This window comes from Curtobacterium sp. Arg-1, assembly GCF_025643395.1.
In the GTDB taxonomy this organism is placed as follows: Bacteria; Actinomycetota; Actinomycetes; order Actinomycetales; family Microbacteriaceae; genus Curtobacterium; species Curtobacterium poinsettiae.
On sequence record NZ_CP095731.1, the window covers coordinates 2733866 to 2848664 of the forward strand.

The 114799-nt window shown below is 71.4% G+C and carries 102 protein-coding genes and 2 pseudogenes (2 of these 104 cut by a window edge); 45 read left to right on the forward strand and 59 right to left on the reverse strand.

Features of this window, described 5'->3' with window-relative positions; all coding sequences use genetic code 11:
• Both MXD64_RS12970 and MXD64_RS12975 read right to left on the reverse strand, forming a co-directional pair.
• A protein-coding gene (locus MXD64_RS12970; RefSeq protein WP_259575968.1) for an aspartate/glutamate racemase family protein crosses the window boundary here: on the reverse strand, positions 1-640 show its 5' portion. It extends 125 nt beyond the left edge of the window; the window shows 640 of its 765 coding nt (coding positions 1-640); its start codon is at positions 638-640; the stop codon falls past the left edge of the window.
• Positions 641-808: 168 nt separating this feature from the next.
• Positions 809-2374, reverse strand: coding sequence for an NCS1 family nucleobase:cation symporter-1 (locus MXD64_RS12975; RefSeq protein ID WP_042538149.1), 1566 nt, complete (start codon positions 2372-2374; stop codon positions 809-811).
• A 240-nt stretch (positions 2375-2614) separates the two neighbouring features.
• Between MXD64_RS12975 and MXD64_RS12980 the strand changes: the two genes are divergently transcribed.
• Positions 2615-3178 carry a VOC family protein gene (locus MXD64_RS12980; RefSeq protein WP_140449033.1) on the forward strand — a complete coding sequence of 188 codons (564 nt, stop codon included), beginning with the start codon at positions 2615-2617 and terminating at the stop codon, positions 3176-3178.
• A 61-nt stretch (positions 3179-3239) separates the two neighbouring features.
• On the opposite strand, the gene MXD64_RS12985 is transcribed toward MXD64_RS12980, so the two are convergent.
• Positions 3240-3971 (reverse strand): FadR/GntR family transcriptional regulator, encoded by a 732-nt coding sequence (locus tag MXD64_RS12985; protein WP_017888487.1) that lies wholly within the window; start codon positions 3969-3971, stop codon positions 3240-3242.
• Between the two features lie 87 nt (positions 3972-4058).
• Between MXD64_RS12985 and MXD64_RS12990 the strand changes: the two genes are divergently transcribed.
• From MXD64_RS12990 to MXD64_RS13005, 4 genes are all read left to right on the forward strand, one after another.
• A complete protein-coding gene (locus tag MXD64_RS12990; protein ID WP_263136550.1) occupies positions 4059-4964 on the forward strand; it encodes a proline iminopeptidase-family hydrolase in 906 nt (301 codons plus the stop codon).
• Between the two features lie 116 nt (positions 4965-5080).
• A complete protein-coding gene (locus MXD64_RS12995) occupies positions 5081-6487 on the forward strand; it encodes an APC family permease (protein WP_017888485.1) in 1407 nt (468 codons plus the stop codon).
• Positions 6484-7413 carry an acetamidase/formamidase family protein gene (locus MXD64_RS13000; RefSeq protein ID WP_263136551.1) on the forward strand — a complete coding sequence of 310 codons (930 nt, stop codon included), beginning with the start codon at positions 6484-6486 and terminating at the stop codon, positions 7411-7413. The genes MXD64_RS12995 and MXD64_RS13000 overlap by 4 nt, the downstream gene beginning before the upstream one ends.
• A gap of 75 nt (positions 7414-7488) precedes the next feature.
• Positions 7489-8256 (forward strand): SGNH/GDSL hydrolase family protein, encoded by a 768-nt coding sequence (locus MXD64_RS13005; RefSeq protein WP_017888483.1) that lies wholly within the window; start codon positions 7489-7491, stop codon positions 8254-8256.
• A gap of 6 nt (positions 8257-8262) precedes the next feature.
• Here the strand turns inward: MXD64_RS13005 and MXD64_RS13010 are convergent, their stop codons facing one another.
• From MXD64_RS13010 to MXD64_RS13020, 3 genes and pseudogenes are all read right to left on the reverse strand, one after another.
• Positions 8263-8754 carry a GNAT family N-acetyltransferase gene (locus MXD64_RS13010; protein WP_214532274.1) on the reverse strand — a complete coding sequence of 164 codons (492 nt, stop codon included), beginning with the start codon at positions 8752-8754 and terminating at the stop codon, positions 8263-8265.
• Between the two features lie 4 nt (positions 8755-8758).
• Positions 8759-10113 (reverse strand): annotated as a pseudogene (locus MXD64_RS13015) (LLM class flavin-dependent oxidoreductase).
• A gap of 185 nt (positions 10114-10298) precedes the next feature.
• On the reverse strand, positions 10299-10667 hold the full coding sequence (locus tag MXD64_RS13020; RefSeq protein ID WP_017888480.1) for a VOC family protein: 369 nt from the start codon (positions 10665-10667) through the stop codon (positions 10299-10301).
• A gap of 62 nt (positions 10668-10729) precedes the next feature.
• Here MXD64_RS13020 and MXD64_RS13025 point away from each other — a divergent pair, with 62 nt between their 5' ends.
• Positions 10730-11182, forward strand: a complete 453-nt coding sequence (locus tag MXD64_RS13025) for a MarR family winged helix-turn-helix transcriptional regulator (protein ID WP_017888479.1) — start codon at positions 10730-10732, stop codon at positions 11180-11182.
• Here MXD64_RS13025 and MXD64_RS13030 read toward each other — a convergent pair.
• A complete protein-coding gene (locus tag MXD64_RS13030; RefSeq protein ID WP_017888478.1) occupies positions 11170-11739 on the reverse strand; it encodes a uridine kinase family protein in 570 nt (189 codons plus the stop codon). The two genes, MXD64_RS13025 and MXD64_RS13030, sit on opposite strands and share 13 nt — an antisense overlap.
• 53 nt (positions 11740-11792) lie before the next feature.
• Between MXD64_RS13030 and MXD64_RS13035 the strand changes: the two genes are divergently transcribed.
• Positions 11793-12248, forward strand: a complete 456-nt coding sequence (locus MXD64_RS13035) for a GNAT family N-acetyltransferase (protein ID WP_017888477.1) — start codon at positions 11793-11795, stop codon at positions 12246-12248.
• On the opposite strand, the gene MXD64_RS13040 is transcribed toward MXD64_RS13035, so the two are convergent.
• On the reverse strand, positions 12202-12777 hold the full coding sequence (locus tag MXD64_RS13040; protein ID WP_031260427.1) for a TetR family transcriptional regulator: 576 nt from the start codon (positions 12775-12777) through the stop codon (positions 12202-12204). The genes MXD64_RS13035 and MXD64_RS13040 overlap by 47 nt on opposite strands.
• A gap of 95 nt (positions 12778-12872) precedes the next feature.
• On the opposite strand from MXD64_RS13040, the gene MXD64_RS13045 reads away from it, so the two are divergent.
• Together MXD64_RS13045 and MXD64_RS13050 are read left to right on the forward strand one after the other, a co-directional pair.
• Positions 12873-13925, forward strand: a complete 1053-nt coding sequence (locus MXD64_RS13045; RefSeq protein ID WP_017888475.1) for a zinc-binding alcohol dehydrogenase family protein — start codon at positions 12873-12875, stop codon at positions 13923-13925.
• Between the two features lie 18 nt (positions 13926-13943).
• Complete coding sequence (locus MXD64_RS13050) at positions 13944-14756, forward strand: hypothetical protein (RefSeq protein ID WP_017888474.1); 813 nt, start codon at positions 13944-13946, stop codon at positions 14754-14756.
• Here the strand turns inward: MXD64_RS13050 and MXD64_RS13055 are convergent.
• The 8 genes from MXD64_RS13055 to MXD64_RS13090 all read right to left on the reverse strand — a co-directional run bounded on the left by MXD64_RS13055 (position 14749) and on the right by MXD64_RS13090 (position 22967).
• Positions 14749-15219, reverse strand: coding sequence for a GNAT family N-acetyltransferase (locus MXD64_RS13055; protein ID WP_140449039.1), 471 nt, complete (start codon positions 15217-15219; stop codon positions 14749-14751). The two genes, MXD64_RS13050 and MXD64_RS13055, sit on opposite strands and share 8 nt — an antisense overlap.
• Before the next feature lie 27 nt (positions 15220-15246).
• Positions 15247-15696 carry a Fe-S cluster assembly sulfur transfer protein SufU gene (gene sufU, locus MXD64_RS13060; protein ID WP_214532265.1) on the reverse strand — a complete coding sequence of 150 codons (450 nt, stop codon included), beginning with the start codon at positions 15694-15696 and terminating at the stop codon, positions 15247-15249.
• Entirely contained in the window at positions 15693-16985 is a 1293-nt protein-coding gene (locus tag MXD64_RS13065; RefSeq protein ID WP_042538176.1) for an aminotransferase class V-fold PLP-dependent enzyme, read from the reverse strand. The genes sufU and MXD64_RS13065 overlap by 4 nt, the downstream gene beginning before the upstream one ends.
• A 135-nt stretch (positions 16986-17120) precedes the next feature.
• Positions 17121-17333, reverse strand: a complete 213-nt coding sequence (locus MXD64_RS13070) for an antitoxin (protein WP_017888470.1) — start codon at positions 17331-17333, stop codon at positions 17121-17123.
• A 95-nt stretch (positions 17334-17428) separates the two neighbouring features.
• Positions 17429-18712, reverse strand: a complete 1284-nt coding sequence (locus MXD64_RS13075; RefSeq protein ID WP_017888469.1) for a chloride channel protein — start codon at positions 18710-18712, stop codon at positions 17429-17431.
• 100 nt (positions 18713-18812) lie between these two features.
• The gene (locus tag MXD64_RS13080; protein WP_071251995.1) at positions 18813-20924 is read right to left on the reverse strand and encodes an alpha-galactosidase; all 2112 of its coding nucleotides are present in this window, start codon (positions 20922-20924) and stop codon (positions 18813-18815) included.
• A 79-nt stretch (positions 20925-21003) separates the two neighbouring features.
• Entirely contained in the window at positions 21004-21987 is a 984-nt protein-coding gene (locus MXD64_RS13085; RefSeq protein ID WP_017888467.1) for a magnesium and cobalt transport protein CorA, read from the reverse strand.
• A gap of 20 nt (positions 21988-22007) precedes the next feature.
• The gene (locus MXD64_RS13090) at positions 22008-22967 is read right to left on the reverse strand and encodes a hypothetical protein (RefSeq protein ID WP_156155307.1); all 960 of its coding nucleotides are present in this window, start codon (positions 22965-22967) and stop codon (positions 22008-22010) included.
• A 161-nt stretch (positions 22968-23128) separates the two neighbouring features.
• Here MXD64_RS13090 and MXD64_RS13095 point away from each other — a divergent pair, with 161 nt between their 5' ends.
• Positions 23129-23938, forward strand: a complete 810-nt coding sequence (locus MXD64_RS13095; protein WP_042538182.1) for a tryptophan-rich sensory protein — start codon at positions 23129-23131, stop codon at positions 23936-23938.
• Positions 23939-24091: 153 nt separating this feature from the next.
• Here the strand turns inward: MXD64_RS13095 and ald are convergent, their stop codons facing one another.
• The 3 genes from ald to MXD64_RS13110 form a co-directional block, all read right to left on the reverse strand.
• A complete protein-coding gene (gene ald / locus MXD64_RS13100) occupies positions 24092-25192 on the reverse strand; it encodes an alanine dehydrogenase (RefSeq protein ID WP_017888465.1) in 1101 nt (366 codons plus the stop codon).
• Between the two features lie 141 nt (positions 25193-25333).
• Entirely contained in the window at positions 25334-26293 is a 960-nt protein-coding gene (locus MXD64_RS13105) for a helix-turn-helix transcriptional regulator (RefSeq protein ID WP_083389395.1), read from the reverse strand.
• 48 nt (positions 26294-26341) lie between these two features.
• The gene (locus MXD64_RS13110) at positions 26342-27283 is read right to left on the reverse strand and encodes a sugar-binding transcriptional regulator (protein WP_017888463.1); all 942 of its coding nucleotides are present in this window, start codon (positions 27281-27283) and stop codon (positions 26342-26344) included.
• Between the two features lie 213 nt (positions 27284-27496).
• Between MXD64_RS13110 and MXD64_RS13115 the strand changes: the two genes are divergently transcribed.
• The gene (locus MXD64_RS13115) at positions 27497-29236 is read left to right on the forward strand and encodes a glycerol-3-phosphate dehydrogenase/oxidase (RefSeq protein ID WP_017888462.1); all 1740 of its coding nucleotides are present in this window, start codon (positions 27497-27499) and stop codon (positions 29234-29236) included.
• Between the two features lie 92 nt (positions 29237-29328).
• Here MXD64_RS13115 and MXD64_RS13120 read toward each other — a convergent pair whose 3' ends face one another.
• A complete protein-coding gene (locus tag MXD64_RS13120; RefSeq protein ID WP_017888461.1) occupies positions 29329-29985 on the reverse strand; it encodes a histidine phosphatase family protein in 657 nt (218 codons plus the stop codon).
• Positions 29986-30013: 28 nt separating this feature from the next.
• Positions 30014-30136 carry a type B 50S ribosomal protein L36 gene (gene ykgO, locus MXD64_RS13125; RefSeq protein WP_017888460.1) on the reverse strand — a complete coding sequence of 41 codons (123 nt, stop codon included), beginning with the start codon at positions 30134-30136 and terminating at the stop codon, positions 30014-30016.
• A gap of 45 nt (positions 30137-30181) precedes the next feature.
• Here ykgO and MXD64_RS13130 point away from each other — a divergent pair, with 45 nt between their 5' ends.
• Positions 30182-31210, forward strand: coding sequence for a GTP-binding protein (locus tag MXD64_RS13130; protein ID WP_017888459.1), 1029 nt, complete (start codon positions 30182-30184; stop codon positions 31208-31210).
• A gap of 226 nt (positions 31211-31436) precedes the next feature.
• On the opposite strand, the gene MXD64_RS13135 is transcribed toward MXD64_RS13130, so the two are convergent.
• The gene (locus MXD64_RS13135) at positions 31437-32969 is read right to left on the reverse strand and encodes an MFS transporter (RefSeq protein ID WP_017888458.1); all 1533 of its coding nucleotides are present in this window, start codon (positions 32967-32969) and stop codon (positions 31437-31439) included.
• A gap of 192 nt (positions 32970-33161) precedes the next feature.
• Here MXD64_RS13135 and MXD64_RS13140 point away from each other — a divergent pair, with 192 nt between their 5' ends.
• Positions 33162-33686 carry a DinB family protein gene (locus tag MXD64_RS13140; protein ID WP_259494024.1) on the forward strand — a complete coding sequence of 175 codons (525 nt, stop codon included), beginning with the start codon at positions 33162-33164 and terminating at the stop codon, positions 33684-33686.
• Positions 33687-33863: 177 nt separating this feature from the next.
• On the opposite strand, the gene MXD64_RS13145 is transcribed toward MXD64_RS13140, so the two are convergent.
• A complete protein-coding gene (locus MXD64_RS13145) occupies positions 33864-34835 on the reverse strand; it encodes a sugar-binding transcriptional regulator (protein WP_017888456.1) in 972 nt (323 codons plus the stop codon).
• A 53-nt stretch (positions 34836-34888) separates the two neighbouring features.
• Complete coding sequence (locus MXD64_RS13150) at positions 34889-35746, reverse strand: GolD/DthD family dehydrogenase (protein ID WP_263136552.1); 858 nt, start codon at positions 35744-35746, stop codon at positions 34889-34891.
• A gap of 107 nt (positions 35747-35853) precedes the next feature.
• Between MXD64_RS13150 and MXD64_RS13155 the strand changes: the two genes are divergently transcribed.
• From MXD64_RS13155 to MXD64_RS13170, 4 genes are all read left to right on the forward strand, one after another.
• The gene (locus MXD64_RS13155; protein WP_017888454.1) at positions 35854-37008 is read left to right on the forward strand and encodes an erythritol/L-threitol dehydrogenase; all 1155 of its coding nucleotides are present in this window, start codon (positions 35854-35856) and stop codon (positions 37006-37008) included.
• A 29-nt stretch (positions 37009-37037) separates the two neighbouring features.
• Positions 37038-38354 carry an MFS transporter gene (locus tag MXD64_RS13160; protein ID WP_042538194.1) on the forward strand — a complete coding sequence of 439 codons (1317 nt, stop codon included), beginning with the start codon at positions 37038-37040 and terminating at the stop codon, positions 38352-38354.
• A 73-nt stretch (positions 38355-38427) separates the two neighbouring features.
• Entirely contained in the window at positions 38428-40167 is a 1740-nt protein-coding gene (locus tag MXD64_RS13165; RefSeq protein WP_017888452.1) for a dihydroxyacetone kinase family protein, read from the forward strand.
• Complete coding sequence (locus MXD64_RS13170; RefSeq protein WP_017888451.1) at positions 40164-40646, forward strand: ribose-5-phosphate isomerase; 483 nt, start codon at positions 40164-40166, stop codon at positions 40644-40646. Before MXD64_RS13165 ends, MXD64_RS13170 begins: the two co-directional genes overlap by 4 nt.
• A gap of 99 nt (positions 40647-40745) precedes the next feature.
• On the opposite strand, the gene MXD64_RS13175 is transcribed toward MXD64_RS13170, so the two are convergent.
• Positions 40746-42227, reverse strand: a complete 1482-nt coding sequence (locus MXD64_RS13175) for an FGGY-family carbohydrate kinase (protein WP_042538198.1) — start codon at positions 42225-42227, stop codon at positions 40746-40748.
• A 125-nt stretch (positions 42228-42352) separates the two neighbouring features.
• Between MXD64_RS13175 and MXD64_RS13180 the strand changes: the two genes are divergently transcribed.
• From MXD64_RS13180 to MXD64_RS13190, 3 genes are read left to right on the forward strand one after another with little or no spacing between them, the layout of a single operon-like run.
• A complete protein-coding gene (locus MXD64_RS13180; protein WP_140449047.1) occupies positions 42353-43429 on the forward strand; it encodes a LolA family protein in 1077 nt (358 codons plus the stop codon).
• On the forward strand, positions 43426-44403 hold the full coding sequence (locus MXD64_RS13185) for an ABC transporter ATP-binding protein (protein WP_042538200.1): 978 nt from the start codon (positions 43426-43428) through the stop codon (positions 44401-44403). The genes MXD64_RS13180 and MXD64_RS13185 overlap by 4 nt, the downstream gene beginning before the upstream one ends.
• The gene (locus MXD64_RS13190) at positions 44390-45250 is read left to right on the forward strand and encodes an ABC transporter permease (RefSeq protein WP_017888447.1); all 861 of its coding nucleotides are present in this window, start codon (positions 44390-44392) and stop codon (positions 45248-45250) included. The genes MXD64_RS13185 and MXD64_RS13190 overlap by 14 nt, the downstream gene beginning before the upstream one ends.
• A 52-nt stretch (positions 45251-45302) precedes the next feature.
• Here the strand turns inward: MXD64_RS13190 and MXD64_RS13195 are convergent, their stop codons facing one another.
• A complete protein-coding gene (locus MXD64_RS13195; protein WP_263136553.1) occupies positions 45303-46364 on the reverse strand; it encodes an NADP-dependent oxidoreductase in 1062 nt (353 codons plus the stop codon).
• Positions 46365-46562: 198 nt separating this feature from the next.
• Positions 46563-47489: a metallophosphoesterase gene (locus MXD64_RS13200; RefSeq protein WP_042538276.1), complete on the reverse strand. Its 927-nt coding sequence runs from the start codon at positions 47487-47489 to the stop codon at positions 46563-46565.
• Positions 47490-47715: 226 nt separating this feature from the next.
• Here MXD64_RS13200 and MXD64_RS13205 point away from each other — a divergent pair, with 226 nt between their 5' ends.
• Both MXD64_RS13205 and MXD64_RS13210 read left to right on the forward strand, forming a co-directional pair.
• A complete protein-coding gene (locus tag MXD64_RS13205; protein WP_042538277.1) occupies positions 47716-48909 on the forward strand; it encodes an alpha-hydroxy acid oxidase in 1194 nt (397 codons plus the stop codon).
• Positions 48910-49191: 282 nt separating this feature from the next.
• Positions 49192-50154, forward strand: a complete 963-nt coding sequence (locus MXD64_RS13210; RefSeq protein WP_235045699.1) for a glycoside hydrolase family 16 protein — start codon at positions 49192-49194, stop codon at positions 50152-50154.
• Between the two features lie 115 nt (positions 50155-50269).
• Here MXD64_RS13210 and MXD64_RS13215 read toward each other — a convergent pair whose 3' ends face one another.
• Entirely contained in the window at positions 50270-50632 is a 363-nt protein-coding gene (locus MXD64_RS13215) for a hypothetical protein (protein WP_071251986.1), read from the reverse strand.
• Between the two features lie 167 nt (positions 50633-50799).
• On the opposite strand from MXD64_RS13215, the gene MXD64_RS13220 reads away from it, so the two are divergent.
• From MXD64_RS13220 to MXD64_RS17855, 3 genes are all read left to right on the forward strand, one after another.
• The gene (locus MXD64_RS13220; protein ID WP_317629831.1) at positions 50800-52332 is read left to right on the forward strand and encodes an MFS transporter; all 1533 of its coding nucleotides are present in this window, start codon (positions 50800-50802) and stop codon (positions 52330-52332) included.
• The gene (locus MXD64_RS13225) at positions 52325-53305 is read left to right on the forward strand and encodes an alpha/beta hydrolase (RefSeq protein WP_263136554.1); all 981 of its coding nucleotides are present in this window, start codon (positions 52325-52327) and stop codon (positions 53303-53305) included. Before MXD64_RS13220 ends, MXD64_RS13225 begins: the two co-directional genes overlap by 8 nt.
• Before the next feature lie 214 nt (positions 53306-53519).
• Entirely contained in the window at positions 53520-54062 is a 543-nt protein-coding gene (locus MXD64_RS17855; RefSeq protein WP_052481708.1) for a sigma-70 family RNA polymerase sigma factor, read from the forward strand.
• A 180-nt stretch (positions 54063-54242) separates the two neighbouring features.
• On the opposite strand, the gene MXD64_RS13235 is transcribed toward MXD64_RS17855, so the two are convergent.
• Positions 54243-55304 (reverse strand): SGNH/GDSL hydrolase family protein, encoded by a 1062-nt coding sequence (locus MXD64_RS13235; protein ID WP_263136555.1) that lies wholly within the window; start codon positions 55302-55304, stop codon positions 54243-54245.
• A gap of 199 nt (positions 55305-55503) precedes the next feature.
• Here MXD64_RS13235 and MXD64_RS13240 point away from each other — a divergent pair, with 199 nt between their 5' ends.
• On the forward strand, positions 55504-56088 hold the full coding sequence (locus MXD64_RS13240) for an SGNH/GDSL hydrolase family protein (protein ID WP_162243012.1): 585 nt from the start codon (positions 55504-55506) through the stop codon (positions 56086-56088).
• A gap of 88 nt (positions 56089-56176) precedes the next feature.
• Here the strand turns inward: MXD64_RS13240 and MXD64_RS13245 are convergent, their stop codons facing one another.
• The 8 genes and pseudogenes from MXD64_RS13245 to MXD64_RS13275 form a co-directional block, all read right to left on the reverse strand.
• Positions 56177-56983: a 4'-phosphopantetheinyl transferase family protein gene (locus MXD64_RS13245; protein WP_056070424.1), complete on the reverse strand. Its 807-nt coding sequence runs from the start codon at positions 56981-56983 to the stop codon at positions 56177-56179.
• Positions 56980-57777 (reverse strand): ABC transporter permease, encoded by a 798-nt coding sequence (locus tag MXD64_RS13250; protein ID WP_017888437.1) that lies wholly within the window; start codon positions 57775-57777, stop codon positions 56980-56982. Before MXD64_RS13250 ends, MXD64_RS13245 begins: the two co-directional genes overlap by 4 nt.
• Positions 57774-58379, reverse strand: coding sequence for a hypothetical protein (locus MXD64_RS17775; RefSeq protein WP_317629868.1), 606 nt, complete (start codon positions 58377-58379; stop codon positions 57774-57776). The genes MXD64_RS13250 and MXD64_RS17775 overlap by 4 nt, the downstream gene beginning before the upstream one ends.
• Positions 58380-58438: 59 nt before the next feature.
• Positions 58439-58858: pseudogene (locus MXD64_RS17780) on the reverse strand (ATP-binding cassette domain-containing protein); the annotation flags it as partial.
• Positions 58786-58995 carry an MbtH family protein gene (locus MXD64_RS13260; RefSeq protein WP_017888435.1) on the reverse strand — a complete coding sequence of 70 codons (210 nt, stop codon included), beginning with the start codon at positions 58993-58995 and terminating at the stop codon, positions 58786-58788. The pseudogene MXD64_RS17780 and the gene MXD64_RS13260, both read right to left, overlap by 73 nt.
• A complete protein-coding gene (locus MXD64_RS13265) occupies positions 58992-69485 on the reverse strand; it encodes a non-ribosomal peptide synthetase (protein ID WP_263136556.1) in 10494 nt (3497 codons plus the stop codon). The genes MXD64_RS13260 and MXD64_RS13265 overlap by 4 nt, the downstream gene beginning before the upstream one ends.
• A gap of 76 nt (positions 69486-69561) precedes the next feature.
• The gene (locus MXD64_RS13270; RefSeq protein ID WP_139179817.1) at positions 69562-69774 is read right to left on the reverse strand and encodes a hypothetical protein; all 213 of its coding nucleotides are present in this window, start codon (positions 69772-69774) and stop codon (positions 69562-69564) included.
• A gap of 84 nt (positions 69775-69858) precedes the next feature.
• Positions 69859-70122 (reverse strand): hypothetical protein, encoded by a 264-nt coding sequence (locus tag MXD64_RS13275; RefSeq protein ID WP_042538212.1) that lies wholly within the window; start codon positions 70120-70122, stop codon positions 69859-69861.
• Positions 70123-70202: 80 nt separating this feature from the next.
• On the opposite strand from MXD64_RS13275, the gene MXD64_RS13280 reads away from it, so the two are divergent.
• On the forward strand, positions 70203-70775 hold the full coding sequence (locus MXD64_RS13280) for an ArsR/SmtB family transcription factor (RefSeq protein WP_031260402.1): 573 nt from the start codon (positions 70203-70205) through the stop codon (positions 70773-70775).
• A complete protein-coding gene (locus MXD64_RS13285; protein ID WP_017888430.1) occupies positions 70760-72019 on the forward strand; it encodes an MFS transporter in 1260 nt (419 codons plus the stop codon). Before MXD64_RS13280 ends, MXD64_RS13285 begins: the two co-directional genes overlap by 16 nt.
• A gap of 208 nt (positions 72020-72227) precedes the next feature.
• Here MXD64_RS13285 and MXD64_RS13290 read toward each other — a convergent pair whose 3' ends face one another.
• From MXD64_RS13290 to MXD64_RS13320, 7 genes are all read right to left on the reverse strand, one after another.
• Entirely contained in the window at positions 72228-72698 is a 471-nt protein-coding gene (locus tag MXD64_RS13290; protein WP_056070415.1) for a hypothetical protein, read from the reverse strand.
• Between the two features lie 236 nt (positions 72699-72934).
• Positions 72935-73240, reverse strand: coding sequence for a hypothetical protein (locus MXD64_RS13295; protein WP_139179816.1), 306 nt, complete (start codon positions 73238-73240; stop codon positions 72935-72937).
• A 66-nt stretch (positions 73241-73306) separates the two neighbouring features.
• A complete protein-coding gene (locus MXD64_RS13300) occupies positions 73307-73762 on the reverse strand; it encodes an HIT family protein (protein ID WP_194590686.1) in 456 nt (151 codons plus the stop codon).
• A gap of 59 nt (positions 73763-73821) precedes the next feature.
• Positions 73822-74049 carry a cold-shock protein gene (locus MXD64_RS13305; RefSeq protein ID WP_214519971.1) on the reverse strand — a complete coding sequence of 76 codons (228 nt, stop codon included), beginning with the start codon at positions 74047-74049 and terminating at the stop codon, positions 73822-73824.
• Between the two features lie 25 nt (positions 74050-74074).
• A complete protein-coding gene (locus MXD64_RS13310; protein ID WP_194590688.1) occupies positions 74075-74608 on the reverse strand; it encodes a hypothetical protein in 534 nt (177 codons plus the stop codon).
• 38 nt (positions 74609-74646) lie between these two features.
• Positions 74647-77145, reverse strand: coding sequence for a bifunctional lysylphosphatidylglycerol flippase/synthetase MprF (locus MXD64_RS13315; RefSeq protein WP_263136557.1), 2499 nt, complete (start codon positions 77143-77145; stop codon positions 74647-74649).
• A gap of 5 nt (positions 77146-77150) precedes the next feature.
• Positions 77151-78482, reverse strand: a complete 1332-nt coding sequence (locus MXD64_RS13320; protein WP_017888425.1) for an alpha/beta hydrolase — start codon at positions 78480-78482, stop codon at positions 77151-77153.
• Between the two features lie 182 nt (positions 78483-78664).
• Between MXD64_RS13320 and MXD64_RS13325 the strand changes: the two genes are divergently transcribed.
• On the forward strand, positions 78665-79357 hold the full coding sequence (locus MXD64_RS13325; protein WP_081612352.1) for an NUDIX hydrolase: 693 nt from the start codon (positions 78665-78667) through the stop codon (positions 79355-79357).
• Here MXD64_RS13325 and MXD64_RS13330 read toward each other — a convergent pair.
• On the reverse strand, positions 79269-80498 hold the full coding sequence (locus MXD64_RS13330) for an ROK family protein (protein ID WP_262117863.1): 1230 nt from the start codon (positions 80496-80498) through the stop codon (positions 79269-79271). The two genes, MXD64_RS13325 and MXD64_RS13330, sit on opposite strands and share 89 nt — an antisense overlap.
• A gap of 132 nt (positions 80499-80630) precedes the next feature.
• Between MXD64_RS13330 and MXD64_RS13335 the strand changes: the two genes are divergently transcribed.
• From MXD64_RS13335 to MXD64_RS13360, 6 genes are all read left to right on the forward strand, one after another.
• Positions 80631-81929, forward strand: coding sequence for an ABC transporter substrate-binding protein (locus tag MXD64_RS13335; RefSeq protein WP_262159435.1), 1299 nt, complete (start codon positions 80631-80633; stop codon positions 81927-81929).
• Positions 81930-81941: 12 nt separating this feature from the next.
• Positions 81942-82910, forward strand: coding sequence for a carbohydrate ABC transporter permease (locus tag MXD64_RS13340; protein WP_263136558.1), 969 nt, complete (start codon positions 81942-81944; stop codon positions 82908-82910).
• Positions 82910-83830: a carbohydrate ABC transporter permease gene (locus MXD64_RS13345; RefSeq protein ID WP_017888419.1), complete on the forward strand. Its 921-nt coding sequence runs from the start codon at positions 82910-82912 to the stop codon at positions 83828-83830. The genes MXD64_RS13340 and MXD64_RS13345 overlap by 1 nt, the downstream gene beginning before the upstream one ends.
• A gap of 77 nt (positions 83831-83907) precedes the next feature.
• Complete coding sequence (locus MXD64_RS13350) at positions 83908-85566, forward strand: glycoside hydrolase family 13 protein (protein ID WP_214563619.1); 1659 nt, start codon at positions 83908-83910, stop codon at positions 85564-85566.
• 125 nt (positions 85567-85691) lie between these two features.
• Complete coding sequence (locus tag MXD64_RS13355) at positions 85692-86627, forward strand: ABC transporter ATP-binding protein (RefSeq protein WP_017888417.1); 936 nt, start codon at positions 85692-85694, stop codon at positions 86625-86627.
• Positions 86624-87844: an ABC transporter permease gene (locus MXD64_RS13360; protein WP_263136561.1), complete on the forward strand. Its 1221-nt coding sequence runs from the start codon at positions 86624-86626 to the stop codon at positions 87842-87844. The genes MXD64_RS13355 and MXD64_RS13360 overlap by 4 nt, the downstream gene beginning before the upstream one ends.
• A gap of 179 nt (positions 87845-88023) precedes the next feature.
• Here MXD64_RS13360 and MXD64_RS13365 read toward each other — a convergent pair whose 3' ends face one another.
• The 4 genes from MXD64_RS13365 to pnuC form a co-directional block, all read right to left on the reverse strand.
• Positions 88024-88332 (reverse strand): winged helix-turn-helix domain-containing protein, encoded by a 309-nt coding sequence (locus MXD64_RS13365; protein ID WP_017888415.1) that lies wholly within the window; start codon positions 88330-88332, stop codon positions 88024-88026.
• Positions 88329-88763 carry a chemotaxis protein CheY gene (locus tag MXD64_RS13370; protein ID WP_111022076.1) on the reverse strand — a complete coding sequence of 145 codons (435 nt, stop codon included), beginning with the start codon at positions 88761-88763 and terminating at the stop codon, positions 88329-88331. The genes MXD64_RS13365 and MXD64_RS13370 overlap by 4 nt, the downstream gene beginning before the upstream one ends.
• 103 nt (positions 88764-88866) lie before the next feature.
• A complete protein-coding gene (locus MXD64_RS13375; protein ID WP_042540330.1) occupies positions 88867-89499 on the reverse strand; it encodes a TetR/AcrR family transcriptional regulator in 633 nt (210 codons plus the stop codon).
• 66 nt (positions 89500-89565) lie between these two features.
• A complete protein-coding gene (pnuC, locus tag MXD64_RS13380) occupies positions 89566-90231 on the reverse strand; it encodes a nicotinamide riboside transporter PnuC (protein ID WP_017888412.1) in 666 nt (221 codons plus the stop codon).
• Between the two features lie 395 nt (positions 90232-90626).
• On the opposite strand from pnuC, the gene MXD64_RS13385 reads away from it, so the two are divergent.
• The 7 genes from MXD64_RS13385 (at position 90627) to MXD64_RS13415 (ending at position 96339) form a co-directional block, all read left to right on the forward strand.
• Positions 90627-91181, forward strand: coding sequence for an alternate-type signal peptide domain-containing protein (locus MXD64_RS13385; RefSeq protein ID WP_056070388.1), 555 nt, complete (start codon positions 90627-90629; stop codon positions 91179-91181).
• A 45-nt stretch (positions 91182-91226) separates the two neighbouring features.
• Positions 91227-91805 (forward strand): TasA family protein, encoded by a 579-nt coding sequence (locus MXD64_RS13390; protein ID WP_071251972.1) that lies wholly within the window; start codon positions 91227-91229, stop codon positions 91803-91805.
• Positions 91802-92698, forward strand: a complete 897-nt coding sequence (locus tag MXD64_RS13395; RefSeq protein ID WP_020381115.1) for a hypothetical protein — start codon at positions 91802-91804, stop codon at positions 92696-92698. The genes MXD64_RS13390 and MXD64_RS13395 overlap by 4 nt, the downstream gene beginning before the upstream one ends.
• Positions 92695-93468, forward strand: coding sequence for a signal peptidase I (locus MXD64_RS13400; RefSeq protein WP_231564114.1), 774 nt, complete (start codon positions 92695-92697; stop codon positions 93466-93468). The genes MXD64_RS13395 and MXD64_RS13400 overlap by 4 nt, the downstream gene beginning before the upstream one ends.
• 7 nt (positions 93469-93475) lie before the next feature.
• Positions 93476-93865 (forward strand): hypothetical protein, encoded by a 390-nt coding sequence (locus MXD64_RS13405; protein WP_017888408.1) that lies wholly within the window; start codon positions 93476-93478, stop codon positions 93863-93865.
• Positions 93866-94555: 690 nt separating this feature from the next.
• Positions 94556-95875, forward strand: coding sequence for a GNAT family N-acetyltransferase (locus tag MXD64_RS13410; protein ID WP_263136562.1), 1320 nt, complete (start codon positions 94556-94558; stop codon positions 95873-95875).
• Entirely contained in the window at positions 95875-96339 is a 465-nt protein-coding gene (locus tag MXD64_RS13415) for a DUF2087 domain-containing protein (protein WP_017888406.1), read from the forward strand. The genes MXD64_RS13410 and MXD64_RS13415 overlap by 1 nt, the downstream gene beginning before the upstream one ends.
• Before the next feature lie 173 nt (positions 96340-96512).
• Here MXD64_RS13415 and MXD64_RS13420 read toward each other — a convergent pair whose 3' ends face one another.
• The 10 genes from MXD64_RS13420 to MXD64_RS13465 form a co-directional block, all read right to left on the reverse strand.
• A complete protein-coding gene (locus tag MXD64_RS13420) occupies positions 96513-97517 on the reverse strand; it encodes an ABC transporter permease (RefSeq protein WP_263136563.1) in 1005 nt (334 codons plus the stop codon).
• Positions 97514-98449 (reverse strand): ABC transporter permease, encoded by a 936-nt coding sequence (locus MXD64_RS13425; RefSeq protein WP_017888404.1) that lies wholly within the window; start codon positions 98447-98449, stop codon positions 97514-97516. Before MXD64_RS13425 ends, MXD64_RS13420 begins: the two co-directional genes overlap by 4 nt.
• Entirely contained in the window at positions 98446-100248 is a 1803-nt protein-coding gene (locus MXD64_RS13430) for a dipeptide ABC transporter ATP-binding protein (protein WP_140448874.1), read from the reverse strand. Before MXD64_RS13430 ends, MXD64_RS13425 begins: the two co-directional genes overlap by 4 nt.
• Complete coding sequence (locus tag MXD64_RS13435) at positions 100245-101912, reverse strand: ABC transporter substrate-binding protein (protein ID WP_263136564.1); 1668 nt, start codon at positions 101910-101912, stop codon at positions 100245-100247. The genes MXD64_RS13430 and MXD64_RS13435 overlap by 4 nt, the downstream gene beginning before the upstream one ends.
• A 203-nt stretch (positions 101913-102115) precedes the next feature.
• Positions 102116-103018 carry a DUF3106 domain-containing protein gene (locus tag MXD64_RS13440; protein WP_263136565.1) on the reverse strand — a complete coding sequence of 301 codons (903 nt, stop codon included), beginning with the start codon at positions 103016-103018 and terminating at the stop codon, positions 102116-102118.
• Between the two features lie 511 nt (positions 103019-103529).
• On the reverse strand, positions 103530-104804 hold the full coding sequence (locus MXD64_RS13445; protein WP_056070354.1) for a D-arabinono-1,4-lactone oxidase: 1275 nt from the start codon (positions 104802-104804) through the stop codon (positions 103530-103532).
• A 17-nt stretch (positions 104805-104821) separates the two neighbouring features.
• On the reverse strand, positions 104822-106357 hold the full coding sequence (gene araA, locus MXD64_RS13450) for an L-arabinose isomerase (protein WP_017888398.1): 1536 nt from the start codon (positions 106355-106357) through the stop codon (positions 104822-104824).
• On the reverse strand, positions 106354-107064 hold the full coding sequence (locus MXD64_RS13455) for an L-ribulose-5-phosphate 4-epimerase (RefSeq protein ID WP_263136566.1): 711 nt from the start codon (positions 107062-107064) through the stop codon (positions 106354-106356). The genes araA and MXD64_RS13455 overlap by 4 nt, the downstream gene beginning before the upstream one ends.
• A complete protein-coding gene (locus tag MXD64_RS13460; protein ID WP_263136567.1) occupies positions 107061-108764 on the reverse strand; it encodes a xylulokinase in 1704 nt (567 codons plus the stop codon). Before MXD64_RS13460 ends, MXD64_RS13455 begins: the two co-directional genes overlap by 4 nt.
• A 519-nt stretch (positions 108765-109283) precedes the next feature.
• Positions 109284-110282, reverse strand: coding sequence for a LacI family DNA-binding transcriptional regulator (locus tag MXD64_RS13465; RefSeq protein WP_263136568.1), 999 nt, complete (start codon positions 110280-110282; stop codon positions 109284-109286).
• A gap of 162 nt (positions 110283-110444) precedes the next feature.
• Here MXD64_RS13465 and MXD64_RS13470 point away from each other — a divergent pair, with 162 nt between their 5' ends.
• From MXD64_RS13470 to MXD64_RS13480, 3 genes are all read left to right on the forward strand, one after another.
• On the forward strand, positions 110445-112454 hold the full coding sequence (locus MXD64_RS13470) for a glycoside hydrolase family 127 protein (protein WP_214532206.1): 2010 nt from the start codon (positions 110445-110447) through the stop codon (positions 112452-112454).
• Complete coding sequence (locus MXD64_RS13475) at positions 112451-113767, forward strand: ABC transporter substrate-binding protein (RefSeq protein WP_259494050.1); 1317 nt, start codon at positions 112451-112453, stop codon at positions 113765-113767. Before MXD64_RS13470 ends, MXD64_RS13475 begins: the two co-directional genes overlap by 4 nt.
• A 77-nt stretch (positions 113768-113844) precedes the next feature.
• Positions 113845-114799, forward strand: the 5' portion of a protein-coding gene (locus tag MXD64_RS13480) for a carbohydrate ABC transporter permease (protein WP_017888392.1). The gene runs 14 nt beyond the window's last position; 955 of the gene's 969 nt are visible here — the first part of the coding sequence; it begins with the start codon at positions 113845-113847; its stop codon lies beyond the right edge, outside the window.

Sequence of the window (114799 nt, forward strand, 5' to 3'; positions counted from 1 at the left end):
GGACGAGCGACTCGGCCAGGACCGTGGCAGCCGCGACACCGTCGACGACCGGCGCCCCGATCGCGAGCGAGATCTCGGCGCAGAAGTCGGCCATGCCCGCACACCCGAGCACGACGGCATCGGCTCCCCCGTCGATGACGGCTCGGCACTCCTCGGTCACGAGCGCCCGCGCACCGGACGCGGGGTCGTCGAGCTCGAGCACCGGGACCTCGCACGCACGGATCTCGGTGACGAGCGGTGCGAACCCGTAGCGCTGGGCGAGCTCGTGGGCGCGGCCGGTCGTCCGCGTCAGGGTGGTGACGACGCCGAACCGGCGGCCGAGCATCGCGGCGGCGTGGAACCCGGCCTCGGCGATCCCGATCACCGGCACCGTCGCGAGTTCCCGCGCGGCGTCGACCCCCGGGTCCCCGAAGCAGGCGACGACGAAGGCGTCCACCCCGTCCTGCTCACCGCGGGCGATCTGCTCGAGCAACCCGGGGACGGCCAGGGCCTCTTCGTAGTGGCTCTCGATCGAGGCCGGCCCCATCGTGGGCTCGACCGCTTCGATCAGGGTGCCGGGCGCGGCGACGGCCTGGGCTGCGACGCCGATCGAACGCGTCATCGACGCGGTGGTGTTGGGGTTGACGACGCGGATGCGCATCGGGGTCCTTCCGGTGGAGCGGGTGGAACGAGTGGAGCGGTGGAACCGGTGGTGCTGGGTGGTGACCATCGTGGCGGGGCCGGGGCGGACCTCCCGGCCGTGGTGTGGATCCGTGGACGAGCGAGCGTCGCGACCCGCCCTGTGGAGGACGGGCCGCGACGCCGACGGTCAGGCGCGACCGACGGCCGCGCCGTCGTCGACCGTCGGGTCGTCCGCGTCGAGCACGGGCATGCTCGGCCGGGCGCGCTCGAGTGCCCAGAAGACGACGAGGCCCAGGCCGCAGCCGATGAACCAGCTGTAGCTCGACAGCCACGGCAGCACGCCCAGCGCCGGGGGCAGGACCGCGCTCGCGACCGAGACCGCGCCGGTGACCACGAGGGTCCAGATGGCGTTCGGGTTGAAGCCGCCGCGGTACCAGTACCGGGCAGTGCGGCTGGTGGAGTACATGTCGTCGATCGCGATGCGCTGCTTGCCGACGATGTAGTAGCCCGCGATGAGGATGCCGAACAGCGGGCCGATCAGCGCACCGAGCACACCGAGCGTGTACAGGATCGCCTGGTCGTTGCCGTACCAGTTCCACGGGGTGAGGAGCACCGAGCCGACGGCGGCGATCATGCCGCCGGCACGCCACGAGATCTTCCGGGGCGCCACGTTCGAGAAGTCGAACGCGGGGCTGATGAAGTTCGCGACGATGTTGATGCCGACGGTCGCGGTGACGAACGTCAGGCCACCGAGCAGGATCGCGAAGGGTGCTCCGATGGCCTGCACGGTCTCGATCGGGTCGGTGATGAGCTTGCCGAACACCGGCATCGTCGCACTCGCGCAGAGCACCGTCAGGACCGAGAAGAACAGGAAGTTGATCGGCAGTCCCCAGAAGTTGCCGCGCTTGACCGCCCGGAACGACCGGCCGTAGCGCGAGAAGTCACCGAAGTTCAGCATCGGGCCGGAGAAGTAGCTGACCACCAGGGCGACCGCGGACAGCATCACCGGGATCGACGCCCCGAACGACAGCGGCTCGCCCGCCGACAGGGTGAACGAGATGTTGCCGATGCCCGCCTGGCTGACCAGGTAGACCGCGAGCACGATCATCACCACGTAGACCGCCGGTCCGGCCCAGTCGATGAACCGCTTGATGGCCTCCATGCCCATCCAGAACAGCGCCCCCTGCGCCACCCAGAGGATCGCGTACGAGATCCACCCCAGGGCCGACAGCCCGAGGAACGAGTGGTCGAGCAGCCCCGCCGACGCCGGGATGAACTTGAGGAAGATGATGTTCAGCGACTGTGCCGCCAGGAAGGTCTGCACGCCGTACCAGGCCATCGCGATGAGACCGCGGATGATGGCGGGGACGTTCGCGCCGAGCACTCCGAACACCGCGCGGTTGATCACGGGGTACGGCACTCCCGTGCGCTGCGACGGCTTGGCGACCAGGTTCGCGAAGACCTGCACGATCAGGATGCCGACCACCAGGGCGATGAGCACCTGCCAGCTCGCGATGCCGAGGGCGAAGAGCGACCCGGCAGTGACGTAGCCGCCGACCGAGTGCACGTCCGACATCCAGAAGGCGAAGAAGTTGTAGCTCGTCCAGCGCTGTTCGCGGAGCGGGGCGAGGTCCTCGTTCGTGAGCGCCGGGTCGTACCCGGGCTTGACGACGCCGGCACCCGCCGGGGCAGGAGCGGCGGTCGTGGTGGGGGCGTGGGGCGCGGCGACTGGTGTCGCGATGTCGGTAGCCATGGCGTCCTCCGAGGGAGTGGGAAGCGGGGCGGTGCGTGCTTGAGCACGAAGCTACGGAGCGACTTCGCCCCCGCCGTTTCCCTCGTGTAACGGTCGTGTGTCCCAGCCCCCGTCCTGGAACGACCGTTCCGGAAGGTCGCAGGAGACCCGCACTGCGGCTTGCCGCATCGATGGGCACGCACCCCGCACGGACCTCGCCCGGACAGAAGCGGTGGCGACTACCGGTGGTACGAATCGACCATGAGCAGGGGAATCAGGATCGATCACGTGGGCGTCACGGTGCCGGACATCGACGCAGCCACGGAGTTCTTCGAGGCGGCGTTCGACGCCGTCGTCCTGTACGACATGCGCCGTCGTGACGAGATGCCGAACAGCAGTCCCGAGGCCCACGGGTACCTCGGGATCCCGAGCACCATGGCGCAGGGGGCCATGCGGATGCTCGCGCTGCCCGAAGGCCCGGGGCTCGAGCTGTTCGAGTACCTGGGACCCGAGCAGCGGCACGCCGCACACCCGTCCGACCTGGGGTGGCAGCACCTGGCGATCTACGCCGACGACCTGGACGAGACGCTCGCCCGGGTCGAGGCGGCCGGGGGCACCCGGAACTCCGACCCCCGCGACCTGCGTGGTGACGAGGCGGGGCCCGGCAACCGGTTCGTGTACACCCGCACGCCGTGGGGGTCGACGCTCGAGCTCGTCAGCTACCCGACGCCGCAGCCGTACCTGGTGTACGCGCCGCGGCCGAAGTGGGCGCCGTGGCCGATGCCGGACGACGTCTACCCGGTGCCGGCACCAGCCGTGCACTGACGAGCAACCGCCGCACCGACCGACCAACCGAGAAGCAACACACCGACCAGCAGACCGCCCCTCAGTGCCGGGGCACCTGCCCCGTCCGCCGCACGGCCCGTTCGAGCAGTTCGACGTCGATCCCGACGTGCTGCCGGGCGATCACGCCCGCCTCGGGTGCGCGGCCAGAACACACCGCGTCCACCAGCCGTTCGTGCTCGTGGAGCGCACGGGTCTCCATCTCCGCCATGCCCTCGGCCGTGCCCCACAGGTGCGCCGGAGCGGCGATGGAGATCTGCGCCTCCAACCCGGCGAGCGCCGTCCGCAGGGCGTCGTTCCGCGCGGCGTCGATGATCGTCCGGTGCAGCACGGCGTCGGCCTGCTGCTTCTCGAGACCCGAGGTGGCGTCGCGGAACACCTCGAGCCGTGCCCGGATCAGGGCGGCGTCCTCCGGGGTCACCCGTTCCGCGGCGGCCGTGGCGAGCGCCCCGTGCAGCAGCGCGATGGCGTCGGCGGTGTCCTGGATCGCCTCCCACCGGGCGAGCAGCACCCGCCCGACGGCGTCCGACGAGCTGTCCGGCCACTCGGTGCGGACGAACGTGCCACCGCCCCGGCCTCGACGGGTCTCGAGCAGCCCCCGTTCGACGAGCCGGGCGATCGCACTGCGAACGGTGACCCGGGCGACGCCGAGCAGGCCGGCCAGTTCGCGTTCCGGCGGCAGGTTCGCGCCGGGCAGGTACTCGCCCACGGCGACGGCGGTCACGAGGCGGTCCTCGACCTCGTCGACGCGCGTCTCGGTCGCACGATCGGACACACGGACCCCCCTTCACGGTGTTACGACCACGTTAAGGCAGCAGAAAAGGTATTGCGTGGGACCTTTTTCCGCTCCATGCTGACCCCCATGTCCAGCATCACCGAATCCACGATGCCGTTCCGCGACGGCGAGACCTGGTACCGGGTCACCACGCCCGACACCCCGGTCGCCGGCGCGCTGCCCCTCGTCGTCCTGCACGGCGGGCCCGGCATGGCCCACGACTACCTCCGGAACCTCGCGGCCCTGGCCGACGAGACCGGCCGGACCGTCGTCCACCACGACCAGTTCGGCTGCGGCCGGAGCACCCACCGCCCGGACGCCCCGGCCGACACCTGGCAGCCGCAGCTGTTCGTCGACGAGTACACAGCCCTGGTCGAGCACCTCGGGCTCGGCGACCACCACGTGCTCGGGCAGTCGTGGGGCGGCATGCTCGGCGCAGAGATCGCGGTGCAGCAGCCCGCGGGCCTCCGCTCGCTGGCGATCTGCAACTCCCCCGCGTCGATGCAGCTCTGGGTCGACGGCGCCGCCGAGCTCCGCGCGCAGCTGCCCGCCGACGTGCAGGACGCCCTGACCCGGCACGAGACGGCCGACACCGTCGACGACCCCGAGTACCTTGCGGCGACGCAGGTCTTCTACGAGCGGCACGTCTGCCGCGTGGTCCCGAGCCATCCGGACTTCGTCGACTCCGAGGAGCAGATGGAGCGCGAGCCGACGGTCTACCACACGATGAACGGCCCGAACGAGTTCCACGTCGTCGGCACGATGCGCGACTGGACCATCGTCGACCGGCTCGACCGCGTCGCCGTGCCGACGCTCGTCGTCGCCGGCGAGCACGACGAGGCCACCCCCGCCACGTGGGCCCCGTTCGTCGAGCGGATCGCCGACGTCCGACAGCACGTCTTCCCCGGCGCGAGCCACTGCTCGCACCTGGAGCAGCCGGCGGAGTTCCGCCGGGTCGTCGCGGCCTTCCTGGCCGCGCACGACGACGCCTGACCCGGCCACGACCATCCCTGGAGGCGCGGGGCGGGCCCGCCCCGCGCCTCCAGACCGGAAGTCCCCCCCCCCCCCCCACAGCCGCACCCGTCCCTCCACCCGAAACGGAACCCGACATGTCGCAGCAGCACAGCGAGCTCTCCGCACAGCAGCAGCTCGAGGCCTACGGCTACAAGCAGGAGCTCAAGCGCTCCGTCAGCACCACCGACCTGCTCATCTACGGGCTGGTCTTCATGGTCCCGATCGCCCCGTGGGCGATCTTCGGGACCGTCTACAACGCCTCCAGCGGCATGGTGCCGCTGGTGTACCTGGTCGGCCTCGTCGCGATGATCTTCACCGCTCTGGCCTACGCGCAGATGGCGAAGTCGATCCCCCTCGCCGGCAGCGTGTTCTCGTACGTCGGCCGCGGCATCCACCCCACCGCCGGGTTCTTCGCCGGCTGGGCGATCCTGCTCGACTACCTGCTCGTCCCGACGCTGCTCTACGTGTTCGCCGCCGAGAGCATGGTCGGCATCTTCCCGGGCACGCCCCGCTGGCTGTGGGCACTCGTGTTCGTCGCGATCAACACCGTCATCAACCTGGCCGGGGTGTCCTCGCTCAAGCTCGCGAACCGCATCTTCCTGCTCATCGAGCTCGTCTTCGTCGCGATCTTCGTCGTCATCGCGATCGTCGCGCTGACCGGCGGCACGATCCCGGACGCATCCTTCAGCACCGCGCAGATCTGGGACCCGGCCAAGGTGTCGGCCCCGCTCATCGCGTCGGCGCTGTCGATCGCGGTGTTGAGCTTCCTGGGCTTCGACGGCATCTCCACCCTGTCCGAGGAGTCCACCGGCCGTCGTGGCGGAGCCGGCACGGCGATGATCCTGGCGCTCGTCATCGTGGCGTTCCTGTTCATCCTGCAGACCTGGCTCGCCAGCGCCCTCGCCGGGGGTCGTGACGCGTTCCCGAAGGGTGAGGCCGGAAATGCCTTCTTCACCATCGTCGAGCAGGCGTCGTCGAGCGGGTGGGCCACCGCGTTCTTCGCCGTCAACGTGCTCGCCGTCGGCATCGCGAACGCCATGGCCGCGCAGGCCGCGACCAGCCGCCTCCTCTTCTCGATGAGCCGCGACCGTCAGCTGCCCGCGTTCCTGCACAAGCTCAACGGTCGCCAGGTGCCGCAGAACGCGATCATCGTCGTCTCGGTGCTGTCCGCGATCCTGGTGCTGTTCTTCGTCGGGCAGATCGACACGATCTCGTCGCTCGTGAACTTCGGCGCGCTGTTCGGCTTCATGCTCCTGCACGTGTCCGTCTTCGTGCACCACGTCGTCAAGGGGAAGTCGCGCAACTGGCTGCTGCACCTGGTCGTGCCGCTGATCGGGTTCCTGATCATCGGGTACGTCCTGCTGAACGCCGCGGTCGAGGCGAAGGTCGGCGGCATCGTCTGGCTGATCGTCGGCGCGGCCGTGTTCCTGTACTACCGACGCACCGGCCGTTCCACCGAGGTCGGCTCGGAAGCAGAACCGACGACGGAGGACGCACGATGACCCCGGACCACTTCCTGCCGAACACCCTCGGCCGCCCCGGGTTCTCCGCAGACCGGGAGCCCGTGCTGCGGGTCCGCCCCGGCACCGGCGAGACCATCGGCTTCGAGACCACCGACGCCGTCTACGCCGAACTCGACCAGCACCACGACATGGCGCAGCTGCAGGCACCGATCAACCCGGTGACCGGCCCGGTGTTCGTCGAGGGGGCAGAACCCGGCGACACCCTCGTGGTGACCATCCACGCCATCGAGCTGACCACGCACGGGTGGTCGGTGTCCCTGCCCGGCTCCGGGGCCCTGCAGCACGTGATGGGCGACCGGGTCTTCGCCCGCCGATGCCGGATCTCGGACGGCACGGTGCAGGTGTCCGACCGGCACCGGTTCCCCGTGCGGCCGATGATCGGGTGCATCGGGACGGCCCCGGCCGAGGGTGAGAACTCGACGATCATGCCGGCCTACCCGGAGGGCGGCAACATGGACGTCACCGAGGCCCGCCCCGGCTCGACCGTGTCCCTGCCCGTCCGGGTCCCCGGCGCGCTGCTGTCGATCGGCGACATCCACGCGCTCATGGCCGAGGGCGAGTCGTCGTTCGTCGCCATCGAGGCCCAGGGCACCGCGATCGTCTCCGTCGACCTGGTCAAGGGCGGCCCCGTGCTCCGCGCACCCCGCATCGAGACCGCTGACGACTGGCTGTTCGTCGGTCTCGGCGACCCCGTGCAGGAGAGCGTCCGGCGCGGGTACGAGGACGCCTTCGCGTTCCTCGTCGACGAGCACGGCTGGACCGCCGAGGACGCCTACGCGGTGCTCAGCGCGGTCGGTGACTCGAAGCTCGGCGGGCCGACCGGCTCCACCGCGCCGGACCCGTTGCACCCCTTCGCCGCCGTCGGCGCAGTCACCCTGCACCGGGTCCCGAAGTCGGTGCTGTGAGGGTTCGCTGATGCGGGTTCCCGGTACGACTGTCGTGCCGGGAACCTGCACAGGCATGTGCACGATGATGGGCGCATGCACGACACCATCCGCTACGTCGCGATCGGCGACAGCTTCTCGGAGGGCATCGGCGACGCCGGGGCCGCTCCGTTCCCCGGCTGGACCGGACGACTCGCGAGCGCGATGGCGGGCGCCTCGGACGCCCACGTCTCGTACGCGAACCTCGCGGTGCGCGGCCGACTGCTCGCCGGGGTCCTCGACGGCCAGCTCGGCGCCGCACTCGCGCTCGACCCGGCGCCGACCCTGATCACCTTCTGCGCCGGCGGCAACGACCTGCTGCGCCCGCGCTTCGAGGTGGACGCGCTGATCGGGCAGGTCGAGGCCGCCGCCGACCGCGTCGAGGCCACCGGCGCACGCCTGGCGCTCCTCAGCCCGGCCGACCCGAGCGCCCGCCTGCCCCTCGGTTCCCTGATCAACCGCCGCGGTGACGCCTGGGCCGAGGCGCTCGGCACCCTCGCCCGACGCCGCGGCCTGCCGTTCGTCGACGTCTCCCGCGACCCGCACCTCGGCCGCGCCGAGTTCTGGTCGGACGACCGGCTGCACATGAACGCCACCGGGCACCAGCGCGTCGCGGACCTGGCGCTGCACGCGGTCCTCGACGGCCCCGCGCCGGTCGAGCCCGCGGACGCCGGCGCCACCCGGGCTCGCCTGGGAGAAGAGCTCCGCTACTACCGCGAGTACGTCCTGCCGTGGCTGCAGCGCCGGATCACCCGCACGTCGTCGGGCGACGGGCGTTCGGCGACCTACCCGACGTGGACGCCGGTGCACGGTCGGGACGCGTAGCCGGCGTCAGCCCGCGACGTACACGCGGGTGGTGACCCCGCTCAGCGCGTGCGCGAACTCGTCGCCCGTCGCCACGAAGCCGCCCGCCTCGTACAGCCGCACCGCCCGGTCGTTGTCGCCGAGCACGTGCAGCACCACGCGCGGGTGGCCGGCGACCCGGGCATCGTGCACGGCCTCGGACAGCAGCGACCGTCCGACCCCGCGGGCCTGCACGCCGGGACGCACCGCGAGCAACGACAGGTAGGCGGCGTCCGCCGGGTCCGTCGACCGTCCGGTGCCGGGCGCCGTGACCAGTACGAAGCCGTCCACCGCACCGTCCGGTCCGGGCACCACCAGCCAGGCGACGTGGTCAGCGGCGAACTTCTGCCGGGCGCGCTCCCGGACCGCCGGGTCCTCGGCGACGCCGTCACGGGCCGCCACGGCCGCAGCCCACAGGTCGATGCAGGTGTCGGTCTCCTCCGGGGTCGCAGGACGCACGACCACGGACGACTCGATCACCCGATCAGCCTACGACCGCCCGGCTCCCGATCCTGAACGACGCCCCACGGTGCTCGTCGGGCAGGCGGTCCCCGCGTCCGTGCAGCTTCTGCCGGAGCGAACCCGGCTCGTACTCCTCCGGGTAGGCCCCGCGGGCACGGAGTTCCGGGATCACGAACTCGATGACGTCCTCCCACGTGCCCGGCGTGACCGCGTACGCCAGGTTGAAGCCGTCGACGTCGGTCAGCTCCTGGATCTCCTGCAGCCGGTCGGCGATGGTCGCTCCCCCACCGACCGCCACCGGGCCGAGCCCGCCGATCGCCGTCTGCCGCGCCAGGTCGCGGATCGTCCACTTCGACCCGTCCTCGCCGGTCGCTGCCGCGATGTTCGCCGCCGCCGACTGGATCGCGTTCGACTCGACGTCACCCAGGGGCTGGTCCGGGTCCCACTGCGACAGGTCGACGCCCATCCAGCCGGAGTTGAGCACCAGCGCACCGAGCTCCGACGCGTACGACAGGTAGTCCTCGTACTTCGCCTGGGCCAGCTCGTCGGTGGCGTCCGTGATCACGGTGAGCAGCGTGTAGACGCGGGCGGCGTACCGGTCGCGACCAGCTGCCTCCAGGGCGTCCCGGACCTTCGCGACGGTCGACGCGAGCTGCTCGAGCGTCGGTGCGCCCACGAAGACCGCTTCCGCGTTCTCCGCGGCGAAGCGGATGCCGCGCGGCGACGCGCCCGCCTGGTAGATGACGGGCGTGCGCTGCACGGACGGCTCGGACAGGTGGATGCCCGGCACGTCGAAGTGCGTCCCGTGGTGCTCGATCGGGTGCACCTTCGCCGGGTCCGTGAAGACCCCGGCTTCGCGGTCGGCGACGACGGCGTCGTCCTCCCACGAGCCCTCCCACAGCTTGTAGAGGACCTCGAGGTACTCGTCCGCCACGTCGTACCGGTCGTCGTGCGACAGCTGGTCCGTCTGGCCCATGTTGCGTGCGGCGCTCGGCAGGTACCCGGTGACGACGTTCCAGCCGACCCGGCCCTCCGTCAGGTGGTCGAGCGTCGACATGCGTCGGGCGAACGGGTACGGGTGCTCGTACGCGGTGCCGGCCGTGATGCCGAAGCCCAGGTGCTCGGTCACCGACGCCATCGCCGACACGAGCAGGATCGGGTCGTTCACGGGCACCTGCGACCCGGTGCGGAGCGCGGCCTCGTTCGAGCCGCCGTACACGTCGTAGGTGCCCAGGACGTCGGCGATGAAGATGCCGTCGAACGCGCCGCGCTCGAGCGTCTTCGCCAGGTCGGTCCAGTAGGTCAGGTCGCGGTAGTCCCGCGACCGGTCGCGGGGTGCCGCCACAGTCCGGAGGACTGGTGCGCGACGCAGTTCATGTCGAACGCGTTGAAGCGGATCTGCCGGTGCTCGCTGCTGGTGGTCACGGGTCGAGACGCTACGTCGGACACCTCGGACCGTCACGGATCGTGACGAAGCGTGACGGTCGGCTCCGGCGACGGACTGGAGGCCCGCCCCGCGTCCGGCGCACCGCCCGCGCCCGACGCATGGCCGGCTCCGGGGCTCAGGCGCGGTCGTGGAGCGTCACGTGGTAGCCGTCGGGGTCGGCGAACGTGAACGTCCGGCCGAACGGGCCGTCGATCGGCGCCGAGACGATCCGGTGCCCGTCGGCCACCAGCGCGTCGTGGATCGCCTGGACGTCGGTCGCGTGCAGCCAGATCGCGGCGCCGATGCCGGGCTGTGCCACCGCGTCGAGGTCCGTGCCGGGGACGATGTCACGCAGGGCGAAGGCGATCGGCGTCGTCTCGAACACGACGGCGTGCGGCGGGCCTGCCTGGGAGCGGACGAGACCGAGGTACCGCTCGTAGAACGCCTGCGAGGCATCGAGGTCGCGGGTCTGCAGGGAGATGAAGTCGGGGCCGGTGACGGGCATGTGGTGCTCCTCAGGTTTGTGTCAGTCTTCTGACACGGGACAAGCTATGTCAGACTACTGACATGCGTCAAGGCGACACCGGCATCCACCTCGAGACGTCGATCGGCTACCTGCTCAAGGAGACCGCGAGTGCCCTCCGTGCCTCGATGGAAGCCGTGCTGCGCCCACTCGGCATGACGGTGACGCACTACTCCTGCCTCGAACTGCTGGCGCAGCGACCCGGCCTGTCGAACTCCGAGCTCGCGCGCGGCACGTTCGTCACCCGGCAGTCGATGAACGTGCTGCTGCAGACCCTGGAGCGGGACGGCTTCGTCACCCGTGCCACCGAGCCGTCGGTCGGCAAGGCGCTCCCCACGCAGCTGACCGACAGCGGACGACGGAGCCTGGCGCAGGCGAGTGCGGCGATCCGCGGGGTCGAGCAGCGGATGCTCACCGACCTGACCGCGGACCAGCAGACCGAGGCCCGTCAGATCCTGCGGAGCATGGTCACTGCACTCCGCGGTCAGGCCACGTAGCGCACGGACGCGGTGTCCTTCGGTGCGTACCGCTCCTCGAAGTCGCGCTCGTTGGGGATCCACACGTCCCGCCAGAGCGCATCGTGTCGACGCCCGAGCGCGCGGTCACGAGCCATGCCCCGACGAGCCGCAGTTTCGAGATCCACGTCACACCAGACCGTGACGTCGAGGTACGGGAGCGCCTCGGGGTGGAAGAGTCCGATCAGGTCGACGATCAGGACGTCCGTCCGCGCCAGTGGCTCAGCCGGGGCGAGGGCTCGAGCCGACCAGTCGAACCGCTGGAACGCGCTCGCCCGACCGGCCCGGTGCGGTTCGAGGACCGACGAGACCAGACGGGGACGATCGACGCCATCCCAGTCGGAGGACCGCTGATGGGACCGAACGGGGTCGAGGAAGTCGTCGCCGCGGATGCGGACCGCGCCGGGGAGCCCCTCGACGAGCGTGCGCGTCAGCGTGGACTTGCCGGATCCGCAATACCCGGAGACACCGACGACGATCGGTGCACGCGCCGAGGCGCGGCGGGACGCGACAAGGTCGATGACGCCGTCGCGGTCCATCGGGCAAGCGTACGAGGTCGATGACCGGGCGCCGGGGTTCGTAGGCTGAGCGGATGGACGTCGCACTGCGGGACAGCACCACCGAAGACCTCGAGTGGCTCGTCGAGCTCCGGGCCGTGGTGCTGCGCGACGACCTGACACGACTCGGTGTGTTCGACGAGACGCGTGTGCGACAGCGCCTCCGCGACGCGTTCCAGCCACAGCTAACCCGCATCGTCGTGGTCGACGGCCGCGACGTCGGGTCGGTCACCGTGCGGGTCGAGGACGACGTCCGCTGGGTCGAGCACTTCTACCTCGCGCCCGACGTCCAGGGGCGTGGAGTCGGGTCGACCGTGCTGCGCGCCGTCCTCGACGAGCCCCACGACGGCCCGACGCGGCTCAACGTGCTGGTGGGCAGCCCTGCCCGCCGACTGTACGAACGACACGGCTTCGTGCTCGACACCGACGACGGCGTCGACGTGTTCATGACGCTGCGGGCCGCCGATCGAGCACCCCACGGAGCGCACTGAGCTGCTCGTCGACCACGTCGGCCATCCGGCGCTCGGCCGGTCCGGTGAGCCAGGCCTCGAGGGCCAGGTGGAACAGCATCACGGTCGTCTCGGCGATCACCGCCGCCTCGGACGGGTCGAGCCCGCGGTGGACGAAGGCCTCGCGCACGGCGTCCGTCAGGTCGGCACGCTTCCGGGCGTCGCGCTCCCGGAGCGAGGACTCGGACAGCACCAGCCGCCGCACCGAGCCGACCTCGCCGTGCCGCCCCTCGAACCGCTCGTCGGCGACGGTGCAGAGGCCGTGCACGACGATGTCGAGCGGGTCGATCCCGGTCGGCGCGCCCTCGATGGCAGCCCGGGCGAGGTCGGGGATCTCGTCACCGGCGAAGATCACCTCGCGCTTGTCGGCGAAGTACCGGAAGAAGGTGCGGGTCGTGAGTCCGGCCCGTGCGGTGATCTGCGGCACGGTCGTCGCCTCGTAGCCCTGCTCGGCGAACAACTCGAACGCCGCTCGTTCGAGTCGCCCTCGGGCATCCGGAGACCAACGCATGTGTCCACAGTAGTGGCGATGACACGGCGTGTCATGGTTGTATAGGGGATGACACGTCGTGTCATGACTCACTTCGAGCACGAGATCGGGACACCATGTCGTCATCCGGCAACGCAGCACTGTGGACCACGTCGACCGGACGGTTCGCCGTCGGACCCGCTCCGGTCCCCCAGCCCGGCCCCGGCGAACTCGTCGTCCGTGCCGAGGCCGTCGCGGTCAACCCGGTCGACGCTGTCGGCGGGCTCTTCCGGCACGTGGTGTTCCCGAAGCTGCGGTTCCCCGCGGTCCTCGGGTCGGACGTCGCCGGCACCGTGGTCGCGATCGGCCCGGACGTCCAGCGGTTCCGCGTGGGCGACCGGGTCGTCGGGCACGCGGCGGGGCAGGAACAGCACCGGAACAGCGCTGCCGAAGGCGCCTTCCAGCACCAGGTCCTGCTGCTCGAACGCGTGACGACCCCGGTGCCCGACGACCTGTCCGCCGAGCAGGCGGCGGTCCTGCCACTCGCCGTCTCGACCGCAGCGGCCGGTCTCTTCGAACCGGACCAGCTCGCACTGTCACTGCCGACGGCAGACACGGTCGACCGCGACGGCGTCGTCCTGGTGTGGGGTGCGTCCACGAGCGTCGGTGCCAACGCCGTCCAGCTCGCCCGCGCCGCCGGGTACGCCGTGATCGGCACCGCATCGCCGAAGAACCACGGGTTCGTGCAGGACCTCGGGGCCGAGGCCGTGTTCGACTACCGCGACGACGGTGCCGCACGCCGCATCCTCGACGCACTCGGCGACCGGGAGCTCGCCGGCACCCTCGCCTTCGGTCAGGGTTCGTTGACCCGCACGCTCCCGATCGTCCGGACGGCCACCGGCTCCGGTCGGCTCGCGTCGGCGTACCCGACGCCGGTGACGACGATCCGTGCACGGCTCGAGCGCCGACACGGGGTGCACATCACCGCGATCTGGGGTGGCCGCCCGACGGAGTCCGAGGTCGGCCCGGCGATCTACCGCGACTTCCTGCCCGAAGCGCTCCGCACGGGTCGTTACCGTGCCACCCCGACCGCCTCCGTCGTCGGATCGGGACTCGCCGCGATCCCCGACGCCCTGGCCGAGCTCCGCGCCGGTGTCTCCGCCCGGAAGCTCGTCGTCACGCTTCCCTGAGCCGGTAGCGTCAGCGACGTGACCGATGCCGACGTGCCCGACGACGAGACCTTCAGCTTCACGATGTCGGGCGGTGGCACGCCACGGGGACACCTGCAGGACCCGAGCGCCGTCACGCTGCACCTGGACCCACGGCTCCTCGGCGACACCGCCAGGGGCAAGGAGATGTTCGCCCGGGCCATCGAGCAGCAGCACACCGCGCTCTCCGACTACGCCACCGCCATCGCGGCCGCCGACGGTGACGTGACCGCTCCGGCGGTGCAGGACGCCGCGACCGCACTGCACCAGGCGCTCCAGTTCCTGCCGATCGCCCACACCGTGTACACGGGCGTCGGCTTCCCCACCGCCCGCGTCGGGGACGACCCCCGCCCGACGTCGCTGCGACCGGAACGCGGCGAGCGCGGCCTCGGCGTCCACCCGGACATGCTCACCGCGATCACCGGGGACACCTCGCAGCGCTGGGAGCTCGCCTGCGAAGAGGACCTCCCCCTCGCCGTCGAGATCACCCTGGCGACCGATCCGGACGAGAACGTGCGGTCGGCCTTCCTCATGGGGACGCGGTCACGAACCGTCGTCCTGCTCATGGAACAGCGAGAGACCGATCCGGGCGCCCTCGACCAGCTCGCCCAGCAGAGCTACGCGAGCCCCGAACGGAAGTTCCCGCTGCGGTTCATGCACCTCGCACCGCGTGAGCTCGACGGGCTCTACGAGCTCCTCGGTCTCGACGAGCAGGCCATCGCGCGCGCGGAGGCCCGCTGGGCGCAGGCGCAGGATCGGAACGAGCGCATCAGCGTCGGTGACGCGCTGCGTGAGATCGGCGTCATCAGCTGATCCGCTTGGCGTACCAGCGGTCCGAGTACGGATCATCGTTGAACGGCGACACCCGGACGAAGCCGAGCCGTTCGTAGAGGGCACAGGCCTCGGCGAGCTCGGCCCGCGTGTCCAGCCGCAGCGACGTGGTCCCGCGGTCTCGGCAGAAGTCCTCCACGTGGCGCAGGAGCGCCGAACCGATGCCTCGGCCGCGGTGTTCCGGCAGTGTGAACACCTTCGTCAGCTCGCCGACGGCACCCACGAAGCGCACGCCGGCGCAGGCGGCAGCGGCTTCCCCTTCACTCGCGACGACGAACACCCCGGAGTCACCCTGCAGGTCGTCGTACGGCTCCTCGTCGAGCGCACGGTCGACCTCGGCCGACGTCGCCGCGCGCCCGTACCACCGCGACGCGACCTCGGTCAGGTAGGCCCGCACGATCGCGTCGGCCCGGCCTGCGCCGGGTCGCTCCGTCTCGAAGATCATCGCGCCCCCTGCGTGGCCGCACCCGGCTCAGCGGGACGCGGTCGCCTCGCGCGCGGCGGCTTCCGCCGCGACCCAGGCGAGCATGCCGCACTTGACGCGCATGACGAACTTGGAGACGCCGTGGAAGGCGACGAGGTCCTCGAGGACGTCCTCGTCGGGTTCACCGACGCCGCGTGAGCGCATCATGGTACGGAACTCCTCGGTCAGTTCGAGGAACTCGGGCACCGTGCGGCCGACGGCCATGTCGGTGAGGACCGATGCCGATGCCATCGAGATCGAGCAGCCGTCACCCTGCCAGGCGAGCCCGGCGATGCGGTCGGTGCCGGCTTCGAGCCGCAGGCTGACCGTGATCTCGTCGCCGCACGTGGGGTTCCGCTCGAAGTGCGAGGCGTCCGCGTCCGGCATCGCGCCGTCGCCGTGCCGCGACTTGGCGTGGTCGAGGATGACCTGCTGGTACAGGCTGTCGAGGGCGTTCACGCGGTCGCTCCGAAGTAGTCGCGGATCTCGGCGACGGCTGCGAGGAACCGGTCGACGTCGTGTTCGGTCGTGTACACGTACGTGCTGGCACGGCTCGTCGCGACGAGGCCGAGCCGGCGGTGCAGGGGCTGGGCGCAGTGGTGGCCGGATCGCACGGCGATGCCCTGCGCGTCGAGGTACTGCGAGACGTCGTGGGCGTGCACACCGTCGACGTCGAAGGACACCAGGCCGGAGCGCGGGACACCGGCGGGCGGGCCGACCAGGCGGATGCCGGGCACGGCAGCGAGGCCGACGAGCATCCGGCGGGCGAGGTGCTCCTCGTGGGCGCGGACCCGTTCCATGCCGATGCCCTGCAGGTAGCGCACGGCCTCGGCCAGGGCGACCGCCTGGGACACGGGCTGCGTGCCGGCCTCGAACCGCTCGGGCGCCGGCATGAACTCGGAGCCCTCCATCGTCACGGTGGTGATCATCGAGCCGCCGGTGCGGAACGGCGGCAGGGCGTTGAGCAGCTCGCTCCGTCCCCAGAGCACGCCGATGCCGTTCGGGCCGAGCATCTTGTGCCCGGAGAACGCGACGAAGTCGACACCGAGCTGCTGCACGTCGAGGGGACGGTGCGGCGCGGACTGGCAGGCGTCGAGCACCACGAGGGCACCGCGGGCGTGGGCGAGGCCGACGACCTGCTCCACAGGGGCGATCATCCCGGTGACGTTCGAGACGTGCGAGAACGCGACGACCCTCGTGCGGTCGGTGATCAGCGCTGCGGCGTCGTCGGCGGTCCAGGTGCCGTCGTCGGCGACCGGGATCCAGCGCAGGGTCGCACCGGTCAGGGCTGCGAGTTCCTGCCACGGCACGAGGTTGGCGTGGTGCTCGGCCTCGGTCACCAGGATCTCGTCGCCGGCGCCGAGCCGGAAGCGTGCGGCGTCGACGCCCCCGCGACCGCGGCTGGCGTTGGCCATGCCGTAGGCGACGAGGTTGAGGGCATCGGTGGCGTTCTCGGTCCAGACGACCTCGGCCGGGGCAGCCGCGCCGATGAACCCGGCGACGGTGGCACGGGCGTCCTCGTAGGCATCGGTGCTGAGCGCCGCGAGCGTGTGCGCACCGCGGTGGACGGCGGCGTTGTCGTGCTCGAGGAAGCGTCGCTCAGCGTCGAGGACCTGACGCGGGCGTTCCGCCGTCGCCCCGGAGTCCAGGTACGCCAACGGCTGCCCGTTCACGTCCTGCGCGAGGATCGGGAAGTCCTGCTTGATCGCCTCGACCTCGGTCTCGGTGAGCGGCTGGTTCGGCGCCACGACTGTCACGTCTCGTCCTCCTGGTGCTGCTGTCCGGAGCAACCCGTCCATGGTGTCCGTTGTTCCCGACCGCGTCCAGTCGGCACGGTGACGGCCCAGGACCACGCCGGGTCCTGGGCCGTCGCACGTCGTTCGTTACTCGTTGCCGATCTTCTCGTCCGCTGCGTCGCGGGCGCCGTCGATCTTGTCGTCGTACTTGCCGCCCGTGGCCTTCTTGACCGCGTCGGCCACGCCGCCGAGCACCTTGTCGCTGACGTCCTCGGCCTTCTCGCTCTTCAGGGCGTCCTGGACCTTGCCGTCCTTCAGGAACTCCTGGGCCTTCTTCGTGATGTCGTCGAACCCCGCCATCGGCTGCTCCTCGTCTCGGTGCGGAGCCCGTCGCTCCGTCCTGGCGCCGACAGTAGGCCCCTGGGCCGCCGTCCGTACCGGAACGTCCGGGGTCCTCACACCATCTGGGCGCTGCGACGACGGGCGAGGACGTACCCGACGGCGACCGCGCCGGACACCGCGAGCAACGAGGGCACGAGGATGTCGGTGCCCTGCTGCGTGAACTCGACGACGAGCACGAGCGCGGTGAACGGTGCGCGCATGGTGGTGGCGAGGAAGGCCGCGGCACCGACGAACGCGAAGGCCGCCAGGCTCGGGCCGTCCGCCGGCCAGAGCAGCAGCCACGCGCCACCCAGTCCGCCGCCGATCGCCGAACCGATCGCGATCGAGGGGGTCAGCGTGCCACCGACCGCACCAGCGCCGATGGTGGCCGAGGTGGTCACGGTCCGCAGGACACCGAGCAGCAGCAGGAACACGACCGGCGAGAGACCGGCGAACGACGAATCGTCCAGGGCACTGTTCATCGCGACGAGGCCGAGCGCGCGCCCGTTGCCGAGGATCTCCGGGAACGGGATCGCGATGAGCCCGACCATCGCGAACACCAGCGGCAGCACGACGAGCAGGTGCCAGCCCTTCGGCGCGATGCCCTGCAGCCGGTTGGTCAGCTTCACGAACCCGACCCCGGCGAGCCCGAGCACCGGCCCCACGACGATCGCCCAGACCAGCAGCGACGGCGACAGGTGCATCGCGGGCACGTGGTAGAGCACCTCGTCCGGGATCACGAGCCGGGCGGTGATGGCGGCGACGGCACTCGTGGCGAAGGCGGGCAGCGCGGTCGCGAAGCTGATCTCGCCGAGCAGGACCTCGACCGCGAACAGGGCACCGCCGAGGGGCACGTCGTACACGGCGGCGAGGCCGGCCGCGGCACCGCAGGCCACGAGGATCTTCGTCTCGCGCGCCGTCAGCCCCGCACGACGGGTGACGAGCTGGGCGAGCCAGGCCCCGACCTCGCGCGGCGCGACTTCCTTGCCGATGGACGCCCCGAGCCCCACGGCCAGGATCTGGACGCCGGCGTTCGCCAGCGTCGCCAGGGCGGGCATCCGCTTGCCGTCGACGGCCGCGGTGACCGAGACGATCGAACGACCCCACCGACGGAGCGCCCACCAGGCGAACCCGGTCAGGACCCCGGCGGCGGTGAGCGCGAGGAATCGGTTCAGCCCGGAGGGGGCGTCGGCCGCCTCGAGGTGCCCACCGAACCCGTACCCGAAGGCGACGAACTGGATGAGCTGGAGCGCGAGCCAGACCGCGATGCCGGCGATGCCGCCGGAGACGCCCACCAGGGCGGTGACGACGGCGAGCTTGAGGGCCCAGACCGGGGTCGCGTGTCCGGAGTGCGGCATGACCGGAAGCATAACGGGCCGGACGCACCCGATGACGGACCGCGACGGGCCCGCCGGACGCGGGGCGGGCCTCCAGGCCGGGTGTCCCGACCACCCGCCGTCAGACGGCCGTCACCCGGAACGGCACCACGCCCTCGGCCGGCATGAGCGGCGGCTGCAGGCCGACCGTGCCGAGCACCCGTCCGCTGAAGACGCGCGGGCCGGACCACCAGTCCGGTCGAACCAGGTCATGGCCGGCCCCGATGACCACGGGGTCGACGCGGTACGACGTGTCCGGGTCGAGGTCGCGGAAGGTGACCCGGCCGGTGCCGGACACCTCGGAGCGCCCGATGCTCGCCAGGAAGAAGACCGCCTGCTGCCGGTCCGGCGTGACCGTGCCGTACACGAGCCGCGAGTCGTCGACCTCGTCCGAGCGCACCAGGTCGCCGCCGTGCAGGAGCGGGCGGAGCTCCCGGTACAGCGCGATCCACTCGGTGAGCGCCCGGGACTCCTCGGCGGTCGCACCGGCCAGGTCCCACTCGATGCCGAGGTGCCCGACCAGGGCGGTACCGGCGCGGAAGGCGAGGTCGTGGACCCGACCGGTGGTGTGGTTCCGGCCGCTGGCGATGTGCGAGCCGAGCAGCTCCGGCGGCAGGAGCTGCTGCGTCCACCGGTGCATCTGCTGACGCTCGAGCGGGTCGATGTCGTCAGACACCCACACCCGCGCGGTGTGCTCGATGACGCCGAGGTCGACGCGGCCGCCACCCGACGAGCACGACTCGATCTCGAGCGCCGGGAACCGCTCGCCGAGCGTGGCCATCAACCGGTACGCCGCGAGGGTCTGCTCGTGGACCGCTGCACCGCCACCGGGGAAGCCCGCCTCGACGAGGTCGCGGTTGTGGTCCCACTTGACGTACTCGATGCCGTACTCGCCGATGATCGCCGTCATCCGCTCGAGCACGTACGCGAAGGCCTCGGGGATCGCCAGGTTGAGCACCTGCTGGTCGCGGGAGCGCGCGGGCAGTCGTCCGTCGGCCTGCAGGATCCACTCCGGGTGGGCGCGGGCGAGGTCGCTGTCCTCGTTCACCATCTCGGGTTCGAACCACAGGCCGAACTCCATGCCGAGTGCACGGACGCGGTCGACCAGGGGTCCGAGCCCGTCCGGCCAGACGTCCTCGTCGACGTACCAGTCGCCGAGGCCGGCGTGGTCGTCGCGGCGCCCGCGGAACCAGCCGTCGTCGAGCACGTAGCGTTCGACGCCGAGGGCCGCAGCACGCTCGGCGAGGTCGACGAGGCGGGCCAGGTCGTGGTCGAAGTACACGGCCTCCCACACGTTGATCGTCGTCGGGCGCGGCGTCGTCGGGTGCTGCGGGCGGCTGCGGAGCCAGCGGTGGAACCGTCGGGCCTGGTCGTCGAGTCCGTCGCCGTGCGCGAAGTACACCCACGGCCCCTCGTAGGTGGCACCGGTGTCGAGCCGGACCTCGCCGGGCAGCAGGAGTTCGCCGCCGCCGATGACCTGGCGGCCGGTGGCGAGCCGTTCGGCGTGGTGCCGGTGGTTCCCGCTCCACGCGGTGTGGACGCCCCAGACCTGGCCGCGGGCGAAGCCGAAGCCCGGCTCCCCCACCGTCAGCACGGTCGCCGCGTCGGTACCGGTGCGGCCCTTCCGTCCCTCGCGCTGGTGGGTGCCGACGACGAGTTCCCGGCGCTGCGGGGTCCGTTCCTTGCCCCAGCGGCCGGCGAAGTCCAGGATCTCGCGGGCCCCCGACGGGATCGGCATCGCGAGCGTCAGGTCGTCGACGGTGTAGGCACCGTCGACGGTGTTCGTCACGCTCGCCCGGGCCCGCACGAGCCCGGAGCCGAGCATCTCGACCACCACCCGGATCGTGAGCCCGGCGGTGGTGTCCGCGGCGTCGGCGGTGACCGTGGTGTCCGTGACTGCGAGGGCCGTCACCGTGAACGCCGGCGACCAGTCGGCGCCGTCCCGGTGCCCGGCGAGCCCCGGACGGCCGCTCCAGCCCCGGTGCGGTTCGGGCAGTACCGACAGGCGGACGGGGGCGTCCATCTCGTTCGGGGACACCGGGGTGACGTCGGCGTCGGCGAGGGCCGTCAGCGCGGCGGTGTCGAGCGGGCCGAGCGCCGCTCCCCAGTGCACGACGGCGGGGAGCGCGTCGTCGCGGCAGTCGAGGACGAGCGAGACGCCACCGGCGCTCAGGTGGACGAGTTCGTGCGGCATGCGGGCTCCAGTCGGCGTCGTTGCACGTCAGAGCTTTCCGGTCCGGGGCCGTCCGCTGCAAATCCGGCTGCGGCGCGGCTCAGAACCAGCGCTTCACCTTGAACACCACGTACAGGATCGCCGCGAACAGGACCATCGCGACGATCGACAGCGGGTACCCCCACGTCCAGCCGAGTTCGGGCATGTGCGTGAAGTTCATCCCGTAGATCGCGGCGATGAGCGTCGGTGCGAACAGGATCGCCGCCCAGCCGGAGATCTTCTTCGTGTCGTCGTTCTGCTTCTGGGCCGCCAGGGTGGAGTCGACGGTCAGGGCGTTCTGCAGCAGCTGCCGGAAGGTGTCGAGCCGCTCCACCACCCGGATCGAGTGGTCGAGGACGTCGCGGAACCGGCGCTGCATCTCCACCGGCAGGTGGTACTTCTCGGCACCGCGGTGCAGGTTCTCGATGATGTAGACGAGTGGACGCGCTGCACGCTGGAAGTCGACGACCTCGCCGAACAGCTCGTACACCCGGCGGGACACCCCGGCCTCGCCGGAGAACAGCTGGTCCTCGATCTGGTTGATGTCCTCTTCGAGCCCGTCGATCACCGGCACGTAGCCGTCCACGATGGAGTCCATGAGCGCCCAGAGCTGCGCCTGCGGCCCGACCGTCACCAGACCCGGCTTGCCGCTCATCCGCTGCAGTGCCCGGGGAACGGTCTGCTTGCCCCGCGGGTCGGCCTTCACCACGACGAGGAAGAACGTCTCACCGACGAAGGCGTGCACCTCGCCGAACGCCACCTCTTCCTGCTGGTCGTTGTACAGCGCGGGCTTGAGCACCACGAACAGCGTCGATCCGTAGCGCTCGAGCTTCGGTCGCTGGTGCCCCTCGGCGGAATCCTCGACGGCGAGCTCGTGCAGACCGAGGGCGACCGCGACGTCGCCGAGTTCCTGGGCGTCGGGCTGGTGCAGGACGATGCACGCACTGGCGCCCTGCTCGTCGAGCATCCGGAAGGTGTCGTCGAGGGACGGACTCGCGATCGGGGCGATCCGGTCGATGTAGACGGTGTTCAGTTCGACGCTCACGCTCCCACCGTACGCATCCCTCAAGGCAGGCGTTTCCCCGCCATCTCGACAAGCTGCGCGACAAGCTTGCCGTCCACTCCCGTGGAACGTAGAGCACCTGGGGGAGCACCAAGAATTCGCGTACCTAGCATCTCGTACAATCGAGCTTCCGCAGCAGCATCTTGAATAGGATCAACAAATGCCCGGAACGATCGCAGCTGCACTTCGATACTCTTAGACCAATTACCCACGCGCCGGTGATTTGCGGACTGCGCAGCGAGAAAGGTGCCGACACCCCCGAGAGCCAGGACCTGAAGGGAATGACGCACAATCCCCGCCGCATCGACCGAGGCGTATGGCACGAAGATTGCCACCGAGCCAGCAAGACTCAACGCAATAAGGGTGGCCCACCGAAACCTATCCGCCGCCCGGAGTTCCGAAATGGCATAATCTGCAAAATGCTCCGATAAGGAATGCCGCCCAGATTCCCCGGCAGCGTCCGCCGCTACTGAGGCGGACGCTCCGGCGCGTCGCTCGCTCTCAGCCGTGCGTGCGAGGGATTCCCGAGCGAGCCGGACCGCACTCTTCATCTGAGCGTCTTGTTTGTACCCGTTTGCCAAGGCCGTGAAATAGCTCTTGAAATCATAAAGCGTCGCATCATTTTCAGCCACCAGGGGAAGCAACGCTTGCTGCACTTCCGTCACGAACGTACCGTAGAGGTCATCCAACACGACCACATCTTCGCGCAGTCCTCCGACGTCTCCGCTTGTGACAGTTTCAAGTATCTTCTCGAGCGCGGCTCCAAAAGTCGATTTAGCACGTTCCATCACTTCGATCTGAAGCGGCGCAGACCCATCCCCGAGCTTGCTGGCAAGGGCTTCAACGCGGCTCAGAGCAGCATCAATTTCTAGACTCAACTCGAAATCCAGGACGCTATTAAATTCTCGAAGCGCCGCCTTGATCACTTGAACTTGGGCCATCATATTCAATTCACTGTCCATTACGCCCTCCACGGACAGTATGGCGGACGTCGGGAAGGAAGCACCGCGGTTGTGTCCCTCCGTCAATATCGGCCTCGTGATCGCGACGTCACCGTCAGCCGACATCCGGCGGGGACTGCAGGTAGGTTCTGTTTCATCAGCATGCTGACGAAGGGACTGTCATGAAGAGGATCTGGAAGCGCATCGCGGTGGCCGTGAGTGCGGCCGTCGCCGTCATCGGCGCGTACGTGGGGTCGGGCGCTGCCGGCGGCACGCCCATCCAGGACGCCGCCGGCGGCGCCCTGTCGGCGTCCTCGACCGCGATCGCCCCGGACGGCCCGGCCTTCTCGATCTGGAGTGTCGTCTACGCCGGGCTCATCGGCTACGCGGTGCTGCAGCTCTTCCGCACCGCGAACGACGAACGGCACGAGCGGCTAGTGGTGCCTGCGGTGCTCTCCCTGCTGCTCAACGCCGCGTGGATCCTGTCGGTGCAGTTCGGGTTCCTGTGGGCGAGCGAACCGATCATCGTCGCACTGCTCGTCGTGCTGATCTGGACGTTCACGATCCTGCGCCGGACCCCGTCCCGGGGCATGGTCGAGGCGATCCTGACCGACGGCACGTTCGGGCTGTACCTCGGGTGGGTCTGCGTCGCGACGGCCGCGAACACCGCTGCGGTACTGACGGCGGCGGGCTTCCGGGGCTTCGGACTCGGGCAGGACCCGTGGGGCGTGGTCGTCGCCGCGGTGGCCGGGCTCGTCGGGGTCCTCATCGCGCTGTGGGGCCGGGGACGCCTGGCACCGATGGCCTCGGTCGCGTGGGGTCTGGCGTGGGTCGCCGTGGCCCGGTTCGAGGGACCGCTCGTCTCCGTGCCGACGGCGATCGCGGCCCTGGTGGCTGCGGCGGCCGTGGTCGTCGTGACCGTGGTGGTGCGTGCCCGCGCCGGCTGGGTCGGCCGCCGTGCCGGTCGGGCGGCGGCTCCGGTCGCGGCCTGACGCGAATCCGCCTGCGCGTCAGGCCCGCGAAAGCGACAGTTCCCGCGGCCCCGCACCCGTTCGGACCGCGAAAGCGACAGTTCCCCGCCGATGTTCGGCGGGGAACTGTCGCTTTCGCGAAGTGGGCGGCCGGACAGCCCGACGCCCCCGGCCTCAGCGCGCGGACACGACCAGGCCGTGCGCGGCGGCGACCGCGGCGTTCGTGACCCGGCCGGCGTGCACGTTCAGGCCTCCGGCGAGGGCGGGGTCGGCCTCGAGCGCGGCTTCCCACCCGCGGTCGGCGATCGCGACGGCGTAGGGCAGCGTGGCGTTCGTCAGCGAGATCGTGCTCGTGCGCGGGACGGCACCGGGCATGTTCGCCACGCAGTAGTACACGGTGTCGTGCACGGCGAACGTGGGGTCGTCGTGGGTCGTCGGGCGGGAACCCTCGAAGCAGCCGCCCTGGTCGATCGCGATGTCGACCAGCACCGAGCCGGGTCGCATGTCGGCGACCATGGCGTCGGTGACGAGCTTGGGAGCCGAGGCCCCGGGGATCAGCACCGAGCCGATGACCAGGTCCGCGTCGCGCAGGGCCTCGGCGATGGCGTGCGCCGACGACCGCAGGGTCGTGACACGCCCGTCGAACCGGGCGTCCAGGGCCCGGAGCCGCGGCAGGCTGATGTCGAACACGGTGACGTCGGCCCCCATGCCGAGCGCCATCGTCGCGGCGTGCTCCCCCGCGACGCCGCCGCCGATGACGACCACGCGGCCCTTCGGCGTGCCGGGGACCCCGCCGAGCAGCAGTCCGCGTCCGCCGTTCGTCCGCATCAGGTGGAACGCGCCGACCTGGGCGGACAGCCGCCCGGCGACCTCGGACATCGGCGACAGCAGGGGCAGCGAGCGGTCCGGCAGCTGCACGGTCTCGTAGGCGATGGCCGTCGCGCCCGAGTCGATGAGGGCGTCGGTCAGGGGGCGGTCTGCGGCGAGGTGCAGGTAGGTGAAGAGCACCTGCCCCGGGCGGATCATCGGGTACTCCGACGCGACCGGCTCCTTCACCTTGAGGATCAGCTCGGCGCGTTCCCACACCTCGGCCGCGGTGTCGACGATCGTGGCGCCGGCGGTGCGGTACTCGTCGTCGGTGAACGCCGAACCGGACCCGGCGCCGGCCTGCACCAGGACCTGGTGGCCGTGCGATGCGAGCTCGGCGACACCGGCGGGGGTGGCCGCGACGCGGTACTCGTTGTTCTTGATCTCGGTGGGGACGCCGATGCGCATGCGGACTCCTTCGTGGGCGGTGCGTTCGTCCCGTCCATTCAGCACCGGATTCGCCCACAGCAGCGCTGAGCCGAACATCCGGACAGCGGCAGCGCGATCCGTGTCACGAGATTCGGCGGAACCGTCCGCAGCAGCAGTCGGTCAGTGCCCGCGCAGCGACTCGCTCGGCAGCTCACCGAAGCGGCTGCGGTAGGTCGCCGAGAAGCGACCGAGGTGCCCGAAGCCCCACGTCCGCGCGATCTCGGCCACGGTCGTCTCGTCCAGCGCACCGCCGACCAGGTCCGTCCGGGCGCCGTCGAGCCGCACGCCGCGCAGGAGTTCCCCCGGCGTCTGGTCGAGGTGCCGACGGAGCGACTGCTGCAACCCGCGGGGGCTGAGGCCGGCCGCCGCCGCGATGTCCGGCGTGCCGATCGCTTCACGCGCGTGCTCGTGCACGAACTCGAGCGCCCGGCGCAGGCGGTCGTGCTCGGGGCCGCTGCCGGACACCGACGCACGCCACTTGTTGCGCCGCGGGAACGCACGGATCGCCGCGGTCGCGAACGCCTCGGCGATGTCGTGCTGGACCATCGGGCTCATGGCCTGTTCGACGTCGAGCCAGACGGCCGAGTACTTCCGCACCACCGATCGCCACAGCGCGATGCCGTCGGCGGTCGGGCGGCGCATCGGTTCGAACGCGAAGTCGTCGTCACCGGCGACGGCACGGACGAAGTCGCGGTCGAGCTGCACCAGGTTCAGGGCGATGTCGTGGTGGTGCAGGGCGTACGGCTCGGCGAACGGCAGCACGACCGGCACCCCGGCCTGGAGCTCGAACGTCTCGCCGCCCGTGGTGATCCGGCTCGAACCGCTGCGCAGCCACGCGACCAGGAACTCGTCGTCGACCTGGCTCTCGCTGCGCAGGTCGACCATGAACCGCGACGAGCGCAGGGACATCCGCTCGTCACCGACGCCCGCGAAGTCCCAGTGGGCGTTCTCGTGGGTGCGCCGGACGACGGGAGCACGGAAGTCGTAGTCGCCCGTGAAGAACGCGAGGGCCTGGTCGACGTCGCTGCCGACCATCCGCCGGAAGTACCGCGGCCCGGGCCGTTCGAGAGAAAGCACCATGCACCAGAACGTAGGACGGACCACCGACAAACTGCGTCAGATCCCGACTCAGGGCTGCAGGATCGCCTGCCCCACGCTCTCGTCGAGGATCAGGTCCGTGATCAGCCCGGCGGCCAGCGCACCCCGCAGTGACGCCGCCTTCGACCGCCCGGCGACGACGCAGACCCGCCGGGGCGCGCGCTTGATCGTGTCGAGGTCGGGAGCGCCGGCCCGTGCGTTCACGCCGATGTCCTTCCACGAGCCGTCGGACCGGTAGAACACCGTCGAGACGTCCCCGACGACCCCGGCCTGCGTGAGCTCATCGCGGTCCTCGGGGTCCAGGTACCCGCCGGAGTAGACGTGCGAGGGCACCGGGGCCTGCGGGGCGCCGACACCGAACACGACGAGGTCCATCCGCTCGTGCAGGTCGAGCACGCGGCGGATCGAGCGCTCGCGGAACAGTGCCTCCTTCGTCGCGGGGTCGTCGAAGAACGCCGGCACCGGGAACTGCTGCACGAACGCCCCGTACGCCTCGCCGAACCGCCGCAGGATCTCGGACGCGTAGACGATGCCGGTGGTGCGGGTGTTCGCGGCGCCGTTGATCTGCACGATCGTCGAGCCGTGGGTGGTCTTCGGCACCAGGTACCGGCTGACCGCGCTCACGGTCGAACCCCACGAGATCCCGATCACCATGTTCGACTCGACGTACTGCGTCAGGATCCGGGCGGCGGACAGTGCGACGCGCTCGAGCCGGTCGACGTCGCTCGTGTGGTCCGGCACCGGGACGACGTGCGCGTGCACCCCGAAGCGGGATCGGATGCTCCGGCTCAGCGCGGCGGCCTGGTCCAGGGGCGACCGGATCTGGATGTCGACGAGCCCGGTGTCCCTGGCGTACTTCAGCAGCCGCGACACCGACGAGCGCGAGGTGCTGAGTTCGTCGGCGATCGCGTCCATCGTCAGGTCCTGCAGGTAGTACAGGTGGGCGGCGCGCAGCGCCTGCTGCGTGCGCATGGGCTGAGCCGCGTCACTCATGGTGCTCCGATCTGTCGAACGCAACCATGCACGGACGTGCAGGGCCTCTGCAACCCCGGCCGCGCCTCCAGACCGCCGCGTCGGGCCTGGACGACACGTGTGCTGCACGTTCGTGCACGCGAGTTGCCCGCCCTGTCGAACGAGCGCACGATCGATCCTGACCCCACGAACAGACGAAGGAAGCGACGAACCATGTCGAAGAAGACACAGCCCCGGAACACGGTGACCGCCCTCACCGAGCGCCCGAACGCGCAGGTCCTCGTCGTCGGCGGCGGCATCAACGGCATCGCGACGTTCCGTGACCTCGCACTCCAGGGCGTCGACGTCGCCCTGGTCGAGCGTGGCGACTACGCCTCCGGCGCCTCCGCGGCCTCGAGCCACATGATCCACGGCGGCATCCGCTACCTCGAGAACGGCGAGTTCCGCCTGGTGCGCGAGAGCGTGCAGGAGCGCAACGGCCTGATCCGCATCGCCCCGCACTACGTCAAGCCGCTGCAGACGACCATGCCGATCTTCTCGACGTTCTCCGGCATCATGAACGCCCCGCTGCGCATGCTGACGCACAAGCAGCGCTCCACCAAGGAGCGCGGCGCGATGCTCATCAAGATCGGCATGACGATCTACGACTCCTTCTCGCGCGACGGCGGCTCCGTCCCGAAGCACGTCTTCCGCACCAAGAAGGCGGCGCTCGAGGACATGCCGGCCCTCAACAAGGACCTGAAGTACACGGGCACCTACTACGACGCGAGCGTGCACGAGCCCGAGCGCCTGGCCCTCGACGTCCTCAAGGACGGCCTGGCCGCGGGAGCCGACAAGGCACGCGCCGTCAACTACGTCGAGGCAGCCGGCACCCGCGACGGCGGCGTCCTGCTGCGCGACCGCGAGACCGGCGACGAGTTCGTCTTCACGGCCGACGTCGTGATCAACGCCTCCGGCCCCTGGACCGACCTGACGAACGAGGCGTTCGGCGGCGAGACGAAGTTCATGGGCGGCACGAAGGGCTCGCACATCGTCGTCCACAACGACGAGCTGCTCGAAGCCACCAAGGGCCGCGAGCTGTTCTTCGAGAACGACGACGGCCGCATCGTCCTCATCTACCCGCTCAAGGGCCGGGTGCTCATCGGCACGACCGACATCGACGCCGACCCCGCGAAGCCGGTCACGACGACCGACGAGGAGATCGACTACTTCTTCGGGCTCGTCAAGCACGTGTTCCCGCAGATCGAGGTCACCCGCGACCACATCGTCTACAGCTACTCCGGCATCCGCCCGCTCCCCCGCCACGAGGACACCGCCCCCGGCTTCGTGTCGCGTGACTACCGGATCGTGGACACCCAGATCGCCGGCCTGCCGAAGTCGACCGTGCTGTCGCTCGTCGGCGGCAAGTGGACGACGTTCCGTGCCCTCGCTGCACACCTGTCCACCGAGGCGACGACCAAGCTCGGCATGAGCCGCAAGGTCGACACCACCGGCATGCCGATCGGCGGTGGCAAGGAGTTCCCGACCACCGACGCCCAGCGCGCCCTGTGGATCAAGTCGCACCGCGACGGGCTGGACGAGTCACTGGTCGAGGGGCTGCTCGAGCGCTACGGCACCCGTGCCGCCGAGGTCGTGGACGTCCTGACCGACGGCCCGGTGGAGCCGCTCGAGTCCGACCCGTCGCTCACCCGCGCCGAGGTCGCCTACTTCGCCCGCCACGAGCAGGCCGTCCACCTGGTGGACGTCGTCCTGCGCCGCACGAACCTGGCGTTCGTCGGTGGGGTCACGATCGACCTGCTCGACGAGCTGGCCGACGTGCTCGCCGGTGCGCTCGGCTGGACGACCGAGGAGCGCGCGGACGAGGTCCAGCGCACGCTCGACGTCCTGCGCGAGTCGCACGGCGTGATCGTGCCGCTGACGTCCGCTTCGGCGCCGACGTCGCAGCTCGCGTAGTCGACGCCCCGACGGACGGACGGGAGGCCCGGTACCAGCTGGTACCGGGCCTCCCGTCCGTTCGGGGTCGCGTTGGCGGCCCGCTGGTCGCGTCAGAACCGCTCGCCGGTGGGGTCGAGCGCCGTGCGGTCGATGAGCTGGTCGCCGCCGACGGGCTCGCCTTCCCAGTCGACCAGGCGCCAGCCGTCGGCGAACGAGCCCTCGAGTTCGACGATGCCGGTGTTCTCCAGGTGGCGCTTCGTGCCGAAGTGGTCGGGGGTGTTCTGCGCAGCTGCGCTCGCCCACGTGCGGATCGCGGCACCGTGACTGACGGCGGCGGCCACCGCCACCCCGGTGGCCTCGATCTGGCGGACGGCATCGTCGTAGCGCTCGAAGAACTCGACGCCGCTCTCGGCACCGGGCATCCGGGTCGTGCGGTCACCGCCGGACCAGCCGTGCACGGTGGAGATGTAGGTCTGCACGGACACCGTGTCGCTCTTGCCCTGGGTGTCGCCCGCCTCGATCTCGCGGAGGCCCGGCAGCACCACGGGCTCGAGGCCGAGCGAGGCCGCCAGGGGTGCCGCCGTGACCTGCGTGCGGACCATCGACGACACGAACAACCGCTCGATCCCACGGTCGGCGAGCGCTGCGGGCAGGGCGTCGGCCTGCTGCTGCCCGAGCTCGGTCAGTCCTGGTCCGGGCACCACGGCATCGAGGATGCCGTGCACGTTCGCGGGGGTCTGGCCGTGGCGGATGAGCAGCAGTCGCATGCCGCCACCCTACGGACCGCCGCTGACGTCAGCCCTGCCGGGTGTTCCAGCGGGGGTTCTTCTTGTTGATGACGTAGACGCGGCCGCGGCGCCGGACGACCTGGGAGCCGGGGATCTTCTTGAGCGCCTTGAGGGAGTTGCGGACCTTCACGACGAGCCTCCTTGTTGATAACGGTTTTCAGTTACAGTAGCCCACATGCGTGCTGCTGCCATCACCCTCGTCACCGCCCTGCACCAGGTCGACGCCGACCGCGTCGCCGCCCGGATCTCCGACGGGCACCGGATGCACGTCGCCGGGAGCGCCTTCGCCACCGCCCGTGCCGTGGCGGACCGCGCCGACCAGCTCGACCGGCTCTGCGGGCCCGAGGCCGACCACGGGCTCGTCGTCACCCTGCACCCGGGGGCCGATGCCCGCGCCGTCGGCATGCTGCTCGCCAACGCGGCACGGTCCGAGACCGGCGACGACCGGGTGCTCCGGCACGTCGTCGGGGTGCTGCGGGCCGACGACGTCGCACACCTGCTCTGGTCGGACGTCGACGACGCCTTCGTGGCCGCGGACCGGATGGCGGCACTCGTCGAGTACGCGACGGTGATCGCCCTCGACCGCATCGAGCCGCTGTCCGGCCGTCGGCGTCGGGCGCTCGTGTCCCTGCTGCACCGGATGGCGCCCCAGGCCGTGATCGTCGCCCTGCCCGCGATCCGGAGCGCCGCCGACCTGCCGGCCTCGAACGGCGGCGCGGCACGGGTGCTCGCCACCGGCGCCGGCTGGATGCGCGCACTGTCGAGCGGCGCGGACACCGGGCGCGACGCCCGCGACGCCCTGGTCTCGATGCGCTACCGGGAGCCGCTGCCGTTCCACCCCGGGCGACTGTCGTCCGTCATCGCCGAGGACCTGTCCGCCGGGGTGAACGGTCGCGTGCTGCGGTCGCGGGGGTTCTTCCGCCTGGCATCGCGGCCGGACCACGTCGGCTCGTGGTCGAGCTTCGGGTCGATGCTCGCGCTCGACCCCACCGCGAACCCGTCGTGGGACGCCGATGCCCCGATCGGGCAGGCGCTGTGGTTCGTCGGCGAGCAGCTCGACGTCCGGGCGATCGAGCGGGCCCTCGACGGGGCGCTGCTCACGCCGTCGGAGCTGCTCGCCGGGCCGGACGTGTGGCGCAGCTGGGCGGACCCGTTCCCGGAGTGGCCCGCGGTGGACCCGGCGTCAGAGCACCGGCACGAGTGAGGGCGCGCGTGGGTGCGCACACGTCCCGCGACAGAGCACGAGTCGATCGTCGCGTGCATCGTCGTCTCATGCGCACACACCCGCTGCGTGCGCAGGTTGCGACAGAACGCTCGTCGATCGTCGCGTGCATCGTCGCAGTGTGCGCACGCACGCACGGACGGGAGGCGCGGTGCGGGTCGGACCCACACCGCGCCTCCCGTCCGTGGTCACGTCGAGAGCCGCAGCGTCAACGCGCCGGTGACGCCTCACGCGCAGCAGCCTCGCGCGCAGCGGCAGCCGCGGCGTCCTGCGCGGCGAACGGCAGGTCGCCGAGGTCCAGGTGCGGGTTCGTGTCCTGCGTGAGCACGAGCTCCTTCGCCTCGTCCTCGGTCTCCACGGCCGGCATCGAGCCGGGCAGCGGGCGCTGCGAGGACTCCTTCATGCAGAAGACACCGATCGCGCCGACGACGCTCATCGCCATCAGGAAGTACGCCGGGGCGAGCTCGTCACCCGTCGCCGTGAGCAGCGCCTGCACGATCAGGGGCGTGGTCCCGCCGAACACCGCGATCGCGATGTTGTATGCGAAGCCCATGCCGCCGTACCGCGTCGACGTCGGGAACAGCGCCGGCAGCGACGCGGCCTGGTTCGACACCCACAGCGCGGTCATCAGCGCGAGCAGCCCGAGGCCGGCGAGCGTCGACCACTGCGCCCCGTGCCCGATCAGCATGAAGGCCGGCACGACGAGCACGACCGTGGTGGCGGCACCGATCCACATCACGACACGGCGGCCGAGGCGGTCGGAGAGCTTGCCGGTCAGCGGGAGCATCACCGCGAGCAGCAGGAGCACCGGGATCGTCAGCAGGGTGCCGTCGATGGCGGAGTAGCCGAGCGAGTCGGTCAGGTACGTCGGCATGTACGAGGTCAGGGCGTAGCCCACTGTGTTCGACGCGGCGACGAGCATGATCGCGATGACGATCGGGCGCCAGTGCTGGCGGACCATCGCGACGACGTTGGCCGGACGCTCACCGTCGAAGGACGCACGGGACTCGCTCGCGGCCTCCTGCGCGGCCTGGGTCGCCTGGAACACCGGCGACTCCTCGATGCGCAGACGGAAGTAGATGGCCACGACACCGATCACACCGGCCGCCAGGAACGGGAAACGCCAGCCGTAGGCGGTCATCGCCTCGTCGCCCAGGGTGATCTGCAGCACCGACACGACGGTTGCACCGAGCGCGAAGCCCAGGTAGCTGCCGAAGTCCAGGATGCTCGCGAAGAAGCCGCGACGGCGGTCCGGGGCGTACTCGGTGACGAAGGTCGTGGCCCCGGCGTACTCACCACCGGTCGAGAAGCCCTGCGCGAGCTTCAGCACGACGAGCAGGATCGGACCGAAGACGCCGATGGTGGCGTACGCGGGCAGCGCACCGATCAGGAACGTGGACGCCGCCATCATGATCAGCGTCGTCGCGAGCACCTTCTGGCGGCCGATCTTGTCGCCCAGGCGTCCGAACACGATGCCGCCCAGGGGCCGTGCGATGTACGTCGCCGCGAAGACACCGAGGCTGAACAGGATCTGCACCGAGGGTTCGGCCGTCGGCAGGAAGACCTTCCCCATCGTGACGGCCAGGTAGCCGTACACGCCGACGTCGTACCACTCCATGGTGTTGCCGACGACCATGCCGCTGACGGCTCGTCGCATCATGCTCTTGTCGACCACGGTGACGTCGCTCTCACGCAGCCGTCGGTGTGGTCGGGTGTTGGTACTGCTGGGGTCGGAACCCATGCCTTGCTCCTCGAGAAGATCGGTGGGCCGTCGGGAACCGGCCCAGAACAGCGAGCGACGTTACCGAGCAACCGAAATGTCATTGGCCGGGGATTCTCAGGAACCGGCGTGTCACCCGGACGGGGGTCACGCCCGATCCGCACCAGCTCGCGGAAGGACGGAACTGAGTAACGACGCCGTAACATCGGGCCCGTGGCGATCGAACCCGAGACGAAGAGCTGGACGTGGGTCATCGAGACCGCGTGCCCCGAGTGCGGCTACGACGGCAGCGCCGTGACGATCCGCGACGTGCCGGGCATCATCGACGACAACACCGCAGGGTGGCCCGCGGTCCTCGGACGCGACGACGTCCGGGACCGCCCGGACGACCACACGTGGTCACCGCTCGAGTACGGCGCCCACGTGCGGGACGTGCACCGCACGATGGCCGAACGCCTGGACCTGATGCTCACCGAGGACGCCCCCGCCTTCGCGAACTGGGACCAGGACGCCACCGCCGTCGAGGACCGCTACGGCGAGCAGGACCCCGCGGTCGTCGCCCGGCAGCTGCGGGAGTCGGCGGACCGCGCGGCCCGGGCTTTCGCCGCCGTCCCCGACGAGGTGCTCGAGCGCACCGGGCTCCGGTCCGACGGCAGCGCCTTCACCGTCGCGACGCTCGCCACCTACTACGCGCACGACCCGGTGCACCACCTGTGGGACGTGCGCCGCACGCCCTAGACGTGGGGACCACCGGTCGGGAGGCGCGGTGCGGCCCCGCCCCGCGCCTCCCGGCCGCAGGCGGTCGCCCCCGGAACCGGGCGTACCTGACGGAACCGGGCGTCCCTGCCACGAACAAACGACCAGGGATGCCCGGAAGCACCATCCATCGCGCGCGTGATGGGAAGGAACGGTCACTCAGGCGAGTGCGTCGAGCACCGCACGCGCCGTCGCGGCGTCCGTCACCAGCTCGTTGACCAGGCCGCCCCGCACCGCGGCGACGATGCTCGTGACCTTGGCGCTGCCCACGGCCACCCCGACGGCGTGCGGCACGGTCGACAGGACCTCGCGCGAGGTCCGCACCATCCGGTCGCTGCCGGGGAACTCGATCGCCGAGCCGTCGGCAGCGTAGAAGTTCAGGCAGACGTCACCGGCGGCCCGGTCGAACGCGGCGTCCTCGACCGGGATGCCCCGGGCCAGCGCGTCACGGGTGTGGGTCGGCGCACCGATGCCGAGGATCGCGCCCTTCGCCCGGCTCCAGAGTCCGACGACGTGCTGGAACGCCGGGTCCTCGTCGAGGGTGGACCGCATCGCCGGGGACGGCAGCGCCTGGGCGAACAGGAACGCCGGGATCGCGCCGGAGTGCTCCGCGGCCGTCCGGGTGATCTCGTTCGTCTGGAACCACGGCATCGGGTCGGCCTGCCCACCCACGGTCGGCACGAGCTGGACGCCGGGCATGGTCGGCATGCCCGATCGTGCGACGTCGTACACGGTGCGACCGGACGACATCAGGACGGCGTCGCCGGGGACGAGTCCCATGCCCTCGACCGCGGCGGCCAGCGGTGCGGCCAGGTCGGCGCCGAGCGTCGCGGCGTGGGTGACCGCAGCGAGGTGCACCGCGCGGAGCCCGAGCACGACCTGCAGGCGTTCGGCGAGCGCCACGGTCTCGTCCTGGAACGGGTCGACGACCTCGATGCGGACGAGTCCGGCCTTGCGGGCCTCGGCCACGAGCCGCGAGACGGTCGGGCGCGAGACCCCGAGGCGCGAGGCGATCTCGACCTGGGTGGCGTCCTCGAGGTAGTACATCCGCGCCGCCTGGTAGACGGTGTCCAGCGGGAACCGGGTCCGCGACGAGTCGGGGCCGGGGCCGGCAGTGCTCTCGGACGACATGGAGCGGGACCCTTCGACTCGATCGGACACCGCGATCGTAGTCCGAGCACGGCTCAGCGGATCGTGAACCCGCCGTCCACACGGAGGTCCGCGCCGTTCACCATCGCGCTCGACTCCCCCGCCAGGAACAGCACGGCCGCGGCGATCTCGTCGGGGGTCGCGAAGCGTCCGGTCGGGATCTCGTCCTGGTGCCGGATGCCGTTCTCGTTCGCCCAGGCAGCACGGCCGAGGTCGGTCAGGACGACGGTCGGCGACACGGTGTTCACGGTGACGCCGCGTCCGCCCCACTCGAGCGCGAGCACCGTCGTCAGGCCGATGACGCCGGCCTTCGACGCGCAGTAGGCGGCGTGCCCGTCGATGCCGACGTGGGCCGCCTGCGACGCGATGTTCACGATCCGCCCGTACCCGGCGTCGAGCATGTGCCGGCCGACGGCCTGCGCCACGCGGAACGTGCCGGTCAGGTTGACGTCGATGGTCTTCGCCCAGGTGTCGGCTGCCAGGTCCTCGGCCGGGGCGAGCGCGGCGATGCCGGCGCAGTTCACCAGCACGTCGACGCCGCCGAAGTGCCGGACGACGTCCGCCACGGTGCGGGTCACCGAGTCGGCGTCGGTCACGTCGCAGGCGAACCCGGCGTGGAGGCCCGTGGCCGCGTCCGCCCCGTGGGCGGCGGTGTCCGGTGCGGCCGTCGCCGGCAGGGCGGACGTGGGCAGGTCGGCCGCGGCCGACGTGGCACCGTCGGCCCGGACGTCGACGATGGCGACGCGGGCGCCCCGGGCCGCCAGGGCCCGGGCGATCGCGTTGCCGATGCCGGACGCCCCTCCGGTGACCACCGCCGTGCGGCCGCTGAAGTCGTTGGTCAGGTCGATCGTGTCGGGGCCCGGTCGGAGGGCCGCGGCGAAGTCCGTCGTCATGTTCGCTCCCTTGCGTTCGGTGCCGAACGTACCAGAAATTGTGTTCTGGACAAACGTTCTCGAAGGTGTACAGTCATCGCCGAAGCCACCCAACGGAGGAACAGCTCATGTCGACGACGACCGAGAACGCGGCCACGACCGCCCCCACCACGATCCCCACGACGATGCGCGCCGTCGTCGTCCACGGCCCCGGTGACTACCGGCTCGAGGAGCGTCCGGTGCCGACGCCCGGCCCCGGGGAACTCCTGCTCCGCACCGACGCCGTCGGCATCTGTGCGAGCGACCTGAAGTGCTACCACGGCGCCGCGAAGTTCTGGGGCGACGAGAACCGTGCGGCCTGGGCCGAGCGCGACCGCATCCCCGGGCACGAGTTCGTCGGCACGATCGTCGCCGGCGACGACGCCGCCCTGGCCAAGCGCGGCGTCGACCTCGGCGACCGGATCGCCTGCGAGCAGATCGTGCCGTGCTGGGAGTGCCGCTACTGCCTCGAGGGCGCGTACTGGATGTGCAACGTGCACGACATGTTCGGCTTCAAGGGCTACGACGGCGCGATGGCCGAGTACGTCCTCGTGCCCGCCAAGGCACTGACCCACCCGGTGTCGAAGGCCCTGCCCGGCCAGGTCGCCGCGTTCTCCGAGCCGCTGTCGTGCGCCTTCCACGCCGTCGAGCGCGGTGACATCAAGTTCGGCGACACCGTGGTGATCGCCGGCGCCGGCCCGATCGGCCTCTCCGCCATCGCCGGTGCGCGGCAGAAGAACCCGCTCCGGATCATCGCGCTCGACGTGGTCGAGGCGAAGCTCGAGCTGGCCCGCAAGGTCGGCGCCGACCTGACGATCAACATCGCCCAGGAGGACGCGGTCGCCCGGGTCAAGGAGCTCACCGACGGCTACGGGGCCGACGTCTACATCGAGGCGACCGGGCACCCGTCCGCGGTGCCGCAGGGACTGAACCTGCTCCGCAAGCTCGGGACCTTCGTCGAGTACTCGGTGTTCAAGGACGACGTGTCCGTGGACTGGTCGATCATCTCCGACGACAAGGAGCTCGACGTCCGCGGCGCCCACCTCGGCCCGCACACCTGGCCGGCGGCGATCAAGCTGCTCGAGGCCGAGACCCTGCCGATGTCGGAGATCTGCACGCACCAGTTCCCGCTCGAGCAGTTCCAGGAGGCGCTCGACCTGGTCGGCGACTCAGCCGGTGCCAGCGTCAAGGTGTCGATCATCCCGTCCCTGACCGCCCCCACCACGGCCGCGCCGCAGGCCTGACCGACTCCACCAGCAGGGAGAGAACGAGCATGTCAGCGACGACATCACGCGCCACCGGCGCCCGCACGACCACCCCCCGCGCCGAGGGCCGCCTGGACCGGATGGGCATCCCCCGTCCGCTCGCCCTCGGGTTCGTCGCCGTCCTGGTCTTCATGACCGGGAACGGCGTCGAGTCGAACTTCATCACGCCGCACATGGTGGCCGTGCTCGGCAGCCCCGAGGCCACCGTGGCGACGATCGTCACGTTCTACAGCCTGGCCGCACTGATCGGCAGCTACGTCTCGGGCGCCCTGTCCGACCTGGTCGGGCCGCGCCGGGTGATGATCCTCGGCTTCGCCGTCTGGGTCGTGTTCGAGGTCCTGTTCCTGCTGGCACTCGGCGCCGGCAGCGTCCCGTTCGCCGCCGTCACGTACGCGTTGCGCGGCTTCGGGTACCCGCTGTTCGCCTTCGCGTTCCTGGTCTGGGTGAACATCACCACCCCGGTCGAACGGAACGGCTCCGCGGTCGGCTGGTTCTACGTCGCCTTCACGGGTGGTCTGCCGACCCTCGGCTCGCTGTTCGCGATCGGTGCGATCCCGGTGTTCGGCGGCGGGACCGTCGGCGAGACCGGGGCGATGGTCGCCTCGATCGCCCTCGTCGTGATCGGGTTCCTCATCATGCTGTTCGGCGTCCGGCTGCCGAACGGGTTCACGCGCATCGCCCCCGCCGGTGAGAGCGCCTGGCAGGTGCTGACGAGCGGCATCCGCCTGACGGTCACGCGACCGAAGATCCTGATGGGCTTCCTCGTCCGACTCATCAACACCGCACCCGAGTTCGGCATGTTCGTCGTCCTGCCCGCAGTGATCGCGAACGAGCGCGGCTGGGGCCAGAGCCGCTGGCTGCTCATGACGGTTTGCGTCTACGCCACGAACATCCTGGTCAACGCCCTGTTCGGCTGGGTCGGCGACAAGATCGGCTGGCAGCGCACCGTCAAGTGGTTCGGCATCGTCGGCTCCGCCCTCGGGCTCATCGCCTGGTGGTACGTGCCGCAGCTCGTCCCCGCCGGTTCGGACTGGGGCTACGTGCTCTCCGTCGTCGCCGGCTGCGTGTTCGGCTGCCTGCTCGCCGGGTTCGTGCCGATGGGCGCGATCATGCCGGCGCTCGCTCCCGAGCACAAGGGCGCCGCCATGGCGATGTACACCACGGCCGCCGGCGGTGCCGCGTTCCTCGGCACCGGTGTCGTCGCCGCGGTCTTCGCCCTGGGCGGCGGTGGCCAGGCCGCCACGTGGACGTTCGTCGGCCTGTACGCCTGCGCGTTCGTGATGATCCACTTCCTCAAGGTCCCGCAGGGCGACCGAGGACACTGAGACCCGGGCGACGACGGTCGTCCCGTCGTCGCCCGGTGCACCACCCCACCACCATCTCCGGAGGACCCGCACCATGACCACGATCCACGACGACCCGGACGAGTTCGCCGAAGACCAACTGAGCGGCTGGCTCGCGCTCTACGCCGATCGGGTCCGCGGCGTCCACGGCGGCGTCGTGACCCTGCCCACCGAGGGGGCCGCACCGCAGGTCGCCGTCGTCGTCGGGGGTGGCTCCGGCCACTACCCCGCGTTCTGCGGCGTCGTCGGCCCGGGCTTCGCCACCGGCGCCGTCGTCGGCAACGTCTTCACCTCGCCGTCGACCGCGCAGGTCTACTCGGTCGCCAAGGCCGCCGACCAGGGCCGCGGTGTCGTGCTGTCGTTCGGCAACTACGCCGGTGACACCATGAACTTCGGGCTCGCGGCCGAGCGGCTGCGTGCCGAGGGCATCGACACCCGCATCGTCGTGGTCACCGACGACATCGCCAGTGCCGACGACGAGACGAAGCGCCGCGGCATCGCCGGTGACTTCTCCGTCTTCAAGGCGATGGGCGCCGCCGCTGCCGAGGGCGCCGACCTCGACGAGGTCGAACGGATCGGCCGGGCGTCGAACGCCGCCACCCGCACCATCGGCGTCGCGTTCTCCGGCTGCACCATGCCCGGTGCGACCGAACCGCTGTTCACCGTCCCCGACGGCCACCTCGGCCTGGGGCTCGGCATCCACGGCGAGCCGGGCATCCAGGACGTCCCGCTGCTCCGTGCGACGGACCTGGCGTCGCTGCTCGCCGAACGACTGCTCGCCGACCGCCCCGCGACGGCCGGCACCCGGGTCGCCCCGATCCTCAACGGGCTCGGTGACACCAAGTACGAGGAGCTCTTCCTGCTCTGGGGCCGGGTGCTGCCGCTGCTGCAGGACGCCGGGCTCGAGGTCGTCGAACCCGAGGTCGGCGAACTCGTCACGAGCCTCGACATGGGCGGCTGCTCGCTGACGCTGCAGTGGCTCGACGACGAACTCGAACGGCTCTGGCGCGCCGACGCCTACACGCCCGCGTACCGCAAGGTGGCGGCACCGGTCGCGGCGCTCGTGCCGGCCGATGCGGTGGACGCCGCCGAGGACGAGGCGACGGTCGTGCCGGAGGCGACCGATGCCTCCCGGCAGGCCGCGCAGACGGCGCGAGCCGCCGTCGAGGCGATGGACGCGCTCCTGCGCGAGCACGAGGAGACGCTCGGCCGCATCGACGCGGTCGCCGGGGACGGCGACCACGGCCGCGGCATGGTCAAGGGGATCGGTGCGGCGCGCAAGGCGGTCGACGGGCTCGGCCCGGAGGCCGGGGTCGCCTTCGTCCTCGGACGCGCCGGTGATGCGTGGGCCGCGTTCGCGGGCGGCACCTCCGGTGTCCTGTGGGGCGCCGCACTCGAGGCGTTCGGCCGCTCCCTCGGCGACGACCGCGAGTCGTACCAGGCAGCCGACGTCGTCGACGCGGCGCAGGCCTTCGCCGACTCGATCGTCCACCTGGGCGGGGCGTCGCGCGGTGACAAGACACTGCTCGACGCACTGCTGCCGTTCGTGGAGCAGTTGCGTTCCTCGGTCGAAGCTGGTCAGCCACTCGCCGGAGCGTGGCAAGCTGCAGCGGAAGTCGCTCGGGACGAGGCCGACAAGACCGCCGACCTCACGCCGAAGGTCGGACGGGCCAGGCCGCTGGCCGAGAAGAGCCTGGGGACACCCGACGCGGGTGCCACCTCGATGGGGATGATCCTCACGCGGGTCGGCGAGGTCCTCGCCGCCCGTGCTGACAAGGAAGGAACACACGCATGACGTACCGTCTCGTGATCGGGTCCGACGACGCCGGGTTCGACTACAAGGAGATCATCAAGGCCGACCTGCTCGCCGACGACCGGGTGTCGGACGTCACCGACGTCGGCGTCGACGCGGACGGCCACACCGCCTACCCGCACGTGGCCGTGGACGCTGCGCGCCTGGTGGCGAACGGCGAGGCCGACCGGGCGATCCTGATCTGCGGCACCGGCCTCGGTGTGGCGATCAGCGCCAACAAGGTGCCGGGCATCCGTGCCGTCACCGCGCACGATTCGTACAGCGTGGAGCGCTCGATCCTGTCGAACGACGCCCAGGTGCTCTGCATGGGGCAGCGCGTCGTCGGCGTCGAGCTCGCCCGTCGGCTGGCGAAGGAGTGGCTCGGCTACGAGTTCGACCGTTCCAGTGCCAGCGCTTCGAAGGTGCAGGCGATCTGCGAGTACGACGGCAGCGCTCCCGCCGGGGTCGACGCGCAGGCGTAGGCAGGGTTCCGCACGACACCGGTGTTCGCGCACTGAACACGCCCATTCGGGTGTTCGGCACGCGAACACCGGTGTTCCGCGGAGCGGCACCGCCGCCGATCAGCCCCGCGCGGCCAAGCGGTGCACGACGGCCTTCGTCGCCTCGTACAGGTCGCGGTAGTCGCGGTACCCCGCCTCGTACGCCGCCGTCGCCTCGGGGTCCGGCTCGATCACCGTCGCCGGCGGGTTCCACGCACCGATGTCCACGGTGTCGCCCGGCCCCGCGACGAGTTCGGCCGCCAGGAACGCCGAGCCGAAGCACGCACCGATCGTCACGCTCGGCACCGTCTGCCGCAGCCCGGTGACGTCCGACACGATCGTGGGCCACAGCCGTCCGAGCAGCCCGCCGCCAGCCCCGACGAGTTCGCGGACCTCGACCCCCGCGTCGCCGAGGGCCTCGAGGTGGTGCCGTACCGCGTACGCCGTCGCCTCGAGCGTCGCCCGGTAGATGTCGCCGCGCGTGTGCCGGACTGTCAACCCCGCGAGCACGCCGCGAGCGTCCGGGTCGGCGATCGGCGTCCGTTCCCCCGCGAAGTACGGCAGCATCAGCAGCCCGTTCGCCCCGATGCCGGAGCACCGCGCTTCCTCGAGCATGGTCGACCACTCGCCGTCGACCAGCCGTCGCAGCCAGTCCGTGATCGCCCCGGAGGTCGCCATCCCACCGGACACGCTCGGCTGCCCCGGGTGCGTGCCGACGGTCGTCCACATGCCCGGCACCGACGTGGGTTCGGCCGTCGGCACGATCATGAACATCGTGGTGCCGTACTGCAGGAACATCCGGCCCGGCACGGACTCGCCGACGCTCACGCCCTCGGCCCAGGCGTCGATGGTCCCGGCCGTCACGGGGATGCCGGCCGGGAGGCCCGTGGCCGCGGCCGCCTCGGGCGTCACGACGCCCGCCTGGTCGCCGGACCACAGCAGGCGAGGCATCGCGAGACCGGGTGCCAGTCGGTCGCACCACTCCGGGATCCAGGCGTTCGCGTGCACGTCGTAGAGGGGTGTCGTCTGACTGGCCGAGTGGTGGTCGAGGACGTACTCCCCCGTCAGCCGTTCGACCACGCGGGACGACGGCATCGTGAACCGTACGGCCCGCGCCCAGACGTCGGGTTCGTGCCGCGCGAGCCAGGCGAGCTTCACGCCGGCGGCCTGCGTGCTCAGGGCGGACCCGCAGCGGGCGCGGATCGCGCCCTCGCCGCCGAGCTCCGCCGTGACGTCGTCGAGCAGCGTCGCCGTCCGGGTGTCGATGCCGTACAGGATCGCCGGACCGAGCGGCGCACCGTCGACGTCGGTCAGCAGCGCGCACGGTCCGATGCCGCTCACGCCGACCGCCTGCACCTCGACGTCGGGCACACGGTCGAGCAGGGAGCGGGTGAGCGACGTGAACTCCTCCCACCAGACGTCGGAGTCCATCTCGACCAGGCCCTGTTCGGGGCGGTCGACCTCGTGGCGACGGCTCACCTCGGCGAGCACGGTGCCGTCGAACCGGGCCAGCAAGGCCTTCGTGCTCGACGTCCCGATGTCCAGACCGAGCACCGCGCGCATGCCGCCTCCTTCGCCGCCACACGACCGCCGCCGGTCGCCCCACGAGTCTACGAGCGACGCCCAGCTGCCTGTCGGGGGCCGGACGTACGGTACCCACGACTCGAATGCTCCACGAGGGGAACCCGATGAAGAAGTCAGCCTGGCTGCCAGCCGTCATCGCACCGGTCGTCGTCGCCGGCGCCGTGGCCGCGCCGATGATCGCGAACGCCGCGAACGACCCGATCGCGGGGACGAACCCCACTGCGGCGGCCGTCATCGCCAGCATCGCGAAGTCGTCGGATGCCCAGTACTCGGGCAAGCTCTCGCAGACGAGCGCGCTCGGGCTCCCCGAACTGCCCACCGGGTCCGGCGGCTCCTCGGTGGAAGGCGACGCCTCCGACGTGCTCGGACTCCTCACCGCGTCGCACACCGCCCGTGTCTACGTCGACGGCCCCGACAAGCAGCGCGTCCAGCTGACGCAGCAGCTCGCCGAGCAGGACGTCGTCCGGAACGGCTCCGACGTCTGGACCTGGGACTCGAAGGAGCGCACCGCCACGCACGTGACGCTGCCGAGCGACACCGCGAAGGACCCGCAGGACGGCACGACGACCCCGGCCGACATCGCGGAGCAGGCCATCGACGCCATCACCCCGACCACCACCGTGTCGAAGCCGACCCAGGTCAGCGTCGCCGGCCACGACGCCTGGCAGATCACCCTGACCCCGAAGTCGTCCGACACCCTCGTCGGAGCCGTCCGGTTGGCCGTCGACCAGCAGACCGGGCTCCCGCTCCGTGCGAGCGTCCAGGCCGCCGGCGCGGACGAGCCCGCGGTGCAGGTCGGGTTCACCAGCCTCGACTACGGCGCCCCGGCAGCCCGGCTCTTCGACTTCACCCCGCCGTCGAACGCGAAGGTGACGGAGAAGGACCTGTCCGACGCCGGCACCCACACGAAGGGCGAGCACGGCGACCGCCGTGGCACCCCGAGCGGTGACGAGCCGACCTTCACGGGCACGGGCTGGGGCACCATCGCCGAGCTCCCCACGGGCACCGCCGACCAGTCCGGGCTCGACGGAGACGCCTCGGGCCTGCTCGACCAGCTGACGAAGCCCGTCGACGGCGGCCGCGCGGTGCAGACGTCGCTCGTGTCGGTCTACCTGACCGACGACGGCCGCGTCTTCGCGGGCGCCGTGCCGGTGGCTTCCCTGGTCGACGCCGCGAAGTGAGCACGGCCGACCACCAGGTGAGCACGGCCGGGCCGGCGCCCGACCTGGCGATCCGCACCACGGGCCTCCAGAAGGTGTTCCGCAAGCAGCGCGCGGTCGACGGCATCGACCTGGCGGTGCCGCGCGGCGCGGTGTTCGGGTTCCTCGGGCCGAACGGTTCCGGCAAGACCACCACCATCCGGATGCTGCTCGGTCTGTCGAGCGCGAGCGGCGGCACCATCGAACTGCTCGGTGAACCGATGCCGAAGGCGCTGCACGACGTCCTGCCCCGCGTCGGCGCGCTCGTCGAGGGGCCGGCCTTCTACCCGTACCTGTCCGGTCGGGCGAACCTGCAGCGCTTCGACGCGGCCGACCCCACGTCCGACCCGCGAACGCGCAAGGCCCGCGTCGCCGGTGCACTCGACCGTGTCGGGCTGACCCACGCGGCCGACAAGAAGGCGCACGCGTACTCCCTCGGCATGAAGCAGCGGCTCGGCCTGGCGAACGCCCTGCTGTCGCCGCGTGACCTGCTGGTGCTCGACGAGCCGACCAACGGCCTCGACCCGCAGGGCACGCGCGAGGTCCGCAACCTGATCCGGTCCCTGGCCGACGACGGCACGACGGTGTTCGTGTCGAGCCACCTGCTGGCCGAGATCGAACAGGTCTGCACGCACGCGGCCGTCATGCGGACGGGCAAGATCGTCGCGCAGGGCCCCCTCGACGAGCTGCGCGCAGCCGGCGCCCGGACCGTGACCGTGCGGACGCCCGACGTCGGCCAGGCCGGCACCGTCCTCACGCGGCTCGGGCTGACTCCTCGGCACGACGGCGGGGCCGACGTGCTCGTGGCCGACCTGCCGAACGAGCTGCTGCCCGAGACCATCACCGCCGAACTCGTGCGCGCCGACGTCCGGGTCCGTGGCCTGGACGTCGGCGGTGGCACCCTCGAGGACCTGTTCGTCGCACTCACCGGAGAGGGATTCGATGTCGCAGCCTGACGTGGCCGTGCGCGAGGTGCCCGTGCGCCGTCGGCAGCGCACGTTCGCACTGCTCGGTTCGGAGCTCGCGCTGGTGTTCCGGCGACGCCGCACCTGGGCGATGCTCGGGGCGCTGGCGCTCGTGCCGATCCTGATCGCGGTCGCCGTGCGGCTGACCACCGACGGCGACGACGGCGGGCCGGCGTTCCTCGGCGACATCACCAACAACGGGCTGTTCGTGGCGTTCACCGCGCTGACCGTGTCGATCCCGCTGTTCCTGCCGCTCACCGTGGGTGTGGTGGCCGGGGACACCGTCGCGGGCGAGGCCAGCCACGGCACGATCCGCTACCTGCTCGTCGCACCGACCGGCCGGGTGCGGTTCGTCCTGGTGAAGTTCGTCGGCGCCGTCGCGTTCTGCCTGGCCGCCACGCTGCTGGTCGTGCTGGTCGGCGCCGCGATCGGTGCCGTGCTGTTCCCGATCGGGCCGGTCACGCTGTTGTCCGGCACGCAGGTCGACGGCTGGTCGTACGCCGGCCGGGCCCTGCTGCTCGCGCTGTACGTCGCGATGTCGATGCTCGGGCTCGTGGCGATCGGCATGTTCGCCTCGACCCTGACGAACGTGCCGGTCGGGGCGATGGCGGCGACGGTCGTGCTCGCCGGGGCGTCGCAGGTGCTCGACCAGCTCCCCCAGCTCGACTGGCTGCACCCGTACCTGTTCTCGCACCAGTGGCTCGGCTTCGGCGACCTGCTGCGCGACCCGATCTCGTTCGACTCGTTCGGGTCGAACGCGGTGCTGCAGCTCGGGTACGTCGTGGTGTTCGGAGCGCTGGCGTACAGCCGGTTCGCCTCGAAGGACATCCTGAGCTGACGCGGACGGGGCCCGGCACGAAGGTGCCGGGCCCCGGCAACGCTCAGCTCGCTCAGCTCGCGGGCGAGGCCGATCCGCCGGCCATCGTCTCCGTTTCGGTCCCCCGCGCATCGGCGTACCGGTCGCGCAGGTCACGCGCCTTCTCGGAGCGGTACCAGTCGAGCCGCGCCCCGGTCTCCACGGTCTGCATCCCGATGACGACCTTGCCGCGGGACTTCATCTCGGCCAGGTCCTCGTACGCCTCGACGATGTACTCGAACGGGTAGAAGCCCGAGATCAGGACCTGCACGCGACGGTCCTGCACGGCCTTCGCCAGCAGGGTCAGCAGCTCGCGGGTCTCCTCGTCGTCGGCGGGCGCGCGGAGGAACCGGACCTCGATGTCCCGGCGTTCCTCGGACGACACGAACCGCTCCTGCCCGACGCCGAGGCGCTCGGCCAGCAGCTCGGCGTTGCTCTCGCCGTGGTTGTCGATGAACGCGGTGATGGGCCGTCCGTCGGCGATGTCGCGGATGCGGTCCTCCTCGCCCTCGCCGTACGCGACGGGCAGCGTCCCGATCTGTCGCAGGTAGTCGTGGTTGCGCGGGCTGCCCAGGGCGATCACGGTCGCGCCGGCGTCGTGCGCCAACTGGCACTCGATGTGCCCGACGCCACCCGCCGCGGCCGAGATGACGACGGTGTCCTGCGGTCCGAGCCGCAGCGACCGGACGATCGACACCGCCGTGCAGCCCGCCAGGTACAGGCCGCCGGCGACCTCCCACCCGACGTGCTCCGGCTTCTTGATGACGGCGCCGCGCGGCACCGCGATCCAGGTGGCGTGGGCGCCGCCGGTCGGCGCGTGTCCCATCACCTCGTCGCCGATGCGGAGGTCCTTCACGCCGTCGCCCCGCGCGCGCACGATGCCGGCGAAGTCGACACCCTGGTGCGCGGGGAACTCGAGGTCGACGTGGTCGCGGAGCTTCCCCTCGCGCAGGAACCGCTCGATGTGGTTCAGGCCCGCGGCCACGATCTCGACGACGATCTCGCCCGGACCTGCCGTGGGCTTCTCCTGGGGGACGAGCTCGACGACGTCGAAGTCTCCGTACCGGTCGTACTGCACTGCACTGCCGACTCGCATGGGTGCTCCTTCGCTCAGGTGTGCGTCCGTGCTACTCGGTGTTCCCGCATGCAACCCGAAGACGCGGGGTACCGCGGCTGTGGACGCGACCAGACGACGGCCGGGAGGCCCGTGGCGGCCCCGCCACGGGCCTCCCGTCCGTCCTGACGCGCGTGCACCGCACGCAACGACCGGGCGCGGCGCCCGCTGGCGCTCGGATCAGTGCTTGCCGGCGGCCGCGATGACGGACCGGACCGTCTCGGCGTCGAGGTGGAAGGCCCGCGGGTCGGCGTCGCCGCGCGGCACGCGGACCGGTGTGGACCAGACCGAGCCGTCCGCGGCGACGTCGACGACGAGTGCGCCGCTGTCGACGACGGCGGACTCTTCGTCGTAGGGGCCGACGACGTCGGTGTCGTTCGCGACGCCGGGGGCGACGAGGACCGGGACGCCGGCGAGCGACCCGGCGAAGTGGTGGTGGTAGTGGCCGCCGAGGACGACGCGGACGTCGGAACCGCGGATGACGTCGGCGAGCGCCTCGGGGTTCTGCAGGCGGAGTGCCTCGTGCAGCTCGGTCGGGGCGGGCAGCGGTGGGTGGTGCAGGACGACGACGGTGCCGTGCGGGGCGTCGGTTGCGCCGTCCGCGTCGGCGAGGGCCGTGCGCAGGTGCTCGAGCGCCGTGTCGCTGAGCTCGCCGTACCCGGCACCCGGCACGCTCGTGTCGACGGTCACGATCCGGCGACCGGCCACGACCGACTGCCCGGAGACCGGGACCGTCGGCGGCAGGTACTCCATGGTGTGCACGAGCGCCGCGCCGCCCTCGCCCAGGACGTGCCCGTTGGTCAGGACCTGACGGAAGCCCTCGCGCAGGTCGTGGTTGCCGGGCACCGCGACGAGGGCTGCACCGTGCCGTTGCGCCCAGCCGCCGACGCGGTCCCGCACGGTGGCGTAGGACTCGGGACTGCCGTCCTCGGAGACGTCGCCGGAGACCACCACCAGCCCGATGCCGGGGACGTCGTCGACGTGGGCGAGCAGCCGTTCGAGCGCGACCGTGGTGTCGACCGCGCCCTGGTGCAGGGCCCCGTCGCCGGTCAGGTGGGTGTCGGAGAGGTGGAGGATGCGGAGGGTCCCGGCTGCTGGCGGCTGCATGCGTCCACGGTAGCCACGGCCCCCGTCAGTCCGGTGCGGCGGCCACGGCAGATCGTCTCTGCCCTCGATCGATCCGGAGACGTAGGATGTCTGCATGACCTCGACGGACGACCAGCACCGGATCGACCCCGCCACCGGGGCACCGGCACCCGCGACCGGACCTGCGTCCGCCGCTCGCACGCGGGTCAAGCGGCAGCTGCCGACGGTGCGGGACCTCGCGCCGCTCATGCAGTTCAAGAAGCCGTCGCTGCCGGGTCGGCGTCAGCGCCTCGAACAGGCCTTGACGATCTGGGACCTGCGGGACATCGCCGCCCGCCGTACCCCGAAGGCCGCGTTCGACTACACCGAGGGCGCGGCCGAGGCGGAGATCTCGCTCGCCCGTGCGCGGCAGGCGTTCGAGGACATCGAGTTCACCCCGGCGATCCTGCGGGACGTGTCGAAGGTGGACACCTCGCGTCAGGTGCTCGGGGCGCCGGTGTCGTACCCGTTCGGCATCGCGCCGACGGGCTTCACGCGGATGATGCAGACCGAGGGCGAGCGGGCCGGAGCCCGGGCGGCCGGGCGAGCGGGCATCCCGTTCTCGCTGTCCACGATGGGCACGACCGCGATCGAGGACGTCCGCGACGCCAACCCGCACGGCCGCAACTGGTTCCAGCTGTACATGTGGAAGGACCGCGAGAAGTCGATGGCGCTGGTCTCCCGGGCCCAGCAGGCCGGGTTCGACACGCTCCTGGTCACCGTGGACGTCCCCGTCGCGGGTGCGCGGCTGCGGGACAAGCGGAACGGGTTCTCGATCCCGCCGCAGTTGAGCGCTCGGACCGTGGTGAACGCCATCCCGCGGCCGTGGTGGTGGTTCGACTTCCTGACCACCGAGCCGCTGGCGTTCGCGTCGCTCGACCGCTGGTCCGGCACCGTCGGGGAGCTGCTCGACCACATGTTCGACCCGACGGTCACCTACGAGGACCTCGCCTGGATCCGCGACCAGTGGCAGGGCAAGGTCGTCGTCAAGGGCGTGCAGTCCCTGGCGGACGCGAAGCGCCTCGCCGACCTGGGGGTCGACGGGATCACGCTGTCGAACCACGGCGGTCGGCAGCTCGACCGGGCACCGGTGCCGTTCCACCTGCTGCCCTCCGTGGTCAAGGAAGTCGGCAACGACACCGAGGTGCACCTCGACACGGGCATCATGTCCGGCGCCGACATCGTCGCCGCCGTGGCCCTCGGCGCGACGTTCACGATGGTCGGCCGTGCCTACCTGTACGGGCTGATGGCCGGCGGCGAGGCCGGGGTGGACCGGATGATCCAGATCCTGTCCGAGCAGATCGAGCGGACCATGCGGCTGCTCGGGGTGGCCTCGCTCGACGAGCTCGAGCCGGGACACGTGACGCAGCTGCAGCGCCTGCAGCCGATTCCCCGGGCCTGATCGCGCGTTCAACTGCGGCCACCGGATGTTCGTCGGTCGATTTCCGTGACACCCCCCGAACGGGTCACAGATGATGCAAGATGTGCGTGGACGCGTCAACGAAACCCTCGGCACCCGGCCGGCTGCTGCGTCCGTCCCTCCCCGCATCCTGCGCCCGAGCATCCACGAGGAGCCCGACATCTCGACCCGAAGCACGTGCACGCCGCCGCGCGACACGACCCCACGACACCCGTCCACTTCCCGGTCCACGACCGCCTCTGCGGCCACCGACGGGCGCACCCGATGATCCGCCACCGCGCGATCCTGGCGGCCGCGACCGCCGGCGCCCTGGTCCTCGGCGTCCCGACCGCCGCTTCCGCCCGCACCTGGTGGGGCTGGGACGGGGAGCGCCACCGGCACCACGCCCCGGTGGACCCCACCCCGACACCGGTCCCGGACGAGATGGAGCCCACGGCCCCCACCGACGAGTGGACCCCGGAGGCGGAGCCCACGCAGGACTCCGCGCCGGTCGAGGACACCGCGCCCGTCGTCGAACCCGAACCCGCGCCCGCGCCCGCGCCCGATGCGGAACCCGGAGTGGACGCTGCCCCGGACGCCGATGCCTCCCCCGCAGACCTGTCCGCACTCGCGCCCGACGCCCCGTTCGTCGAGGACTTCACCACGAACGCCGTCACCGGCCTGGTCCAGTCGCTCTACCCGCAGTCGTGGCACCCGTACCCCGACGGCACCTCGGGCATCTACGCGCCGAGCAAGACCGTCTCGGTCCACGACGGCGTGATGGACGTCGCCCTCGGCACCGGTGCCGGAGCGGCCGGCACCTTCGGTTCCTCCGACGGCGCCTGGGACCACGTCGGCGGCTCGTTCTCGGTGCGCGCGAAGGCGACCGGCGGCGACGGCAACGGCGCGGCCTTCATGCTGTGGCCGACGTCGAACGTGTGGTCCGACGGCGAGATCGACTTCCCCGAGGGCAACTTCGAGGACAGCCCCTCGGCGTTCCACCACTCGATGACCCCGGGCAAGGAGTCCGACCGGGTCCAGGTCGGCACCGGTGTCTCGTGGCGCGAGTGGCACACGTACAAGGTCGACTGGGTGCCCGGTGAATCCGTGACCTACAGCGTCGACGGCACGGTCCTCGACACCGTCACGGACGACGTGCCGACCACCCCGCACCGCTTCATGTTCCAGGTCGGCAACTGGGGCGAGCAGGGCAACCTGCTCATCGACTGGGTCTCGACGACCGAGTAGCGTCCGCAGGCCGCACCACGACGGACGGGAGGCCCGGTGCCAGCTGGCACCGGGCCTCCCGTCCGTCTGCGTGGTCGCGTCTGCTTGCCGCAGCGCGCCCGGCGGAGCCTGTGGGCTAGGGCTTCTCGTCGACGAGGGCGATGAAACGGCTGCCGATGCCCTCGACCTCGCGCCGCGTCAGCCCGGCGGTGGGCTCGGGCGCCTGGTACGGGGCGTGGTAGTCGCACATCAAGTAGTCCCACTCGGGCCACCACTTCTTCGGACGTGCCTCTTCGTCGAAGCCGCAGACCACGCACTCCAGACGGGCCCAGACCTTCTTGGTGCCGGTGCGGTTGGCGCGGGACTGCACGAGCCAGGCGGGCGGGTCCTGCTCGATCGCGTCGAGCTCCGCTTCGCTCAGGCGCGACGGGATGCCGTGGCGGGTCGCCATCTCGAGGGGGATGTCGAGCCGGACGGCGGCTTCGCGGCGGGAGAGCATCCGTCCAGGGTAGGTCCTGCGGCGACCGCTCCCGCGCGCGGACTTCCGTCGACCGGTCGGTCCGTGTATGGTCTGGATCACTGAGGTAAAAGGCGCCGCGATCTGCGACGCACCAGCACGCGGCATCGAACGAGTCGCCACTTCTTCCCTCGAAGGAGTGCGCCATCGTGTCCCCCAGTTCCCCTCGCAGCCCCGGGCACGTGCCCGCCGGTGGCCTGTCTCCTCGTCTGCGCGACGCATGGATCGCCCTCGCCGGACTGTCGGCGGTGTTCCTGTTCGAGATGCTCGACAACTCCGTGCTCAACGTCGCCCTGCCCACGATCGGTCGCGACCTGGGCTCGTCGACGACGGGCCTGCAGTGGGTCTCGGGTGCCTACTCGGTCGCCTTCGGCGGGCTGATGCTCCTGTTCGGCGCCGTCGCCGACCGCATCGGTCGCCGCCGGGTCATGCTCGCCGGGCTCGTCCTGCTGGCCCTGGCGAGCCTCGCCACGGCGGTGGTCACGTCGACCGAGCAACTGATCGCCGTGCGGGTCGCGATGGGCGTCGCTGCGGCGATGACGACGCCCGGGTCGATGGCGCTGGCGTTCCGGCTCTTCGACGACGAAGGGCTCCGGGTCCGGGCGCTCACCGTCATCTCGACGGCTGGACTCGTGGGTCTGGCCATCGGGCCGACCGTCGGCGGGTTCGTGCTCGCCGTCGCGCCGTGGCAGGTGCTGCTGCTGGCCGACGTGCCGATCGCGGTCCTCGCGCTCGTCGGGATCCGGTTCGGTGTCGTCCGCGACGATGCTGCAGGGCTCCGCCGCGACCCGGTCGACGTGATCGGGGCACTGCTCGGCACCGCGACGACCGCAGGGGCGCTCGTGACGCCGACGATCCTGGTCGAGTCCGGAGCCGCTGACTGGTCGGGGTGGGCCGCCCTCGCCCTGACCGTCGCCTGCGCGGTGGGGTTCGTCGTCCGGGAGCGGACCGCCCGGCACCCGCTGATCGACCTGCACCTGCTCGCTCGACCACTGGTCTCGAGCGGACTGGCGTTCAAGGCCGCGTCGGGTCTCGCCGTCGCGGGGCTGTCGTACCTCGTGACCCTGCAGCTGCAGTTCGCCTGGGGCTGGCCGCCGGCCCTGGCCGCGGTCGGAACGCTGCCGCAGGTGGTCGTGCTGCTCGTGGGAGGCCGCTTCGTCGGACCGATCGTGCAGCGGGTCGGCCTGGGCCGCGCCGCCTGGACGAGCGCCGTCTCGGTCGTCGCAGGCCTCGTGGTCTTCGGCACCCTGAGCCGGTACGGGTACCCGTGGGTGCTCGTCGCGCTCGTGCTCGTCGCTGCTGGCATGCGCGTGGTGGGCGTCGTCGCCGGCGCCTCCGTCCTCACCGGCCTCCCCGCGGACCGCACGTCGGTCGGGGCCGCGCTCGTCGACACCTCGAGCGAGCTCGCGAGCGGTGTTGCGGTCGCCACGGCGGGGACGATCGTCGCAGCCTTCGTCGCCGGGAGCATCACCACGACCATCTGGACCGCCGCCCGGCTCGAGGGGTTCCAGGACGCTCTCACCATCGCCGGTCTCGGCCTCGCCGTGATCGCAGCCCTGCTCGTCGTGGTCGGCATGCTCCGAGCCCGGACGAGCGACGACCGGGAAAGTCCGATCCGCGCCGACCCCACCCCCGCACACACCGACCAGACCACCATCACCGAGGAGCCCTCCCGTGTCTGACACCATCGCCCTCCCCCGCCCGCCGTTCGATCCTGAGTTCGTCCCCTTCCTCACCGCCATGGACGCGCGCGGCCGCTTCCACCTCACGACCCAGATGCTGCCGCAGATGCGCCAGCTCGACATGACGGAGGCGCAGCTCGACGAAGGACTGCGTGCTCGCGGCCTCGAGCGCCGCAGCGTCACGGTCCCGGGGCACCGCGGCGACCCGATCGACCTCGCCGTGATCCAGCGCACCGGCCGCACCGGCACGGCCGCCCTGGCCTACGCGATCCACGGCGGCGGCATGATGTTCGGCCACCACCTCGGCAACCTCGACTCCTACGACGAGTGGCTGCTCGTGCACGACGTCGTCCTGGTCAGCCCCGACTACCGCCTGGCTCCGGAGCACCCGGACCCCTACCCGGTCGAGGACTGCTACGCCGGACTCGTCTGGGCTGCCGAGCACGCCGACGAACTCGGCATCGACCCGGAGCGCATCGTCCTCGTCGGGCAGAGCGCCGGTGCCGGTCTCGCCGCAGGCACGGCCCTCCTCGCCCGCGACCGACAGGGGCCGACCGTGATCGGCCAGGTGCTCGTGAGTCCCATGCTCGACGACCGCGACGCGACCCTGTCGGCTCGGCAGTTCGACGGTGTCGGGGTCGCCGACCGGGAGATGACACGGTTCGGCTGGGACGCCTACCTCGGTGACCGGCGGGGTGGCGAGGACGTGTCGATCTACGCCGCCCCCGGCCGCGCGAGGGACCTCGCCGGGCTCCCGCCCGCGTACGTCGACTGCGGCAGCACCGAGGTGTTCCGCGACGAGACCGTCGCCTACGCCAGCGCGCTCTGGGCCGCTGGTGTCCAGGCGGAACTGCACGTCTGGCCGGGAGCGTTCCACGGGTCGACCAGCGTGATGCCGGAGGCAACCCTGTCGCAGCGTGCGACCCGGGCCCTGCGCGAGTTCACCGGAGGCCTCCTCGGCCAGTCCGCCTGAGCGCGGGCAGTCCGAGGCCCGGAAGCCCACACGGAACCTGACGGGAGGCACGGTGCCAGCTGGCACCGTGCCTCCCGTCTCGGCCGTCACCCCCGCGCCCCCGCGCCCCACGATCAGATCACCCACGGCGCTTCGTCGCCTGCTCGCACGCCCCGAAAGGGGGGAGACGGATCCGTCCAGAACGATCTACGTTGAAGCAACGCAAGGGGGCAACATGTGTCGAACACACAGTGCCGATCAGTCCGAACCCGCCGCCTTCATCGCTGCGTACCAGCAGCACGCTCCGGGACTGCGACGGTTCGTGGGGACGGTCATCGTCGACCGACACCTCGCGGAGGACGTCGTGCACGAAGCGTTCCTCGAGTTCTGGCAGCACCCGGATCGGTACGATCCGGACCGAGCCGATCTGCAGTCGTGGTTGCGCACCGTGGCGCATCGTCGGGCGATCGACCGGATCCGCAGTCTCGAAGCCCTGCGGAAACGCGAGCTCCGCATCGGCACTCGTGACCACCACAGCGTCGACCGCGACGACGACCAGCGCGACGCGTTGTTCCTCCGCCCCACCCTGCGCATCGCTCTGGCTGACCTCTCGGACAAACAGCGGGACGCTGTGGTGTTGCGGTACTTCGGCGAACGGAGCACCGCAGAAGTCGCCAGTCAGCTCGGCATCACCGTCGGGACGGCCAAGACCCGTGTCCGCGACGGCCTGAGCGCTCTTCGAGCGCACCGCCTGATCGCTGCCACGCGGGCGGCCTGAAGACCGACCGCGACCCGTGCTGACGGTCAGGAGGGCACGGAAGCTGCATCCAGCAGACGGACGGGAGGCCCGGTGCCAGCTGGCACCGGGCCTCCCGTCCGTCTCGTGGTCGCGTCAGCGACGCGACCAGATCCGCCGTCGGAGTGTCAGCGCGATCCGACGATCGCGGCCTTGGTCTGGTCACGCAGGTACGCGATGCCGGCAGCGTTCGGGTGGAGTGCGCCGAACAGGATGGAGTAGCTTCGTCCCGGCCAGCGGGGTGCTGTCCGCAGCGGTACCGCGATCGGTCAGGGTGAGTCCCGACATCCATGCCGAGCCCGACGCAGCGCAGGGGGTGTGCGCAGCAGAGCCCTGGAGCGTCGAGACGTAGGTGAACCCACGAGCCTTCGCCGCAGCCTTGACCGCTCCGTCGAGCGCGTTCTGGGTGCGGTGGAAGTAAGCGGTGTCGGTCGGGGTGAAGGGGAACGCGTTCTGCGGGAACGGCGGCTCGAGTCCGGAGTCACCGAGGAGGCTCGAGAAGCATCCCTTCGGGGCCTGCGCCGTGCCGGGCGCGAGCATCGGGTAGCCGACGACGAACACCTTCGCCTGCGGCGCGCGCTGCGCGATCACGCGGAACGTCTGCGCGAGCCGAGGTGCCACGACGGTGCGGACGCGCGCTGCGAGACGGTCCCGCTCGACCCCGTGCACGACCGGTGCGTAGTAGTCCTTGCAGTGGTTGTAGGTCTTCCCGTGGATCTCCGCGAACACCGGGCCGGCCTTGTCCAGCGCGACGCAGTTCGCGATGACTCCGGCGAACCCCAGGTCGTTCCCGCCGATCGACACCGTGACGACGTCCGTGTTCTTGGACAGCGCGTCGGCCTGGACGGGCGCGGTGGCGCTTCCGGCTCCGGTCTTCTGCGCGACCCGGGAGATGTTGCCGGTGGTGGCACCGGCGCAGGCGCGGTCGTCGAGCTGGAGTCCCAGCGACGCTGCGACCTGGTGCGGGTAGTCGGTGGTGGACTGGAAGCAGCCGGCCGCCGGACCCGAGCTGTAGGGGGCGACGCCGAAGCCGCCCGCGTACGAGTCGCCGAGGGCCACGTAGTTGCCACCGCTGGCGGTGGCCACGGACTGGGTGGGCGCCGTGCCTGCGGCGTTGGCCGCGGAGACGGGCCCGGCTGCCCCGACAGCGAGCGCTGCCGCCGTGAGGACGCCGCTGGTGATCAGCAGCGCGTTGGTCCGACGGAGGCGAGGAGCGTGACGCATGGAGCAGGTTCCTTCCAGAGGGCCTATTCGACAGACGATCGTCTGACAAGTAGACGGTAGGTCGGTACGACGCCCCGCGCCATGAGAGGACGACCAGGGGGCTATTCGCGCAGGGCACGCACGACCCTCGGTGGACGTCCGGGCCTGCATCGGTGTCACGTTTCCGCGTGGCGTCGACGCTGCGCTCTACGCTGCAGTCGTGCCGACAGTCGCGTTCTACGGAGACTCCATCGTCACGGGGTGGCGCGGGATCAGCAGGACGGAGAACCGGTGGTCGACGATCGTCGCGAAGCGTCTCGGGTGGGGTGCGCTGCACTTCGCGATCGACGGTGTCGGCTTCGTGCGACGTCGCGGGATCGACCGATCGGACGACGGAGCGACGCTCGGGCTGCTCTCCGATGTCCTGGCCTCCGGCGCGGACGCGTGTGTCGTCGCGCTCGGCGTGAACGACTCGGTGATCGTTCTCGGTCGGGAGGACGACGTGCGCGCGGCGATCGCCCGGGACCTGGAAGCTCTCCACGGGCGATTCCCCAGCGGTCGGCTCGCGGTTCTGGACCTGTACTCGCCGTACGGGACGGACTACCCGCCGGGGTGGCGGGCGGTCAGGAGGATCCTGGACGAGGAGACCCGACGAGTGGGTCTCTCGCTCGTTCCCGGGCTCGCCACGGCGATCAACCGCAGCCCCGCGCTGCTCTGCTCCGATGGCGTGCACCCGAACGACCACGGCCACGCCGCCCTCGCCGCAGCGGTCGAGCCGCAACTGCATTCCGTGCTCTCGACGTGACGAGCGCGCGGGCTGCCGTCGTGGAGTGCGCCAGGAGGCGGACGGGAGGACCGGTGCCAGCTTGCACCGTCCCTCCAGGCCCGGCTGCTCACGCTGTCGCTGCAGGGACGCTGGCTGCCGTGTCGCGGCGGACGTCCGGCTGCACCGGTTCGGCCCCCTGTCGGTCCATCCTCCAGGGGCGGATCGGGGTCGGGTGCGCCGCCGCGATCGAGGCAGCCGCCCGGCGACCGGCGTTGATGGTGACGGTCCACGCCGTCGCGAGCCGCGGGTCGGCTGACTGCGCCACGGGGCGCCATCCGAGGAGGGGAGCTGCCGTCGTGACGCCGGCCGATGCCGCGGCGACGCGGAGCCCCGACGGTTCGCCGCGCAAGCCGACACCGACTGACTTGAGGAGTGCCTCCTTGTCGGTCCACACCTGGACCCGGTGGACGAGGCCATCGCGTCCGGTCGGCATCGCCGCCCGCTCTGACGGGTGCAGCGCGTAGTCGTCGAACCCGTCCCACAGGGTCTCGGGGTACTCCTCGACGTCGACCCCGAGCCGAGCCGCGTCATCGCCGACAGCAACGAGCACCAGTCGTCCAGAGGTCGAGGTGGACGCGGAGGACCCAGCGATACGAGGGCGACCGTGCGGCGCGCTGCAGTGCTCGCAGGTCCGGTCCACCGGGACGGACGCGGCGTCGGACCACGAACGGCCCTGCACGGCGCAGGCCAGGAACCGGAGCGCGAGTCGCCCGGCGAGGGTCCGCCGTCGATCCAGGTCTGCTCGCCTGCTGTCGGCAGCGGCACGATCGGCTGCGCTGACGAGCGAGGCAGCACCCGCGCCGCCCGTCGATCCGAGCAGGCGATCCCCGGTGGCGAGGACGTCGTCGACGGTGGTCAGCAGGAGATGGATCACCGCTTGCTGATGCGTCGGTACTGCACGACGGCGATGGGTGCGAAGACAGCGATGATGGCGACGCAGCACAAGGACGCGTAGAGCAGCGCGTTGTCGGCCGGCCATCCGTGCCCGACGGCGAACCCGGACGGCGGTTCGTTCCCGAAGCCCCGCCGCACCGCGGTGGCGACGGCGGTGACGGGGTTCCACTCGGCGACCACCCGGAGCGGACCGGGGAGCATGTCGGCGGACACGAACGCTCCGGAGACGAAGCACACGGGGAACAGCCAGAGCAGGCCGAGGGACTGTGCGACCTCGACGCTGCGAGCGGTCAGCGCGATGAACGCCCCGATCCAGGACGTCGCGAACGCGAAGAGCAGCAGCAGCCCGAACGTCAGCACCACGGACCCGATGTCGGAGTGCACACGCCAGCCGATCACCAGGCCGCACGCGATCACGACGACGATCGAGATGGCGTTCGTCATGAGGTCCGAGGTCGTGCGCCCGAGGATGACCCCGACCCGCGACATCGGCAGGGCCCGGAACCGGTCGATGAGGCCCGTCTGCAGGTCCTTCGCCAGGTACACGGCGGTGAAGGACGAGTTGAAGGTCAGCGTCTGCGCGAGGACACCGCCGATGAGGAACTCGCGGTAGTCGTCTCCGCCGAGTGCGTCGGCGAACACGAACCCGAGGATGAGCACGAAGATGATGGGCTGCGCGACACCGGTCACCAGCGCCCCGGGCGTTCGGCGGACGCCGAGCATGTTCCGTCGGGCGATGACCCGGCCGTCGCGGAGGACGCTCGCGATGCTCATCGGCTCGCCTCCGTCGGTCCCCCGGCGATCACCGGGTCGGGCTCGGAGGACCTCGCCCCCACCGCTGCGACGGGCGCGTCCGGATCAGCTGGCGTCCCGGTCAGCTGCAGGAAGACCTCGTCGAGCGTCGGCTGCCGGAGTGCCGCTTCGGACGTCTCGAGCCCGACGGCTCGGAGTGCGCCGACGACGTCGAGGAGATCACTGCTGCCTCCGCCGGCACCGACGGTGAGGCGACCCACTCGCCTGTCGACGGCGGGTTCGTGACCCACCCGACGGACAGCGTCCACGGCAAGGTCGATGTCGCTACCGGGGGCGAGCACGATGTCGAGCCGTGCTCCGCCGGTCTGGGCCTTGAGTTGCGCGGCCGTGCCCTCTGCGATGATGCGTCCTCCGTCGATGACCGCGATGGAGTCAGCGAGCTGGTCGGCTTCCTCGAGGTACTGGGTGGTGAGGAGCACGGTGGTCCCACCTGATGCCAGCGACTCGATCGCGTCCCAGGTGTCGCGACGACCGCGGGGGTCCAGCCCGGTGGTCGGTTCGTCGAGGATGACGACCGGGGGCCGGGCGACGATCGCCCCGGCCAGGTCGAGCCGGCGGCGCATCCCCCCGAGTACGTGCCCGCACGTTTGTCGTCGGGGACGTCGTCGAGGCGGAACTCCCGGAGGAGCTCACGTGCTCGAGCCTTCGCGTCCTTCCGACGCATGCCGTACAGCTCGCCGACCATCGTCAGGTTCTCGAAGCCGGTGAGCTTCTCGTCGACCGCTGCGTACTGGCCGGACACGCCGAGACGCTGTCGCACGGCGTGGCCTTCGGTCAACACCGATCGTCCGGCGACGAAGGCGTCGCCGGAGTCGGGCTGCAGCAGCGTCGTGAGGACGCGCACGGTCGTCGTCTTGCCGGCGCCGTTGGGCCCGAGGAGCCCTTGCACCGTGCCCTCGGGCACCTCGAGTTCGACGCCGTCGAGCGCCTGGTGGGTCCCGAACCGCTTCGTGATCCCTCGTACGGAGATCACGACGCGACGCGGGTGCTCTCGAAGGACGGTGTGATGTCGTGCCAGTGCTCCGACACGTAGTCGGTGCACGCCGTCTTGACGGCGGGACCGAACACGGCGACCCACCCTCGGGGAACGTCGGCGAACTCGGGCCAGAGCGAGTGCTGTCCGGCTTCGTTCACGAGCACCCGGAAGGTGCCGTCCTGATCGTCGAACGGGTTCGTCACGGTCGATGCTCCTCTGGGTCAGCTGCAGGGGTGTTCCCACCTGGGTCTTCGGAGCCGGCGCCGAGTCGGTTCGCTCTGCGTGCGTCGGTGTGTCGGACGTTCTCGAGGAGGTGGTCGAGCACCGGTGCGACGTCGTCGAGTGCCCGGTCGGTGAGCATGTCCTGGTGACGGGCTCCCACGGAACTCGACGTCACCGTCCCGGTGACGAACTGCTCCCACACCGCGGGGGCCGGACGGTTCGCGGGGACGTCCTCGGTCGCGGCGAACACGTGGAGATCACCGTGGACGACGGGGACCGGAGCGTCGTCGAGGAGCTCCCCGAGCCGGCGGAACCGCCGCACCATGCGGTCGACGACGGGGCCCGGAACGTCGGCCAGCGGGTTGCCAGCCTCAGCGAGGAGGGAGAGCACCCGTTCGCCGTCGAGGTGGCCAGCAGGAGGCGTCACACCGTTCGCGTCGAGGAAACCGCGCCACATGTCATCGGTGTCGGCCACACCGTCGAACGCTGATGCTTCGGTCGGGTACGCGTCGAGCACCGCGAGGAGCGCCACCTCTTCGCCCTCGGCCTGCAGCCGCGCCGCGATGTGGTGCGCAAGCCGGCCGCCGAACGAGTACCCGGTGAGCAGGTAGGGGCCGTGGGGTTGCTCGCCGCGGATGGCGGTGACGTACTCGGTGAGCAGCTCGTCCAACGATCCGGCCGTCGCGGGTTCCGGACGGTCCGGCGCGATCCCGGGCATCTGGACGCCGAGGATCGGTCGGGTCGTGGCCAGACGAGCGACGAACGTGGAGAACTTCCACGCGACGCCGCTCGCAGGGTGCACCGCGAACACGGGGGCACCCTGCCCGGTGGGCCGGAGGGGCAGGATCGTCCGGAGCGACTCCGCCACGTCCGCACCGCCGGACTCGACCAAGGCGGCGAGTCCGGCCACGGTCGGCGCTTGGAAGAGCGCCTGCACGGGCAGGTCCGCGTCGAGGGCTTCGTTGACCGCCTGGATCGTCGGCTGCGCGACGAACGAGTGACCGCCCAGCGCGAAGAAGGAATCGTCGGCGCGGACGCCGTCGACACCGAGTGTCGCGGCGAACGCCGCGGCGATCGCGAGTTCCGCGGGTCCGCTCGGAGCCGCCCCGGCACCGCCACCGATCCGGAGCTCGGGGAGTGCCCGCACGTCGACCTTCCCGTTCGGCGTCAGCGGGACGGCGTCGATCGCCGCGATCCCAGCGGGCACCATGTAGTCGGGTACACGGGAGCGGAGACGGTCGGACAGTGCGGTGAGGAACGCATCGGAGGCGACTCCGTCCGTCACGACCCAGGCGCCGAGTTCCGTGCCGCGTGCGGTGTCGACCGGACGGACCACGGCGTGCGTGACGCCGCCGGCACCGCGCAGGACCGCCTCGACCTCGCCGGGTTCGACACGGTGGCCACGGATCTTCACCTGCCCGTCACTGCGGCCCAGGGAGACGACGCCGGGACGCTCGTCCCCGTCGGCGTCTCGTCGGACGACGAGGTCACCGGTCCGGTACATCCGCGATCCGTCCGAGGCGAAGGGGTCGGCCACGAACCGCTCGGCGCTCGAGCCGGGCCGGCCGCGGTAGCCGTGCGCCAGCTGCTCGCCCGCCAGCCACAGCTCACCGACGCTGCCGACCGGGGTCGGGCGCAGGCGGGAGTCGAGGACGTACCCGACGGTGTCGACCGTCGTCGCGCCGAGTACCGGGGCGGGGCTGTCGGCCACCCTCGCCACCATGGAGTCGACGCCGACCTCGGTCGGACCGTACAGGTTCCACGCTGCGACGGCCGGCCGGTCGCGCAGCCACGACCAGAGACCTGCGTCGAGCGGTTCGCCACCGAGCAGGAGCACGAACGGGTCGGCCTCGTCGCGGTCATCGAACAGCGCTTCGAGCTCCGTCTGTCCGGCGAGGGCGGTGACGTAGCTCGGCGTGGTCTCCCACGCACTGATCCGACGCTCGGCGAGGAGCGCGACGAGGGCCTGGGGGTCGCGCCGGGTGGAGTCGTCGACGACGTGCACCTCGTGGCCTGCTGCGAGCCAGACCACGGGGTCCATCGCCGCGTCGAACCCGACGCCGGTGGTGTGCGCGACGCGGACGCGTCGTTCCTCGGGGTCGGGCAGGAGCGTCGCACGGTGGCTCGACAACAGCGCGGCCAGCGCGCGGTGCGGCACCTGCACGGCCTTCGGCTCGCCCGTCGTACCGGACGTGAACACCAGGTAGGCGGGGTCGTCGAGCCGCGGCGGCTCGACGCGCGCCGGCACGGCGGGCCCCGATGCCGCATCGTCGTCGATCCGGAGCAGCCGGTCCGACGGTACGCCCGCGTCGGACGCTGCGAGGGTCGCCACGTCCGCAGGTGTGGTGTCCGTCGTCCCGCCGCCGACGCCGTGGTGCAGCACCAGACGCACGTCGGCGCTCCGCAGCATCGTGGCGATCCGGTCGCGGGGCAGCTCGACGTCGATCGGAGCGGCGACCGCGCCGGCGCGCCATGCCGCGAGGAGCGCGGCGACGGTGTCGACGCCACGGCCCAGGGGCAGCGCGACGACGTCGCCGCGTCGGAGCCCGGCGGCGATCATCCGGGCCGCGATCCCGTCGACGCGAGCGTCGAGTTCCGCCGTGGTGAGCGAGACGCCTCCGGCCACGACGGCGGGTGCGGTCGGGCGGGCGGCGACGGAGTCGGCGAACGCCTCGAGGATCGACTGCTGCCGGTGGTCGGTCGCGGCCGGCCAGGCATCGAGGCGCCCGGTGCCGGCCTGCACGGGGACGTCGAGGAGCGGCCGCCGGGGGGCGGTGGCCGCTGCTGCCAGGAACGCCGTCCACCGTTCGACGAACCCTCGCGCCGCGCGATCGCTGAACATCGACGCGTCGTACTCCAGGACGCCGTCGACCTCTCCCGAGGAACGCGGGCGCAGGACGAACGACAGGTCGACCTTGGCTGCTCCGGTGCTGTCGGGCTCGAGTCGGTCGGTCGTCACGCCGGGCAGCGAGATCGAGACCCCGCTGTCCTCCTCCACCGAGAGCATGGTCTGGAAGAGCGGGTGTCGTCCGAGTCGACGTTCGGGGGCCATCGCCTCGACGATGCGCTCGAACGGCACCGACTCGTGCTCGATGGCGTGGAGTGTTGCGGCTCGGGCCCGTTCGATGGTCGCGACCAGGTCCGGTGCGTCGGTCATCCCGATGCGCAGCGGCAACGTGTTCACGAAGAAGCCCACGAGGTCAGCGGTGTCCGGGTCGGACCGCCCGGCGGACGGTGATCCGATCACCACGTCGTCACCGGCACCGATGCGGTGCAGGTAGCCGGCGAGCCCGGCGAGCCACGCGTGGAAGCTGCTGGCCTGCGCCTGTCCGGCAGCGGCGTGCACCGCGGAGACGACGTCCTCGGGCAGTGTGAATCGCAGTTGCCGGGCAGCTCGGGTCGCCGACTCCGGCCGACGTCCGTCAGCAGGCAGGGCGAGCTCGTCCGGGATGCCGGCGAGCTGCTCGACCCACGCCGACAACGACGCGTCGTGCCGTCCACCGTCGGATTCCAGGAGGGCGCGCTGCATCCGCGCGAAGTCGGCGTACTGCACCTCGAGCGGACGCTGCACACGCGCCGTGCTCCCGGTCCGCGCGGCGTACGCGGTGGCGATGTCGCGCGCCAGCGGGCCGAGCGAGGCCCCGTCCGTGGCGATGTGGTGGATCAACAGGTCGAGACGCCACTGCTGGTCTCCCGTCGCCACGAGCCCGGCCCGGACAGGCAGGTCAACCGTGAGGTCGAAGCCCGCTGAGGTGTCTACCGCGTCGCTGGTGACGATGCCCGGCACCACGTCGTGGATGCGCTGGACCGGCTGACCGTCGACTTCCGGGTACGTCGTCCGGAGGATCTCGTGCCGGACGACCACGTCGTCGACGGCGTCGGCGAACGCGTCCGTGTCGAGATCGCCGCGGAACGTCGCCTGCAACAGCACGGAGTAGTCGGTGGAGGTGGGGTCGAGCCGGTTGAGGAACCACAGCCGCGCCTGGTTCGGCGACAGCGGCAGCTGCTCGCCTTCCCGTCGCGGGTGCTGCGCGGCCCACGCGCGGAGCGCCGGGTCGGTCTGCCGGTCGCCCTGCTGGGTGGCGGCTCCCGCGGATCCGACCGCGGCGAGGAGACCTGCCGGGGTGGGGGCGTCGAAGATGCTGCGGAGGGGCAGCGTGGCACCGAGTTCGTCCCGGACGCGCCCGATCAGCCCGACCGCGAGCAGCGAGTGTCCACCGAGCGCGAAGAAGTCGTCGTGCATGCCGACGTCGCGCACACCGAGCACTTCGCCGAACACCCGCGACATCGTCCGCTCGTCGTCGCTCACGGGCTGGCCGTCGCCGCCGGTCGAGGTCGGTTCGGGCAGCGCGGCGGTGTCCACCTTGCCGTTGGGGGTCAGCGGGATCGCGTCGACGACGGCGATGGCCGAGGGGACCATGTAGTCGGGGAGATCGGCGGCGACGGACCGGCGGACACCCTGTTCGTCGACGGTCCCGACGACCCACGCGACGAGCCGTGCGGTGTCCGGTCCGCCGGGCACGACGACACGAGCAACGGCAGCCTCGACGCCGTCGATCCGTTCGAGGGCCTGGGTGACGTCGGCCAGCTCGATCCGGTACCCGCGGAGCTTGACCTGGTCGTCGTCACGGCGGAGGAAGTCGAGTTCCCCGGTGACGCGGCGACGCACGACGTCGCCGGTGCGGTACATACGGGTGCCGTCTCCCTGGGGGTCGGCGACGAAGCGGCTGGCGGTCTCGGCGGACCGTCCGCGGTAGCCGTGCGCGAGGGAGCTGCCCGACAGGTAGAGCTCTCCCTCGACTCCGGGCGGCACCGGCTGCAGGAAGTCGTCCAGGACGCGGGCCGTCACGTTCGCGATCGGCCGTCCGATGGTGACGGCGCCGGGCTCGATCCGCGCGACGACGGCGTCGACCGTGCTCTCGCTCGGTCCGTAGAGGTTCCAACCGTCGATGTGGTCGGCTGCGGCGACCTCGTTCCAGAAGTCCGCGGGGACGGCTTCTCCGCCCACCGCGACGGTCAGGTGACCGTCGTGCTCCGCGACGGCGTCGAAGAGTCCGACCGCGGCCAGCTGACGGGCGTACGACGGCGTGGTCTCGATCACGTCGATGCCGTGCTCGACCACGTCCCGAACGACCGTCTCCGCGTTCGTCCGGGTGGCGTCGTCGGCCACCTCGAGCGTCGTGCCGGCGACGAGCCAGACGATCGGGTCCCACGCCGCGTCGAAGCCGAGCCCGGACAGGTGCAGCATCCGCGGGGCTCGACCGCCGACGCGGTCGCGGACCGGACGGATCATCGCGTCCTCGTGCTGCGCGAGCACGTTGGCGAGTGCCGCGTGGGACACCTGCACGCCCTTCGGCGCCCCGGTGGTCCCCGACGTGTAGACCAGGTAGGCGACGTCCTCCGGTGCAGGGGCGACCGGAGCTGCGGCGTCGCCGACGTCACGGTTGAGCGCCGAGGGCGCGACGACCTGCACGGGCACCCCTGCCGCGTCGGCGACCGACCAGGTGCGCTCCGCGTCGTGGGCGACCACGACGGTCGGTTCCGCCCCGGCGAGGATCTGACCGATGCGCGCGTCCGGGTAGGCGACGTCGATCGGCACCGCCACCGCACCGGCCCGGAGGACGCCGAGCACCACCGCGATCGCGTCGGAACTGCGCCGGAGCGCGACGGCGACGCGGTCACCCCGACGCACGCCGAGGCGCGCCAGGTTGGTCGCGACCGCGGTCGTCTGCACTGCCAGGTCGGCGAAGGACACCGTCCCGGCGGTGTCGACGAGTGCGTCTGCGTCGGGCGAGCTCGCAACCGTGGTGTCGAGGCGGTCGAGCACGGTCCCCGTCACGACGAACGTCCGGCCACGCGACTGGTGGTCGAGTTCGAGGGCGGTCTCAGCGTCCACGTTCGGGATGTCGGACAGGCGACGGTGCGGACCCTCGACGAAGGCGGTGAGCACGCGGTCGAGCGCGTCGCGGAGCCGCGTGACGGTCGTCTCGTCGAACAGTGTTGCGTCGTACCCGAACGTGACGACGAGTCCACCGTCGTCACCACCGGGGGTCGTCACGTCGAGGAGCAGGTCCGTCTTCACCCCGGCACTGGTGGACTGGGCGGGAACCGTCACCGCGACGTCGCCGAGATCGAGGGCCGCCGGCCGGGTGTTCTGCAGTGTCAGCATCACCTGGAACACCGGGTGACGACCGACCGACCGGGGTGGCCGGACGGCGTCGACGACAGCATCGAACGGGACATCCTGGTGGGCGTACGCCGCGGAGTTGCCCGATCGGATCCGTTCGAGCAGGTCCTCGACGCTCGGATCACCGTCGAGCGAGGTGCGGAGCGCGACGGTGTTGACGAAGAAACCGACCAGGTCGTCGAGCTGCGCGTCCGTCCGTCCGGCGACCGGGGTCCCGATGACGACGTCCTCACCCGCGCCGTGCTGCTGGAGCACGGCGACGACGGCCGCGTGCAGCACGATGAACAGACTGGTGCGGTGGTCCCCGGCGAAGCGGCGGAGCTCGGCGTGCCGCGCGGGGTCGAGGGTCAGCTCCACCGCACCGACGGCCTGTCGGACGGTTCCGTCGTCGACGGAACGTGCGCGGTTCCGGGGCAGGGAGATCTCGTCCGGCGCGCCCGCGAGTGCCATCCGCCAGAACGCCAGCTGCTGGGCGAGTTCGCTCGAGGGGTCCTCGGCGTCGCCGAGCTGTTCCCGCTGCCACAGTGTGAAGTCGGCGTAGTCGACCGGCAGCGGCAGCCACGCTGGTTCGGTCCCGGCGACACGGGCCGCGTACGCGGTTCCGAGGTCGCGGGCGAAGGGTGCGAGCGACCACCCGTCCGACGCGATGTGGTGCATCGTCGCGACGAGCACGTGGTGGTCGTCGTCGATGCGGAGCAGCACCGCGCGGAGTGGAGTCTCGCTCGTGACGTCAAACCCACGCGTCGCCTCGGCGCGGACGACGTCGTCGATGCGGTGCTCGGGGACCGTGACCGTCAGGAACGGCGGTTCGGCGGCAGCACCCTCGAGGACCTGCTGCACCGGCCCGTCGCCCACGAACGGGACGATCGTCCGGAGCGGCTCGTGCCGCATCGCGACGTCCACGAACGCTGCGCGCAGGGCCTCGGCGGACAAGGGACCGTCGAGGCGGAGCACGACGGGGATGTTGTAGGCGGCGGAGTCCGGTTCGAGGCGGTTCAGGAACCACAGTCGCCGCTGCGTGAGCGACAACGGCATCGTGCCCGGGCGCGTCCTCCGTGCCAGGCGGGCTGCGCGATCGGTCGGCGTGCCCGTGTCGAGTGCTCCGACGAGAGCAGCCACGGTCGGCCGTTCGAACACGTCCCGCACGGTGATCGTCCGGTCGAACTGTTCCGACAGACGCGCGGCGAGCCGGGTTGCCAGCAGGGAGTGGCCGCCCGCTGCGAAGAAGTCGTCGTCGATCCCGACCGCGGAGACCCCGAGGACCTCGGCGAACACCGCAGCGGCGACGCGCTCGTCGTCGTTCCGTGGCGGCAGCACCGTGCCGGAACCCGACAGCTCGGGCGCTGGCAGCGCGCGACGATCGAGCTTGCCGTTCGGCGTCACGGGCATCTCGCGGAGCGCGACGACGACCGAGGGGACCATGTAGTCGGGGACGTCGGAGCGCATGCCCTCCCGGACCGCCGCCGGGAGGTTCCCGAGGTCGCCGTCGGAGGTGACGTAGCCGACGATGCGACTGGAAGGACCCTCGCCCAGCACGACGGCCGCTGCGAGGTCCACCCCGGGGTGGCGGATCATCGCGGCCTCGACCTCGGCGAGCTCCACGCGGTAGCCACGGATCTTGACCTGGTCGTCGATGCGTCCCACGAACCGCAGGGACCCGTCACGGCGACGACGGACCACGTCTCCCGTGCGGTACATGCGGGAACCGTCGGCGGAGAACGGATCAGCCACGAACCGCTCGGCGCTGAGCCCGGGCTGTCCCACGTAGCCCTCTGCCACGTTCGCCCCGGCGAGGTAGAGCTCGCCGACGGCGCGGTCGGGTACCGGTGTGAGGGCAGCGTCGAGGATGTAGTGCCGCGTGTTCCGCACTGACGAGCCGATGTGCGGCGGGCGTCCCGGTTCCAGCACTGCGGTGAGACTGTCCACCGTGGCCTCGGTGGGGCCGTAGAGGTTGATGGCGTGCACGTCGTCGCGGTGGGCCAGTGCGTCCCACAGGGCCGGGCCGACCGCTTCGCCGCCGACGGCGATCTCCGTGGGGTGGACATCGGCGTCGAGCATGCCCGCGGCGAGCAGTGCCTCCGCGAAGGACGGGGTGGTCTCGATGGCGTCGATCCGGTGGCGGACGAAGTACTCGACGAGTCGCTCGGGGTCACGGCGCACGTCGTCGGCGACGACGTGCAGCTCATGTCCGGCGAAGAGCCAGAGCAGCGGATCCCACGCCGCGTCGAACGACAGGCCAGCGGTGTGCGCGACGCGGAGCGGCCGGCTGAGCCGCGCTTCGGCCGGGTCGAACATCTCGGCCCGGTGGTGCTGGAACAGGTTCCGCAGGGCGGCCCGGTTCACGCCGACGCCCTTCGGGCGCCCGGTGCTCCCGGAGGTGAAGACGATGTAGGCGAGCGCGTCCGGGGTGATCGCTGGCAGAGCGCTCGGGTCGTCCGTCCGGCGTCGCCACACCGTGGTGTCGGCGTCGACCGGGAGCGAGGGGACCTGCCAGGAGGCGCCGGCGGCCCGGTCACGGACGAGCTGCGCGCTGCTCGTGAGGACCAGCGTCGGACTCGCGTCCTCGATCATCCCGGCGACCCGGTCCGTCGGGTACTCCGGGTCGAGCGGGACGTAGACCGCGCCGGCGCGCAGCACGGCGAGGACGAGCATCGGCAGGAGAGCACTTCGCTCGATGCGGACGGCGACCCGGCTCCCGGGCACCACGCCTTCGCGGATCAGGTGGTGCGCGAGTCGTGTCGCGTCGGCGTCGAGCGCCGCGAACGTCGTCGTGCCGTCCTCGGCGACGACGGCGAGGTCGTCCGGGCGTCGACGGGCGACGTCGGCGAACGCCTCCATGACCGGTTCCGGGTCGAGGGTGACGGTCTCCCCGGCACCTTGGCCGAGGAGGAGCGGGACCTCGTCCTCGTCGAGGATCGTCGCGCCCGTGACGGTGAGACCCTCGGGGCAGCCGACCACACGGTCGACGAACGCGAGAAACCGGTCCGCGTGCTCGGCGAGACTCGCCGTCGTGTGGAGCTCGGCGTCGCCTTCGAGCTGCAGGGTTGCGGTGGCAGCGTCGCTGGACAGCCCCGACAGGACGATGGAGAGGTCGTGGACCGGACCCGTCGAGAGGATGTTCACCGCGCCGACGGCGTCGGCGAAGCGGATCTCGTCGATGACGGGCAACAGGTTCACCGAAGGCCCCGCGTGCCGAGGTGCCCCGGCGAGGGACTCGACGCGGAAGCGCTGGTGTCCGACAGCGCTCCGGACGACGTCGCCAGCATGGGCGATGATGTCCGAGATCTCGGCGTTCGCGGGGACGTCGATCCGCAGCGGCAGGATGTTCGAGAGCATGGACGGGGTGCTCTTCGCCACTCTTCCCCGTCGGGCGGTGACCGGGAGCCCGAGCGCGACACGCTCCTCCCCCGTGATCTTCGCCATGTACAGGGCGACGATGGCGACGACGGTCTTGGGGAGGTCCCGGCCGAGTGCTGTGAGGCGTGCAGCACGCGCGTCGTCGAGGGGCACGGCGACCCGCACGATGGACCTCGCGGCCGACCTCGCGGTGCCCTCGAGGCCGGCGACCGTTGCGTCGTCGTCCAGTGCGCCGCGCCAGTAGGCCTCGTCGGCGTCACGCTGCGCGGATGCTTCGTACTCGGCGATGTCACGGTGGAGTTCGTCCAACCCGGGAAGCACCGACGGCTGCCGGGCGGCGAGGTGTGCGCGGGGCTCGGCAGCGACGTCGAGGCCCCGGCTCGACGGTGCGGGCTGCGAAAGACGGGTGTACACCTCGGCCATGTACCGCAGCGCGATGACCGCCGAGTAGCCGTCGAGCAGCAGGTGGTGCACCCGTTGGAAGAGCAGCGACCGGGTGTCCGTGATCTGGAACAGGACCGCGCCGAACAGGTCGTCACCCTGCAGATCGCGCGGGGTCTCCATCGCCCGGTCCATGGACGCCATCGCCTCGGAGAGCGCCGCCTCCGGATCGAGGTGACGCAGATCGACGACCTGCACGACGTCGTCGGTCGGACGCGGACGGACGATGACCCCGTAGGGACCGTCCGCGTCCGACCGGACGCGCATGGACAGCGCGTCGAGGTCGGCGACCACCGTGTTCAGCGCGATCCGGACGAGCCGCTGGTCGAGCGCGCCCCGGAGGTCGAGGTACTGCCCGATCTGGTACGTCGCGTTCGACGGGTCCAGCTGCTGGGCGTACCAGATGCCTCGTTGCGCGGAGGTCAACGGGACGCGGATGCCGGCCTCCTGCTCGTCCCGGTCGCCATGGTGGTGCTTGCTCGTCACAGAGAGACTCTTCCTGTCGGGACGCGGCCGCTACCGGGCCGGATCGCGGTTCCGCTGGTTCCGGTTCCTCTGGGCGCTACTGGAACTGACCGATGCGGAGCGAGTCGAGGATCCCGCCGATGTCGATGAGCGGGCCCTGGACGAGGGGGCCCTGGATGAGTGCCGGGGACGTCGCGTTCGTGGAGGTGTCCTCGGCGGCGTTCGCAGCGGTCGCGTTCGTTGCGAGACCGCCGAGCGTCAGCGCCACGGCGATGGTCGCGGTGCTCAGGATGCGGGTGTTCTTCTTCACGGGAAGCTCCTCGTCGACTGTCGGCGGCCGGACTTCGGCCACCGTGGAGTCGTTCGGGGCCACCGTGGTGACCGGTTTGGTCGTTCACACGGTGTTCAGATCGCTCCGCTCGTGCGACCCACTGTGCGGACGCCCGTACTCGCGCCACCCGCCCTGGCCGTAGGTGTCGTAGGCCGCCGTCGACGCGACCGTCGCCCCTGCCCCGTCCGTCTGGACAAAGTACGGGGTCGGATCGCCCTCGGTCGTCCGCCGCACCCAGGCGAGTGACGCCACGTTGCCGGCTCCGCTCGCGTCCGTCAGGCACTGCAGACTCTCAGCGGGGAGCGCGCCGTCGGTCTCGAGCTCCACGTCGCCGCAATCCTCACGGTTCGGGAACGGATACGCCCCGGGAAACTCCACAACACTCCTTGTGCATGTAGGGTCGCACCATGATTGCAGGACGGATCGACGACCCCGCCCAGATGCGCGCCCTGGCCCACCCGACGCGCCTGCGCATCCTCGGCCTGTTGCGGGCAAACGGCCCGCAGACCGCCGCGACGCTGGGCGACGTCATCGACGAGGCTCCGGGCACGATCAGCTACCACTGCACCAGACTCGCGGCTGCAGGCTTCATCGAACCCGCTCCGGACGCCGGCACGGACCGCCGCGAGCGCTGGTGGCGAGCCGCGCACGAGGCCTCCGTGTGGGAGCTCGCCGACGCGCTCGACGACCCGGAGCGGTTGCTCGCCACGAACGCCCTCGACCACGCGGTCGCCCGTGTGTACGCGGCGAACTACGAGGCCTTCGTCGACCACGCGCCGACGTTCGGCCGCGAGTGGGTGGCGGCGTCCTCGAGCACCGACCGAGTGCTCCGGCTCACGGCGGCTGAACTCCAGGACATGGGCGAGGAACTCCGTCAGGTCGTCGACCGCTGGGCCGATGTCGCCGCCGAGCACAGCGCCGACGACGGTTCCGAGCAGGTCTTCGTGCTGAACCAGGCGTACCGATGGCCGCGCAGCTGAGCCCCCGCGCACAACTGCGCGCGCTGCTGGCGGTGCAGGTGGTGTCACGGATCGGGAACGTCGTCACCACCATCACCGTGCCGTTCGCCGTCCTGGCGCGCGGCGGTTCCGCCACCGACGTCGGCATCGCCGCGTTCATGGCGACGGTCCCGATCGTGCTCGGCGGCCCGTTCGGTGGTGCCCTCGTGGAGCGGGTGGGCTTCGTCCGCTCGAGCGTCGCCTCCGACCTCATCAGTGGGCTCACGCTGCTCGCGATGCCGGTGCTCGCCTGGACCGTCGGGCTGCCGTTCTGGGCACTCCTCGCGCTCGTCTTCGTCAGCGGCCTGTTCGACACCCCCGGCGAGTCCGCGCGACGGGTGCTCCTGCCGGGGCTGGCGACGACGGCGGGGGTGCCGCTGGAACGCGCCGTCGGCCACTTCGAGGCGTCGTCACGGCTGTCGGTGCTGATCGGCGCCCCGCTCGGCGGGACCCTGGTCGCCGTCACGGGTCCGATGCCGGGCCTCGCCTGCGTGGCGATCGCTTTCGGGGCAGCCGCGCTGCTGATGGCGGTCACGGTCCGTGGCGCAGCGGCACCGGTCGAATCCGCCGAGCCGGTGGCGTCGCAGGGGTACTGGCGTGACATCGCCGACGGGTTCCGGTTCTGCGTCCGCGACCCCCTGTTCCGGCTCGTGGTCGCGCTGGTGCTCGTGACGAACCTGCTCGACGCCGCACGCTCGACCACGCTCCTGCCGCTCTACGCCGACCAGCGGCTCGGCGGCGCGCAGGCAGTCGGGCTCGTCACCGGCGTCTTCGGGGGTGCGGCGTTCCTCGGCTCCGTCGCCTTCGGGTACGTGGCGCACCGCGTGCCGCGACGGGTGGTCTTCGCCCTGTGCTTCGTCCTCGCCGGTGGGCCGTCACTGGTCGTTCCGGCGCTCGGGCTCGGCCTGCCGTGGATGCTCGCGTCCGCCGCACTCTCAGGGCTCGCGGCCGGTTCGATCAACCCGATCCTCGGAGCCGTCGAGCTCGAGCGGATCCCGGAGCACATGCGCGCGCGGGTGTTCGGCCTGCTCGGTGCCGGCGCGTGGGCGGGCATCCCCGTCGGCGGCCTGCTCGCCGGGCTCGCTGCCGACGGAGTGGGGGTCGAGGCCACCTTCGCCGTCGTCGCGGTCGTGTACACCGTCGTGACGCTCACGCCGCTGCTCGGCGGATCGTGGCGGCTCATGGAACGCCGCTCGATCACCGTGCCAGCGGGTTCGACGGCATGACGCCGGGGCGCCCGAGCTGCCGCCGGGCTGCGATCGTGGCCGGACAGCGGCTGCTGGTCGCTCGTGTTCGTACAGCCGCTGCCGGGCGTGCGCGCGGCCGAACTGCCGACGACGCTGGGCCCCGCGCCGTTCGTCAGACTGCCCGGCACGCTGGGGGATCCCCGCGTCGTCACCCTGACGTCCGAGGTCCGGAGCGACCTCCACGTGGTCAGTGGCTGTCGGTCATCCCGCTGCTGACGTACGAGGAGTCCACCGTGTCGTCGGTGAGCGTGCAGTTGTAGACGGCGTACGGATCGGTGTGCCCGTCGTCGAAGGTGAAGGGGTAGACGAGCTGGTAGGTCCCGTCGCTGCCCGGGTACCCCGACGGGTCGTCCGTGAAGGTCAGGGTGACGCCCGCGTCCGCGGCCCCCTTGCTGCACTCGTCGTAGATGTGCTGCGCGAGCGCCGACGTCCCGGGGGCCTTCGACGGGGACGTTGGCGGAGTCGACGGAGTCTGGTTGTCCGTGGTCGCGGCGTCCGTCGCGGTCGGGGACGGGGACGGGAGCGGGGTCTTGTCCCCGGTCATCGCCGTGGTGGCGGACGGCGCCGGAGTCGGGGTGCTCGCAGCACAACCGCTGAGGGCGGCGACCACGACGCAGGCAGCCACCGCGGTGAGGCTGAAGCGGGTTCGTGTGTTCATCGGTTCTCTCCTTCGGTGGGAGCGGGGTCGCTCACTGAGAGATGTCGTGCGACAGCCGATCCTGACACGGTGTCGGTACCGGCGCACCGCGCCAGCGGGGCGACGGCCGTGCCGGGAGGCGGGCCCCACCCGCCGGTACCGGCGCACCGCGCCAGCGGGGCGACGGCCGTGCCGGGAGGGACGGTGCCAGCTGGCACCGGGCCTCCCGTCCGCCCTGTGGTCGCGTCGAAGACGCGTCAGCCTTCCCAGGGCCAGTACGTCTGGCAGGTCTCGGGGCTGCCGTTCGTCGAGTTGCACACCTGCACCGGGCCCCAGAGTGCGACGGCGACGAACGCCACCTGTAGCACCAACATGCCCAGGCCGACGATGAACAGGGCGCGGACGCGGCGACGGTCGTCGCGGACGCCGGTCAGCAGCGAGCCGAAGGCGGCGAGCAGCCCGCCGGCCGGGACCACGAGTCCGAGGACGACGGTCACGGTCATCAGGAGCGCGAATTCGCCTCGGGTCGCGCCGAAGCGTCGACCGGTCTGCACTGCAGTCACGGAAGTGAGCTTATTGGCCACCGGGCCACGCCGATGCGCCCACTTCGGGCGGCGGTCTCGGACCGATCAGTTCGACCTGGGCGGGCTGGGATCGCACGCCTCGATCTCGGTCCGAAGCGCGCCACGTTCCGTGACGGTGAGCGGGCGGAGGGGGTACCGGCTGAAGTCCTCACGGAACTCGTACCCGTCACCCTCCTGTCGCGGGATCACGTGCAGGTGGGCGTGCGGAACCCCTTGGTCTGCTTCTCGACCATTCGACATGAGCACGTTCGTGCCGCCGATCGCCGAGCTGAAGACACTCCGGATAGCTCGATCGACCTGCTGCGCGACGAGTGCCATCTCGATGACTTCTGCCTGCGTCATCGAAGCGAAGTCCGCAGCGTGGCGGGTCGGAAGGACGAGCATGTGGCCGCGGTTGATCGGATGGCTGTCCGCGACGACTATCACGTGGTCACCCGCTGCTATGACCTCGAACGAGTTGTCGTCGATGTTCTGGCAGAACGAGCAGACGAGAGGCCCCATGAACGAGACACTAGCGGCGCTCGTCTCCGCCTCACCCGACGCCGTTCACCGGCGCACGTTCAGCGCAGGATGCGGATCCGGTGCGCCCGGTAGATGTACTCGTCCTGCCCGCGAAGGTAGTGCTCGACCTGGAACTCCACGCGTTGTCCGATGGACAGCGTGGCCCATCCGGCCGTCTCCAGGTCGGAGAATTGGACGAAGACATCCGACGGGACGGCGGAAGACCGGAGTGCACCCCAGCCCTCGTCGCCGCTCCACTGCACCACTTCACCGGTCACCGTCTCCACGGGGCGACAGCAGCGACCCCGCGGTTCAGCCGCCGCTGCGCTCCCGGCGGCGCACCCGCAGCGTGCCGATCCCCTGCACGATGCACAGGACGCCGCTCGCGACGACGATGACCCCGGTCACGATCCGGCCGACGGAGAACCCGCCGAACAGCAGTGGGGCGACCGCGACAGCGATGAAGATCGCGCCCATCACGATGACGACGACCGGGTTCTGGGCGACGAAGAAGTGGCGGCCACCGTTCGCCTCGGCGATGGCGCGGTCACGCGCACGTGGGACGGCGTCGGGGGACCGACCCGCGCGACGATCTGCACGCCGTCGACGGCTGCGCAGGACCAACCACACCGCCGCACCGATGACGACGGCCGCTCCGATCGCGATCCACTCGACGAGCTGGAAGAACCCGAAGACGAGCAGCAGGACGAACCCGACCACGACGCCCGCGAACATGTCCGTGGTCATCCGGTCGGTCCGGCCGTCGACGCTCGTGACGTGGCCGGGGCGACGTTCGTACGGATCGTGCTCGTCCACCGCCGGTCCGTCGGCGCGTTCGGTTCCCATGCACCGAACGTACCGACGGCGCTGGGGAGCCGTCCGGTTCAGCCGACGCGCGCGGCTGGCTGCTCGGCCCGGGCTGCGGGCGCCGGACGCCGTTCGCGCATGATCGCCACCGCCTGGCGGAGCGACAGCCCCGGCAGGTAGGTGCGGACGATGGCGACGCCGATCGTGGGCAGCGCCACCGGGTCCGGGTACGCCATCACCAGTGGGTGCAGGTCGGGGCCGAACTTCGCCTTGAAGCGCAGCAGGGAGCGGAACCCGTAGACCGGTTCGAGGGCTCCGCCGACGACGTCGAGGACCGATTCGACGCCGCTCCGGCCGCCGGTCTGCGGTTCCGCCGAGGACGCGAGCGGTGCCGCGGACAGGCTGAGCCGCTCGGCCCCGTCGGCGCGCATCCGGTCGACCGCACTCGCGACCAGGAACTCCATGACGCCGTTCGGGGCGTCCGGGGCGCGGCGCATCACGTCGAGTGTCCAGCCGACCACCTGGCCGGCGCGGTGGGCGGGCAGCCAGCTGGTGACGGCGAGCACGGTGCCGTCCTCGCCCAGAGCGACGAGCGTGCGGACGGCGGGGTCGCGCATCTCGTCGATCCCGCCCAGGGTGAACCCCATCTCGGGCAGTTCGCGCTCGGCGACCCACTCCTCCGAGATCGCCTCGATCTGGCGGGTGACCGAGCCGGGCAGCGAGGCCCAGTCCGACCAGAGCGCGGTGGTGCCGGAGCGTGCGGCCTTGTTGACGGCCGTGCGGACGTCTTGCTTGCGCTTGCCCGTGGTCGTCCAGGTGCGCGGGTCGAGGTCGGCGTCCTCGGCCACGGGAAGGGTCGTCCAGCCCAGTCGTGCGAGTGCAGCACCGAGGGTGGCGTCGATGCCGTAGAAGACGGGCGTCCAACCGTGGTCGTCCGCAGCCCGTGCGAAGCCCTCGAGTGCTGCGAGCCGGGCGTCCTCGTGGCCGAAGGGGCCGCCGGTCGTCACGGCGACGCTGCCGGTGCGGTGGTACGCGACCCCGGCGCGGCCGTCCTCGGTGAACCAGTACTCGTTGCCGGGCCAGGTCGTCATCCACCCGAAGGTGTCGCCACCGCCCGCGACCAGCAGGGCACGAGCGGCCACCCGGTCGGCGTCCTGCCCGTCGAGGTCACTGTCCGAGCGTCCGGCCCCGGTCGGCCGGACCGCGGCGATCGCCACCGCGAGCCACAGGAGCGGGCCCGAGATGCCCACGACGAACCGCAGCGCCGGCTCGGCCAGTGCCAGGTGTGTGGGCAGGGTCACGGGGGCGATCGGGCCGAGCACGGCGAGCGCCAGGTGCAGGGGCTCCCGCACGCTGTCGCCTGAGGCAACGGCGACGCCGACGACGACGACCGCGAGCACCAGGGCCGCGCCGGCGACCGTGATCGCGAAGGTCAGCAGTCGTCGCCGGTCGGTCCGGACCGGGAAGTCGGCGCGGCGCAGGACGAGCACCACGGCGGTGGCGATCGGCACCAGCACCGATGCGACGAGGGAGAGCGATACCGCGAGGTGGTCCGATGCCAGACGCTGCACGACGGCGTGGTGCCGCTCGGGCAGCACCCCGTACGACACGGCGGTCGCGATGCCGGTGATCAGGTCGACGGTCACCACGAGCCACAGCGCGAACCGGCTGCCACGCCGGAGTCCCACGGCGCCGACCGCCAGGACCACGAGCGGCATCACGGCCAGCAGCGACTGGAACAAGCCGTGCGGGTGCACCGCGGCGAGCGCCCGGACACAGCTGGCGGTCACCCCGGTCACCGAGCAGTGCGGCATCCTCCCGGTCGGCCCGGTGTCGAGCACCACGGCGAGCGGGGCGAGCAGTCCGAACTGGGCACCGGTGACGAGCGCGAGCACGGGTCCGACCGCCGACACCGTCACCGCGGCCACCAGCAGCACCCGGGTCTCGCGTGAGGAGCTCCGCGTCCAGCCGCTCCGCACCGGGGACCGTCGCAGCACGCGACCGAGCACCAGGCCGACGACCAGGGCGAGCGCCGCGTGCAGGTCGGACGCGTGTCCGGCGTAGAGCAGCAGTGCCGCGACGACGGCGATCGACACGACCCGGATCCGGCGCCGCCACAGGGCGCCGGCGAACGCGCTCGCGGTGACGATGGTGCCGACGATCCACGTCCAGGGTCCGACGTGCCCCAGGTGCACGAGGAAACCGCGGTTCGCCGGGGCGCCGTCGAACAGCTGCAGCACGGCGCCGAGGCCGGTCCCCACGACGGTCGTGACGACCATCGCGAGCAGGGTGCGCCGCCAGCCGAGCAGCCGTTCGGACGCCCCGGTGCACACCACGACGGCGACGAAGGTGACGAGGAACCCGACGACGCTGCTCGTCACCGCGACCACGCCGAGCGGACCCATCGTCCCGCCCAGGGAGTCGGGCGTCCGGCCGTCGTGCGCACCGATGCAGCGGAGCACCACGGCGGCGATGCCGGCGACGACCGTCAGGGCCGAGACGACGCTCGTCAGCGGGTACCGACGGGCCACCGGCACGAGACGCTTCGGTCTCGCCCACGCGAAGGCCGCGGCCATCGCGTTCACCGGAGGCCCAGGTGCGCGATGACGCCGGGCATCCCGACGCGCAGGGCGTAGCGGACGGTGTTCCAGTCATGGGCGGAGCCCTCGGACACGAACAGCCGGGTCTGCATGCCGGCGGCGTTCGCGGCGGCGCGGAGTGCCCTGGTCGACGCGACGTAGGGGGCGTCGTCGCTGCCGTAGGCGAACACCGTCAGGTGCCCGGGGTAGGGACCGTGCGCACGCATGATCGCCCGCGGTGCCGCTGCGGCGTACCGCGAGGCCGAGCCGCCGAACCCGTACTGGATGCTGTGCTGGACGGAGCCGTTCAGGGGTGCGAGCTCGCTCGAGATGGCGAAGGTCGTGCCGAACACGCCGGGGTGTGCGGTGGAGAACTGCATGGCGCACGTCGCGCCCTGCGAGAACCCGACGATGCCCCAGGCGGAGGGGGACGCTCCGACGCGCAGGTGCTGCCGGATCCAGTTCGTGGTGTCGGTCATGATGTACGTCGCGGAGCGGCCGAGGGACGAGTCGACGCACATCGGGTTGCGGTCCGGCGCCCCGAGTTGGTCGGGTGCGACGACGATCGGGGCGAGCCCGTGGTGTGCCGCAGCGAAGGCGTCCATCACCGCGCCGAGCCGGCCGGCCTGGAACATGTCGCTCGGCTGGCCGGGTTGCCCGGCGAGGCTGATCAGGACGGGCAGGGTCGGCGGTCGTTCGGTCAGTGCTGCGGGCGGCAGGTACACGACCGCCGGCCGTGCGTGGAAGTGGGAGACGGTCGACGGGATGTCGACGGAGAGCACCTTCCCACGCCGCGGCATGCCGGCGGGTGCCCGCCAGGTGGCCGGGTCCACCACCGGACTGGAGGCGCGCCCCACCCCCGTCTCGTGTCCCAGCGGACCGGATGGGTACGGATCCGTCGTCACGGCCTGCTCGATCGTGCGGTACGCGCCGAAGTCGACGTTGACGCCGAGGACGGCGGCCAGCGCCACCGCCACCGCCGCGAGCAGGCCGAGGACGCGGCGCAGCCAGCCGCCCTGGACGACGACCACGACGAGCAGGCCGACACCGCCGAAGGCCAAGGCCACCCACATCCGGGTGACCGGCGTGAACGACACCCCGTACAGGTCCTGCACGTCGCCGAACCACCACACCGCGACCAAGCCGAGCACGGCTCCGACGGCCATGGCGCCGAGCCGCCAGACCAGGCCCCGGACCGGGTGCCGGGAGCGACGACCGAACGCGGGCAGGAGCGCGGCGACGGTGAGGAGCACGGCGATGACGTCGACCGGGACGAGCACGGACGGTGCGACGACGGCGATGTGGAACAGGGGTCGGAGCAGATCGTGGAACATGGGGCCTCCCGGCGGACGTTGCCATCGTGGCGGTGGCCCGCTGCGAACGGGGCACCGAGGCGCTTCCGGTTCCCACAGTTCCCACCTGCCCCGCTCCCAGGAGACGCCCGAACAATCCCCAGTGAAGCTTCCTGCGCGCCAGCGTCACCGGAGCTCCCGGTGGCCGCATCTATGGTGAACGGGTGACGCACGACGGATCAGCACGGGCAGCACTCGCCGCGGTCGCTGCGGACGGCTGGGGCGACGCCGGGCCGATCGGCGAACCCGGCGGGACGTCCACCCCGCGACGGGCGGCCGTCCTGATGCTCTTCGGCGTCCTCGACCGCATCCCGAGCGACCGACCCGCGACGGCACCCGGGGTCCCGCGCGACCTCGACGTCCTGCTCCTCGCCCGGGCCACGACCCTGCGCGCCCACGCCGGCGAGGTCGCGTTCCCCGGCGGGCGCATCGACCCGGGCGACGTGGACGCCGTCGCCGCCGCACTGCGCGAGGCCCAGGAGGAGACGGGCCTCGATCCCGCCGGCGTCGAGGTGCTCGGCCCCCTGCCCGCCGTACCGCTGGCGTTCTCGAACCACCTGGTCCAGCCGGTCATCGGCTGGTGGCGGGACCCGTCACCGATCCACGTCGTCGACGAGCACGAGTCGGCCGCGGTGTTCCGGGTGCCGGTTGCCGATCTGCTCGACCCGGCGAACCGCGGCGTGACGGTGATCCGCCGCGGTGGTCAGGAGTGGCGCGGAGCAGCGTTCACGATCGAGGCCGACGGCGACGACCACCTGGTGTGGGGCTTCACCGCGATGCTGCTGGATGCACTGTTCGACCGACTCGGCTGGACGGAACCGTGGGACCGGGACCACGAGGTGCCGCTGCCCGGCTGAGCAGCGGAAAGGACAGCGGGTCGGCCCGCACCGCATCGACCGCGTGGGCCACGGCCCCGATCACGACGACGTCGGCTCCGAGCGACGACGCGACGAGTTCGGGCACCGGGTCGAAGTGCCCCTCGGCGAGCAGGTCGCGCGCGCGTTCGATGACGGCGACCGCGGGCTGGGCGATCGCGCCGGCGACCACCACGCGGTCGATGTCGAGCAAGCTCGCGAGCAGGACGCAGACCCGGGCCAGGCGGTCGCCCAGACGGTCGACGATGGTGCGCGCGACCGGATCGCCGCTCCGTGCGGCCGCGAACACCAGGGCGGCGTCCGCGGCGAGCGCGGCGTCCGCGGGGATGTGCCCGGCGACGACGGCGTCGGCCACGAAGGTTCGGGCGACGGCGCCGATGCCGGCGGACGAACCGACGCCCTCGACGAGCTCGAGCACCCGCATCTCCCCCGCTCCGCCGTGGGCGCCGCGCAGCAGGACCCCGTCGACGACGAGGCCCGCGCCGTAGCGTTCGCCGGACAGCAGCGCCGCGAAGGACGCGTCACCCGAGGACGGCCGTTCGGCGAGCGCGGCGAGGTTCGCATCGTTCTCGACGAGCACCATCCCGCCCGGCACGGTGCCGTCGAACCCCGGGTTCATCCGGACCCAGAAGCCCCCGTCGTCGGGCGAGGCACCGGCGGCGTCGACCGGTGCGGGGACACCCACGACGGTGACCAGGACCCGGGTGCGGTCGACGCCTGCCGAAGCGAGCGCAGCGGCCACGGTGTCGGCGATGACCCGGAGCCGCACGGGCACGTCGAGGCCAGATGCACCGAGCGCCCCCTCGGCACGGCCCAGGACGGTGCCGCGCAGGTCGGCGACGAAGGTGGTGACCCGGTGCTGGCCGGCGTCCACGCCGACGACGACCCCGGCGACGGTGTCGAGTTCGTAGCGCCGGGCGGGGCGTCCCATCCGGTACTCCCCCGCGGCACGGGCGTCGTCGAGCTCGCGGAGCCAGCCGAGCCGGACGAGTTCCTCGGCCGCACCCAGGACGGTCGACCGGGTCAGCCCGGTGGCGTCGATCGCCTCGGTCGCGGTGAACGCCGCGGAGTCGAAGGCGTACGCGAGCAGCGTCTCTGCGCTCGTTCCACGGGGCGGCGGCATGCCGTGACCCTATCGTGCGACGAGTTCCTTGCGGAATTAGATTTTCTCGCTACATTTAGTTCCGCGGGCAGCATCGGAGCCGCTCGCGGGACGGAACGGCAGGGACGCCGGGTCCGGACGGACGGAGACGACGTGCAAGCACACGCCACCGCCAGGAACGCAGCCTCGGTCAGCCGACGCTCGTTCCTGCTGGGAGCGGGCGGCATCGGGGCGGGCCTCGCGCTCGCCGGGTGCGCCCCGATCGGGTCCTCGAGCGCCAAGCAGGAGACCATCACGTTCTACGTGTCGAAGCCCGAGGTCATCGGCTACTTCGACGAGCTCATCGCACGGTTCCACCAGACCCAGTCGAAGATCCGGGTCGTCCGCGACTCGACCTCGAGCATGTCGGCGAACTTCGTCCGGAACCGACCGCCGGACCTCGGCTGCTGGAACTACAACTTCTCGGTCGTGCCGTTCGTCGAGCACGGTGCGCTGACGGACCTGTCCGACCTGCCGCAGGCCGACACCATCAACCCCGACCTGTGGCCGCTCATGGAGCAGACCGCCGACTACCCCGGCCGGAAGAGCGCTCTGCCCTACTCGGTGACCGCGGCGTCGGTGATCTACAACAAGGCACTGTTCGCGGAGCAGGGGATCGAGGTCCCGACGACGTGGAGCGAGTTCGCCGACGTGTGCGAGCGCCTGACGAAGGCCGGCATCGCGCCGATCTACGGCACGTTCAAGGACAACTGGACGATCGCCCAGGGCATGTTCGACTACTCGATCGGCGGCATGATCGACACCCCGGCGACCTTCGAGGCCCTGCGGCGCGAGGGCACGAACGTCGGCACGGGATCGGCCGTCTCGTTCGAGCGCGACCTGCGGGAGCCGATGGAGCGCATGGTGCGACTCCGCGCCTGGCACCAGGACGGCGCCGCGAGCCGTGGGTACGGCGACGGCAACCTCGCCTTCGCCCAGGGCAAGGCGGGCATGTACCTGCAGGGACCGTGGGCGCTCGGTGAGATCGCCAAGACGAACAAGGACATGGACCTCGGCACCTTCCCGCTGCCCGTCACCGACGACCCGGCCGACCGGAAGGTGCGCGTGAACGTCGACCTGGCCCTCTGGATCCCGGAGGCGTCGCGCAAGCAGGAGGCCGCCCGCGAGTTCCTGACCTTCCTGATGCAGTCGAAGGTCAACGACCAGTACAACGCGGACAACAACGGCTTCGGCGTGCGCAAGGACGCTCCCCCCGCGTCGAACCCCGCCCTGCGCGGCATGCAGTCGTACTACGACGACGCAGCCTTCTACCTCGGTGCCTCGCAGCTCATCCCCGCCGAGATCCCGGTCGCGAACTACGCGCAGTCGATCGCCTTCGGCGGCGACCCGCAGCGCCAGCTCCGCACCCTCGACGCCGACTGGGCGCGTCTCGCGCTCCGCACGGCCGCGTAAGGAGACGTCCGAATGGCAACCACGACCACCGAATCGATCACGACGGCGGACCGCCGCCGCCGTGGCGGGGCCGCCCCGGGCCTCCAGGCCGGACGACGGAAGGGACTGCGGGACGGACGCCGGAAGCCCCGCGTCGACCCACTGTTCCTGGCGTTCCTGCTGCCCACGCTGGTGCTCTTCACGCTCGCCATCACGCTGCCGGCCGTGATGGGCATCGTGCTGAGCTTCACGAACTCCGTCGGCTTCGGCGAGTTCCGCTTCACCGGGCTCACCAACTACATCGCGGTGTTCTCCGACCCGGCGATCCTGCAGGCGTACCTGTTCACGCTCGGGTTCTCGCTCGTCACCGTGATCGTCGTCAACGCGATCGCGTTCCTGCTCGCCATCGCGCTGACGTCGAAGATCCGCGGCAAGATCACCCTGCGCGCGGTCTTCGTGCTGCCCATGGTGATCTCGGGCATCGTCATCGCGTACGTGTTCTCGTTCCTGTTCGCGAACAGCCTGCCGGCCTTCGCCACGGCGATCGGGTTCGGCCCGCTCGAGCAGAGCATCCTGGCGGACCCCGACCTGGCCTGGCTGGCGATCGTGGTCGTCACCGCGTGGCAGGCGATCCCCTCGACGCTCCTCATCTACATCGCGGGGGTGCTCTCGATCCCGGGCGAGGTGTACGAGGCGGCGGCCCTCGACGGTGCCAGTGCCTGGCGCCAACTCGTCTCGATCACCGCACCGCTGACCGCGGGCTACATCCTGATCAACCTGGTCATCGGGTTCAAGAACTTCCTGAACTCGTACGACATCATCGTCGGCCTGACCGACGGCGGCCCCGGCACCTCGACCACCAGTGTCGCGATGTCGATCTTCAAGGGCTTCAACGGCGGCGACTACGCCTACCAGATGGCGAACGCCACGATCTTCTTCGTCATCGCGGTCGTCATCGCCGTGATCCAGCTGCGGGCGACCCGCGGGAAGGCAGCGCTCTGATGTCCCTGCAAGCACCCCTGCGACCGGGGACCACCGCGACCGGCAGCATCCGGTCCGTCGACGCCGACCGATCCGCCGGCGGACGATCCGCCGGTCGGCGCGGCGGCACCGCCAACTGGCCCGTCACCGTCGTCCTCGTCCTCTGCGCACTGACCGTCCTCGTGCCGCTCTACGTCACCCTGACGATGGCGTTCAAGACCACCGGCCAGGCGGTCGACGGCAACGCGTTCTCGCTGCCGGCGCCGTTCAGCGTCGACGGCTTCGTGCAGGCGTGGCAGCTGACCGACTTCCCCCGGGCGTTCGGGGTCTCCGTGTTCGTCGCCGCGATCACCGTCGTCGGCACGATCCTGCTCGCCTCGTTCACGGCGTACGCGATCGCCCGGAACTGGGACCGCCGGCTGTTCCGCTGGTCGTTCTTCTACCTGCTCGCCGCGATGTTCCTGCCGTTCCCGGTGCTCGCACTGTCGCAGGTGAAGCTCACCGGGCTCGCGCACCTGGACAACCCGCTCGGCGTCGCGATCCTGCACGTCATGTTCCAACTGTCCTTCAGCGTGCTGCTCTTCACGGCCTTCCTGCGTTCGATCCCGGCGGAACTGGAGGAGAGTGCACGCATCGACGGTGCGAGCACGGGACAGGTGTTCTGGCGACTCGTGTTCCCGCTGCTGGCACCGATGAGCGCCACCGTCGGCATCTTCGCGTTCCTCGCGTCCTGGAACGACTTCGTGATGCCGTCGCTGATCACCTCCGACCCGGGCTTGCAGACCCTGCCGGTGCTGCAGCAGATGTTCCAGACGCAGTTCAGCAACAACTACAACGTGTCGTTCGCCTCGTACCTGATGGCCATGGCCCCGGCGATCATCGTCTACCTCGTCACCCAGCGGTGGGTGATGGCGGGCGTGACGCAGGGCGCCATCAAGTGACCGACACCGCCGGTGCGGACCCGACCGACACACACCCCACGAACCCGACGAACCCCTCGACCCACGAAAGGCCCGACGTGACCGACACCCTCGCCCAGCCCGCCGCCACCACGAACGACGAGACCTGGTGGCGCCAGGCCAGCGTCTACCAGATCTACCCCCGCTCGTTCGCCGACGCGAACGGCGACGGCATCGGCGACCTGCCCGGCATCACCGAGCGGGTGCCGTACCTGGCCTCACTCGGCATCGAGGCCGTCTGGCTCAGCCCCTTCTACCCGTCCGCCCTGGCCGACGGCGGTTACGACGTCGACGACTACCGCGACGTCGACCCGCGCCTCGGCACCCTCGACGACTTCGACCGGATGGTCGAGGCACTGCACGCCGCGGGCATCCGGGTGATCGTCGACGTCGTCCCGAACCACACGAGCGACCGGCACGAGTGGTTCCGCGAGGCCCTCGCAGCGCCGAAGGGCTCCCCCGCCCGCGACCGCTACGTGTTCCGCGACGGCAGCGGACCGTCCGGCGAGGACGCCCCCGCCGACTGGATCTCGATCTTCGGCGGGCCGGCCTGGACCGCCGTCGGCGACGGCCAGTGGTACCTGCACAGCTTCGCGAAGGAGCAGCCCGACCTGAACTGGGCGAACCGCGAGGTCCGCGACGACTTCCTGCACACCCTGCGTTTCTGGTCCGACCGCGGCGTCGACGGGTTCCGCATCGACGTGGCCCACGGCCTGGCGAAGGACCTGGGCGAGACCCTGCCCACCTGGGCCGAGCTCGCCGAGATGCCGAAGGACGGCACGCACCCGCTGTGGGACCGCGACGACGTGCACGAGATCTACGCCGAGTGGCGGACGGTCTTCAACGAGTACACACCGGCCCGCACCGCGGTCGCCGAGGCCTGGGTCCCCGCCCACCGCCGTGCCCGCTACGCCAGCGCCGAGGGGCTCGGCCAGGCGTTCAACTTCGACCTGCTCGAGGCCGACTTCGACGCCGGCCAGTTCCGCACGATCATCGAGTTCAACCTCGGCCTCGCCGAGCAGTCCGGCTCGTCGACCACGTGGGTGTTCTCCAACCACGACGTCGTCCGGCACGCCACCCGCTACGCCCTGCCGCCGCGCGCCGGCGGCACCGACAAGCAGGGCAGCGCCTGGCTGCTCGCCGGTGGTTCGCAGGACGCGCTCGACCGGTCGCTCGGCCTGCGCCGCGCACAGGCCGCCACACTGCTCGAGCTCGCCCTGCCCGGCTCCGCCTACCTGTACCAGGGCGAGGAGCTCGGCCTGCACGAGGTCGGCGACATCCCGGACGCCGACCGCCAGGACCCGGCGTTCTTCCGCAACCCGGGCGTCGACGTCGGCCGTGACGGCTGCCGCGTGCCGATCCCGTGGACGCGCACCGGCTCGTCGTTCGGCTTCGGTCCGGACGGCTCGCACCTGCCACAGCCGGCGTGGTTCGCCGACTCCAGCGTCGAGGCCGAGGACGCCGACCCCGACTCCACCCTGCACCTGTACCGGAAGGCGCTCGGCCTGCGCGGCCAGCTGCAGTCCGAGGAACAGCTCGAGTGGATCGAGACCGGCCGCGACGACGTGCTCGCGTTCCGTCGGCCGAACGGATGGACGAGCGTGACGGTCTTCGGCGACGAGCCCTTCGCGCTGCCGGCCGGGGAACTGCTGCTCGCCTCGGCCCCGGTGGTCGACGGCGCCCTGTCGGGCGTGGGGACGGCCTGGTTGCGTTCCTGACGGAACCAGGTGGCGGACGGGAGGCGCGGTGCAGGCAGGCACCGTGCCTCCCGTCCGCCGTGGGGTCACCATCTCGGGCCGCGACCGGCATCCGAGACGTCAGCCGCTGCCGGTAGGGTCGCGGCATGAGCGGGGCGAGCATCGGCGTGCAGGACTTCGTGATGCGGTTCGGGGACCGCACCGTGGTCGACGGGCTGTCGTTCGACGTCGCCCCCGGTGAGACGTTCGGGTTGCTCGGCAGCAACGGCTCCGGCAAGACCACGACGATCCGTGCGCTGCTCGGCATCACCACGCCGACGGCGGGGACGCTGACGATCGACGGTCGCCCCTACCGGCCGGCCACGGGCGGAATCGGCTACCTGCCCGAAGAGCGCGGGCTGTACCGCAAGGAATCCGTCATCGACGTGATGACCTACTTCGGGCGTCTGCGCGGGCTGCGCGGCGCCGAAGCGACCGCGTGGAGCATGGACTACCTGGCGCGCGTCGGGCTGGCCGACCGTGCGAAGCTGCGCGTCGACAAGCTGTCCGGCGGGCAGCAGCAGAAGGTGCAGCTCGGCATCACGATCATGGACCAGCCGCGGCTGCTCATCCTCGACGAACCGACCAAGGGGCTCGACCCGGTGAACCGGCGGCTCCTGCTCGACCTGGTCGACGAACGGAAGGCCGACGGCGCGACCGTGGTCCTCGTGACCCACCACATGGACGAGGTCGAGCGGCTCTGCGACCGCATCCTGCTGCTCAAGGACGGCCGGGCCGCCGCCTACGGATCCGTGCCCGACGTGCAGGACGCCTTCGGCGGCGCGGTCGCCCGCGTCGGGCTCGACGGCCCGGTGCCGAAGTCGCCGCTGTACCGGCTCGCCCGGCACGAAGGGCACGTCGCCTACCTCGTCCCCACGCAGGCCGCCGCCCCGGACGGTGCGGACGTCCTGGCGGAACTCGTCGCGGCCGGGGTGCACGTCACCGCGTTCGAGATGCGCCGGATCCCGCTCGACGAGATCTTCGTGCAGGTGTACGGGCACGACGCCCTGGCCTTGACGTCGACCGACGGGGCAGCGGCATGAGCAACCTCGGTACGGTCGTCCGGTTCGAGTTCGTCCGTGCGGTCAAGAAGCCCGCGTTCTGGATCGGCACCCTCGCGCTGCCGGTCGTCATCGTGGTGGTCTCGCTGCTCGTCGGCATCGGACAGGCCGCCGGCACGGACTCGGTGGTTTCCGGGTCGTCGGCCACGAAGACACCGTTCCACTACGTCGACGATTCCGGCCTGGTGTCCGAGTCCGTCGCCGCGAAGTGGGGCGGGACACCGTCCACCAGCGCCGCCGCAGACCGCGCCGCCGTGCAGTCCGGCGACCTCGACGCCTTCATCGCGTTCCCGTCGTCGCCGTCCACGACGGCCATCCAGGTCGACGCCGCCGACCGCGGGCTCTTCGCCAACGGCGTGTACTCGTCGCTCGCCCAGCGGGTGCTCGAGCAGAGCGTCGCCGCATCGGTCGACGACCCCGAGACCGTGCAGCTGCTCCGCAACCCACCCGCCACCGACGTCACCACCTACGCCGACGGAACGGTCGCCCCGGGCTGGTTGTCCGTCGTGCCGCCGTTCCTGTTCGTCGCCGCGTTCTTCGGGCTCGTCATCCTGCTCGCCGCCCGGATGGTCACCGTCGTGGTCGAGGAGAAGGAGAACCGGATCTCCGAGATGATCCTGACCACGGTGACCGCGGGCGACCTGATCCGCGGCAAGGTCATCGCGATGCTGCTCGTCGGCTTCGTGCAGGTCAGCGTGTTCGTCGTGCCCGGACTGGTCGGACTGCTCGTCGCCCTGCCGCTGCTGTCGTCGCAGCTCGGCGGGCTGACCATCGACCCGTGGCGGATGGTGACCGGGGCGCTGTTGCTCGTCGGCGGAGTGCTGCTCGCATCGGGGCTGTTCGTCGCCGTCGGGGCCGCGGTGCCGTCGATCAAGGACGCCTCGGCCCTGCAGTCGGCAGCGATCTTCGCGCTGATCATCCCCCTGTACGCGGCGTTCTTCGTGATGACGACGCCGACGTCGCCGGTGGCGCAGTTCTTCACGTACTTCCCGACCTTCACGCCGATCACCGCGATGGTGCGGAACGCCGTCGGGACCCTGACCGTGACGGAGTCGGTGGTCTGCATCGTCGAGGTGTTCGTCGTCGCCGGGCTGCTGCTGTGGTTCGCCGAGTACCTGTTCCGGCACTCGGTCGCGCAGTACGGGTCGAAGGTGACGGTGCGGCAGGTGCTGTCGTGGCGGCGGGGGCGGCGGGGCTGAGCGGGGCGGTGCTCGGCCCCGTCGGCCCGCGGTGCTCGCGTCGCCGGCCCGCGGAGCTCGCGCCGTCGGCCCGCCGCGCTCGCGTTGCCGGCCCGCCGTGCTCGCGTCGCCGGCCCGCCGCGCTCGCGCCGCCGGCCCGCCGCGCTCGCGCCGCCGGCCCGCCGCGCTCGCGCCGCCGGTCAGCCGGCGGCGATGCGGCGGAGCGCGTCCAGGTGGGCGGCCCAGACGGCCCGGCCCGAGGCGGTCAGTGTGATCGACGTCCGGGGCGTCTTGCCCACGAAGCCCTTCCCCACCGACACGTAGCCGGCCGCCTCGAGCGCGGACACCTGCTTGCTCAGCACCGAGTCACTGACCTCGACCGCGTCCCGCACCTCGCGGAACCCCAGCGTGCCGGCGCGGGTCAGGGCGGCGATCACCGAGAAGCGCACCGGGTGCTGCAGCAGGTCGTCGAGCTCGTGCCGCGGGTGCGTCCGTTCCGTGGTGCTCACGAGCGGGCCTCACGAGCCGCACAGACGAGCGCGACCAGCAGGACGAGCCCCGAGGTGATGCCCGACCAGAGCACCGAGCCGTGCACCCACCCGACCACGGCGATCGCCGCCAGGTAGGTGACCGCCCAGCTGGCGATGTAGACGGTCCAGCGGCGGCTCCGGGCGAAGGCCGAGCGGCCGCGGATGCTCACCATGAAGAACACCACCAGGGCGAACAGCGCGACGAGGGTGCCGACGTAGACCGCGGCGAACGCGTCCCCCGTCGTGAGTCCCATGCCGAGCGTGCCGAGCGACGTCGCGACGCCGAGCGCGGTGATGAACGTGACGTACGGCCAGCGGACGGCGTCGTGCGCGCGTCGGCCGATCCGGTCCGCCTGGTCGAGCAGTCGGGCCGCCTCGGCGGGTCCGGGTCGTGCGGTGGTGTTGTCCATGGTGTCCCCTCTCGTTGACACCAGTATGGCAACTACTTTCCAACTTGGCAAGCACTTTCCTGATGCACGAGTCGCGTTCGCGGTGCGCTCGCGCTCGCGGCCCTCAGACGCGGACAGGCGTCTCGTCGAGGTCCCACGAGGGAACGGCATGCCGCTTCCACCCCTGACGCAGGGTGTCGGCCGCACGGTCGAACTCGACCAGGACGTCGATGTGCGGGCGGACGAGCATCTGGATCTGCAGCCCCTCGTACATCGCGAGCAGCTGCGTCGCCGCCTGGTACGCGGGGATCCCGGCCTCTTCGGCGCCCTTGTCGAAGTCGCGCTGCAGCCCGACGGTCAGCTGCTCGGCGTACTCCTCGAACCGCTTGCGGAACAGTTCGGCGAACCCGGACTCCGAGCTGGCCACGGTGATCAGTCCGGCGAGGACCCGGACGAGGCCCGGATCGGCGACGTCCTCGGCGAGGGTCAGGCGGACGTGCTCGATCATGCACGTCGGCGGGGCCTTCCGTCGGGTCCCGCGCAGCCGCACCCACCGGTCGTAGGTGACCAGCAGCAGGGCGTGCCAGGTCGGGAACAGCCGCTCGACCGTCTCGAGCGGAACGCCGGCGACGTCGGCGATGACCGCGGCGTCGACGTCGTCGAACGGGTGCAACCGGTACGCGCGGATGGCTGCGCGCACGGTGCGCTCTGCGAGGGACTCGTCGTCCTCGACGCGTTCGCCGTGCAGGGGTTCCATCCGACCATTGCAGCGCATCGCGGGCCGTTTGTCTCGTCCCAGAGCGGGGGCCGTACCCCCGGGCCGTCAGCCGACGGTGATCGGCGCCGCCGGCGGGCGGACCCGCTGGCGCATCCACACGAAGAACCCGGTCAGGGTGAAGACGCCGTAGAAGACGTACATCAGCCCCGATGCGTAGTACCCGGCGGAGAACAGCAGCGGCACGCCGACCAGGTCGACCGCCACCCAGATGAGCCAGAACTCGACCCACCCCTTGGCCATGCCGTAGGTGGCGAGCAGCGAGCCGACGAAGATCCAGGCGTCGCTCCACACCGGTTCGTAGGATCCGAGCGCGCGGAAGACGGGGGTCAGCAGGGCGGTGCCGCCGACCAGGCCGACGACGAGCAGCAGGCGGGACCGCCAGGAGGCCCAGTGCGGGTCGATCACGGTCGTCGCGTCCTCGGGGCGGTGCGTCCACCGGTACCAGCCGTAGACGCTCACGATGATGAACATGACCTGACGGCCCGCCTGACCGAGCAGGTTGACGGGGTTGGGGGTGTCGAACAGCGCACCCATGAAGACGGTGAAGAGCAGGGCGTTGCCGACCAGTCCGACCGGCCAGGCCCAGACCTTGCGACGCATGCCACCGAGGGCGCTGAGCAGCCCGAAGACGTTGCCGATCACCTCACGCCACAGCACCGTCTGGTCGCCGATGACGATCTGCGCGTCGAACAACCAACGCACGATGTCCATGGGCCCTCCTCGTTTCCGCCGGACGGTGCAACGACGCCACCCGTACCGGCATTCCTTCCGGGTTTCCCCTGTCCGCACGGAGCGCACACCCAGAAATCGGGGTACAAACCATGTCCTCCAACACGAGGACTCAAATGCCCCCCGTTCTGGGGTCCCGGTGAACGCTCGTTCTCGCTTGTCCGCACTTTGGGGGACAGCTAACGTCGTCCCCAGAGCGAGTCCAGCCCGCCCGAGCAGCAGTCCCTGCGCTCAGAGGCCCGGCGACCGTTCTCGGCACCGGTCAGCCGCGACCCCTTCCAACCACTGGGTCGATGACAACCTCCCCACCGGGCAGGACACCCGAACGTCCCCGGTGGGCTTCAGCGCGCCCAGGCACGCAGGAACGGAACCACTCCATGCACAAGATCGTCACCGGTGCCATCGCCGGCGCAGCAGGCGTCGCACTCCTCCTCGGCGGTGCCGGCACGTTCGCCCTCTGGAACGCCAGCGCCTCGAGCGCCGCGTCCGCGGTGAGCGCCGGCACCCTGACGCTCAGCGCCAACAACGACGGCGCCTGGACCGACATCACGAACGGTCGTTCCGCCGCGATCGACCCGACGAAGGCGCTGATGGTGCCGGGCAACACGTTCCAGTTCACGCAGACGCTGAACATCGGCGCGACCGGCCAGGACCTCAAGGCCAACCTGACCTACGCCAACCAGAGCATCACCGGTGACAGCGCGCTGATCGCCGCCACGACGAAGACGCTGGCCGTCACGTCGACGAGCGCCTCGATCGTGCAGTCCTCGTCGAACGCGAACACCTTCGTCGTCTCGCCGTCGTCGTCCACCTCGACGGTCAAGGTCGTCTTCACCGTGACGCTGCCCGCCGCCGCGACCACCGGTCAGGGCGGCTCGCTCAACCTCAGCGCGCTCGCCTTCACGCTGACCCAGACCGCGATCGGTTCCTGACCCACCGATCGCACCCCACCGACCACGACGACCAGGAGCAGGGACATGACCGCCACACCGCGGACGACGGGACGCCACCGCGCCTCCCGACGCCACCGCTGGGTGTGGCCGGTCGCGCTCGGCCTGGTCGTCGCGGTCGGCACGGCGCTCCTCGGCGTCGGCGGCACCTACGCACTCTGGAACGGCACGGCCAGCACGGCCGCCACCACCGTGCGCTCCGCGACGGCGACCATCACCGTCGGCGGCACGACGGCGATGAACACCGCGGTCCTCGGGCCGGGCACCAGCACCACCGGCACGTTCACCATGCGGAACACCGGGTCGATCCCGCTCTCCGTGCGCGTCACGACGACGTCCTCGAAGTCATCCGTCGCGGCGGCGTCCGGTGAGCTGACGCTCCACCTCGCGATGGTGTCGTCGACCGCGAAGTGCGTGCCCGGGCTCACCGGCACGAGCGCGCGGCTCGCCACCTTCGACACGGGCTCCGGTGTCGTCACCCTGCCGGCCGGGGGCAGCGGCATCGCATGCCTCGAGATGGCCCTCGACGCCGACGCCCCGCAGACCGTCGCCGGCGCAACCACCGACTTCACCCTCACCGTCACCGGAACGCAGGTCGCCGCATGAACCGCCGCCTCCGGCTCCTCGTCGCCGTGCTCCTCACCGCCGTGTTCGTCGGTGGCACCTCGAGTGCCGCGTGGGCCTTGTGGAGCGCCTCGGGCACCACCGCGGCGAGCACGACGGTCGGCACCGTCACGGCGTCGATCGGCGGCACGAGCGCACTCACCACCGCCTTCTCGGCGAGTGTCACCTCGACGACGAAGCCGATCACCCTGACCGACTCGGGCACCCTCGGCGGCACCGCCACCACCACGGTCTCGGTCGCCTCCGGCAGCTCGACTGCACTCGCCAAGGCCGTCACCGTCGTCGCCTGGCCGGTCGCCTCGACCACGGCCTGCACCACGAGCACGGCCGTCGGAACCGGATCCGTCAGCGGAACCTGGGCGTCGCTGCCGAGCATGAGCGCGAAGCTCGCCGCCGGGGCCTCCGCGATCTGGTGCACGCGCAGCACCCTGCAGTCGTCTGCCCCGGCCGGTGCGACCACCACGGTGAACGTCGGCCTCACCGTCACGAGCGGCACCTGGAGCTCGGGCGTCGTCACCGGCAGCTTCACGCTGACCACCCCGGCGGCGACCGTCGACACCACCCCGTCGCTGGTCTGCACCGACCACGGCGGCTGGTACGTCGAGGTGCGCTGGGACGCCGCGAACCGCCCGCAGGACACCTGGTACGGGGCCTTCGTCGGCTCGACCCCGGTCGGGAAGAAGGCGCAGGACTACTCCGCGTTCATCACGATCGCACCGCCGGACGTCCCCGCGAGCGCCGGCACCTCGGGCACGCTCACCGTCACCGTCAAGGTGCTCGACAGCGCCGGCAACCCCACCTCGACCGTCGCGGGCACCGGCAAGGTCACGCTCTTCACCCAGGACAACGGGGCGGCGATCCGATGCGGCGCATGAGCACCCCCGCCCCACGCACCGGGTGGCGAGCGGTCGTCCGCGCCGTCGCGTTCGGGCTCAGCACCGGGCTCCTGCTCATCGTGGCTGCGCTGGCCGTCGTGCTGATCGTCGTCCCGAAGGCCACGGGGTCGATGCCGCTCACCGTCCTGACGCAGTCGATGGAGCCGACACTCCCCCCGGGCACCCTGCTCGTGGTCCGGCCGACCCCCGTCGAGGACATCCAGGTCGGCGACGTCGTCACCTACCAGATCGTCTCCGGCCAGCCCGCGGTCATCAGCCACCGCGTGGTGTCGGTGTCCTCGTCGTCGGACGGCGGACGGACCTTCGTCCTCAAGGGCGACAACAACGCCGAGGCCGACCCCGCCCCCGTCACCGCCGTGCAGATCCGCGGTGTCCTCTGGTACAGCGTCCCGGAGATCGGCCTGGTCAACCAGCTCGTCAACGGATCGCGCAGCTGGCTCATCCCGCTGGTCGCCGGCGTGCTCCTGACGTACGGCGCGGTCATGATGACCGCGGGCTTCGTCAGCACCGCTCGTCGTCGTCGGGCGGGCACCGGCCGCGGGCGTCGCAGCGCAGCACACCACGTCGAACGGAGCACCACCGAGACCACGACCCCCACCCGGTCTAGGCTCGGTGGACGTGACGGACGGAGTGCAGCGGGCGCGGGAGCTCCTCGACGCAGCGGCCCGACGGCTCCGCGCCGCGGACGTCCCCGACGAAGCGCTCGGCGAGTACGTCCAGCCGAAGGCCGTCCTCGGGATCCGTCGTGACCCCACCATGCGGCCGCTCGGGCGGGTGTGGCGGGTCGGAGCGCTCCTGATCGGGTCGTCCCCCGAGACCGCCGGCGGTGTCTGGGCCACCGGGTCGATCACCCGGGTCACCGAACCCGGTCGTTCGCAGTACCAGTCGGTCTCCGCCGAGGTCCGTCGCGCCTACCGTGCCGCCGCCGCGAAGGGACACTTCGCCGCCGGTGAGACGGTCAACCACGGCGCCGTCCCGATCCCCGTCGACGAGACCCTGGTCGCCGCCGACGGCGTGCTCTTCGTCGCCGACGACGTGCCCTCCGTCCGGTGGTCCCCGACGGCCGGCGCCGCCGTCCCCCTCGCCGACTACCTGGCCGACCGCGTCGGACTGCTCGTCGATCCCCCGCGGGGCGCGACCGACTGACACGGCACCGCCCGTCGCACGGTGCGGGGTTCGTCGTGCGGTGCAGGTTCGTCGCGCCTGCGCACCGTGCAGCGCGGGAGACTCCGTGCGCGTTCCCGCTCCCGGTGCGAGCTCCTGCCGCAGAGCCGCGGAACTGCGGAACTGCGGAACCGCGGAACCGCGGAATCGCACCGTGCCGGATCGCCCGACCCGTGCGAACTTGCCCGCCCCGTGCCCCGCCACAACCCCGCACCGAGCCGCCTCCACCGCCCCGGCCCACGAACCCCCCACCGTGCAGCTCCGGGCGAGCCCCCAGGACGCGACCACGGAACCGCACCGCGCCGGGTTCGTCGTGCGGTGCAGGGTTCGTCGTGCGGTGCAGGGCTCATCGTGCGGTGCAGGGCTCATCGTGCGGTGCAGGTTCTTCGGGCATGCGCACCGTGCCGGATCGCCCGACCCGTGCGAACTTGCCCGCCCCGTGCCCCGCCACAACCCCGCACCGAGCCACCTCCACCGCCCTGACCCACGAACCCCGCACCGTGCGCCCCGCACCCACCGCACACCGCCCACCGCCCACCGCCCCGCACCACGAACCCCGCACCCCGCACCCCGCGCCCCGCACCGTGCACCCCGACACCCAACTCCCGGCTTGTGACCCCACGCAGACCACCCGGCTGTCGCGACGTCACCCGGTCCCGATAGTGTCGGAACGTGAGCAACGATGCATTCGACGACCGCTACGAGCTGCGCGAGTTCGCGCCCGGGACGGACGGCAAGGGGGCACCGAACGCCGAGACGGCACCGTGGATGCAGGCCGTCGGGATGGGCTTCCACGAAGCCGACCCCGACGCCGAGGGCGCAGCCCGCCTGGCGTCGCACTTCATCGCCGACGAAGAGACCTTCCTCGGGGTCTACGTGCGGAAGCCGTTCCCGGGGTCCGTCGACGAGACCTGGCCGGCCGGCACCTTCACCTGGTTCCGCAAGGCGCTGAGCTGGGGAGACGGGTCCTCCGTCGACACCCAGGCGATCTCCGCGGTCACCGTCCGTCCGACCGAACGCCGCCGCGGCATCCTGCGCCGGATGATGACGCACGCGCTCGAGCGGGGCGTCGCCGAGGGCTACGCCGTGGCGTCGCTGACCGCGTCCGAGGGCACCATCTACCGCCGCTTCGGCTTCGGCAGCGCCATCCGCGAGCGCGCGATCCACGTCCGCCGCGAACGCGCGCTCCCCCTGCTGGCGCCGACCTCCGGCACGGTGTCGGTCGTGACGCCGCAGTGGCTCGCCGACGGCCCGGGCAAGGCCGTCTTCGACCGGTTCCACGCCCGCACCCCCGGCTCCATGGTCCGCAACACCGGCACCTGGGACGTCGTCTTCGGCCTGCGTGGCCCCGACGGCCAGAAGGCGAAGGACGTCCGCGCTGCCGTCCACCGGCCCGACGGTTCGGACGACATCGACGGCTACGTCACCTGGCGCGTCAAGGAGACCAGCGGTTCCGACACCGCGCTCGAGATCGTCGACCTGGTCTACGCGGACGACCGGGCCTACACCGCCCTGTGGGAGTTCCTGCTGTCGGTCGACCTCAACGACGTCGTGAAGTACAACCGGTCCCGCCTCGACGACCCGGTCGTCGCGGCCCTCGGCGACAACCGTGCGTACGACGTCGACCACGAGGAGGACCACGTCTGGCTGCGCGTGCTCGACGTGGCGGCGGTGCTCGAGTCGAGGCCGTTCGCCGCCGACGGCTCGCTGACACTCGCGGTCACCGATGCGCTCGGCCACACGACCGGCACGTACCGGCTGGACGTCCAGGAGGCCCGTGGCACCGTCACGCGCGTCGCCGACGACGTCGACGTGGCCGGGTCTGACGTCCAGCTCGACGTCGCGGAGCTCGGTGCGGTGCTGATCGGCTCGGTCTCCCCCGTCACCCTGGCGGCCGCCGGCCTGGTCCGCGCTGCGGACCCGGCGTCGGTGGAGCTGCTCCGCGCGATGCTGTTGCCGCCGCGAACGCCGCACGGCATCACGTACTTCTGATGGACGTCGCCCGGGTGGTCGGCCGGGCGCGTCAGGTCGTCTCCGTCCTGGCGTCCCCGGCCCTCCGTGCGGCGGTGTTCGGCGGAGCCCCCGCCGACGACCGCACCCAGGCGGCGGTCGGCTCGTTCGACTGGGTCACCGACGACGGCCCCGACGCCGCGGTGCTCGGTCGGACGGCACGGGAACTCCAGCGGTTGCAGTCGCCGGCAGCGGTGCTCGAGTTCGACCGGATCGAGCGGATGCCGGTGAAGGACGTCGAACGACATGCGCTGTCCGTCCGGATCGTGGAGCTCGTGTTCGAGCGCCTCGGGTGTGACCGCGCCGTGCCGGAGGCCGTGCTGAACGCCGCGATCGGCATGCTGGCGGCCGACGTGTCCATCGTGCGCCGGGATGCGGTGGACCTCGGCGTGCTGACGCGCACCGACGACGGCTCGGTCTACCGGTTCGTGGGGCGCCCGGCCTGAGGCAGCCGGGCAGGCGGAGAGCCGGGGCAGGGCGGGGCGGGCAGCCGGCGCACGGTGCAGGGTTCGTCGGACCGTGACGGGCTACCCGCTCGGTGCGGCGCCGTAGTGCAGAACGGAGCGGGCAACCTCGCACGGACCAGCGCGCCCCGCACCGTGCGACGGGCCGACCGCGCCTACGCCCGGCGCCGCACCCGCGGGTCGACGAACGCGTAGACGATGTCGACGATCACGTTCGCGGTCACGATCAGCAGCGCCGAGAACAGCGTGAAGCCGACGACCACCTGCAGGTCGAGCGTGTGCACCGCGTCGATCAGCAGCGCGCCGAGACCCTGCATCGAGAACACCTTCTCGGTGATGACTGCACCGCCGAGCAGCGACCCGAGGTCGAGCCCGAACAGCGTCACCACGGGCAGGATCGCCGTCCGGAGTCCGTGCCGCACGACGACCTGGCGCTCGCGCAGTCCCTTGGCCCGAGCGGTCCGGACGAAGTCCTGCGACATCGACTCGAGCATCTCGCCGCGGGTCAACCGGGCGTAGATCGCAGCGCTGATGAAGGCGAGCACGCACCACGGCAGGATCAGGTGGGTGAACCAGCCGACCGGGTCGTCACCGAAGGCCACGTAGCCGCTCGTCGGCAGGATCCCGAGCACGAACCCGAACAGCAGGATGCCGAGCAGCCCGACCAGGTACGCCGGCGACGAGACACCCGCGACCGCGACCGTCATCACGGCCCGGTCGACGAAGGTGCCGCGGCGCAGCGCCGAGACGGTGCCCCCGAACACCCCGGCCACGAGCCACAGCACAACGGCTCCGACGGCGATCGAGGCGGTGACGGGCAGGCGCGCGAGGATGAGCTCGGTGACGCTCTCGTGCAGCTGGAACGAGTACCCGAAGCACGGTGCCGCGCACTCGATGACGCTGTTGCCGCTGCCGAAGGTCCGGCCGGTGAAGATGCCGGCCAGGTAGGCGCCGAACTGTGCGAGCCAGGGCTTGTCGGTGCCCAGGAACGCCTGCACCTCGCGCAGTCGGTCCGGGGTGCAGGGCTTGTCGCAGATCGCCCGCGCCGGGTTGGTCGGCAGCAGCATGAAGAGCGCGTACGTGATGGCCGCGACGACGAGCAGCACGACCGCCGCACCGAGCAGGCGGATCGCGAGGAAGCGCAGGGTCGCGGCGTTCACGCGGTGCCCCCTCGCGGGTCGAGGGCGTCGCGCAGGGCGTCGCCGAGCACGTTGAAGGCGAGGGTGATGAGGAACAGTGCGGCTCCGGGGAACACGAGGTACATGGGGTCGGTCTGCACCCAGCCGATGGCGTCACCGATGCTGCGACCCCACGACGGCGTCGGCGGGTTGACCCCGACGGCGAGGAACGAGAGCGCGGCCTCGGCACCGATCATCGACGGGATCGAGATCGTCGCGTAGACGGTGATGGTCGCGGCGAGGTTCGGCAGCAGCTGCGTGCGGATGACGTGCCACCGGCCGGCGCCCATCGCGGTGGAGGCCACGACGTAGTTCCGGCTGACGAGCGACAGCGTCTGTCCTCGCACGACACGGGCCACGGCCGGCCAGCCGAAGAACCCGATGACGAGCACGACGAGCACGGGCTTCGGGAACGACGACGGCACGATCGCGGTGAGGGCGATCATGAACACGAGCGACGGGAACCCGAAGATCACGTCGACGACCCGCGAGAGCACCCGGTCGTACCAGCCGCCGAAGAACCCGGTCGTGACGCCGACGAGCACGCCGATGACGATCGACACCAGGGTGGCGGCGAGTCCGATGCCGAGCGAGGTCCGCGCGCCGTACGTGACGATCGAGAACAGGTCGCGCCCGGTCAGGGGCTCGACGCCGAACCAGTGCTCGCCGCTGATGCCGCCGCCCGGACCGCGCGGAGCACCGAACGAGTTGAGCGCGTCGATGTCGTACGAGTACGGGTCCTGCCCGGACGCCTTCGCGATGAGCGGGGCCGCCACGGCGACCACCAGGAACACCGCGATGACGACGGCCGAGGCCACCGCCCAGCGGTCCTGCCGCACCCGCCGTACGACGGCCCGGAAGCCGGTCGTACGGCCGGACGGTGCGACCGGTCGGTCCACCACGTTGGCCGTCACGAGGCCACTCCTTCCCACGCGCGCCACGCCTCGCGGCGGGCGGCCTGTCGCACGGGATCGGCGACGGGCGCTGCGGCGAGGAGCATGCGCGTGTAGTCCTGTTGCGGGTCGTCGAGCACCGCGTCGGTGCTCCCCCGTTCGACGATCCGGCCGTCGCGCAGCACGATCACCTGGTCGGCGAGCTGGCGGACGACGGCGAGGTCGTGGCTGATGAGCAGCATGCCGAAACCGAACTCCTGCTGCAGGCCGGCGAGCAGGTCGAGCACGGCGGCCTGCACCGTCACGTCGAGTGCCGAGGTCGGTTCGTCGGCGATGACGAGTGCCGGCCGCAGCGCGAGCGCACGCGCGACGGCGACTCGCTGCCGCTGGCCGCCGGACAGCTGGTGCGGGAACCGCTCGGCCCACGTCGGGTCGAGCTGCACGGCGATCAGCAGTTCGCGGACACGCTCGGCGCGTTCGGCTGCGGAGTCGGTGCCGTGCACGAGCAGCGGTTCCGCGATGCTCCAGCCGATGGTCTGCCGCGGGTTGAGCGACGACGCCGGGTCCTGGAACACGATGCCGACCCGGCTGCGCAGTTCGCGCAGCCGGCGTCCGCGAGCGGTGCGCAGGTCGCTGCCGTCCACCTCGACCGAGCCGGCGACGACGGGCACCAGGCCCGCGAGCGCGCGCCCGATCGTCGACTTGCCGGAACCGGATTCGCCCACCAGGCCGACGGTCTCACCGGCGTGCAGGTCGAGGTCGATACCGGACACGGTGGGTCCGCCTCGGCGCGAGTACCGCACGGCGACGTCGCGCAGGCGCGCCACGAGCGGACTGGGCCCACGCCGCCGGTTCCGGTCCGACGCGCCAGCGGCGGGCCGGCCGTGCCGGTGGGGAGAGGCGCGACTCGCGTCGTCGACGTCGGCCGGGGCCGAGGCGGTGCTCGCGTCTGCGGACAGATTGCGGCTTGCCGGAGCCGCGTCCGGTCCGGCAGGCCGAGTCTCGGTCGACGCGAGCGGCTCGGCGGAGCTTCCACGCGCCTCCAGGCTGGGGACGGCCGCGAGGAGCTCGCGCGTGTAGTCGGCGGTCGGGTGTGCGAAGACCTCGGCGACGGTCCCGTGCTCGACCGGGTCGCCGCGACGCAGCACCAGCAGGTCGTCCGCGACGTCCGCCACCACGCCCATGTCGTGGGTGATGAGCAGCACGGCCAGGGAACGCTCGCGGCCGAGCCGCCGCAGCAGGTCGAGGATGCCGGCCTGCACGGTGACGTCGAGCGCGGTCGTGGGTTCGTCGGCGAAGAGCGCCACCGGATCGCCGGCCAGGGCCATCGCGATCATCGCACGCTGGAGCTGGCCGCCGGACAGTTCGTGCGGGTAGGCCTTCCGGATGCGCTCGGGGTCGGCGAGCCCGGCGTCGCGGAGCAACTCGTCGACGCGGGCCGTGACACCGGCACGGTCGAGTCCCGACGGGTGTACCCGAACGGCCTCGGCGATCTGGGTGCCGATCGACAGGACCGGTGTGAACGAGTTCATCGGCTCCTGGAACACCACGCCGATGCCCGCACCACGGACGGCGCGGACGGTCTCGGTGGCGGCACCGATGAGCTCTTCGCCGCGGAACCGGGCGCTGCCCGACACCGAGGCCTGCGGCGGCAGGAGCCCGAGCACGCTCATGGCGCTGACGGACTTGCCCGAGCCTGACTCCCCCACCAGGGCGAGGACCCGGCCGGGCGTCAGGTCGAAGGAGACGTCACGGACGACGGGCTCCGCGTCGCCGAACACGACGCGGAGCCCCTCGACCTGCAGGATCGGATCGGTCACTGCTTGAGCGAGACCTTGAGGTAGTTCGGGTACGCGGGGAAGTCCGCGATCTGGAAGTTCTGCACGTTCGACCCGGCGAGGAACGACTGCTTCGCGTAGATCAGCGGCACGACCGGGGCGTCGGCCATGATCTTCTGGTCGGCCTGTGCCCAGAGCTTCTGCGCGGCGTCCTGGTCGACCGTCGAGCTCGCCTTCGCGATGAGGGCGTCGACCTCGGGGTTGCGGTACTTCGAGACGTTGTAGCCGCCGCCACCGATCTGCGACGAGGCGTAGAGCGGCTGGAGGTTGGCGTTCGCGCTCGGGAAGTCCGGCTGCCAGCTCGACAGCGACAGGTCGAAGTCGGTGCCGTTGGTGGTCGCCTGCGTGAAGGAGTCGTAGTCGAGCGGCTTGAGCGTCACCGTGATCCCGGCACGCTTCAGGCCGGACTGCAGCGCCTGCGCCTGGGCGAGGTACGTCGGGTCGTTCTGCGTGACGAGGGTCAGCTTCAGGCCCGAGACACCGGCCTCCTTGAGCAGCTGCTTCGCCTTGTCGACGTCGCCGGTGGCCTTCGTCTTGTACAGGTCGTAGTCCTGGCGCCCCGCGATGCCCGGGGTGATCAGGGTCGAGGCGTACGACCCGGCGATCGCGCCGCCTGCGGCGATCCGGAACGACTTGCGGTCGACGGCGTACTGCAGGGCCTGTCGGACCTTGAGGTCCTTGAGCGCACCGCGCTGCGTGTTGATCGCCATGTAGCTGATCGGGCCGGCCTTCGAGGTGGCGAGGCGGTCCTGGGCGGCCGGGTTGCTGCGCACCTGGTTCAGCTCCGCGGCACCGAGGTAGATCGCCCCGAAGGAGTTCTTGGCGTCGCCGTTGTCCGCGATCAGGGTCTGCGTGGCCGTGGACTGGTCCTGGCTCTCCTTGAACACGATCTTCGACGGGCCGGCCGTGCGGACCTCGTCGGTCTTCGCACTCCAGTTCTTGTTGCGGACCAGCGTGACCTGCGAGCCCTGCGTGTTCGACTGCACCTGGTACGGGCCGGACGCGACCGGCTTCAGGTCGTAGGCGCCGGTGTCCTTGCCGTCGCCCTCGGGCACCGGGGTGAACGCCGGCATCGACGCGAGCCACGGCCAGTCGCCGTACGCGGCGTTGAGCTTGAAGACGATGGTATTGTCGTTCGGGGTCTCGATGCTGTCGAGCGACTTGCCGTCGAACGGGCCCTTGTAGGAGTCACCACCGACCAGGAGCGACTTGTGGTAGCTCAGGCCACCGCTCAGCGTCGGCGCGAACGAGCGCTCGATGCCCCACTTGATGTCCTTCGTGGTGATCGGCGTGCCGTCCTGGAACTCGACGCCGTCCTTCAGCGTGTAGGTCCAGGTCTTGCCGTCGTCGCTCGAGACGCCGGTGTTGGTCGCCAGGTCGGGCACGACCTTCGCCGTCTTGCCCGGCTCGACGTCCCAGGTGGTGAGTCGACGCGCGACGAGCCCCATCGACGTGATGCCGAGACTCTGGCTGGTCGCCGGGTCGAGGTGGAACGAGGTCTGCGGCGTCAGGATGTTGAGCGTGCCGCCCTTGGCCGTGCCGTCGGCACCGTCGTCGGACGAGCCCCCACCCGAGCAGCCGGTCAGGACCAGGGCTGCTGCTGCGGCGACGGCCGCGGTGATCGTCAGGCGGTTGGGGCGTCTCATGACGGGGCTGCTCCTCGGGGAAGGGGGCGCGATCGCGGTGGCGGTCGCTGCGACGGCGGAACGGTCCACCCGCCGGGCGGCATCCATCCTGACACCGCGACGGTGGCCCGTCCGAATCTCGCGTGCGTCGGACGACGCACGACGAAACATTGCAAGCGCCGGACGCCGTCCCGCTATTCCCGATGCGTTCGCACCGTCGTGTGTCAGCGGTCGAAGAGCCCACCGAGGAAGTCGTTGCCGAGGTTCGACGCCTGCTCGCCGAGACCGGACGCCTGCTCACCGAAGCCACCGAGGAGCTGCTCACCCTGACCGGCGAGTCCCTCGACGCCACCGCTGAGGTCACCGAGCCCGAGGTCACCCATGCCCGAGGCGATGCCCTCGAAGTCCACGCCGAGGTCGGCAGCCCCGGCCAGCACCGGACCGGCGGCGGCGCTCAGCACCGCTCCCCCGGCCACCGCGGCGGCGAGGCCACCGAACGCCATCGCGCCAGCGCCGACCGCTGCACCGCCGGCGAAGGCCCCGGCGCGGCCGCGACCGTTGCCGTTGGCGTTGCCCGAGCGGCCGGAACCCCCGAGGACCCGTCGGACCAGACCCGGACGCGACATCTCCCCGCGGGTCATCGCACGGGCCATGCCGCCCGCCGAGTCGTCGCGCAGGTGCTCGTGGGGCGGGAGCTCGGAGTTCAGGCGGTCGCGGACCTGCTGGCGCTGCCCGGGGGTGAGCCGCGCGAAGGCGTCGTGGTGGACCTGTTCGAGCTGCTCCGGCGACGAGGTGCGGAGCAGGTAGTCGTACTTCGCCAGGGCGACCTTGTCGGCGTCGGCCCCGTGCTGCGGCGTGCCTGCGTGCTGCTGCTGGCCGTACTGCTGCGGCTGGCCGTACTGCTGTGGCTGGCCGTACTGCTGCGGCTGGCCGTACTGCTGCGGCGGCTGCTGCTGGCCCCGGTCGTCACCGGTCAGCTTGTCCGCGGCGCTCCGCACGATGCCACGCCAGTCCGTCCCGCCCTGCTGCGATCCGGCGCCGGGCGCGGTTCCCCCCTGCCCACGCTTCTGGAGCTGCTTGTCGATGACCTTCGAGGCCATGCCGATGATGCGGTTGAGGTTCGCCATGCCCCGACCTTTGCGTCCTCACATGTGGACGACCGGTACCGAAGCGGGGGTTCGCCGGGGCATCCGATGGGGATCCCCTGTGAGAGTCGATCTGCATATCAGCGGACACGTGCACGTAGGCTGGCTCCGGTCGCGTCACCGCCGGAGCGCGACCTGGGCGAAAGCGTGAGGCCCGGGACTGCGACAACAGTTCCGGGCCTCGATTCGCCTTCCGAGTGGAAAGCCAAGGGATGCATCAACCATCCCGATTCCAACGCTCGGAACCGATGGTAGCCGAGCCCGCTCGGCGACGCATCCCTCGGCCGAAGCTCCTCGTGTCAGCCGGCGACGACACCAGGAGGTCAGCGATGTCGAACGACGCCGATGATCGGTCCAGGCGTCGGGTGCCCTGGCTGGGGATCGCGAGCTTGCTCGTGACCGTGGTCAGGCTCCTGATCGACCTGTCCCGCAAGGACTGAGGACCCGGGTGTCCCGCACCACAGCCGGTGGTGCGGGACACCTGTCAATCGCGTCAGGACAGGATGCGCGCGAGGAACGCGTTGCGGAACCGCCCCGTGGGGTCGAGGTCACGGGCGAGTGCGGCGAAGTCGGACAGCCGCGGGTACGCCTCGTGCAGCCGCTCGGCGCCGGCAGCGGAGACCTTGCCCCAGTGCGGCCGCGGGTCGAAGGGCTCGAGGACGTCCTCGATCCGGGTGACCGCCGCGGCCACGGCGGCGGCATCCCGGCGGAACGTGAAGTGCAGACCGACCGACTGTCGGCCGGATGACGGCGCGAGCCAGGCGGTGTCGGCCGCGATGGTGCGGACCTCGGCGGCGATGAGGATCGGCGCGAACAGCGACGCCAGCGGTCGGAGCGCCTCGAGTGCCGCCACGGCCGAGGCCGCGGGGATCAGGTACTCGGCCTGGATCTCGGCCCCGGTCGAGGGGGTGAACGAGGACCGGAAGTGCGGCAGCCGCTCGGCCCACGGCCCTGGCACGCCGCCCTGCTCGGTGACCCCGGCAGGGTCGTTCTCACCCGGGTGCACCGGACCCGAGGCCGCACGTGCTCCGAGGGCCACGAGGTCGACCGTCGGTGCGGCCTCGTCGACGCGGTGCTTGACCCAGACCTGCCGGGCGCCCCGGTCGTCGAACGACGTGAACATCGACACCGAGTACGCGTCGGACATCACCGGGTCGAACTGCGCGGCCACGGCCTCCCACGGCAGGTCGAGGTGCACCGTCGTGGCGACCTGGAACGTCGGCTCGATCGCGAGCTCCACCGCGGTGACGACGCCGAGCGCGCCGATCCCCACGCGGTGGGCGTCGAGCAGCCCGTCCGGCGACGCAGCGTCGACGTGGTCGAGCGCGCCGGAGGCGCGCACCACGTCGAGGCCGACCACCGCCTGCGCGAGCGACGGGTTCCGCACACCGGAGCCGTGCGTCCCCGTGGCGACGGCACCGGCCGTGGAGATGTGCGGCAGGGACGCGAGGTTCCCGAGGGCCCAGCCACGGGCCTCCAGTCCGGCCGCGACCTGGCTGTGCGTCATGCCCGCGGCCACACGGACCACCCGCCGGGCCGTGTCGATGTCGAGCACGGGCGGCAGGTCCGACAGCGAGACCTGGACGGCATCCGTGTCGGCGATGGTGTTGAACGAGTGTCGCGAGCCGAGCGCCGTCAGGCGCGGCGTCGAGGCGACGAGCTGCTGGAGCTCGTCCACCGACGTCGGGCGGGCCAGCGCCGAGGCGCGGTAGGTGACGTTGCCCGCCCAGTTCGTGCGCGTGCGCTCGGCCGCGATCACGTCGTCCATCGTGGGTCCTGACTCCCCTAGAAGCCGCGGTCGAGACGGTGCCACGTCTGCTGGAGACGCAGCTCGTCGCGGAACCCGCGTGCGGTGGTGTGCTCGTCGATCACCAGGAACTCCGTGCCGACCATCGTCGCGAAGTCCTCGACGACCTGCAGGCCGACCGCCGTCGTCATGACGGTGTGGTGCGCGGCGCCGGCGGTGAGCCAGGCCTCGGCGGCGACGGGGAACGACGGCCGGGGCTCCCAGACCGCACGGCCGACGGGAAGCTTCGGCAGGGCCTCGGTCGGGGGCACGACGTCGACGACGTTCGCGGTGAGGCGGAACCCGTCGCGGGTGTCGGAGAGCGCGACGACGACGGCCTCGCCGGAGTCGGCGGTGAAGACCAAGCGGACCGGGTCGTCCTTGCCGCCGATGCCGAGCGGGTGGATCTCGAGCGTCGGCTTCGTGGTGGTGAGCGTCGGCGAGACCTCGAGCATGTGCGCCCCGAGGATCTTCTCGGCGCCCGGGGTGAGGTCGTAGGTGTAGTCCTCCATCAGGCTCGCACCACCGGGCAGGCCGGCGCCGGCGACGTTCATCGCGCGGACCAGGACCGAGGTCTTCCAGTCGCCCTCGGCGCCGAAGCCGTAGCCGTCGGCCATCAGGCGCTGCACGGCCAGGCCCGGCAGCTGCTTGAGCGAGCCGAGGTCCTCGAAGTTCGTGGTGAAGGCGGCGCTTCCGTTCTGCGCGAGCAGCGTGCGGAGGCCGATCTCGATGGCGGCGCCGTCGCGGAGCGCGGCGTGACGCTCGCCACCGTCGCTGCGGAGTGACGGGTCCACGTCGTAGTCGCGCTCGTACGTCGCCACGAGCGCGTCGACCGCTGCCGTGTCCGCTGCTGCGGCGTCCACCGCTGCTGCGAGCTCGTTGACCGCCCACGTGTTGACCTGCACGCCGAGCTCGATCTCGGCCTCGGTCTTGTCGCCCTCGGTGACGGCGACGTAGCGCATGTTGTCGCCGAAGCGGGTGAGCTTCAGCTCGCGGACGGCCGCGGCACCTGCGGCGGCACGGGTCCAGTTCGCGACGCGCTGCTGGACGCGCGGGTCCGAGACGTGGCCGACGGCCGTGGCGTGCCGGACGCCCAGGCGGGCCAGGGCGTAGCCGAACTCACGGTCGCCGTGCGCGGCCTGGTTGAGGTTCATGAAGTCGAAGTCGATGTCCGCCCAGGGCAGCGTGACGTTCGCCTGCGTGTGCAGGTGCAGCAGCGGCTTGGTCAGGGCCTGTAGGCCGCCGATCCACATCTTGGCCGGGCTGAACGTGTGCATCCACGTGGTGACACCGATGACCTTGTCGTCGGCGCTCGCCTCGATGAGCGCCCGGCGGATGCCGTCGGCGTCCTTGAGGACGGGCTTCCAGACGAGCTGCACCGGCAGGTGCCCGGCGAGCTCCGCGTGGACGGCCTTGCTCTGCTCCTCGACCTGGCGCAGGGTCTCCTCGCCGTAGAGCCCCTGGGAGCCGGTGAGGAACCAGACCTCGTAGCTGTCGAGCGTGGCCTGGGGGTCGACGGTGGTGTCCTGCGTCATCGCATGGCTCCTTCGGGGTTCTGTCCGTAGACGTTCTGGTAGCGATCGAAGAGTCGATCGATGTCTGCTTCGGGGATCGGGACGACCTCGCCTCCCTGCTTCGCGATGTGGACGGTCCGTGCCACGTCCTCGCACATCACGGCCGCCTTGACGGCGTCCTTCGCGTCCTTGCCGATCGTGAAGACGCCGTGGTTCTGCATCAGGACCGCACGACTGCGGTGACCGCTCAGGGTGTCGACGATGCCGTGGCCGATCGAGTCGTCGCCGATGATCGCGAAGGGGCCGACCGGGATCGGTCCGCCGAACTCGTCCGCCATCGCCGTGATCACGCACGGGATCGCCTCGGCGCGGGCGGCCCAGGCGGTCGCGTACGTCGAGTGGGTGTGCACGACACCGCCGACCTCGGGCATGTTCCGGTACACGTAGGCGTGCGCGGCGGTGTCGCTGGAGGGGCCGTGCGCGTTGCCCCAGCCCTCGGCCGGCAGGCCGTCGAGGGTGCAGACGACCTGGTTCTCCGGCGTCAGTTCGTCGCTCGACACCCCGCTCGGCTTGATGACGAACAGGTCCGTTCCGGGCACGCGCTCGGAGACGTTGCCGCCTGTCCAGATCACGAGGCCGTAGCGGACGAGTTCGCCGTGCAAACGCGCGACGCGCTCCCGCGTCGTCGCCACCGCCTGGCGTGTGGTCTCGTCGATCGCGTCCGTCATCGGGTCACTTCCTCTGTCTGGAGGCGCGGGTCGGCGCCGTCGGTCGCTTCGGTCGGTCCTGTGGTCTCGCTGGGGCGGGTCGCCGCCGCGGCGACGTCCTGCACGGGCAGTGCGGCCCGGTAGCGCTCCAGGTACGTCTGGAACCCGGCGACGTCCGCCGGCTCGGGTTCGGCCACGTGCACGGCGTCCCCGCCGAACACGGTGTCCGACAGGTAGTCGGCGAGCTGCTGGTCGGTGTGCTCGAGGTAGGCGGCCAACACCGCGATCCCCCAGGCGCCGCCCTCGCCCGCGGTCTCCTCGAGCGCGATCGGCACCCGCAACGCCGCCGCGAGGAGCCGCTGCGGGCTGCCGGGCGTCCGGAAGAGCCCGCCGTGCGCCGTCATCCGGTCCACCTGCACCTGTTCGCCGTGCAGGACGTCCATGCCGATGGCCAGGGTCGCGAAGGCGCCGTGCACCTCGGAGCGCACCAGGTTGCCGAGCGTGAAGCGTGCGCCGGGGGTGCGGAGCAGCAGGGGCCGGCCGTCCTCGACGTGGGTGACCGGTTCGCCCGCCAGGTAGTTGAAGGAGAGCAGGCCGCCGGCGTCCGGGTCGGTGTCGTCGGCGACGGCCTCGGCGAGCAGCGTGGCGTAGACGTCGTCGATGCCGATCGGCGTCGCGCCGGTCCGCTCGCTCGAGGCCTCGGCGAAGCGCCCGAACACCCGGGCCCAGCTCGCGATCTCGCTCGCGCCGTTGTTGCAGTGCACCATCGCCACGGCGTCCCCGGCCGGGGTGGTGACGACGTCGAGTTCCTCGTGCGCGGTGGTCAGCGGCTGCTCGAGCACGACCATCGCGAAGATGCTCGTGCCGACGCTGACGTTGCCGGTGCGCGGGGCGACGGCGTTCGTCGCGACCATGCCGGTGCCGGCGTCCCCCTCGGGCGGGCAGAGCGGCGCACCGGGTTCGAGCGTGCCGGTCGGGTCGAGCCAGGCTGCACCCTCGGGGGTCAACTCGCCCGCTTCGGCGCCGGCCACCAGGACCTCGGGCAGCAGGGACCGCAGGTCCGGCAGGCCGATCAGGTCCTGCGCGGTGGCGAGCATGGCGCGGTCGAAGTCCTTGGAGCCGGGGTCACCGGGGCCGCTGTCGACGGGGCCACCCTCGATGGGGAACATGCCGCTGGCGTCACCGACACCCAGCGCGTTCCGACCGGTCAGACGACGGTGGACGTAGCCGGCCAGGGTCGTGACGCCGGCGATCTCGGCCACGTGCGGCTCGTCGTCGAGGACCGCCTGGTACAGGTGCGCGATCGACCAGCGCAGCGGGATGTTGAACCCGAGGGCGTCGCTGAGCCGTTCGGCTGCGGGACCCGTGGAGGTGTTGCGCCAGGTGCGGAACGGCACGAGCAGCTCGCCCGCGGCGTCGAACGCCAGGTAGCCGTGCATCATCGCGCTCACGCCCACCGCACGGAAGGTCGTCGGGGTCACGTCGTACAGCGACTCGACGTCGGCCACCAGGGCGGCGTACGCGGCACGGAGTCCGGTCTCGACGGCATCGAGTGAGTAGGTCCAGCGCCCGTCGACGTACTCGTTCTCCCACTCGTGGGAGCCGGCTGCGATGGGGACGAGGTCCTCGTCCACCAGGCAGGCCTTGATGCGGGTGGAGCCGAGCTCGATCCCGAGCGTGGTGCGGCCGTCCACGATCCGCTGTCGGCGGTCGTCGCCCATGCGTTCCTCCAGAACCTCGTCGTCCTCAGTGAGCGCTCACATCCTGGCACGTGAGCGCTCACACACGCAACGCGGCGGCGCGCCGCCCGTCCTGCCCGTCCCACTCGTCCGCCCGCTTCCCCCGCCGGTCGAAACTCCCCGCTCAGTTCCGCCGACCGGTCACGAACCGTCGTCCGACGCACCTGCAGCCGACCATTCCTGACCGATCGACGTCCCACGCACGACGGGTCGTGACCGCGCGACGCACGAGGGCGACGACGACATGCGACCACACGCCGCCCCACACCCACGCGAGTCCTGACCCCTCGCCGCCCCACACCCGCGCGAGTCCTGACCCCTCGCTGCCCCACACCCGGGAGCGCCGACCCGCCGGACCCGCGACACCCCGAACGGCGGCGCCCGGCACGGTCACGACACCCCGTTGCCTCCCCACCGCGCGGTCACGAACGGTCGGCTGGAGGCGCGCAGAGCGACGGTTCGTGACCACTCGACCACGGCGGACGGGGTGTCGTGACCGACCTACGCCCCGACGGTGCTCTCGCGGATGACGAGCGACGGCGTCACGGCCGCCGACGCCGCGGTCCCGCCGTCGATCAGGGCGAGGAGCGCCTGCCCCGCGACGCGCCCGAGTTCCTCGAGCCGCAGGTCGACCGTGGTCAGCGGCGGCCTCGAGGCGAGCGCCATCACGTCCCAGTCGTCGAACCCGGTGACCGCGACGTCTCCGGGCACCGAACGCCCGAGCTCCCGCAGCCGGTCGCACACGCCCCGGGCGATCTGGTCGCTGCCACAGACGATCGCGTCGACGTCGGGCGACTGCCGGGCCAGCACGTCCACGGCCTGCCGCCCCCAGCGCTCCGACCACTCGCCGTACAGCGGCTCGGTGACCAGGTGCGACCCGAGCACCGACGTGGCACCGGCGACGCGTCGCGCTGCCGACCGGTGCCGCGCCGGCCCCGTCACGATCGCGACCCGCTGCTTCCCGAGCGAGCGCACGTGCGAGGCGACGAGTGCCGAACCGGCGGCGTCGTCGAGGGTGACCGACACGTCGGCGTCGTCGGTCGAGGGTGTGAAGGCGTAGACGACCGGGATCGACACATCGATCGGGGGCCGGGCGTCGGCGGAGCGGCCGGTCACGATGATGCCGTCGACACCGCGGGCCGCCAGGGAGCGCAGGTAGTGGGCCTCGCGCACGTGGTCGTCGCGGGTGTCGCACAGCAGGACGGCCATCCGCCCGGCGGACAGGGCGTCCTCGGCACCGAGCAGCACCGGGATCGAGAACCGGCCGAACGAGTCGGTGGTGATCATGCCGACGGTGTAGGTCCGCCCCGAGGACAGCGCGCGGGCACGGGCGTCGCCGACGAACCCGAGCTTCTCGGCGGCTTCCTTCACCCGCAGCCGGGTGGCGTCCCGCAGCTGTCCTGTGCCGTTCAGCGCCTTCGACGCGGTGCCGATCGACACTCCGGCGAGCGCCGCCACGTCGGTGATCCGGATCGGCTGTCCGGTGCGTTCGAGCGTCACGGCAACCACCTTTCCGATGACCAGGACGTGCCGATGACCTTACACAAAAGCACCGGAATGCTCTTGCGCGACGTGCGCCCCGTGTCGTAGCGTCCACCGCAGAAACCGTTTTCCGGATCGATGACGACCCGGACGGCCCGAGTCACATCGCAAGGAGGCGACATGACCACCACGCTCGCGACCGATCGCGGCGCGCACACCGCGACCCCGGTCCTCCCGACCGCCGACGCGCACCTCACGCTCCGGCCGCTGCCGACCGGCGACGCCCGGATCACGGGCGGCTTCTGGGCGCTCCGACAGGAGCGCAACGGCCGCGACGCCGTGCGGAGCGGCTACCAGCAGCTCGAGACGGCCGGTAACTTCCGCAACCTGCGCATCGCCGCGGGGCTCGAGGAGGGCGAGGCCGTCGGCCCGATCTTCATGGACTCGGACGTGACGAAGTGGCTCGAGGCCGTGGCGTGGGAGTACGGCCGCGCCCCCGCCGAGGACCTGCTCGACCTGCAGCGCGAGGTCACCGCGCTGTACGCCCGGGCACAGGCCGAGGACGGGTATTTGGACTCCGTGCAGCAGGTCCGCGGCAAGGGCGAGCGGTACACGGACCTCAAGTGGAGCCACGAGATGTACTGCGCCGGGCACCTGTACCAGGCGGCCGTGGCCCAGCACCGTGCGACGGGCGACACCGGGCTCCTCGACGTCGCGATCAAGAACGCCGACCACCTGGTCCGCACGTTCGGCGACGGCACCGCCCCGGACGGCACGCCGAAGACCCGCGACGTCGACGGCCACCCCGTCGTCGAGATGGGCCTGGTCGAGCTGTACCGCGAGACCGGCGACCGCGCCTACCTCGACCTGGCGCACTGGTTCGTCGATGCCCGGGGCCACGGGATCATCGAGCGCGCCGGCGGCGAGCCGACGTACTTCTCCGACCGGGTGCCGAGCCGCGAAGCCACGACGGTGGAGGGCCACGCGGTCCGCGCCGTGTACCTGGCCGCGGGTGCCGTGGACGTCGCGATCGAGACCGGGGACACCGAGCTCCTCACCGCGAGCGAGACGCAGTTCGCGGACATGATGGCGACGAAGGCGTTCATCACCGGCGGCCTCGGGGCTCGCTGGGACTGGGAGGCGTTCGGCGACCCGTACGAGCTGCCGACCGACCGCGGCTACGCCGAGACCTGCGCGGCGATCGGCGGGGTGCAGTGGGCCTGGCGCCTGCTGCTCGCGACCGGCAAGCCCGTGTACGCGGACGCGATCGAGCGCCTGCTCTACAACGCGTTCCTCGCCGGGGTGAGCCTGGCCGGCACCGAGTACTTCTACGTGAACCCGCTGCAGCAGCGCGACCACGCCCACCAGGACGAGAACCGCTCCCCCGCCCACGGGCGTCGCGGCTGGTTCGACTGCGCCTGCTGCCCGCCGAACATCATGCGGACCTTCGCGAGCCTCGACGGCTACCTGGCGACCGCGACGGACGGCGGGTTGCAGATCCACCAGTACGCCACCGCGGACCTCGGTCCGGTGCGCGTCGACACCGACTCCCCGCACGACGGCCGCGTCCGCGTCACGGTCACCGAGGACGGCCCGCTCGCCCTGGGCCTGCGGATCCCGGCCTGGTCGGACACCACGACCGTCACGGGTCCGGACGGGTCCGCGAACCCCACGGCGGGCACGCTGCACGTCGTCGACCGCGAGTGGTCGGCGGGCGACACCGTCGAGCTCGTCTTCGACACGACACCGCACCGGTACGTCGCCGACGCCCGCATCGACGCCGCCCGCGGGCAGGTCGCGATCGAGCGCGGCCCGCTCGTGTACGCGGTCGAGCAGGCGGACCAGCAGGGCTTCACGGTCGACGACCTGACGGTCGACGCCGACGCGCCGATCACCGAGGAACACCGCGACGACCTGCTCGACGGCGTCGTCACGCTGCGGATCCCGGGGCACGCCCCGGCCGAGCACGTGCAGCCGGCCTGGCCGTACCAGCGTCTGGACGGGCCGGGAGGCGCGACCACGGCCCGCGACGCGACCAACGTCGACGACGTGGCCGGTCTGCAGGGCGCCACCACGGGCCTCCAGGCCGGTCGCGACGTCCACGACGTCACCGCGACCGCGGTCCCGTACTACGCGTGGGCGAACCGGGGAGCCGCGCCGATGCGCGTCTGGCTCCCGCTGGCGCGGTGACCGGCGTGGACCGCCGTGCGTTCCTCGTCGGCGGCGTCGCCGGCGGGGCAGCCCTCGCCCTGGCCGGGTGCTCCGGCACCCTGCCGAAGGTCGTCGCGAAGCCCGCGAGCTTCGGGAAGGACGCGACCGGCACGGTGCAGGTGTGGTGCCGGTCGGCGACCCAGGCCGGCCTGACGTCGGCCGTCGCCGGGTTCAACAAGGCGAACCCGGAGCTGCAGGTCCAGCTGACCCCGGTGCCGGACGCGCAGTACGTGACCAAGCTGGCGACCGCGATCCGCGGCGGTGAGCCACCGGACGTCGTGGACATCGACGACATCAACTCGCAGCTGTTCATCTTCCGCGAGGCGTTCGCCGACCTGACCGACGTCGTCAAGAACCTGGACTACTTCGACGCGATCTCGCCGGGGCACCTGCGCCTGCTCGAGTACCGCGACCGGTACTACGGGCTGCCGTACCTGGCGGACAACTCGCAGCTGTTCGTCAACACCGAGCTGTTCGAGCGTGCGGGCCTCGACGTCGAGGAATCGACGAAGGACCTGTCCACGCTGCTCGACGCGGCGAAGGCCATCCGGAAGCTCGACGACGACGTGTACGGCTGGTCGATCTCCGGCAACGCCGCCGGCATCATCGGCTTCGTCACGCAGCCGCACGTCTGGGCGACCGGCGTCGACATGATGACCGGCGAGGTCGGCTCCCAGCGGCCGAACATCACCGGCAACGAGGCCCTCGAACGCATGCTCGAGTTCTACCGGCAGCTGTGGAAGGACGGCGTGCTGTCGAAGGCGACGTACTCCGACGCCGGCACCACGTGGGGTGCCGACTTCCGGGCCGGCAAGGTGGGGATCTTCCCGACCTCGTACGGGGCGACCGTGCCCGCGGCCACCAAGGCGATGCGGGCGAAGATGCAGACGGTGCTCATCCCGTCGTGGGACGGCCAGCGGTCGTTCTTCGACGGCGGCGACAACATGTGCATCCCGAACGGGGCGGCGAACCCGTCCGGTGGGTGGGCGTTCATGCAGTACGCGAACGCGCTCCAACAGCAGCAGGCACTGCCGGACGGCGGGTACTTCCCGACGCGGTCCGACGCCGCCACCCCGGAGTACCGCAAGCGGTTCCCGCTGGCGTACGGCCCGCTCGACGCCATCGAGAAGGGCTACGCACCGCAGACGCTGGCGTACAACCTGCTCAACAACCAGCCGTCGTCGCCGTACTTCGCGATGTTCCGCGAGGCCGTGTTCGGGTCGGGGAGCGCTGCCGCCATGCGGACGGCGCAGTCCGACTACCAGCGGATCCTCGACCAGGTGCAGGCCTGAGCCTGCCTGCTCGCTCGTCTCGCTCGTCTCGGGCTCTGGCTCGTCTCGCTCTTGTTGATGCACAGAGAGGTGCACGCATGTCGACCATCTCCACCCGGCGTCCCGCCGGCCGGACCGGCCCGGGCCGTCCAACCGTGGGCCGCGGCCCGGGGCGCGGCGGCTCCGCCCGGACCCGCAACTCGCTCACCCACCCGCCGCGCACCGGCGCCGTCCTCGTCGCCCCGGCGATCCTGTTCGTCGCCGTCTTCGTGCTCGTCCCGCTCGTGTTCGCGCTCTACATCTCGTTCACGAACTGGCCCCTGATCGGTCCGTACCGGTTCATCGGGCTGCAGAACTACCTGACGCTGTTCCAGGACCCGACGTTCGTGCACGCGATCGGCTACACGCTGCTGTACACGGCGATCGTGACCCTGCCGATCCTGGCGCTCGGGTACTTCCTCGCCGTGCTCGTCCGGGCCCGCCGCCGGGGCAGCACGATCCTGCGGACGGTGTTCTTCCTGCCGTACGTGGTCGGGCTGACGACGCTCTCGTTCATGCTCGTGCTCGAGGCGCAACCGAACTCCGGGGCCGTCAACATGGTGCTCAGGTGGCTCGGGATCACCGACGGCAGCACCGCGTGGCTCGTGAACGGCCCGCTGGCGACGGTGCTCATCTGCGTGCTCGTGGTCTGGGCGGTGTCGGGCTTGACGATGGTGCTGCTCATGTCGGCGATGCAGGGCGTCCCCGACGAGGTCTACGAGTCCGCGCAGCTCGAAGGGGCGTCCTGGTGGCAGACCGAACGCCTCATCACGTTCCCGATGATCCGCTCCACCGTCGCACTGAGCGTCATCATCTCGGTGATCGGGTCGCTGCTGGCGTTCAACCAGTTCTACATCCTGACCCAGGGCGGGCCGGGCACCGAGACCACCACGATCGTGAACGCGATCTACAACCGCGGGTTCGTGAACCTGCAGCTCGGGGCAGCGACCGCCCAGTCGATCGCCCTCGTCGTGGTGATCGCCGCCGTGACGGTGTTCCAGTTCTGGGCACTGC

Excerpts from the sequence above, each read along its gene's own strand:
- MXD64_RS13090 (WP_156155307.1), bottom strand. The coding sequence starts at position 22,967 with ATGGACAGTGAATTGAATATGATGGCCCAAGTTCAAGTGATCAAGGCG.
- MXD64_RS13390 (WP_071251972.1), top strand. The coding sequence starts at position 91,227 with ATGACCGCCACACCGCGGACGACGGGACGCCACCGCGCCTCCCGACGC.
- MXD64_RS13175 (WP_042538198.1), bottom strand. The coding sequence starts at position 42,227 with ATGCGCGCGGTGCTCGGTCTGGACATCGGGACGTCGAGCACGAAGGCC.
- MXD64_RS13385 (WP_056070388.1), top strand. The coding sequence starts at position 90,627 with ATGCACAAGATCGTCACCGGTGCCATCGCCGGCGCAGCAGGCGTCGCA.
- MXD64_RS13235 (WP_263136555.1), bottom strand. The coding sequence starts at position 55,304 with ATGCGTCACGCTCCTCGCCTCCGTCGGACCAACGCGCTGCTGATCACC.
- MXD64_RS12975 (WP_042538149.1), bottom strand. The coding sequence starts at position 2,374 with ATGGCTACCGACATCGCGACACCAGTCGCCGCGCCCCACGCCCCCACC.
- MXD64_RS12995 (WP_017888485.1), top strand. The coding sequence starts at position 5,081 with ATGTCGCAGCAGCACAGCGAGCTCTCCGCACAGCAGCAGCTCGAGGCC.
- ald (WP_017888465.1), bottom strand. The coding sequence starts at position 25,192 with ATGCGCATCGGCGTCCCCACCGAGATCAAGAACAACGAGTACCGCGTC.
- MXD64_RS13250 (WP_017888437.1), bottom strand. The coding sequence starts at position 57,777 with ATGAGCATCGCGAGCGTCCTCCGCGACGGCCGGGTCATCGCCCGACGG.
- MXD64_RS13115 (WP_017888462.1), top strand. The coding sequence starts at position 27,497 with ATGTCGAAGAAGACACAGCCCCGGAACACGGTGACCGCCCTCACCGAG.
- MXD64_RS13195 (WP_263136553.1), bottom strand. The coding sequence starts at position 46,364 with ATGCGAGTCGGCAGTGCAGTGCAGTACGACCGGTACGGAGACTTCGAC.
- MXD64_RS13080 (WP_071251995.1), bottom strand. The coding sequence starts at position 20,924 with ATGCCGCACGAACTCGTCCACCTGAGCGCCGGTGGCGTCTCGCTCGTC.
- MXD64_RS13000 (WP_263136551.1), top strand. The coding sequence starts at position 6,484 with ATGACCCCGGACCACTTCCTGCCGAACACCCTCGGCCGCCCCGGGTTC.
- MXD64_RS13455 (WP_263136566.1), bottom strand. The coding sequence starts at position 107,064 with ATGACGGACGCGATCGACGAGACCACACGCCAGGCGGTGGCGACGACG.
- MXD64_RS13310 (WP_194590688.1), bottom strand. The coding sequence starts at position 74,608 with ATGGGAACCGAACGCGCCGACGGACCGGCGGTGGACGAGCACGATCCG.
- MXD64_RS13400 (WP_231564114.1), top strand. The coding sequence starts at position 92,695 with ATGAGCACCCCCGCCCCACGCACCGGGTGGCGAGCGGTCGTCCGCGCC.
- MXD64_RS13415 (WP_017888406.1), top strand. The coding sequence starts at position 95,875 with ATGGACGTCGCCCGGGTGGTCGGCCGGGCGCGTCAGGTCGTCTCCGTC.
- MXD64_RS13405 (WP_017888408.1), top strand. The coding sequence starts at position 93,476 with ATGCGGCCGCTCGGGCGGGTGTGGCGGGTCGGAGCGCTCCTGATCGGG.
- MXD64_RS13070 (WP_017888470.1), bottom strand. The coding sequence starts at position 17,333 with ATGGCGGGGTTCGACGACATCACGAAGAAGGCCCAGGAGTTCCTGAAG.
- MXD64_RS12990 (WP_263136550.1), top strand. The coding sequence starts at position 4,059 with ATGTCCAGCATCACCGAATCCACGATGCCGTTCCGCGACGGCGAGACC.
- MXD64_RS13300 (WP_194590686.1), bottom strand. The coding sequence starts at position 73,762 with ATGGGGCCTCTCGTCTGCTCGTTCTGCCAGAACATCGACGACAACTCG.
- MXD64_RS13190 (WP_017888447.1), top strand. The coding sequence starts at position 44,390 with ATGTCGCAGCCTGACGTGGCCGTGCGCGAGGTGCCCGTGCGCCGTCGG.
- MXD64_RS13360 (WP_263136561.1), top strand. The coding sequence starts at position 86,624 with ATGAGCAACCTCGGTACGGTCGTCCGGTTCGAGTTCGTCCGTGCGGTC.
- MXD64_RS13315 (WP_263136557.1), bottom strand. The coding sequence starts at position 77,145 with ATGGCCGCGGCCTTCGCGTGGGCGAGACCGAAGCGTCTCGTGCCGGTG.
- MXD64_RS13075 (WP_017888469.1), bottom strand. The coding sequence starts at position 18,712 with ATGCCGCACTCCGGACACGCGACCCCGGTCTGGGCCCTCAAGCTCGCC.
- MXD64_RS13055 (WP_140449039.1), bottom strand. The coding sequence starts at position 15,219 with ATGATCTTCGAGACGGAGCGACCCGGCGCAGGCCGGGCCGACGCGATC.
- MXD64_RS13460 (WP_263136567.1), bottom strand. The coding sequence starts at position 108,764 with ATGGGCGACGACCGCCGACAGCGGATCGTGGACGGCCGCACCACGCTC.
- MXD64_RS13200 (WP_042538276.1), bottom strand. The coding sequence starts at position 47,489 with ATGCAGCCGCCAGCAGCCGGGACCCTCCGCATCCTCCACCTCTCCGAC.
- MXD64_RS13045 (WP_017888475.1), top strand. The coding sequence starts at position 12,873 with ATGTCGTCATCCGGCAACGCAGCACTGTGGACCACGTCGACCGGACGG.
- MXD64_RS13445 (WP_056070354.1), bottom strand. The coding sequence starts at position 104,804 with ATGGACGACGTGATCGCGGCCGAGCGCACGCGCACGAACTGGGCGGGC.
- MXD64_RS13345 (WP_017888419.1), top strand. The coding sequence starts at position 82,910 with ATGTCCCTGCAAGCACCCCTGCGACCGGGGACCACCGCGACCGGCAGC.
- MXD64_RS13355 (WP_017888417.1), top strand. The coding sequence starts at position 85,692 with ATGAGCGGGGCGAGCATCGGCGTGCAGGACTTCGTGATGCGGTTCGGG.
- MXD64_RS13330 (WP_262117863.1), bottom strand. The coding sequence starts at position 80,498 with ATGCCGCCGCCCCGTGGAACGAGCGCAGAGACGCTGCTCGCGTACGCC.
- MXD64_RS13470 (WP_214532206.1), top strand. The coding sequence starts at position 110,445 with ATGACCACCACGCTCGCGACCGATCGCGGCGCGCACACCGCGACCCCG.
- MXD64_RS17855 (WP_052481708.1), top strand. The coding sequence starts at position 53,520 with ATGTGTCGAACACACAGTGCCGATCAGTCCGAACCCGCCGCCTTCATC.
- pnuC (WP_017888412.1), bottom strand. The coding sequence starts at position 90,231 with ATGGACATCGTGCGTTGGTTGTTCGACGCGCAGATCGTCATCGGCGAC.
- MXD64_RS13145 (WP_017888456.1), bottom strand. The coding sequence starts at position 34,835 with ATGTCGTCCGAGAGCACTGCCGGCCCCGGCCCCGACTCGTCGCGGACC.
- MXD64_RS13130 (WP_017888459.1), top strand. The coding sequence starts at position 30,182 with ATGCGTGCTGCTGCCATCACCCTCGTCACCGCCCTGCACCAGGTCGAC.
- MXD64_RS13160 (WP_042538194.1), top strand. The coding sequence starts at position 37,038 with ATGTCAGCGACGACATCACGCGCCACCGGCGCCCGCACGACCACCCCC.
- MXD64_RS13025 (WP_017888479.1), top strand. The coding sequence starts at position 10,730 with ATGCGTCAAGGCGACACCGGCATCCACCTCGAGACGTCGATCGGCTAC.
- MXD64_RS13040 (WP_031260427.1), bottom strand. The coding sequence starts at position 12,777 with ATGCGTTGGTCTCCGGATGCCCGAGGGCGACTCGAACGAGCGGCGTTC.
- MXD64_RS13435 (WP_263136564.1), bottom strand. The coding sequence starts at position 101,912 with ATGAGACGCCCCAACCGCCTGACGATCACCGCGGCCGTCGCCGCAGCA.
- MXD64_RS13280 (WP_031260402.1), top strand. The coding sequence starts at position 70,203 with ATGATTGCAGGACGGATCGACGACCCCGCCCAGATGCGCGCCCTGGCC.
- araA (WP_017888398.1), bottom strand. The coding sequence starts at position 106,357 with ATGACGCAGGACACCACCGTCGACCCCCAGGCCACGCTCGACAGCTAC.
- MXD64_RS13005 (WP_017888483.1), top strand. The coding sequence starts at position 7,489 with ATGCACGACACCATCCGCTACGTCGCGATCGGCGACAGCTTCTCGGAG.
- MXD64_RS13120 (WP_017888461.1), bottom strand. The coding sequence starts at position 29,985 with ATGCGACTGCTGCTCATCCGCCACGGCCAGACCCCCGCGAACGTGCAC.
- MXD64_RS13110 (WP_017888463.1), bottom strand. The coding sequence starts at position 27,283 with ATGCGCACGCAGCAGGCGCTGCGCGCCGCCCACCTGTACTACCTGCAG.
- MXD64_RS13105 (WP_083389395.1), bottom strand. The coding sequence starts at position 26,293 with ATGGTGCTTTCTCTCGAACGGCCCGGGCCGCGGTACTTCCGGCGGATG.
- MXD64_RS13290 (WP_056070415.1), bottom strand. The coding sequence starts at position 72,698 with ATGAACACACGAACCCGCTTCAGCCTCACCGCGGTGGCTGCCTGCGTC.
- MXD64_RS13210 (WP_235045699.1), top strand. The coding sequence starts at position 49,192 with ATGATCCGCCACCGCGCGATCCTGGCGGCCGCGACCGCCGGCGCCCTG.
- MXD64_RS13020 (WP_017888480.1), bottom strand. The coding sequence starts at position 10,667 with ATGCCCGTCACCGGCCCCGACTTCATCTCCCTGCAGACCCGCGACCTC.
- MXD64_RS12980 (WP_140449033.1), top strand. The coding sequence starts at position 2,615 with ATGAGCAGGGGAATCAGGATCGATCACGTGGGCGTCACGGTGCCGGAC.
- MXD64_RS13370 (WP_111022076.1), bottom strand. The coding sequence starts at position 88,763 with ATGGACAACACCACCGCACGACCCGGACCCGCCGAGGCGGCCCGACTG.
- MXD64_RS13155 (WP_017888454.1), top strand. The coding sequence starts at position 35,854 with ATGTCGACGACGACCGAGAACGCGGCCACGACCGCCCCCACCACGATC.
- MXD64_RS13180 (WP_140449047.1), top strand. The coding sequence starts at position 42,353 with ATGAAGAAGTCAGCCTGGCTGCCAGCCGTCATCGCACCGGTCGTCGTC.
- MXD64_RS13035 (WP_017888477.1), top strand. The coding sequence starts at position 11,793 with ATGGACGTCGCACTGCGGGACAGCACCACCGAAGACCTCGAGTGGCTC.
- MXD64_RS13395 (WP_020381115.1), top strand. The coding sequence starts at position 91,802 with ATGAACCGCCGCCTCCGGCTCCTCGTCGCCGTGCTCCTCACCGCCGTG.
- MXD64_RS13095 (WP_042538182.1), top strand. The coding sequence starts at position 23,129 with ATGAAGAGGATCTGGAAGCGCATCGCGGTGGCCGTGAGTGCGGCCGTC.
- MXD64_RS13165 (WP_017888452.1), top strand. The coding sequence starts at position 38,428 with ATGACCACGATCCACGACGACCCGGACGAGTTCGCCGAAGACCAACTG.
- MXD64_RS13440 (WP_263136565.1), bottom strand. The coding sequence starts at position 103,018 with ATGGCGAACCTCAACCGCATCATCGGCATGGCCTCGAAGGTCATCGAC.
- MXD64_RS13320 (WP_017888425.1), bottom strand. The coding sequence starts at position 78,482 with ATGTTCCACGATCTGCTCCGACCCCTGTTCCACATCGCCGTCGTCGCA.
- MXD64_RS13285 (WP_017888430.1), top strand. The coding sequence starts at position 70,760 with ATGGCCGCGCAGCTGAGCCCCCGCGCACAACTGCGCGCGCTGCTGGCG.
- MXD64_RS17775 (WP_317629868.1), bottom strand. The coding sequence starts at position 58,379 with ATGCGCCGCCGGCTCGACCTGGCCGGGGCGATCGTCGCCCGGCCCCCG.
- MXD64_RS13215 (WP_071251986.1), bottom strand. The coding sequence starts at position 50,632 with ATGCTCTCCCGCCGCGAAGCCGCCGTCCGGCTCGACATCCCCCTCGAG.
- MXD64_RS13205 (WP_042538277.1), top strand. The coding sequence starts at position 47,716 with ATGCAGTTCAAGAAGCCGTCGCTGCCGGGTCGGCGTCAGCGCCTCGAA.
- MXD64_RS13150 (WP_263136552.1), bottom strand. The coding sequence starts at position 35,746 with ATGACGACGGACTTCGCCGCGGCCCTCCGACCGGGCCCCGACACGATC.
- MXD64_RS13135 (WP_017888458.1), bottom strand. The coding sequence starts at position 32,969 with ATGGGTTCCGACCCCAGCAGTACCAACACCCGACCACACCGACGGCTG.
- MXD64_RS13030 (WP_017888478.1), bottom strand. The coding sequence starts at position 11,739 with ATGGACCGCGACGGCGTCATCGACCTTGTCGCGTCCCGCCGCGCCTCG.
- MXD64_RS13340 (WP_263136558.1), top strand. The coding sequence starts at position 81,942 with ATGGCAACCACGACCACCGAATCGATCACGACGGCGGACCGCCGCCGC.
- MXD64_RS13170 (WP_017888451.1), top strand. The coding sequence starts at position 40,164 with ATGACGTACCGTCTCGTGATCGGGTCCGACGACGCCGGGTTCGACTAC.
- MXD64_RS13375 (WP_042540330.1), bottom strand. The coding sequence starts at position 89,499 with ATGGAACCCCTGCACGGCGAACGCGTCGAGGACGACGAGTCCCTCGCA.